This is a genomic window from Mycobacterium sp. 48b (genome assembly GCF_048282725.1).
GTDB lineage: Bacteria > Actinomycetota > Actinomycetes > Mycobacteriales > Mycobacteriaceae > Mycobacterium.
Genome location: NZ_JBLVUL010000001.1, coordinates 5,940,135 through 6,053,464, shown reverse-complemented (window position 1 = coordinate 6,053,464; position 113,330 = coordinate 5,940,135). Strand labels below are relative to the sequence as shown.

Genomic DNA, 113,330 nt, shown 5'->3' with positions numbered 1-113,330 from the left:
ATCGACCGCGGACGGATCGGCGGGGTCGAGTGCCGACACTGCGCTGCCCGGGCAACTGGACACACCGGAGACCTCCGAGGCGGCCGACGACGTGGACGACGCGGACAACCTCGAGGAATCGGACGACGACGCAGAAGACCAGGACGCTGACGACGACACTGACGACGACGCGGCAGCCTCAGCCGAAGACGCTGTTACCGAAGAGGACACCGAGGCCGCTGCCGACGATCAGCCGGTCCAGGACGGTGGGGTCGAGTCGCCCGTGGAAACCACACCCGACACCGCCGTCGAACCACAGTCCGTGGTCGCGCCGCCTCCTGCACCCGCCGCGCCGGCAGCCCCGCTGGTGGCCCCCGCCGACAAGACACCCTGTGAGATCGCCGCCGACGAGCTACCGCAGGTCGGCGGCTAGATATCTGCGCCGGATCGGATTTCGGTCCCTGCCAGTGGGACTTCGGGCGCCGGAGTGGACACCTCAGTGTTAGACCTGATTGTGACGTGAGACACAGTCATGGCGAGACTTCGGAGGGGGTCCTTGATGGCAATGGAATCCGAGTGCGAGGTGCGCGAGATCGAAGCCCAGGCACCGCCGGCGCGTTTCGCACGCGGCTGGCACTGCCTCGGGCTGACTCGCGACCTCGGTGACGGGAAACCGCACGCGATCAACGTCTTCGGTCAGAAGCTTGTCGTGTTCCGCGGCGGCGACGGCAAGATCAACGTGCTCGACGGATACTGCCGGCATATGGGTGGTGACCTGTCCCAAGGCCAGGTCAAGGGCAACGAGATCGCCTGTCCCTTCCACGACTGGCGGTGGGGTGGCGACGGGCGCTGCAAGAACGTGCCGTACGGCAAGCGCGCCCCCCGCCTGGCTCGGACCGCCACCTGGACGACCCTTGAGCAGGACGGGATGCTCTTCGTCTGGAACGATCCCGAGGGTAACCCGCCGCCCGCCGAGGCGACGATTCCACGCATCGAAGGTGCCACCAGCGATGAGTGGACCGATTGGCATTGGTACACAACGGTTGTCAACGCCAATTGCCGTGAACTGGTGGACAACGTGGTGGACATGGCGCATTTCTTCTACGTGCACGGATCCATGCCCACGTACTTCAAGAACATCTTCGAGGGGCACATCGCCACCCAGTACATGAACGCGGACACCCGCGCCGACCGCGACGATGTCGGCGGCTCGGCGATGCTCGGCACCACATCGGTGGCGTCGTACTACGGCCCCGCTTTCATGATCGATGACCTCACCTATCACTATCCCGACGCCGACCACTACAGCGTGCTGATCAACTGCCACTATCCGATCGACGCGAATTCGTTTGTCCTGCAATACGGCATCATCGTCAAGAAGGCCGACGGCATCTCCGGCGAGCTTGCGCTGCAGAACGCCATCGCACTGGGCGACTGGGTCAAGATCGGGTTCGAGCAGGATGTGGCGATCTGGAAAACCAAGGCGCGCATCGACAACCCGTTGCGCTGCGAGGAAGACGGGCCGGTGTACCAGCTGCGCCGGTGGTACGAACAGTTCTACGTCGACGCCGGCGATGTGGCGGCCGACATGGTCGACCGGTTCGAGTACGAGATCGACACCACGAGCGCTCAGCGGGCGTGGGCGCAGGAGATCGAAGACAACATCGCGGCCCGCGCCACCGCACAATCCGTACCATGACCGGCCGCCTCGACCCTCGTTTAGAGGAGCTGCCCATGATGCCGGTGTCATGCCGAAGTTGCGGCGCGGTTGTATTGGCGCGCAAGAGCAGTTGGCAACAGACCAGCGTGCAGTGGAACGCGACGGCATCCGGGCTGTGCCCCCAGCGTCGCAATGCCGAGGCGCTGGCCGTCCACGGCAACCGCGGGCTGTTCCTCGGCTGCGATGCGATGGCTGCCTCGGTCGTGGCGGCCGCCGTGGACGGCCTGCTTCCTCTGGCAGATGCGGGCGTCGGGTCCGACGGCCCGTCGCACCGCTGACAACTGACGTGGTCACCCCGGGGCCCGTATCTCTGCGCAAAGATGGTCCGATGAGCGCGACCAAGACGGCCAAATCCGGACCGGGACGGCCCGCGGGTATCGACAGCGGCGACACTCGGCAACGGGTCATCGATGCAGCGTGTCGTTGCTTTGCCCAGTTCGGATACGGACCCGCGACCAACAACCTGATCGCCGAGATGGCCGGGGTGACGGCGGGCTCGGTCTACTACCACTTCGGTACGAAGAACAAGTTGTTCGAAGCGGTGTGTGACGACGTCTACGGCAAGATCCTGGCCAGTGCCGCTCCGGCCATGGCCGGTCCGCACTCGATGGACGAGCTGTTGCGTGCGGCATTGACCGAATCGATGCGCATCAACCGCGAGTACCCCGAACTTGCCGGTTTCGTCGCGACTGCACCGATCGACGCCCGCCGGCACCAGGAGCTGAGCGCGGGCTACTCGAAGCAGGGAGCGCGGATGACCGACGCGCTTGCTCGCTCTGTCGTCGACGGCCAGCGGGCAGGACGTATCTCCGCCGAGTACGACCCCGTCCAGGTGGCGCGAGTGATCAGTGCGATCGTCGACGGCTTCGCGCACGCAGCGGCTGTCACCGAACCGGGCGAGATGGACGGGGTGAACCGACTTTTCGAATCGTTGGTCCTGGATGCGACGCTCGGCAAGCGTCCAGCTGCCACGACGCCTGGCCGACAGCCGTGAACTACTGCTCGCCGACCTTCTTGAGGTTGTCGCGGACCTGAGCGGCGGCGTGGCTGATGTCTTTGCGCACCTTGGTGATTGCGTCGCGCATCGGCTTCTTCCGCGGCGGGTTCGCGGTGCTCTTGGCCGTGGGATTGTCGGTGCCCGAGGACCGGACTGGGTTGCGCCCATTGCCAATACTCGCTTGTTTGCCGGTCGCAAGCGGCGCATTGCTCGAGGGGACCAGCGCGCCGACGATCTTCTCGGTCTCCTGGCGGGCGACGGTGGTCACCGAACCGATCGCGCCGAGCTTCGCCAGTGAGGGGGCAGTGGGACTCGTGGGGTCGTAGGGGTCGACGTGGGCGTCTGCGGCGTCCGGGTCGCCGAACACGGCCTTGTGAAACTGCGTGGCGCCGGCTTGCAGGGCGGCGCCGACGTCGCCGCCCTCGGTGGCCGCGAGGATGGGTTCCTGGACAGCGGACACCGCTGAGGCGCGAACATATGCCCCTACCTGGAAGGCAGTTGCGCCAACCTTTTCCGATGAGAGCAGCAGTTGCTCGACGACCGCGGGGACACCGGCCTCGGTGAGGTTGGCGGCCACGTGGTTGACGGCGACCACCGTCGCAGGCAGGACGGCGCCGTCGACGATGCGCCGCAAGGCGACGTCATGGGCATCGCCGGGCTCGCCCGTGGGCTTGACGTCGGCCGGAATGTAGAAGCCGGGGACGAATTCGTCGTAATCGAGCCCGAATTTCGTGTTCAGTGTCCCCGTCCAGATGGATTCCGAGGACTCTTGTGCCAGCAGGAGAATCGTGGGAATCCGGGCTGGCGATGCCACCGCCAGGACCGCGGTCACGAACGGAAGCACTGCTTCACCAACGACCGCGACCCCGGCACGATTGGCTGACTGGCCGAAACCGTCGGCAAGGATCTGGGCGTTCTCGGTGAGGAATGTGATCGGATCCGAGGGCGCGGCCATTGCCTGGGCGCCCGCGGTGGTGGCAACCGGTCCGGCAAATGGCAGCGTCGGCGGCAGGCCGAGAATCCGTGCGATGACCTCGTAGGCGGTTCCGACTGCCCAGCCCACCGGAAGTACCACCAGAAGTCCGAAGGCGATCGTGCCGAACAGGATGATCGGGCCGATGATCTGCATGACCTCGGGCGGTATGGCGGGCAGTGCAGCCGCCGTGGTCGCGGGGGCGGCGGTGCTCACGACCGGAGGGTTCGTCGTTGCGCTTGGCTGGGCAGCGGTGCGGATCGTCACCATTCGCAGGTCCGGGGGAGGCGGCGATTGAAAGGCGACGGACGCGATGTTCACCGTTCGCACGTCGATCCTCGCGTCGTAGCCGTCCGATGGGGTTACGACCACCAGGCCCAACGCGAGGATGCCTGCGCTTGCGACAGCACCAGTGGCGCTGAGGTGTGAACGAACCATCTCTCATCTCCCTTGCGGCGGTGTGACCGATTGATGGTCACCCGTACCAGGGCGAGTGATGTGAGTAGTCCGATACTGCAATTTTGGCGAGCGTCAATTTCCCGGATCCGCCCGCCCTCCGCCACCTACTGGGTGAGTGAGACGAGCTCCTCGCAGAACTTCACGGTCTCGGCGGTGTCGGTGGCCATCGGGTGCACCAGCATCGTGGTGACCCCGGCTTCGGCGTAGGCGGCGAGGCGCTCCTTGACGAATCCCTTCGGCCCGACCAACGACACGTTGCGCACCAGGTCGTCGGGGACGGCCGCGATGGCCTCGGCCTTCTTGCCGGCCAGGAACAGGTCCTGGATGTGGTCGGCGACCTCGCCGTAGCCGTACCGGGTGGCCAGCTTGTGGTAGAAGTTCTGCCCGCGGGCGCCCATGCCGCCGATGTACAGCGCCAGTTGGGGTTTCGCCCAGGCGAGCCGGTCGTCGACGTCGTCGCCGATGGCCAGGCTGGCGCTGACCATGACGTCCAGCGGTCCCAGCTCCGGATCGCGCTTGGCGGCCCCGGCCCGCAGCGCGTCGCCCCACACGTCGTCGGCCTTCTCCGGGAGGTAGAACACCGGCTGCCAGCCCTCGGCGATCTCGGCGGTCAGCTCGACGTTCTTGGGCCCCAGGGCTGCGATGGTGATCGGGATGCGCTCACGGACAGGGTGATTGATCAAGTGCAGCGACTTGCCCAGGCCGGTGCCGCGGTCGGCGGGCAACGGCAGCTGGTAGTACTTGCCGTCGTAGTCCAGGTTCTCGCGGCGCCACACCTTGCGGCAGATCTCGACCACCTCGCGGGTGCGGCCCAGCGGGGCGTCGAACGGCACGCCGTGGAAGCCCTCCATCACCTGCGGGCCGGAGGTGCCGATGCCGAGGCGGAACCGGCCGTCGGACACGTAGTCGACGCCGGCGGCACTCATGGCCATCAGGGCAGGTGTGCGGGTGTAGATCGGGACCACACCCGTGCCGAGCTCCATGGTGGAGGTCTTGGCGGCCAGGTAGCCGAGCTGGCTGATCGCATCGTAGGAGTACGCCTCGGCGACCAGGGCGATGTCGACGCCCACCTTCTCCAGTTCGACGACTTGGTCGGCTGCTTCTTTGAAGCCGCCGGCATAACTCAGGAAGATGCCAGTGCGCATCGCAGGAGTGTAGCAACCCAACCAGTTGGTTGGGAGGCGGGAGTGTGGTGTGGGGTGTTCGTGCCCGCAGTCGTGGGTAGCGAGACGGTGCGCCGCTTACGGTACGGTCGACGGTACGTGGTCGTACCGGTACGGCCCCAGATTCTTGTGTGGAGCAAGCTCGTGGACGAAGTCTTGGCGCGCGCCGGCATATTCCAGGGCGTGCCTCCGAGCGCGGTGGCGGCGCTCGTGGGTCAGCTCCAGCGGATCGCGTTCCCGGCCAGGTTCACGATCTTCGAAGAAGGTGACCCCGGCGAGGAGCTCTACATCATCGAGTCGGGCAAGGTGAAGATCGGCCGGGCGACGGCAGGCCGTCGGCAGAGCCTGCTCGCCATCATGGGACCGGCCGACATGTTCGGTGAACTCGCCGTGTTCGATCCCGGTCCCCGCACCTCCACGGTCACCACGCTCACCTCGGTGCGGGCCCTGACGCTTGACCGTCAGGCGCTGCACGCCTGGATCTCCGATCGACCCGAAATTGCCGAGCAACTGCTGCGGGTGCTGGCCCGACGATTGCGCCGTACCAACAACAATGTGGCCGACCTCATCTTCACGGATGTACCTGGCCGCGTAGCCAAACAGCTGCTCCACCTCGCGCAGCGCTTCGGTATCCGCTACGGCGATGCGTTGCGCGTCGATCACGACCTCACCCAAACGGAATTCGCGCAGCTCGTCGGCTCGTCTCGCGAGACCGTCAACAAGGCGCTCGTCGATTTCACGCAGCGCGGGTGGATCGCAACCGGGACCAAGACCGTCGACATCCTCGCTCCTGACCGGCTGGCGCGCCGAGCGAGATAGCCGAGCCGAACGAACTGCCGCTGTGGCGCCGGCTTCAGGGAAGAAGGGGTTTGTGTTGTGGCTCTTCGTGACTGCGCGGTGAGCGTGCACCGGATCTGTAGCGTGGACATCGAACATCGACAGGGGGGAACTGTGGCTGAGGCGCTGACCGTCGACTCGTTGAACACCGATCAGCTGCGTGCCTGGGACGGCGCAGGCGGTGCGTTCTGGGCCGAACGTGCAGAACGCTTCGACCAGGGGATGGCCGGCTATCACGATGAACTGCTCAAGGCGGCTCATCTGGTATCGGATTCGACGATCTTGGATGTCGGATGCGGCAGTGGCCAGGTCACTCGCGATGCGGCCCGCATATCCCGTCGAGGTTCGGCGTTGGGAGTCGACTTGTCGTCCTCGATGCTGCGGCTGGCGAGCGCGCTGGCCGCCGAGGCAAAGCTGCCCAATGTGTCGTTCGTGCAAGCGGATGCACAGGTGTATGACTTTGGTGAGTCGCGTTTCGACGTAGCCATGAGCCGACACGGGACGATGTTCTTCGGCGATCTGGCAGCGGCGTTTGCCAACATCGCACGCGCGCTTCGGCCGGGCGGTCGTTTCGTACAGCTGACATGGCAACCGCTGGAACGCAACGAGGGCATCCGGACTTTCCGCATGATCGCTTCCGGCGGCAGCGAATTGGCGTCCCCGCCCGCCGGTGCGCCGAGCCCGTTCGCGTTGAGTAACCCCGACGTAGTGACTCAGTTGTTGCAAGACGCCGGCTTCGTGGACGTCGAGATGACGAGTCTGACCATGCCGATGTATTACGGCCGCGACATCGAGGATGCGTTCAACTTCGTCGTCGAACACTTCGCAGCGGCCTTCGAGGAACTTGAGGGCGCCGCTCGTGCTCGCGCCTTCGATACCCTGCGGGAAAACATCGGCGAGCATGTCACCGACCGAGGTGTGTACTACGGTGCGGCGCACTGGCTCATCCAGGCGCGCACCCGGGCAGTCGTCAGCTGATATTCGTCTCTTTCATTCACTGTCTCGCCGAACAGGTGAAAAACATTCTGGCTTAGGTCAACTCACATCCTGAGCCGACGCGATCTCCCGCGACGTTCCTCGTGGAGGCGTCCCGGCGAACCTCAGGTTCAGTTCTTGCGAACGAGGGCTGAACGTCTCAATCTCAACTTTTCTCTGATGACACGGGCGGTGTTCTCGGCTACGCTCACATACCGACCGGTCGGTCAATTGGGTCGGGGCAGAGGAGCATGGGGGTGCGATGAAAGGGTTCAGCTGGCGTTCGCGTCGGAAATCGACGTGGGCACTCGTCCTGGCAGGGGTACTGGCGAGCTTCAGCATCTTTGTCGGAACGCAGAGTGCACAAGGTTTTTCGCGTCCAGGACTACCCGTGGAGTACCTGGACGTGCCGTCACCGGCGATGGGTCGAGACATCCGGGTGCAATTCCAGTACGGCGGGCCCCATGCGGTCTATCTTCTCGACGGGATGCGGGCCCAGGACGATTTCAGCGGGTGGGACATCAACACCCCGGCATTCGAGTGGTACGAGGGTTCAGGACTGTCGGTGATCATGCCCGTCGGTGGTCAGTCGAGCTTCTATGCCGACTGGTACCAACCGTCAAACGGTAACGGGCAGACCTACACCTACAAGTGGGAGACTTTCCTGACCTCTGAACTTCCAGAGTGGTTGGCAGCCAATAGAAACGTATCGACAACCGGCAATGCCGCGGTGGGGCTGTCGATGGCCGGATCCACTGCGCTGACACTGGCGATCTGGCATCCGCACCAATTCATCTACGCCGGCGCCCTGTCCGCGTCTCTCAATCCTTCAGAAGGTTGGTGGCCCACCCTCATCGGCATCGCCATGAAAGATGCGGGTGGATTCGATGCGAAGAGCATGTGGGGCCCATCGGATGACCCGGCCTGGAAACGTAACGATCCCACCGTCAACATCGGCAAGTTGGTGGCCAACCACACCCGGATCTGGGTCTATTCGGGCACCGGGAAACCGTCGGATTTCGACACCGGAGCCAGCGCCGGCAACCTCGCGGCGGCGCAGTTCCTGGAGAAGTTCCTGGCTCGGACCAGTAGGACGTTCCAGGAGCTCTACCTTGCCGCCGGCGGCACCAACGGGGTGTTCAATTTCCCCTACGACGGAACCCACACCTGGACGTACTGGGGCCAGCAGCTGCAGATGATGAAGCCTGACCTGCAGCGGGTCCTGGGGGTGAGTGCATGACAACGCTATATTTGTGCACGATGACAGCCCGCCAGGACGCCGCCGCCAAGACCCGCGAGTCTCTGCTCGACGCCGGTGTCCGCCTCGCCAGGACAACTGGCCTGTCTGGGTTGAGCGTCAACCGCATCGTCGAAGAGGCCGGCGTGTCCAAAGGTGCCTTCTTCCACCACTTCAGTGACCGTGCCGGCTATCTGCTGGTGTTACACCGCGAGTTTCACGACCGTATCCTCGCCGAGGCCCGCGCCGTTGTCGCCGACCTCGAACCTGGCCCGCAGCGGCTGCTGCTGGCCACCCGGACATACCTCGACGCGTGCCTGCGTGAGCACGGGGTCAGATCGATGTTGCTGGAAGCCCGTGCCGAACCGGTGACAGCCGCCGAGATACGCCAACGCAACAGCGACACCGCTCGAATCTGCGAGCTCGATTTCGCAGCGATGGGCTGGCCGCACCCGTATCACGGCGCCCAGTTGTGGGTGGGCATGTCGGCCGAGGCCGCCCTGCTCGAATTCGATGCCGGCCATCGGGTCAAGGCCCTGCGGGCCTCGCTGGCACGATTCGCGGGTGCGGATCCCAAGCTGATCGGTGGCTAGATGCCATGGCCGCCATCACGTTTGACACACCGGCGGGACCGATCGGCGCCGAGTTGACTGCACCTGCAGGGTCGGGGCCCTGGCCCGCGGTGGTGGTGATCCACGACCTGCGCGGCATCACCGACGATGTCACCGAAAGTACCGCGCGCTTTGCGGCCCACGGATACCTGGCATTGGCTCCGGACTTGTATTCGAGGGGCGGCGCGGCCCGCTGCATCACCCGGGTGATGTGGTCGATGCTGAGCCGGGCAGGTCGGGCGGTCGACGATCTGCACGCTGCCCGCGACTACCTGAAGGGCCGGTCGGACTGCACCGGCAGCGTCGGTATCGCCGGGTTCTGTATGGGCGGCGGTTTCGCGTTGGTGATGGGCTCCAAAGGATTTGACGCCGCAGCTCCGTTCTACCCGACCATCCCGCCGGTATACGCGTCGCTGGCCGAGAACTCGTGTCCGGTAGTGGCCAGTTACGGCAGCCGCGACGTGTGGAACCCCGGCAACGGTCCACGCCTGCAACGAGCACTCGATCAACGCGGAATTCCCAATGACGTCAAGGTTTATCAGGGCGTAGGGCACTCCTTCGCCAACAACCTGCCTCACCAAACCCTGCAACGGATCATCGGATTCGGCCGCGACGACGAGGCCACCGAGGACGCCTACCGCAGAGTCTTCGGCTTCTTCAGCGCCCATCTGGACCACTGACCCGATCCGGTGGTTCCGAGCACGCTCGGAACCGCCGCATCCGTGGCCACGGCACCGGCCGGATTTCACGGCCGGGACGAAGCAACATCGAGAAAACAGAGGATGCCTGTGGCACAACTGCAATTCGGCGTGCTGATCTTTCCTGATGCGACAGTCCAAGAGATTGCCGGACGAGTCGTCGTCGCGGAAGACCTGGGATTCGATCGGGCGGTCTTCCCTGATCACATCAACGACCCCCGCGGCGGCAACAGCACCTGGCACGACAGCTGGGCGGTCCTGGCCAGTGCGGCATCCGCCACGAGCCGGATTCGGATCGGCATGCTCGTCGCCAATCCGATCCTGCGCCCGCCCGCCGTACTCGCCAAGCAAGCCATCACCATCGACCATCTCAGCGCCGGGCGTCTCGATATGGGACTGGGTACCGGCATTTTCGCCTTCGACCATCACGCGGTAGGAAGCCGGCACTGGGGGCGGGCTGAGCGAATGCAGCGATTCGCCGAATACGTGGCGATCGTGGATGGGGTGATGCGGGCGGCAGGCACTACTTTTGCCCATCAAGGCGACTGGCTGTCGACCGCTGGAGTGGTCACTGCCCCTGCACCGATCCAGCGCCCACGTCCGCCGTTGGTCATAGGTGGTCAATCAGCGCCTGTCCTTCGTCTGGCGGCCACCTATGCCGACACGTGGAACACCCATGGCCCCACCGGAATCGACTTTGAGGAGCTGCTGGTACTGACGGCCCGGCAGAATCGGCTGCTCGATGACCTGTGCCATCGGGCGGGCCGAGATCCGGCCACAGTCACTCGGGCCCTCACGATGTTCGGGGCGGTTGACCCATGGCGGACCCGGCGAAGTTTCGATGAGGTCGTCGACCGGTTCGCCGGGGTCGGCATCAGCGAGTTCGTGCTGCACTGGCCGCCACCCGAGCGATTTGACGAGCTACAAGCCATCGCCGACCGGATTGCCTAGGATCCGACTGCCGAGACGGAGTGAATGGAAGGGAGCCTCGGGGCATGCGAATTTTGGCGTTCGGCCCAGAGCGGGCCGAACAGACCGTCCTGTTCGCAGCAGGCTCCGGTGGCGACCCCCAGCGCTATCGCCCCTTGCTCGACGAATTTGCAGATCGGGAATGCAGGGTGATCGCGCCTGTATTCGACCGGATTGACGGTGCGAGAGCCTCAGAGGCTGAGCTCATCGCCCGCCCACACGGACTGGTCGAAGCGCTTGCGCAGGCCTCAGCTCCCGAGGCAAACGTTGCGGTTGTCGGGCACTCGATCGGTGGATGGGCGGCTCTGTGCCTGGCAGGTGCGAGGCCGTGGAGTCGTGCGGGTCACGCCATGGACGTGCCACGGGAGCCGCGCGTCAGCCGTCTTGTCCTGTACGCGCCCGCCGCCGGATGGTTCGCCGCCCCTGGGGCATTGGACGCGGTGACAGCGCCGATGCTGGTCTACGTTGGCGAACTCGACACGGTTACGCCCGCCGAGCAGGCGCTCCAGCTGAAGAATGCGCGCGCGGACGTCGACCTGCGTGTGGTGCCGAACGCCGGTCATTTCAGCTTCATGCACCAACCGCCGCCCGGCGTCGTCGAGGATGTCGCGTTCGACCGCGACGCGTTTCTGGCCGACCTGGCGCGGGCAACCTTGGACTTCGTGACGTCAGGCTGACAGCACGAGGAATCGGCGGCGCCGCCGGCGGGCTCGACCGAGGTGCCAGGTCTTGGCGGGTCCAGGCGTAACGCCACCAGGCCCAGCGCACACCACTGATGTCGTCGCCTGGCGAAATGCCTCAGTTACCCGCCTCGATGGCAGCCACCTTGATGGCTGCTTCTTCCCCGCAGAGGCGCTGCATGTCGACCGGCCCGGCGGTGAGCATTTCATCGATGCGTGCGTGCAGATCGCCGGACGTGAGGTGGGCGTAGAGGCCGGCGCCGGGGCAGGAGGTGTCTGCGAAGTCTCGATGTCCGCCCAGGGTGCCGCCGGTCAGATGGAATTGTTGGGCTGCCCAGGCGAATGCTGTTGCTGCGCCATTGAGTTGGGCCTCGGTGACCGTTTCCTGGTCGAAGTCGCCCTCGCATAGGACCAGGAAGTGACCCGCTGGGTCGTAGTCGGTGGCGGTGTCACCGGCGAGTTCGGGGGTGCGTAGTTCGTAGATGTTGCCGTTTCGGTCGACGCCGACGTGGTAGGCGATGTCGATCCATCCGCGGTCATTCTGATGGAAGCGCTGATGCTGACGTAACCGACCCGGGGCAAGCCGATTTTCACCGAGGACAACAGCGCTGTGGTGCAACGTCATTCGCGTTATGGTGTGCGGCCGCCCACCGGGTCGGGCCGACGCCGCACCCCAACCTTGCCGACAGATCTCGACCATTGGTTGCCCGCCGGCCACCGCCGGGGCCGGTTCAGCCGGCACTGGGCTGGCGGCGACAGGTAGCGGGGCCGGAATGGTGCTCGTTGGCGGCGCAGGGGACGCCGGAGCCGACGCGGCGTCATCGGCGCAAGCGCCGAGCGTCGCAGCCAACCCGAGGCTGCCACCGATCTGCAGCAGCCGACGACGACTCAGTGGGTCGAGCCGCGTCCCTGGTCCACGGCTGGGCTGCGGGTCCATCGTGGTCACGATACGTAGCTGCCCCTGCAGGCACGGGGCCTTCGCCCGAGTTTGCGACGGACGCCGACACTATGTGATCAATTGCTTGATTACCTGAGTGGCCCGTCACTACGCTGCTGCCATGACAGCGACCGCCGGCGCGGTGACCCAGCTCCTGATCGACGGCCGGCTGGTGCCCGGCGGTGGGGGCGCGTTCCCGACCATCAACCCGGCAACCGAGGAGCTGCTCGGCACGGCTGCGGACGGCGACGGTGCCGACATGGACCGCGCCATCGACGCGGCGCGGGCCGCATTCGACGAGACGGACTGGTCGCGCGACGTCGCGTTGCGGGTGCATTGCCTGAGGCAGTTGCGCGACGCGCTCAACGACGACATCGAGCTCCTGCGCGACATCACCGTGGCAGAGGCCGGTGCACCCGTCAGGCTGACCCAGACCGGACATCTGCAGGGCCCGATCAACGACCTGGCATTCCCCGCCGACACCGCCGAAAGTTACCCGTGGCAGGTCGATCTCGGTGTGCAGCACCCACTGGGAGTGCCGACGCGACGCACGCTCGTGCGCGAGCCGTTCGGCGTCGTCGGTGCGATCACGCCGTGGAACTTTCCGCATCAGGTCACGTTCGCGAAGCTGGGACCCGCGCTGGCGGCCGGAAACACGGTGGTGCTCAAGCCGGCGCCCGATACCCCGTGGTGCGCTGCGGTGGTCGGGCGGATCATCGCGGAGAAGACCGACTTTCCGCCGGGCGTGGTCAACATCGTCACGTCGTCGGATCACGCCCTCGGCGCCATGCTGGCCGAGGATCCGCGGGTTGACGCCGTCTCCTTCACCGGATCAACCGCGACAGGCCGCTCCGTGATGGCGGCGGCCTCGCAAACCATCAAGAAGGTCTTTCTCGAACTCGGCGGCAAGTCGGCGTTCGTCGTACTCGACGATGCCGACCTGGTTGCGGCCTGCACGAGGGCGGCCTTCACCGTGACGACGCATGCCGGTCAAGGTTGCGCGCTGACCACTCGCCTCGTGGTGCCCCAGAGGCGGTACGACGAAGCGGTCACCGCCGTCACTGAGGCGATGGCACAGATTCCGGTGGGGGACCCACGGGACCCGAATGTCCTTTGCGGACCACTCATTTCGGCCAGGCAACGCGACCGGGTGCAAGGTTATCTGAACTTGGCGCTCGAAGAAGGTGGCGCGTTCGCCTGCGGGGGCGGCCGGCCTTCCGGCCCGGGCTTCTACATCGAGCCGACCGTGATCAGTGGGTTGACCAACGATGCACGCGTGGCCCGGGAAGAGATATTCGGACCGGTTCTGGTGGTGCTGGCCCACGATGGCGACGCCGATGCGGTGCGCATCGCCAACGATTCGCCCTACGGGCTGTCCGGTACGGTCTTCGGCGCGGAACCCGAGCGAGTCGCCTGGATCGTGTCGCGGCTGCGGACCGGGACGATCAACGTCAATGGCGGCCAGTGGTATTCGCCGGACGTGCCGTTCGGCGGGTTCAAGCAGTCGGGCATCGGCCGAGAGATGGGCCTGGCCGGCTTCGAGGAATACCTTGAGACAAAAGTGGTGGCCGAGGCCGTGAATTGACGCCGAGTGCTTCACTCGATCAGTGCGGGCAACACTGTTCCGCGGATCAGTCGCTTGGCCGCATCGGTGGTGGCACGGTAAGCGTCTGGTGAGAGGCCGGCCGCCTGCGCGGTCAAGCCGCGGCTGAGCGCGTACAGCGCGTCGGTCGCGCCGAGGGCGTCGGCGTCATGGGCCAGCGCGCCTTGCCGCTGCGCGTCGCTGATGATCGTGCGAAAGATGTTGTGCAGTGCCTCGAATCCGGCGGACGAGCGATCGTCGCCGCGGGGCGGCGCTGAGCGCTCCGCTCGCATTTCCTGCTCGAACGCGGCCAGATAGGGATACTCGCGCAACAACTCTTCGGATGCGTCCAAGACCGCATCGAGCCGGCCGATGATGTCGGTGCTGCTCTGGGCCGCGGCCCGCAACCGGGGGACGGTGATCTCCTCGATTCTGGTCACCGTGGCGTCCAGCAGGTCCGACTTGTTCGAAAAATAGTGGTACAGACTGCCGCTGGTCATCTCTGCGGTCCGCGCGATCTCGCGGATGGTCGCCTTGGCGTAACCGGCCTCGGCGACACATCGCATGGCGGCGACGATGATTCGCTCCCGGGTCGCTTCACCGCTGGCGCCCACAGGGCGGCCGAGCTGCGGGGAAGGCACCGTCATGGGCCCAGCATATGTCGGCGCTGGGCCCGGCCTGGCCTCCGACAGACGCTCGGTTCTGTTTGCGCGCTACCATCCGAGAAACGACCGGGCCGGCGTGCCGGCGCAGGCCCAGACCGGAGGGAGTCGGCGATGGCGACACCCCAACTGGGTCGCCCGGTCGGCGCGAACGGCGAAGAGACGCGCCGGCGGATCATCGCCGCGACCATGCACTGCGTGTCCGAGGTCGGCTATGCCCGGGCCACGATTCGAGAGATCGCCCGCACCGCGGGGATCACCAGCGCGAACCTGTACAACTACTTCTCGAACAAATCGCAGCTGATGGAGGCCGCGATCGCGGCTCGGGCCGACATCGCACTGCCGCGGTTGCGGGGCGCAGCGCAGGGTCCTGGTGACGCCGTCGACCGGATCGACGCGGTGCTCGACGAGTCGGGTCGTTTGATGCGTGAGTATCCCGAGCTCGCTGCCTTCGAGTGGGCCATTCGTGGTCAGAGTGCCGTCGCGGTGTATCCGGACGGCACCGACGGCGGTGGCTTTCAGGCGCTCCGTGGCATCGTGAAAGGCATCGTCGACGATGCCTGCCGAAACCGTCCCGGGGAAGTGCAGCGCGAGGCGGCCGCCGCGATCGAGGCGATCTACGCCCTCGTCTACGGCCTCACGGAATTGGCCGCGACGCAATCGCCACAGACGTATCAACGCGCGCTGAACTCGGCCAAGCAGATGATCCGCGGGACTCTGTTCGTGCACCGGTGACATGCGCGGGGACGCCAGTTCCGACCATTGATGTGATCAAGCGGTTGATTATATAGTCGGGCGGGTGTGATCAGGCCGGAAGAGGGTGCGACGGTGACCGACGTGGACGGCTCGACCTTTGACGTCGACGAGTTGCGCCGGAAGTACGCGGCCGAGCGCGAGCGACGGCTGCGGCCCGACGGCATCGCCCAATACGTCGAGGTGGCGGGCAGGTTCGCCGGCTTCGGCGAAGACCCGTGGGCTGACCCGCAGTTCAGCCGGGAACCGCTCGCCGACGAGGTAGACGTCGCGATCATCGGTGCCGGGTTCGGTGGGCTGTTGATCGGGGCGCGGCTGCGCGAGCTCGGCGTCGAGAACGTGCGCCTGATCGACAAGGCGGCCGACGTGGGCGGCACCTGGTACTGGAACCGATACCCGGGAATCGCCTGCGACGTCGAGTCCTACGTGTACATGCCGTTGCTGGAGGAGCTCGGCTACGTCCCCACCGAGAAGTACGCGAAGGGTGCGGAGATCTTCGCGCACTGTCAGCGCATCGCCCGACACTACGATCTGTACCGCAACGCGTGCCTGCAGACCGAGGTGCGTGAAATCCGTTGGATGCCTGAGCAATCACGGTGGGTCATCGCCACGAACCACGGCGACGCCATCCGGGCCAGGTTCGTGGCGATGGCCAACGGCTACCTGCAGAAGCCCAAGTTGCCGGGCATTGCCGGGATGGGGTCGTTCCGGGGGCACACGTTCCACACCAGTCGGTGGGACTACGGATACACCGGTGCGGATCTGGAGAACCTGACCGACAAGCGGGTCGGCATCGTCGGTACCGGCGCAACCGCGATCCAGTGCGTGCCACGCCTGGCCGCCTCCGTGGGGCAGCTGTACGTCTTCCAGCGCACCCCCTCGACCGTCGACGTGCGGGCCAACCGGGCCACCGATCCGGAATGGGCGGCATCGCTGGAGCCTGGATGGCAACAGCGCCGCATGGAGAACTTCCAGATGCTCACCGCCGGTGGGACCGCCGACGAGGATCTCGTCGACGACGCCTGGACCAGCCTCACCAAGAAACTGCCGATCGTCCGCGACACGGCGCCTGGAGCCGCTAGCGTCGCCGAGCTGGCGGATTTCGCCAAGATGGAAGAGATCAGGGCACGGATCGACGCGGTCGTGACCGATTCCGTCACCGCGGAGGCCCTGAAGCCGTGGTACGGCTACTTCTGCAAGCGCCCCTGCTTCCACGATGAGTACCTACAGGCGTTCAACCGCGCGAACGTCACCCTCGTCGACACCCACGGAAGTGGTGTCCAGGAGATCAGCGCACGCGGTGTCATCGTCGATGACGTCGAATATCCTTTGGATTGCTTGATTTTCGCGACCGGGTTCGAGGTGGGCACCGAATACGCGCGTCGCACCGGGTTCGAGATCATCGGTCGTGACGGCCTGACGCTCACGCAGAAGTGGGCCGACGGCGTGCGCACGTTCCACGGTCTACAGGTCAACGGCTTTCCGAACTGCTTCATCGAGAGCATCGCCCAGTCGGGCTTCACCGTGAACTTTCCTTATCTCATCGACACCCAGTCCCAACACATCGCCTGGACGATCGCACGGGCGCTCGAACAGGACGCTGCCGTGATCGAAGCGACCGCCGACGCCGAGTCGGCATGGGTCGACACCGTGGTGGCGCGTTCCGATGTGATCGCCGGGCGGCGTGAGTCGTGTACGCCGGGTTACTACAACCGCGAGGGCCAGGCCGACGTGAGACTGCGGCAGGGCAGTTTCTTCTTCGGCAGTCCGATGGAATACGCAGACATCCTGGCGTCGTGGCGGTCGGCCGGAAACCTGGACGGACTCGACGTCGTCGGTGCTCCTATGCGATCCCGAAATCGATGACGCCCCGTATCAATTCGCCCTGCGCGAGGTCTGCGTAGGCATCGTTGATGTCGTCGAGGCGATAGCGCTTGGTGACCATCTCGTCGAGCTGCAGCAGGCCGGAATCGTAGAGTTTGGCCAGACGTGGGATGTCGGCCTTCGGATTACACGAGCCGAAGACGGTGCCGCACAGATTCTTGTTCATCAGGACGAAGTCCTGGAGATTGAAATTCAACGGTCGGCTGCCCGGTGCCGACATCGCCGTGAGCACGCATGTCCCGCCCTTGCGGGTGAGGCCGAGGGCGTCGAGGACGTCGGATTCGCCGATCGCCGACGGGGACACGACGACGCTGTCCGCCATCACCCCGCGCGTGAGTTCGCGGACCAGCTCGACTGCCTCGTCGGCAGTGGCCGCCACATGGGTGGCGCCGAAGGTCAGAGCCGACTTTCGTTTGAACTCAACGGGGTCGACGGCGACGATCGATGCGGCACCGTTGATGCGGGCGGCTTGTACGGCTGCCGAGCCGATTCCGCCGACGCCGATCACCACGACGATATCGCCGCCGCGCACCCCGGCCCGATTGGCTGCCGAGCCATAGCCGGTCGGCACCGCACACGCGAGAAGCGCGCTCGGGACCAGCGGCAGGTGGGGTTCGAGCTTGACCAGGGAGGCCGCCGACACCACCGTGTGCTCGGCGAACGCTCCGATCTTGGACACGTGCGCGAGGTCGCCGCCGTCGAGGGTGTGGTGGCGGAATGTTCCGTCTGTCGGCATGCCGGGGATCAACGTTCCGGCGCCGGCGTCGCAGATGTACTCCATACCTGTTGTGCACCAACGGCATTCGCCGCACACCGCGACGAACGAGGTCACCACGTGGTCGCCCGGGGCGAATCGGGTGACGCCATCGCCGACCTCGACGACCACGCCCGCGCCCTCGTGGCCGCCGATGGTGGGGGTCATCTGTGCGCGGCCGTCGGCGTTGTGCGGGGGAGCCATGATGCCCTGACGGATGTGGTCGTCGGAGTGGCACAGGCCTGCGGCGGCGAGCTGCACCAACACCTCGCCGGCGCGCGGGGGGTCGAGTTCGAACTCTTCCACGCGCCATGGACCGCCGTATTCGTAGACGATGGCGGCTCGACTCCTCATCGGCATCCGTCTCCGATCTATGTGACAGGTCAGGGTCGCGCAAAAAGTGCCGAATTAATGATCAGTTGATCATATCCACCGGCCTGCGGACCCGGGTTTGTCACACGGGGGCTTACGGCTTGAGCAGCGCGACCACCTTGTCCTCGAGCGCCACCGGATCGGCATCGGGGTCGGCCGGTTCGGTGTGCGGCAGCTCGCCCTCGGGGTCGGCGAAGTCACGGTAGGTCTTGTCGCCGGCCAACGTCGCCAGCAGATACCCGGTGAGCAGGCCGCGAACGATCTTCTGGGTGTCCCGGTCGGCGCCGGGCAGCCCGATGAAACGGGCCAGGCGGCGCCCCTCGACCAGGCCGCCGGCCTTGGCCTTGCTGACCGTACGCAGCGTCGCGCCCTCCCAGGCCCGGGCCAGCTCCACGGCGTTGGAGCGCAGCGTCATCGGGTCGCCGGGATCGGTGAGGATCAGTCCCGGCACCTGCAGCGTCGTCGCGGGTTCTTCGGCCCGTGGCTTGGTCACCGTCGGGAACAGCGACACCACGGCCTTCGGGCGGTGCGGATCGCCCCCCATGCCCGCGGCGGCGAACACCGCCGCCGACCCGCCGAAACCATGCCCGACCACACCCCGCTTGCCCGGGTGCACGCTGATCTTGCCGGTGCCCAGCCGCACCCCGGTGATGATTTCGAGGGCCGCGCCCAGGTCGAAGGCGAAATTGAGCACCGAGGGCGCCAGACCGGTCTCGGTGTCGGGCGCCGCCGCCACGATGCCCCAGGAGGCCAGATGCTCCAGCGTGTGCGTGTAGTTGTCGGCCCGCGTCATCCATTCGTGGCCGAACACCACACCGGGCAGGTTCAGGCCGGACTCCGGCGTGTACACCACTCCCGGCATGCCGGCGAACGCCAGGTCACCGCGCAGAACTCGATGCGGTCCGCGGCGGGTCAACCCTGCGAAGAGCTTCTTTGTGCTGGCCACGCGTTGACCGTAGCGCAGGGCGTCGCGGCGCGTGAGCGCGCCAATTGGGCGTGAGGCGCGCCTGTGCTTTCGCGGTGATATGCGTCAAACGCCGTCGCGCAGAATCGGGCCAGGGCGCCGTCTGCACTACCCTGGGACCCTATGTGTGGAATCGTCGGCTACGTCGGGGCGCGCCCGGCCCGCGGCATCGTGGTCGACGCGCTGCGCCGGATGGAATACCGGGGCTACGACTCCGCAGGAATCGCGCTGATCGACGGCAACGGCGGGTTGACGGTACGCCGCCGCGCCGGTCGGCTGGCCAACCTGGAGGCCGCCCTCGCCGAGACCGACGACGGCGTGCTGACCGGCACGACCGGCCTCGGCCACACCCGGTGGGCCACCCACGGTCGGCCCACCGACCGCAACGCGCACCCGCACCGCGACGCGGCAGCCAAGATCGCCGTCGTCCACAACGGCATCATCGAGAACTTCGCCGTCCTGCGCGCCGAGCTGGAAGCCGACGGGGTCGAGTTCTCCAGCGACACCGACTCTGAGGTGGCGGTGCACCTGGTGGCACGTCAGTACGCCAGCGGCGACACCGCCGGGGACTTTCCCGCCTCCGTGCTGGCTGTCCTGCAGCGCCTGGAAGGCCACTTCACCCTGGTGTTCGCCAATGCCGACGATCCGGGCACCATCGTGGCCGCCCGCCGGTCCACCCCGCTCGTCGTCGGCATCGGCGAGGGGGAGATGTTCGTCGGCTCCGACGTGGCGGCGTTCATCGAGCACACCCGGCACGCGGTGGAGCTCGGCCAGGACCAGGCGGTGGTGCTGACCGCCGACGGATACCGCATCACCGACTTCTTCGGCCGCGACGATCTGCAGGCCGGCCGGGACTACCGGGAATTCCACATCGACTGGGATCTCGACGCCGCCGAGAAGGGTGGCTACGACTACTTCATGCTCAAGGAGATCGCCGAGCAGCCCGCCGCGGTCGCCGACACCTTGCTGGGGCATTTCGTCGACGGTCGCATCGTGCTCGACGAGCAGCGCCTGTCGGATCAGGAACTGCGCGAGATCGACAAGGTCTTCATCGTCGCGTGCGGTACCGCCTACCACTCCGGCCTGCTGGCCAAGTACGCCATCGAGCACTGGACCCGGCTGCCGGTCGAGGTCGAGCTCGCCAGCGAGTTCCGTTACCGGGACCCGGTGCTGGACCGCAGCACGCTGGTGATCGCGATCTCGCAGTCCGGCGAGACCGCCGACACGCTGGAAGCGGTCCGGCACGCCAAGACGCAGAAGGCCAAGGTGCTGGCCATCTGCAACACCAACGGCAGCCAGATCCCGCGCGAGGCCGACGCGGTGCTCTACACCCGGGCCGGGCCGGAGATCGGGGTGGCCGCCACCAAGACGTTCCTGGCGCAGATCGCCGCGAACTACCTGGTGGGTCTGGCCCTGGCGCAGGCCCGCGGGACCAAGTACCCCGACGAGGTCGAGCGCGAGTACCACGAGCTGGAAGCCATGCCGGACATGGTGAGCCGGGTCCTGAACGGAATCGAATCGGTCGGCCAGCTGGCGCAGCGGTTCGCGACGTCGCCCACGGTGTTGTTCCTGGGCCGCCACGTCGGCTACCCGGTGGCACTGGAGGGTGCGCTCAAGCTCAAGGAGCTGGCCTACATGCACGCCGAGGGCTTCGCCGCCGGTGAGCTCAAGCACGGTCCGATCGCGCTGATCGACGAGGACCTGCCGGTCATCGTGGTGATGCCGTCACCCAAGAACGCACAGATGCTGCACGCCAAGTTGCTGTCCAACATCCGTGAGATCCAGGCTCGCGGTGCTGTGACCATCGTGATCGCCGAAGAGGGTGACGACACGGTGCGGCCGTACGCCGACCACCTGATCGAGATCCCGGCGGTGTCAACGCTTTTCCAGCCGTTGCTGTCGACCATCCCGCTGCAGGTGTTCGCGGCCGGCGTGGCCCGGGCGCGTGGGTACGACGTCGACAAGCCCCGCAACCTGGCCAAGTCCGTCACCGTCGAATAGTCCTGCCGGATGCCCACCGTGCGGCTGAGCTGAACTGATGGATCTGCAGGTTCCCGAGGTCAACATCGCCGGCCGGTGGGCACGCGGTGGCCTGGGAGCGTTTGTCTCCGAGGCGGCGTTCGAGCACTTCCTGACCGCCTACCGGGCCGGGATGGCGGCGCTGCCGCCCTTCGAACTGTTCGACGTGCCAACGTCGTTCGGGACGGTGCGGGCGTACCGTTTCGCCGGCGGGCCGGAGACTGGTGCGCCGGTGGTGCTGCTGCCGGGCCGCAATGCGTCGACGCCGATGTATCGAACCAACCTCGGGCCGTTGCTGGAACAACGCACCGTGTACGGCATCGATCTGCTCGGTGAGGCCGGTATGTCGGTGCAAAGCAAGGTGATTCGTGCTGGCCCCGATCAGGCGCAGTGGCTCGACGAGGCGCTGGCCGGCCTCGGGCTGGAAAAGGCCCACCTGCTCGGCGTGTCGATGGGCGGCTGGACCGCCGCCAACGTCGCGGTGCACCGGCCCGGCCGGATCGCGTCGCTCACGTTGCTCGATCCCGTGTTCACCTTCACCGGTGCGCCGGCCAAGGCGATACTCGCCTCGGTGGCACTGCTCGCCCCGGGTGTGCCGGAGAGCTGGCGCCGCCGGGTGATGAGCTGGATATCCGGAGGCGCCGACGTGGCGGCCGCCGAGATCGAAGCCGAGCTGATCTCAGCGGGTTCAAAGGATTTCACGCTGCGCACACCGATGCCGAAACTGTTCAGCGATGCCCAGCTGCGGGGGATCGCCGTTCCGGTGTTGGCACTGATCGCCGGCCGCAGCGTGATGCTCGACCCGGTGCGCGCATATGCCCGCGCCCGCACCACACTGCCGCGCGGCGAGGTCGAACTGTGGCCCGACGCTTCCCACGCCATCAACGGTGAATACCCGGAAGCGATCGCCCAGCGGGCAGGCCGCTTCTGGGACGCTGTGTAGCGGCATGCCGGGCCTCGGCAGGATTGGTCCTCAGGTGCGGATCACCGACGGCCCCAGGGCTTCATAGCGCTGTGCTTCCTCCGCGGGCAGCTCGGTACCGGTGACGATCGACTCGAAATCGGAGACGTGGGCGAACCGGCAGAAGCTCGTCTCCCCGAACTTGGGGTGCGCTGCCACCAGTACGCGCCGTTGTGCGACGTTCACGGCTGTCTGCTTCACCGCCGCCACCGCGGGATCCGGTGTGGTGAGGCCGTGCTCGGCAGTGATCCCGTTGGTGCCAAGGAACGCGATGTCGATCACCAGGCTGCTCAGCCGCTCGACCGCCCAGTGGTCGACGGTGGCCAGGGTGCGCCCTCGCATTCGCCCGCCGATCATCATGACGGTGACCGTCTCGCTGAGTGCCAGCGCTTCGGCCGCCAGCAGCGACGATGTCACCACGGTCAGTTCCTGATCGGCGAGCTGCTCGGCGATCAGCCGTGGCGTGAAACCCTCGTCCAGGTAGACGGTTTCGGCGCCGTGCAACAGATGCGCCGCTGCGGCGGCGATGCGGTGCTTCTGGGCCAGGTCGACCTGGCTGCGGTATTCGACGGTGGATTCGAACGCCGCGGTCTCCAGTGGGATCGCGCCGCCGTGCACACGTTTGAGCAGTCGCCTCCCGGCCAGCGCCTTGAGATCGCGGCGGATGGTCTCGGCCGCGACGTCGAGTTCCTCGGCCAGCGTCAGCACATCGACACGACCCCGGCTGCGCGCGAACTCGACGATGCGACTCTGGCGGGTATCTGAATCCACGCTTGCCATTCTGGGGCAGCCCGGGGGTGAGGTCGGCTATTCGCTGTCGGAAAGCACCGCGCGGACCTCGCTGGCGCTGGTCGCCGCCCGAAGGCGAGCCACCTCGTCCTTGTCGAGGAAGACGTGGGCGATCTTGGTCAGAAGTGCCATGTGGTCTTTGCCCAGTCCGGCGATGCCGACGACGAACTCGGCCGGTTTGCCGTTCCAGTCGATCGGTTCTGGATAGCGCACGAAGGAGATCCCGGTGCGGCGGATCGCGGTCTTGGCCTCGTTCGTGCCGTGCGGGATGGCCAGACCGTTGCCCATGTAGGTCGACACCGAGTTCTCGCGCTCGTGCATGGCGTCCACGTAGGCCGGATCGACGGCGTCCGCCGCCACCAACAGGGCACCGGCCTCGTCGATGGCGGCGTCCGCCGAGGTGGCGGTGCCTGCCAGCACGATCGAATCGAGGGGCAACACATCGTCTTTGCTTTCGGGCTGTTCCGCGGCAACCGCATCTCCACCAGTCTGGCGTTCGCACGAGCGCTCGTCGCCGGCAGAGTTCGTGTCGGCGAGCATCTCGACGATCTCGTCGTAGCGCGGCGAACTCATGAAGTCCTCCACCGAGACATGCGCGGCCGAAGCGGTTTTCAGGCGAGCCCGGTCGGTCAGATCGCGGTGGGTGACCACCAGGTCGTAGGTGTCGGTGAGATTCGCGATCGATTGATTGGTCACCGCGATGTCACCGAACCCTGCGGCACGGATCTTCTTGCGCAGCACCGACGCACCCATCGCCGAGGACCCCATGCCGGCGTCGCAGGCGAACACGATGCTGCGCACCGGACCCCGGGGCGCACCGACCAGGGCGGACGCCACGCTGGACTTCTTGCCCTTCATCGCCTCCATCTCGGCGGTGGCCGCAGCCAGATCGGGTTCGGCATCGGCACGGTCGGTCTTGAGCAGCAGCGAGGCGACGGCGAACGAGACAGCGGTGGCTCCGAGTACCGACAACGTCACACCCAGGAAGCTGCCGCCGGCGGTCTGGGCGTAGATCGCGATGATCGAACCGGGCGCGGCCGGGGCCCGCAGTCCGGAACCGAACAGCACGTTGATGAAGACACCGGTCATGCCGCCGAGGATGGTGGCCGCGATCAGCTTGGGCTTCATCAGCACGTACGGGAAGTAGATCTCGTGGATGCCGCCGAAGAACTGGATGATCGCCGCGCCCGGTGCCGAGGCCCGCGCCGCGCCGCGTCCGAACACCATGAACGCCAACAGGACTCCCAGACCGGGGCCGGGGTTGGTCTCCAGCAGGAACAGGATCGACTTGCCGGTCTCCAGCGCCTGGGTGGTGCCAAGCGGCGTGAGCACCCCGTGGTTGATGGCGTTGTTGAGGAACAGCACCTTCGCCGGTTCGATGAGCAGTGACGTCAGGGGCAGCAGGTCGTTGTTGACCAGGAAGTCCACCGCGTTTCCGGCGGCGCGGGTGAACGACGATACGATCGGTCCGATACCGAAGAAGCCGAAGATGGCCAGCAGCATGCCGAGGATGCCTGCCGAGAAGTTGTCGACGAGCATCTCGAAGCCGGGCCGGATCTTGCCTTCCCAGAGGGCGTCGGCCTTCTTCATCGCCCAGCCGCCCAGGGGGCCCATGATCATCGCGCCCATGAACATCGGGACATCGGCGCCGGCGACCACACCCATGGTGGCGATCGCGCCGACGACGGCACCGCGGTTGCCGTGGATCATCCGGCCACCGGTGTATCCGATCAGCACGGGCAGCAGATAGGTGATCATCGGGCCGACGATTCCGGCGCCGTCGTAGCTGCCCCAGCCGCCGATCCTGGCCACCCATCCGTCGGGGTCCCTCAGCCCGGAGAAGATCGCCTGCAGCCAGCCCTGCTCGATGAAAAGCGCCGTGATCAGGCCCCATGCGATAAAGGCGCCGATGTTCGGCATCACCATGTTCGACAGTGAGGTGCCCAGCTTCTGCACGTGCACCCGAACTCCGGTGCGTGGCGCTTCGACAGTGGACATCTGACGACCTCCGATCTTGCCGGCCTGCTGGTGACGCCGGTCACATGCATACTCAGTACAACGCATAAGTGGGCACTACTGCAAGCAATCGGGCAAAAATGGGCAGACAAATTTGTGGTTTTATGACCGAATTGGCGTTAGGGTGCTGATACCGACCCGGTGACCGCCAGTCCCTGAGAAGTTGAGAGGACCGCCATGAAAGCCCTGCGCTACTACGCCCCCGAGGATGTCCGGCTCGAGGATGTGCCGGAGCCCCAGTGCGGCCCTGACGAGGTGAAGATCCGGGTGCGCAACTGCTCCACCTGCGGCACCGATGTCAAGATCCTGCACAACGGGCACCAGAACCTGACCCCACCGCGCACCATCGGCCATGAGATCGCCGGTGACATCGTGGAGGTGGGTGCGGACGTGAATCCCACCTATGGCACCGACTGGGCCGAGGGGGACCGGGTACAGGTGATCGCAGCGGTGCCGTGCGGAGAATGCCACGAGTGCCGCAAGGGCTGGATGGCCGTCTGTCAGAACCAGACGTCGATGGGCTACCAGTACGACGGCGGGTTCGCCGAGTACATGATCGTTCCGCGTCAGGTGCTCAAAGTCGACGGCCTGAACCGGATTCCGGACAACGTCGGCTACGACGAGGCGTCGGCGGCCGAACCGTTCGCGTGCGCGATCAACGCGCAGGATCTGCTCGGTATCGAAGAGGGCGACACCGTCGTGGTGTTCGGTGCCGGACCCATCGGCTGCATGCACATCCGCATCGCGCGCGGCGTGCACGATTGCGGTCCCGTCTATCTCGTCGACGTGAACGAAAGCCGGCTCAAGATCTCGTCCGACGCAGTGCATCCCGACGAGGTGATCAACGCGGCGGAAGTCGACGTCGTCGAGAAGGTGATGGAACTGACCGGTGGCCGCGGCGCCGACATCGTCATCACCGCCACCGCGGCCAACATCACCCAAGAACAGGCCATCGCCATGGCGGCGCGAAACGGCCGCATCTCTTTCTTCGGTGGACTGCCCAAGACCAACCCGACCATCACCTGTGATTCGAATGTCGTGCACTACCGGCAGTTGCACATCCACGGTGCCAACGGTTCGGCACCCGAGCACAACAAGCGGGCGCTGCAGTACATCTCGACCGGTCAGGTGCCCGTGAAGGATCTCATCACGCGCCACATCCCGCTCGACGACGTGCTCGACGCGTTCTCGATCGTGCAGAACGGCGAGGCCATCAAGGTGACGGTCGAGCCTGCCGCTGCGACAGCATCGGTCTGACGGTCAGTACAGCTCGTTTTCGTAGTGGTCGTCGATCACGGCGTGAAGCGACCCTGCGAGGTCGCCCAGTTTCTCGGCCATCTTCGCTGCGTTCTCGGTGACCGAGAGGGTGTAGAAGTCCCCGCCCAATGTCACGGCGTGGGCGAGTCCTCGGCTGTCGCCTTCCCAGAGCTTGGCCCGGATCACGGCCTTGCCGCACTGCCCGAACACTTCGCGGATACGCACGATGGTGGCCAACACCGCGGGTTTGCCGTCGGCGCTGAGCATCTCGAGCAGTTCAGGGTCGTCGGTGACGAACGCGTCGCCGTTGACCCGCATCACCTCGCGGATGCCAGGCACGAAGAAGACCAATCCGACCGCGGGGTGGGTGGTGATGTTCTCGTGGCTGTCAGCGAGCTTGTTGCCCGGTCGGTCGGGGATGGCGAGCGTCCACGGATCGAGAATCCGGACTGAACCCGGTGGGTCTCCTCGCGGGCTGGTGTCCAGCTGGCCATCGGCCCCCACCGTGGCCATGCAGAAGAACGGGCTGTGTGCGATGAACCGCGCGGAGAACTCACCGAGTTTCGCCTCCTTCTTCTCCGCGATGAACCGCTCGGGGTGCCCGACGATCTCCCTGATCCGTTCCATCGAGACGGGGGAGTATGAGTCTGCCGCTGTGCCTGCCGTTTTCATCAGCTGACTCCTTACACGTCAAGAACGAGCCGGGGAGTTTGGGCCCGGGAGACGCAGATGTACATGCGGTCGTTGGCGGCCCGCTCGGACTCGGAGAGGATGTCGTCCCGATGGTCGGGCACGCCGTCGACAACGGCGGTCTCGCAGGCGCCGCAGATCGCCGATCGGCACGATGACGGCACGTTGACCCCGGCGTCATCGAGTGCGGCCAGAATGCTCTGGCCCGCTTGCACATCGACGGTCTGGCCCGACGCCGCGCACACGACCTCGACCGGTTTGTCTTTGGCGGATCCTGCCCGCTTACGTGGCTTGAAGCGCTCGAGATGCAGACTGTCCGCCGGCCAATGTGCGGTGGCGTCCTGCAGTGCCGTCAGCAGCGCCGAGGGGCCGCACGCGTAGACCTTCGCGCCGGGCTGCACCTGAGCGAAACACTCGCTGAGAGGGATGCGCCCGTCGGCGTCGGAGGCATAGAAGCTCACGCGTGTTCCGTAACCGCGGAGTTCGTCGGAGAACGCCATCGAGGCCGCGGTGTGCCCGCCGTAGAGCAGTTTCCAGGCCAGGCCCCAGGATTCGGCCTGACGGATCATCGGGAGGATGGGGGTGATGCCGATGCCGCCGGCCACGAACACATATGAGCAGGCGCGATGGAGCTCGAAGGTGTTGCGTAGCCCGGCGACCGTAAGTTGTTGCCCGGGTCGCAGAAACGCGTGCACGTACTCGGAACCGCCGCGGCTGGTGCGTTCCCGCCGCACTCCGATGCGGTAGTACGACCGCTCACCGATTGGTCCGCACAACGAGTACTGACGTTGGATGCCTGTCGGCAGGACCAGGTCGATGTGCGCTCCGGGTTTCCAGGCCGGGAGTAGCTCGCCGCACCGCGATTGCAACTGCACCGACACCACACCGTCGGCCTCCCACCGGAGTTGTCGGACGGCGACGCCGATCCCGTCGGCTGTCAGTTCGCTGCCCACGTCACGCCCTCCTCGTGGTTAACAATGTTAATTGCAGGTCAGAGCGTAGTGTTAACATCGTTAACGTGTCAACCGCCTCGACTGGCCGCGATCGTGTGGCGCTGGCCAACCTGTCGGTGGGCCGCGTGGTCGGGGAGGCCCTGGTGCTGGTCAACGACGGCGGGCTGGAATCGCTGACGATGCGCCGGCTGGCCGACCGGCTGCAAGCGCACCTGCCGACGATCTACCGACTGGTCGACGGCAAGGACGCCCTCATCGACGAGATGGCCGAGACGATTCTGGCGCAGGCGCTCGACAACGCCGACACTGCCGAACCGGAGTGGACCTACCGCGTCAAAAGCCTTGCTGTGGGCCTCCGTTCGGCTCTGCTGGCGCAACGCGACGGAGCCCGGATCGTCGGCGGTAACTATGCCGCCAAGCGGGCCAACCTGACCTTCGTCGACACGCTCGTCGGCAGTGTCCAGGCCGGCGGTCTGGCCCGGGAGTCTGCCTTATGGGCGGCAAGTTCGCTGTTCTGCTACGTCCTCGGTGAAGTCCTCGAGCAGCAGGGTGCTGCCGGTGGCGAGGTCGAGACGCTCGAAGGTGTGGTTCGTGCAGGCGACTATCCGCACCTCGCATCAAGCCCCGTCGAGCAGCTGCTCGACTTCGACGCGCGATTCGACTTCGGGCTGAACCTGCTCGTGTCGGGTATGCATTCGTCCGCCTGACCGGTTGCTGAACCCCAGTGCCAGTCCGCACGCGATCAGGCCGATGCCGGCCCACACCGCCGCACCGGGAACCGCCCCGGTGACGGGAATGCCGATCACGCCGGCCGCGATCGGCGCGACCCCGGTGAGCAGGCCGGCCCGCCCGGCACCCAGCACGCGCACGCAGCTGTACCAGAGGATGAACGCGACCGCCGTCACGCACACGGACAGATAACCGATCGCCAGGACCGCGCCCGCGTCGAAATTGCCTGTCGCTCTCCACCCTTCGGTGGTCAGCGCGAGCACTCCGAATATCGCCGCGGCCATCCAGGTGGTGTGCACCGATACTCCCGCAGGTCCGTGGGAGCCGAGCACCGGGACCGCCAGCAGCGTGAAGCCGGCCTCGCAGCCGAAAACGACCACTGCCCAGAGCAGTCCGATGGCATCGGCTCGGCCCAGCCCTTCGACGACGACAGCCCCGACGCTGACCACACCGGCTGCGGCCAATACCTGGGCCCGGGCGCGGCGTCCTTCCAGCAGCGGCCCCGCGGTCGCCAGCGCCAACGGCACGCACGCCACCGCCACTGCCAGGACCGCGGGTTCGGCGTGACGCGATCCATACACCAGGGCCACGTTGAACAGCACCAGGCCGCTGACGGTGACCCCCAGCAGCCAGAGCCACTCACTGCCGCGGGGGCGGCGCAGCGGCCGGCCGGTGAATCGGACCCACGCGAGCAACAGCACACACGCAATGCCGTAGCGCAATGCCTGCGCGGTGTGCAGTGGCGCGTCGGCGAGTGCACCCGAGACAGCCACGCTGCCACCGACGAACGTCATGCCGAGGGCGCCTGACAGACCGGCGCGGGTGGGGCTGGACATGCACCCATGCTGGCGCGAATATGGTCCAACAAATAGGACCAAGTTTGGACATTTGTCATGGACCAAAATGCGGGCGCGGACTTCCTGCAGCTCGACCCGTCGACCGCCCCGGCGCGTGGACTCACCGACTGGCTCGCCGACGCGCTGCGCACCGCGATCGCAGACGGGAAACTCACCCCGGGCACCCGATTCCCGCCGACCAGGGTGTTGGCGAGCGACCTCGCGGTTTCGCGAGGTGTGGTCGTGGAGGCCTATCGGCGGCTGGCTGATGAAGGTCTGGTCAGCGGGCATGCGGGTGGCGGCACCCATGTACTCGCTCAGCCGGTCCGGGCGTCCCGCGCGGACATCGCATCGCCGACGGCCTCGCGGCTGCCGCGGCCCCGCCTGCCGGTCGGTGAGGGAATCGATCTCTCGCCGGGTGTGCCCGATCTGTCGGCCTTCCCGCGCAGCACCTGGTTGCGGGCCGAGCGGGCGGTACTGGCCGAGACCTCACCGGAAGACCTCGGCTATGGGGATCCCCGCGGCCATCCGAGGTTGCGGGCGGCGCTTGCCCCGTGGCTGGGCCGCACGCGCGGGCTGCGGATCGAACCCGATGACATCCTCGTGGTCGCAGGTGTCGCCCAGGCTGTCGCGTTACTGGCCCAGCAATTGCGCGGTGCGGGCCTCGACACGATCGCGGTCGAGGATCCCGGCTCCCGCGGAGCCGTCGACGAACTCGAGTACTGGGGTCTGCGCCCGGTGCCTGTCCCGGTCGACGGCGACGGCATCCTCGTCACCGAGCTGGCCGCCACCGGCGCACCCACGGTCTTCCTGACCCCGGCGCATCAGTTCCCGACGGGCGTGGTGCTCGGCCCGCATCGGCGCCGGGAACTGCTCGAGTGGGACGGGGAGCTGATCATCGAAGACGACTACGACGCCGAATATCGTTATGACCGGGCACCCGTCCCAGCCCTGCACCCGTCGGCGCCAGACCGCATCGCCTACGCCGGCAGCACTTCCAAGAGCCTGGCGCCCGCGTTGCGTCTGGGCTGGGTGGTTGCGCCGCCGGGGCGCCAACCGGACCTGGTGGCGGCCAAGCACGCCACCGACCTCGGCAGCCCCACTCTGCCGCAGCTGGTGCTCGCGCGGCTACTCGAATCAGGTGAGTACGACCGGCATGTCCGGCTGATGCGCAGCCGGCACCGGGCCCGTCGCGACGCGCTCCTGGACGTGCTGTCGGTCGCGATGCCCGCGGCGGAGGTGAGCGGTGTCGCCGCCGGTCTGCACCTGCTCGTCACGCTGCCCGAACACGTCGATGACGTTGCGCTGGCAGATGACCTGCGGGCGGCCGGTGTGCTCGTGCACCCGGTGTCGTGGCACCGGCGGCTTCCCGGACCGCCCGGCCTTGTGCTCGGGTACGCCTCGCACCCGCCGGACCGGTTGCGCGAAGCCGCAGCCACGATCGCGCGGATCGCGCGGATCGCGCGGATGGCGCGGATCGCGCGAAAGTGACGCTGTGGTCGTTCCGGCAACGCCGGGGTGTAGTAGAAATCCCGCCGATCACTCTCGCGGTACGGGAGGCTCGTGGTGTGCGGCCTCCCGCACGAGATGAACCCGCGACGCCACCCCGAGTTTGGCGTAGACATGGGTCAGGTGGGCGTGAACGGTCCTGGGCGATACGAAGAGTCGTGCCGCAATCTCCTTGTTGGCCAAACCCTCACAGACCAGTCGGACCACCTGGTGTTCGGCCGGGGTCAGTGATTCCCACCCGCTGGCCGGACGCTTGCGCTCATTACGGCCACGCAGCGCATAGGTGACTGCGTCTTCGGTGGACATGTCGGCGCCTTCACTGCGCGATTGATCGAATTCGTTTTCGCCCAATGCGTCTCGAAGAGCCGCGACCGATGCGGCGTATGCGCCCTCGAATATCGCGAAGCGGACCTCACCGGTGCGCCGTCGGAGCGCTTCGGCGGCTCCCAGCAGTCTTGCCGCCGCGGTCGCGTTCCCGTCCCCGCCGGCCACCTCTGCCAGGCATTCCAGGAGATCAGGAACCCCCAGCATCGCTCCGGCCGCGCTCGCCGAAGCCAGTGCGGTGGCGGCGTCGTGCGCGGCCCGCTGTGGATCGTGTTGTGCCAGGGCTACTCTGGTTCGCGTCAACAGGGCATACGTGCGATGCCAGCCACTCGTCTGCGCCACCGCGTCGTCCGCCCAGCGGCGCGCCGCAGTCAGGTCACCGTCGGCCAGCGCGACGAGTGCGCGTTGCCAGAGGTTGATCCGGATGAGTTCCAGCTCGATCCCGGCCTGGTTCCAGACGTTCTCATGCGCCTCCAGTGCGGCCCTGACATCGCCGGCAGCCAGGGCGGCGACACCGACGGTGAGCCCGTGCACCTGCGCGTAGAACCCGCCCATCTCCTCGGCCACCTCACGTGCCGAGGCGGCGGCGCCGTACGCTCCCGCGGTATCACCTTGGTGGGCAAGGGCGTACGCCAGGTTGAAATAGCCCGAGTAGCTCCAAACGGGGTCCGCTGCCTCGGCGGCATCTGCGGCGACTTCCCGCAGATGGCCGGCTGCCGCGGACAACTGGCCATCGATCAGCTCGGCCCAGCCGACGGCCCAGCGGAATGCCCGCGACACGAATTGGTCGCCGACCGCGCACGCCATATCGTGGCCTTCTTCCGCGCATCTGCGCGCTGTGGCCGGATCACCGGAGAAATACGAGACTTGCCCTCGCCAGGCAAGGATCTGGCTCAACTGCCACATATCGCCCGATTGGCGGGTGAGGCCGATCGCCTCATCGGCGTATGGCCGCGCGATACCGGCGTCGAACGCGGCGGTGCCCGCGCATGCGGTGAGTGCTTTGACGACGAGCGCCGTGTCACCGGTCTCCCGGGCGGCCGCCAATGCCTCCGTGGCCAGGTCGATGGGATTCGGCGCACCGACCATCGCATGCAGCATTGCCTTGTTCGCCAGGGCCTGAACCCATACCGTGGCGTCGACACCGGGGTAGTGCGCGCCTTCGTCAGACAGGGCGGCGTCGAACCAGCCTGACGCCTCGCGCAGCTGGCCTCGAGAAACCCAGACCGGCCAGAGCGCGGAAGCCAGCCGCAACGCGGTGCCGACGTCACCGGTATCACGGCTCCAGCCGAATGCCGCTCGAAGATTGTCGATCTCGGCCTCTGCCTGTTTGATTCGCCACCGGCCGTCGGTGCCGGCCGGTGCACCGAGCGTGTCGGCTCTCGTCCCGTAGTAATCCCGGTGACGGGTGCGTACGGGGTACGCCTCACCTGACTCGTTCAGCCTCTCCTGCGCGTACTGCCGGATTGTTTCGAGCAGCCGATATCGGGTTCGTCCGCGGACGTCGGTGGCGAGCACGAGTGACTTGTCGACCAGAAGGGTCAGCACATCGAGCACTTGATAGGACGCCAGGTCGCCGTCGGCGGCGACGGCACGCGCGGCGTCCAGATCGAACCCTCCCATGAATACGGCCAGGCGGCGCAACAGGATCCGCTCGGTCTCGGTCAGTAGCGCATGTGACCAGTCCACGGATGCGTACAAGGTCTGCTGGCGCCGGACCGCCGTGCGCGCTCCGCCGGTGAGCAGAAGGAATCGGTCATGAAGGCTGTCGAGGATCTCGGTCAGCGACAATGCCCGAATCCGTGCCGCGGCGAGCTCGAGAGCCAACGGCATGCCGTCGAGCCGGCGGCAGATCTCGGATACCGCCGCGGAGTTGGTATCGGTGACAACGAAATCCGGGCGGACGAGCCGTGCGCGGTCGGCGAAGAGTGTGACGGCGTCGTCGTCGCACGGCAGGGGAGGAACCGGTGTTACGGCTTCTCCGGCGACTCCGATCGGCTCCCGGCTGGTCGTCAGCAGAACGAGGTGGGGACAGGCGGTCAGCAGCTGCGCGACGAGCTGTGCACAGGCATCCAACAGGTGCTCGCAGTTGTCCAGCACGATGAGTGCGCGTCGTTCACCGATGAAGCGGCTCAGCATTTCCGTGGCGGGGCGACCCGGTTGATCGAGGAGTCCCAGCGCGCGCACCACCGCGATGGGCACGACCTCTGGATCGGTGACCGGCGCCAGATCGACGTACCAGGTGCCATCGAATTCGGCTGCCACCTGATCGGCGACCTGAATGGCCAAGCGGGTCTTGCCGACACCTCCCGCGCCGGTCAGGGTGACCAGGCGACAGCCGGCGAGCACATCGCGTGTGGCGTTGATCTCGTCGACGCGACCCACGAAACTTGTGAGCTGAGCCGGAAAATTGTGCAGTGATGCCTTTTTTGTGGTGCGCAGCGGGGGGAATTCGTTGACGAGGTCGGCATGACACAGCTGCGTCACCCGTTCGGGACGCGGGAGATCACGCAACATGTGGGACCCCAGCTCCGCCAGATAGACACCGTCGGGCAGGTTCTCGGCCACCAGATCGGCTGTCGTGCCGGACAAAACCGTCTGCCCGCCGTGGGCGAGTTCGCGCAAGCGTGCGGCGCGATTGATCGTCGTGCCGATGTAGTTTCCCTCGTCGCGCAACTGCACCTCACCGGTATGCAACCCGACGCGCAGCCGGATCGGGGCCAACGGGGCACGTTGCAGGGCCGCGGCGCAGGCCGTCGCATCGGAGGCCCGCGCGAACGCGATCACAAAGCTGTCGCCCTCGCCCTGTTCGACCGGTCGCACCCCGCTGTGGGTGGCGATGAGTGCACCGATCGTCCGGTCCAGTCCTGCTACCGCGACAGCCATCTCCTCGGGCTGCGATTGCCACAATCGCGTCGAGCCCTCGATGTCGGCCAACAGCAGCGTCACTGTTCCGGTCGGAAGAGAGTCACTCATGGTGGCGGTGCTCCAGTCGCTTTCGGTCATGGTAGCCAGCATCCGGTGGACCTGATCGCAGATCATCGGCGAAATTGCCTATATCGGGCCCCGCAGGTGTCGCGTCAGATCGTCGCGTTTGTGCCGATGGAATCGGTCCCGCTGCCGGGCACAGTTCGGGCATGACGCAGCTACCCATCACGTGTCCGTCCCTCGACTATTACGGCGCCCGCGACCCAGCAGACGCGCACCGCAACATCGCGGCGGTGCGTCGCGCGGCCCCGATCGCGCTGGGCCCATTCGGGCCGGAGGCACTCAGCTATCGGCTGGTCCGCGCGGTCCTGCGGGATGCGCGGTTTGTGATGCCGGCAGGAAACGGGCTCTCGGCGCAGGGGATCACATCGGGGCCGCTCTGGGACCGAGTGTGTCAGTCGATCGTCGGGCAGGACGGCGACGCTCACCGGCGGCTGCGCCGCCTGGTCTCCCGGAGTTTCACGCCCCGCGCCGCGGCCCGGATGCGCGGCGCATGTGTCCGCGTCAGCAACGAACTCGTGGGGCGCTGTACCGGCGAAGGGCGATGCGATGTAGTCGCCGACCTGGCACGGCCGTATCCGATACCGATCATCTGCGATCTGCTCGGTGTGCCTCCCGAGGACTGGCACCTGTTCGGTGGCTGGGTGAGGGGGGTCGCGAAGGCGTTCGGACCGGACGTCGCCCGGCACGAGACAGCGATCCTGTGGGCGTGGGACAACATGGACGACTACCTCGCTGACTTGACGGAACGACGGCGTCGGTCTCCCACCGACGATCTGTTGTCCGAGCTCGTCAGTGCTGTGGACGGGGACGACCGCTTGAGTCGCGCCGAGCTGCTGAACCTGGTCGCCGTGCTGCTCGTCGCAGGCACCGACACCACCCGCAACCAGTTGGCGGCGGCGGTCCAGGTGCTCTGCGCGCATCCCGGCCAGTGGGAGTTGCTGGCCGCACACCCCGAATTGGCGCCGCGGGTCGTCGACGAGGTGATGAGGTACGCACCGGCCTCGTTCTCCACGATCCGGGTGGCGCGCGACGATCTCGATCTGGATGACTGCAGCATCCCGAGAGGCACATTCGTGGTGGCCAACACGGCCGCCGCCAACCGGGACCCCGCGGTGTTCCCGGACCCTGATCACTTCGACGTCACCAGGCAGAACGCGGCGGTAATCCTCACATTTGGCGGTGGTGCGCACCAATGTCTCGGCATCCACCTGGCCAAGATCGAACTGGCCGAGGTCCTTGCCGTGATGGCCCGGCGCATGCCCGCCATTTGCTGTGCCGGGCCGGCGCCGTGGAGGCCGATCTTCGGCATCTCCGGACCCACAGCGTTGCCTGTCGAATTCGAACCCGGCCACTGAACGCCGCATCCCTGCTCGTTCCCGCGCGTAACCTGTTGGCGCGCGGCAAAGTCGACGGCACATCGAGCGGAGCGGGAGCTGATGCGGTACTACTACTCGGCCGATGCGATCCGTGAGGCTGAGGCGCCACTGCTGGCATCGCTGCCCGACGGTGTGCTGATGGGCCGCGCCGCCTATGGGCTGGCGACCGCGATCGCCGCCGAACTGAAGATCAGGACCGGTGGGGTTGCCGGCCGGCGGATCTGTGCGGTGGTGGGTTCCGGTGACAACGGCGGTGACGCCCTGTGGGCGGCGACGTTCCTGCGTCGCCGCGGAGCGGCAGCTGACGCCGTCCTGCTGAACCCGGAGAAAACTCATGCCAAGGGCCTGGCCGCGTTCCTGCGCGCCGGCGGCCGCGTGGTGTCCGGCATCTCTGCGGCAACCGATTTGGTGATCGACGGAGTCGTCGGAATCTCCGGGCGCGGCCCACTGCGCCCCAATGCCGCGGCGGTGTTCGAGGCCAACACGGCGCCTGTGGTCGCTGTCGACATCCCCAGCGGTCTCGATGTCCAGACCGGGGCCGCCGACGGCCCGCATGTGCATGCCGTCCTGACCGTCACGCTCGGCGGTCTCAAACCCGTACACGCCCTGGGGGAGTGCGGTCGGGTCGAACTCGTGGACATCGGTCTGGATCTGGCGCCGCCCGACCTGGCGGGGTTAGAGGTGGCCGATGTGCGGGCCCGCTGGCCCATTCCCGGCCCGCACGACGACAAGTACACCCAGGGCGTGACGGGGGTGGTGTCCGGCTCGGCAACCTATCCCGGTGCGGCCGTGTTGAGCACCGGCGCTGCGGTGGCCGCCACGTCCGGCATGGTCCGCTATGCCGGAAGTGCCGGACCGCAGGTACTTTCGCACTGGCCCGAGGTGATCGCCGCGGCCAGTCCGCAGGAGGCGGGCCGGGTCCAGGCCTGGGTGGTCGGCCCCGGGCTGGGCACCGATGACACGGCGAAGGCCGCGCTGGTTTTCGCGCTCGAGTCCGATCTGCCGGTGATCGTCGACGCCGACGCGCTCACGATGCTGGCCGCCGATCCCGGATTGCTCGCCGGCCGCAGCGCCCCGACCGTGCTCACCCCCCATGCCGGGGAATTCGAACGGCTGGCAGGTGATCCACCGGGCGCTGATCGCGTCGCCGCCACCCGCGGCCTGGCCGACCGGCTCGGCGCCACCGTGCTGCTCAAGGGCAACGTCACCGTCGTCGCGTCACCAGGCACGACCACCTATCTCAACCCCGCCGGCCAATCTTGGGCTGCCACAGCCGGATCCGGCGATGTGCTGTCCGGGATCATCGGCGCCCTGCTGGCCGGCGGACTGCCCCCCGGCGAAGCCGCAGCCGCTGCAGCCTTCGTCCATGCCCGCGCCGCCGACCTGTCGGCGGCCGATCCCGGTCCCAACCCGGCGCCGACCTCGGCGTCACGCATCCTCGCCCACGTCCGCGCCGCGATCGCCGCGCTGTAACGAAAAGGATCTGCATGTCGCACAAACACCGTCACACCCCGCACATCTCGCCGGCCTACACCGGCAGGCTGGCGATGTCACCGGTCCCGTCGCTGCGCCTGCCCGACAAGTCGATGGAACCCGGTGCGGCGTACCGCTTCATCCACGACGAGCTGATGCTCGACGGCAGCTCACGGTTGAACCTCGCCACGTTCGTCACCACGTGGATGGATCCCGAGGCCGAGAAGCTCATGGCCGAGACGTTCGACAAGAACATGATCGACAAGGACGAGTACCCGGCCACCGCCGCGATCGAGGCGCGCTGCGTGAGCATGGTCGCCGACCTGTTCCACGCCGAAGGACTGAGCGACGACGACGCTTCGGCTGCATGTGGAGTCTCCACGATCGGTTCCAGTGAGGCAGTGATGCTGGGCGGCCTGGCCATGAAATGGCGGTGGCGCGAGAAGGTCGGGTCAGGAAAGGACGGCTGGAATTCCAGAAGACCCAACCTCGTGATGGGTTCCAACGTCCAGGTGGTGTGGGAAAAGTTCTGCCGCTACTTCGACGTCGAGCCGCGCTACCTGCCGATGGAGGAGGGGCGTTACGTGATCACCCCCGAGCAGGTGCTCGACGCGGTCGACGAGGACACCATCGGCGTCGTCGCGATCCTGGGCACCACCTACACCGGGGAGTTGGAGCCGATCGCCGAGATCTGCGCGGCGCTGGATCAGCTCTCGCAAGACAAGGGCCTGGACATTCCCGTGCACGTCGATGCCGCCAGCGGCGGGTTCGTCGTCCCGTTCCTGCACCCCGACCTGGAGTGGGATTTCCGGTTGCCGCGCGTGGTGTCGATCAACGTCAGCGGTCACAAGTACGGCCTGACCTACCCCGGAATCGGCTTCGTGGTGTGGCGCAGCAAGGAGTACCTGCCCGAGGACCTGGTGTTCCGGGTCAACTACCTCGGCGGCGACATGCCGACGTTCACCCTGAACTTCTCCCGGCCCGGCAACCAGGTGGTGGGGCAGTACTACAACTTCCTGCGCCTCGGCCGGGCCGGATACACCCAGGTGATGCAGTGCCTGTCCCAGACGGCCCGCTGGCTGGGGGACGAACTGCGCGACAGCGAGCACTTCGAGCTGATCACCGATGGCTCGGCCATCCCCGTCGTCAGCTTCCGGCTCAAGGGCGAACCGGGTTACACCGAGTTCGACGTGTCCGAGGGGCTGCGCTCGTTCGGCTGGCAGGTGCCTGCCTACACCATGCCCGAGGGGGCCACCGACATCGTGGTGCTGCGGGTCGTCGTGCGCGAGGGGTTCTCGGCCGATCTGGCCCGCGCGCTCAAGGAGGACACGATCACGGTGCTCGGGCGGCTCGACGCGCTCAAGCCACGCGGAGCGTTCGACGACCTGCAGCCGTTTGCGCACTAGCGTCGAAGGCGTGCTGCTGTGGATCAACGGGCCGTTCGGCGTGGGCAAGACCCAGACTGCCTATGAATTGAACCGTCGTCTGGCCGCCAGCGTGGTGTGCGATCCGGAGTTCGTCGGATACGGGCTGCACCGCACGATGCCGCGGCATCTGCGTGGGGATTTCCAGGACCTGCCGGCCTGGCGGCAGGGCGTGTTCGAGGTGCTGGACCACACGTTGCGCTGCCACGAAGGCCCGGTCATCGCGCCCATGACGGTGATCGAACCGCAGTACTTCGCCGAGACGGTCGGGCGGCTCCGGGACGCGGGTCACGCCGTGTTCCACTTCGCGTTGCTGGCCCGTCGGGAAACGGTGCTCGACCGGTTGTCCGACCGTGGGCTGGGGTTCGGTGGATTGCTGCGGCGGGCCGGTCAGCAGGAGCGGATGCTGCGGCGGGAGGCGTTTGCGGTCGAGCGGCTGGACCGCGGCCTGCAGACGCTGGCGGGACCGGAATTCGCCGACCACATCTGGACCGACACGCTCACCATTCCGCAGGTGGCTGACCGAATCGCCGCGACCGCGGGAGTGAAGCTGGCGCCGAACACCGACAGTGAGATCCGGGCTCGGATACGCCGCCTGGGCGTTACCGTCACCCACATCCGGCTGTGATCTGCCCCGATGCCTGCCTCTGGGACAATGGTCGGCGGTGATATGACATGCAGACGACCGAACTCGAGACATCGCTGACCCCGCACGCATCGCCGCAGGCGATGGTGGACCTCGGCGCGATCGACCACAACGTCCGCCTGCTGCGTGAACATGCGGGCAGCGCCCGGGTGATGGCAGTGGTCAAGGCCGACGGCTACGGGCACGGCGCTGTCGAGGTGGGCCGCGCCGCGCTGGCTGCCGGAGCCGCCGAACTCGGGGTGGTGACCATCGCCGAGGCCGTGGCACTGCGGGCCGGCGGAATCACGGCCCCGGTGCTGTGCTGGCTGCACCCGCCGGGCACCGACTTCGCCCCCGCACTCGAGGCCGACATTCAGATCGCGGTGTCCTCGGTGCGCCAACTCGATGCCGTGGTGGCGGCCGTGCATCAGACCGGCCGCACCGCGACTGTCTCGGTGAAGGTCGACACGGGGCTGAGCCGCAACGGTGTCAGCCCGGCCGATTTCCCCGAGGTGATCGCCGGGTTGGACCGAGCCCAGGCCGACGGGGCGATCCAGGTCCGCGGCATCATGAGTCACCTGGTGCACGGCGACGAGCCGGACAATCCGTTCAACGACCTGCAGGGCAGGCGCCTGACCGCGATGCGTGAGCAGGCCGCTGAACAAGGCGTGGTGTTCGAGCTGGCGCATCTGTCCAATTCGCCTGCGGCGATGACCCGTCCGGATCTGGCCTTCGACATGGTGCGGCCCGGCATCGCGGTCTACGGCCTCAGTCCCATCCCCGAGCGTGGCGACATGGGGCTGATTCCCGCCATGACATTGAAATGCCCTGTGGTGCTGGTGCGTTCGGTCCATGCCGGCGACGGGGTGTCCTACGGTCACCGCTGGATCGCCGACCGGGACACCACCCTGGCGCTGATACCGGTGGGCTACGCCGACGGCATCTTCCGCTCGTTGAGCGGGAAGATCGAGGTGCTGATCAACGGCCGGCGCCGCCCGGCCGTCGGGCGGATCTGTATGGACCAGTTCGTCGTCGATCTCGGCCCGGACGTCACCGACGTCACCGAAGGTGACGAGGCGATCCTGTTCGGTCCCGGCAGCCACGGTGAACAGACCGCGCAGGACTGGGCCGAACTGCTCGGCACCATCAATTACGAGGTGGTCACCAGTCCACGCGGACGGATCAGCCGTACCTATCTGCAGGCAGGTCGCGGGCGTTGAGTCGCAACGCTCAGTGGTTGGCCGGGGCCGCCGGGCTGACGGCCGTGGGCACGGTGGCGGGCAGGTCGGTGGCGCGGTCCCTGACCCGTCGCAGAGCCGGCGAGGATCCCTACCTGGGCGAGGATTTCGAGCGCCTCGATGCCGACCGCAGCTCCGTGGTGACGACCGAGGACGGGGTGCCGCTGGCGGTGCGTGAGGTCGGCCCCAACGATGCCCCGCTGACGGTGGTGTTCGCGCACGGTTTCTGTCTGCGTATGGGGGCCTTCTACTTTCAGCGCACCCGGCTGGCCGAACAGTGGGGCCCGCAGGTGCGGATGGTGTTCTACGACCAGCGTGGCCACGGTCAGTCCGGCGCAGCGCCGCCCGAGACCTACACCGTCGAACAACTCGGGCGCGACCTGGAAGCCGTTCTGGCTGTGACGGTTCCGCGTGGACCCGCGGTGCTGGTCGGCCATTCGATGGGCGGTATGACGGTGCTCTCGCATGCGCGGCAGTTCCCGCACCGCTATCCGAAGCAGATCGTGGGTGCCGCGGTGATCTCCTCGGCGGTCGAGGGCGTGGCCCGGTCTCCGCTGGGCGAGATCCTGCGTAACCCGGCGCTGGAGGCGGTGCGGTTCGTGGCCCGTTATGCCCCCGGCGCCGTGCATCGCACCCGCGGCGCGGCGCGGTCGGTGATCGGTCCGGTCCTGCGCGTCGCGTCCTACGGCGACGAGGCGGTCAGCCCGAGCGTGGTCGAATTCTCCGAGCGGATGATGCACGGCACCTCGATCACCACGCTGGTCGAATTCCTGCATGCGCTGGAGGTCCATGACGAGGCGGGGGCCCTGCGGGTGCTGGCGAAAGTGCCGACACTGATCGCCTGCGGTGACCGTGACCTGCTCACCCCAATGGAATACTCAAAGGCCATGGCCGCACAGCTACCCCGCTCCGAACTGGTGATCGTCGGGGGAGCGGGCCACCTGGTCCAGCTTGAGGAGCCCGTGGTGATCGACGACGCACTGGTCCGTCTGGTGGAGCGGGCCACCCCCTCCAAACTGGTCACCCTGACCCGCCGGGTCCGCGACCGGGTCCGGTTCCGTGGCTGAACGCAGTGCCGGCACGGCCCAGTTGGCCACCACCGAGGACACCATCGCGCTGGGGGCAACGCTGGGTGCCGGGCTCAAGGCCGGCGACGTGGTGGTGTTGTCCGGTCCGCTGGGTGCCGGCAAGACCGTGATGGCCAAGGGCATCGCGGCGGCGATGGATGTGGACGGGCCGGTGGTCTCCCCGACGTACGTGTTGGCCCGCGTGCATCCCGCCCGGCAGACCGGCCGGCCGGCGATGGTGCATGTGGACATGTACCGGCTGCTCGACCATCCCGGCGTCGACCTGTTGGGCGAACTCGATGCGCTCGACCTCGACACCGATCTCGACGACGCCGTAGTGGTGGTCGAGTGGGGCGAGGGCCTGGCCGAACGACTTTCCGAACATCACCTGGACATCCGGATCGAACGGGACACCGAAACCGAGACGCGCACGGTGATCTGGCAGTGGAGCGCCCCATGAATGTGTTGACCATCGACACCGCGACCCCGGCGGTCAGCGCCGGCGTGGTCCGCCGTGCCGAGGACGGCACCGTGGAGGCCCTCGCCGAACGGGTGACCCTGGATGCCCGCGCCCACGCCGAACAGCTCACACCGAACGTGCTCGGCGCCGTGTCCGATGCCGGGATCACGGTCGCCGAACTCGACGCGGTCGTCGTCGGGTGCGGACCCGGCCCGTTCACGGGCCTGCGGGTGGGGATGGCCAGTGCCGCCGCGTTCGCCCACGCGGTGGGCGTTCCGGTGCACGGGGTGTGCAGCCTGGACGCCATCGGAATCCACACCGACGGTGACGTATTGGTGGTCACCGATGCGCGGCGTCGAGAGGTGTACTGGGCGCACTACCGCGACGGGGTCCGGGTCGACGGTCCCGCCGTCAACGCTCCCGGCGATGTGGCGGCGGTCCTGCAAAGCTCGGTCGCCGCCGTGGCCGGTTCACCCGAGCATGCCGAACTGTTCACCCTGCCCCGGCTCGACGTCGTCTACCCGACCCCTACGGGCCTGGTGCGCGCCGTCGCCGATTGGGATGAGCCGCAACCGCTGGTGCCGCTGTACCTGCGCCGGCCCGACGCCAAACCGTCTGTGGCGGTCCGGAAATGACCGTGTTCGACGCGCTGACCCGGGCTGATGCCCCACGGTGTGCGGAGCTGGAGGCCAAGCTGTTCGCCGGCGACGATCCGTGGCCGGCCACGGCATTTCTGGCCGAGCTCGACGCCAAGCACAACCGCTACATCGCGGCCCGCAGCGACGGGGTGCTGGTCGGCTATGCCGGCATCTCCCGGCTGGGCCGCATGCGGCCGTACGAATACGAGATCCACACCATCGGGGTCGACCCCGAGTTCCAGGGGCAGGGGATCGGGCGTCGGCTGCTCGATGATCTGCTCGACTTCGCCTCGGGCGGAACGGTTTTCCTGGAAGTCCGCACCGACAACGAACCGGCCATCGGGCTGTACGAGAGCGTCGGATTCGTCAACATCGGCCTGCGCAAGCGGTACTACCGCGCCAGCGGGGCCGACGCCTACACCATGCAACGCCTTCCCCAAGGGAACCTGACGTGATCATCCTGGCTATCGAAAGTTCCTGTGACGAAACCGGAGTCGGCATCGCCGACCTCGCCGAAGACGGCACGGTACGGCTGCTGGCCGACGAGGTGGCCTCCAGCGTCGACGAGCATGCCCGGTACGGCGGCGTCGTTCCCGAGATCGCCTCGCGCGCGCACCTGGAAGCGCTGGGGCCGACTATGCGCCGCGCCCTGGACACCGCGGGCATCGACCGGCCCGACGTCGTCGCCGCCACCATCGGCCCCGGGCTCGCCGGGGCGCTGCTGGTCGGTGTGGCCGCCGCCAAGGCGTATGCGGCCGGCTGGGACGTCCCGTTCTACGGGGTCAACCACCTCGGTGGGCACCTTGCCGCCGACGTGTACGACCACGGCCCGCTGCCCGAGAGTGTGGGCCTGCTGGTGTCCGGTGGCCACACCCATCTGCTGCATGTCCGGTCGCTGGGGGAGCCCATCATCGAGTTGGGCAGCACCGTCGACGACGCCGCCGGTGAGGCCTACGACAAGGTGGCCCGGCTGCTCGGACTGGGCTATCCCGGCGGGCGGGTGCTCGATGACTTGGCCCGCACCGGTGACCGCGACGCCATCGTCTTCCCGCGAGGGATGACCGGGCCGCGCGACGACCCGTACGTGTTCAGCTTCTCCGGTCTCAAGACCGCGGTGGCCCGCTATGTGGAAGCCCACCCGGAGGCTTCCCAGGCCGACGTGGCGGCCGGTTTCCAGGAGGCCGTCGCCGACGTGCTGACGGCCAAGGCCGTGCGGGCGGCCACCGACATCGGGGTGTCCACCCTGCTGATCGCCGGCGGGGTGGCGGCCAACTCCCGGCTTCGGGAACTGGCCGAGGAACGCTGCGCAGCGGCAGGCCTGACGCTGCGGGTGCCGCGGCCGCGGTTGTGCACCGACAACGGCGCGATGATCGCCTCGTTCGCCGCACACCTGATCGCGGCCGGTGCGGCACCCTCGCCGCTGGATGCGGCCAGTGATCCGGGGCTGCCGGTGGTGAAGGGACAGGTGGCATGAGCTCTCTGCCCGACAAGCTGGCCGACAAGCTCGAGGTCACCGAGCTCCTCTACCGCTATGCCGAGCTGATCGATGCCGGAGACTTCGACGGGGTCGGGACTCTGCTGGGGCGTGCCACGTTCGGCGGCCCCGCATCGGGCAGCGTCGCTGGGGAGCAGGCCATCGCCAAGTTGTTCGCGCACACCACCCGGCGGTTCCCGGACCACGGCAACCGCACCCGAACTCGACACCTTGTGCTCAACCCGATCGTCGACATCGACGGTGCGGGCGCGACGGCCCGCTCGACGTTCGTCGTCGTCCAGAACACCGAAACGGTGCCGCTGCAGCCCATCGCGGTCGGCCGCTACTTCGACGTGTTCGCCCGCGATGAAAGTGGCTGGTATTTCACCGAGCGCAAGGTCGATGTCGAGATGGTCGGAGACGTGTCCGACCATCTGAACATCGCGTTATAGGACGGGCCTCGGGACGCCGGCTATGCGGCCGTGCGGATGTTCACGACGTGGAAGTCGCTGGTGAACACCCGAGCGCCCACGGGTAGCGGCGGGGCGGTACTTCGATAGGTGCGCCCGGTCGGCGTCGTGAGCTCTGTGGTGTGGCGGCCGTACCGGTCGTAGGTGGTCGCGGTCTGCCACCCTGGGCTTTCCTTCGTGTAATTGCAGCGCTCGCACAGCCCTTGTCCGTTGCCGGCGCTGGTCGGACCGCCGTCGGCGTGCCGGGTGATGTGGTCGATGTGGCGAACCGGTGCGTCGCAGTAGGGGGTGCGGCAGCGCTGGTCACGCAAGGCGATCAGCCAGCGCAGCCCCTTGGGGAACGCCCGGGCGGTGGACTCCAGAGCGACCAAGTTGCCGGTGGCCGGATCTGCGTAGAGCTTGCGCACCGCGGCCTCGACCTCGGGGTCCAGCAGCGCCGCCAATGCCATCTGCCGGGCCACCGCCGCCGGAATGGGGCCGTATCCCTGCAGCACCGCCGGCTCGGAACCCTGGGCCAACAAGCTCTCGTCGGAGACCACCAGATTGAGGTCGACCGGGACCGCCGCCCCGACCTCACGCCCGGTGACGCGTCGATAGAAGGCGTCGGCCATCAACGGGCCCTTCCCCTCGCATCCATCTCCGGCGGCGATCGATGCCGCCGCGGCTGCAGCAGCTTCCGCCTGCAACGCCTGATAGGCCGTGACGCCTTCGGCCGCGGTCAGCAGCGCCGTCACGTACGCCATGCCGTGCGGAGCGGGACGCAGCGTGACGGCGCGATCGCACTGATGGCGGCTGATGCGCTCCATCACGGCGTCCTGGTCGAGCCGAAACGCCACCCGCCCCGCCTCGGCCTCAACCTTTCTGTCCCCCAGACCATCCAGCACGTCAGGATCGGCGCACAGTTCGGCGTCCATCGCGTGTCGATCTGCTGGTGACAGGCAGGCGGCCTGGTCTGCGATGATCATCGCCCGGTTTTCGGTAAGCGCCCCCGACTGCAGTGCGGCCAGGGTGTGGGGCATATCGTCGGCCAGGATCCGGGACGCCTTCAGATACTTGGCCCCGTGCCAAGGGGAGGCCTTGCGGGCCAGCCCGACCTCCGAGGCCAGCCCTTGGGCACGTCTGGCGGCAGGTACACCCTCAGCGGCCTCACGGGCGAGGCGCTTGGTTTCCAGCAGCGCCGTCAACCTGACCTGTTCCGCGGCAATGCCGGCGGTCGCGCGGGTCATCGCAGCTAGCTGATCGACCAACGCCGCTTCCGTGGCGGCGAGGTCGATGTTCCAACTAACTTCGAACATGTGTTCGAGCATAGCACTGTGCACTGACTCATGGTTTTTGGCAGGGTTCGAGTCCTTCCCTGAGTTTCGCGTGCGGCGCACAACCCACCCTTGAGTGCTAGCACTCGCATGTATAGAGTGCTAGGTGGCATGCGGCCAACCCCGGCGCCGGCACCCGCGACGACGGAGCAAGGGCACGGACGCTTGCCGAACACCTGGTTAACCGGCATCTGGGGAATCCCCCGGATCCACACCCCGAAAAGTGGAGGGCTTCCATCGTGGCAGTCAACATCAAGCCACTCGAGGACAAGATCCTCGTTCAGGCCAACGCGGCCGAGACCACGACCGCTTCCGGTCTGGTCATCCCCGACACCGCCAAGGAAAAGCCGCAGGAAGGCACCGTCGTCGCAGTTGGCCCCGGCCGCTGGGATGAGGACGGCGAGAAGCGGATCCCCCTGGACGTTGCCGAGGGTGACACCGTCATCTACAGCAAGTACGGCGGCACCGAGATCAAGTACAACGGCGAGGAGTACCTGATCCTGTCCGCTCGCGACGTGCTGGCTGTCGTCGCCAAGTAAGTACTCGTGCGTCCGCCCCGGAGATCCCCGTGTTCAGCACGGGCGGTTTCCGGGGCGGTATGCGTTAGGAGTCATGAAAGAGACTTATGAGCAAGCAGATTGAGTTCAACGAGACTGCGCGCCGGGCCATGGAGGCCGGTGTCGACAAGCTCGCCGATGCGGTCAAGGTGACGCTGGGTCCGCGCGGTCGGAACGTGGTGCTGGCCAAGGCCTTCGGTGGTCCGCAGGTCACCAACGACGGTGTCACGATCGCCCGTGAGATCGACCTGGAAGACCCGTTCGAGAACCTCGGTGCCCAGCTGGTGAAGTCGGTGGCCACCAAGACCAACGACGTCGCAGGCGACGGCACCACCACCGCCACCGTGCTGGCGCAGGCCCTGGTCAAGGCCGGCCTGCGCAACGTGGCCGCCGGTGCAAACCCGATCGCGCTGGGTCTGGGTATCGGCAAGGCCGCCGACGCCGTGTCCGAAGCCCTGCTGGCCGCGGCCACCCCGGTGTCGGACAAGACCGCCATCGCCCAGGTCGCCACGGTGTCCTCGCGCGACGAGCAGATCGGTGAGCTGGTCGGCGAGGCCATGACCAAGGTCGGTCACGACGGTGTGGTCACCATCGAGGAGTCCTCGACGCTGAGCACCGAGCTCGAGGTCACCGAGGGCGTCGGCTTCGACAAGGGCTTCATCTCGGCCTACTTCGTCAACGACTTCGATTCCCAGGAAGCCGTGCTCGAGGATGCCGTGGTGCTGCTGCACCGCGACAAGATCAGCTCGCTGCCCGACCTGCTGCCGCTGCTGGAGAAGGTCGCCGAGAGCGGCAAGCCGCTGCTGATCATCGCCGAGGACGTCGAGGGCGAGGCGCTGTCGACCCTGGTCGTCAACGCCATCCGCAAGACGCTCAAGGCTGTGGCCGTCAAGGCGCCGTTCTTCGGCGATCGCCGCAAGGCGTTCCTGGACGATCTGGCGATCGTCACCGGTGGCGAGGTCGTCAACCCCGACGTGGGCCTGGTGCTGCGCGAGGCCGGCCTGGACGTGCTGGGCTCTGCCCGTCGCGTGGTGGTCACCAAGGACAGCACCGTGATCGTCGACGGCGGCGGCTCCAAGGACGCGGTCGCCGACCGGGTCAAGCAGCTCAAGGCCGAGATCGAGACCACCGATTCCGACTGGGATCGGGAGAAGCTGCAGGAGCGGCTGGCCAAGCTGTCCGGCGGCGTCGCGGTGATCAAGGTCGGCGCGGCCACCGAGACCGACCTGAAGAAGCGCAAGGAAGCGGTCGAGGATGCCGTCGCGGCGGCCAAGGCTGCTGTCGAGGAGGGCATCGTCACCGGTGGTGGCGCCGCACTCGTGCAGGCTCGCGCGGCGCTGGACAAGCTGCGCGGCGAGGTCAAGGGCGACGAGGCCCTCGGCGTCGAGGTGTTTTCCTCCGCGCTGTCGGCCCCGCTGTACTGGATCGCCACCAACGCCGGTCTCGACGGCTCAGTCGTGGTGAACAAGGTCAGCGAGCAGGGCAACGGTCACGGCTTCAACGCCGCCAAGCTGTCCTACGGTGACCTGGTCGCCGAGGGCATCGTGGATCCGGTCAAGGTGACCCGCTCGGCGGTGCTCAACGCGGCATCGGTGGCGCGCATGATCCTGACGACCGAGACGGCCGTCGTGGACAAGCCGGCCGAGGAAGATGACCACGCCGGTCATCACCACGGCCACGCGCACTAGGTAGTACCAACGAAACACCCTCGGTCCTGTTGGGCCGGGGGTGTTTTCGTTGCCAGGCCGAACTTGCTGATTTCCGCAGTTCAACGGCCTCGGGCGCTTACTCTCCCGGCATGGATCGCATCTGGCAGTGGGTGTGGGATCGGCACGGCGCCAAGTATCCGTGGGCCATCTGGGCATTCGGATTCACATCGATACTCGTGACCTACACCCTATGGGCGTTGGTCATCACCTCCTACGAGAGATCGAATCGCTATCTCGAAGCGGTCGTCGTCACCGCTGTCGCGGTCGTGCTGCAGTCGTTCGTCGTGCTGCCTGGTCCGCGGCGGTTCCGCCTGATGCGACCGGTGTCAGCGGCGGACGAGATCGACCGATTCCAAGCACTCAACGCAACGTACGTCTGGGCCCGCGCCTCGGGTATCAGACAGTTGTTGTTCGTGACTATCTGGGCCGCAGTTCTTTTCGCGGTTGTCGGAGTACTCGCCGGAGCCCGCGGTACGCGGGTTGTCGAGTACGCGATCGTAGGTGGCGCCATGGGCACGGTTACGACACTCATCAGCCTCCACACGTTCACGGAGGGATCATTGCGACCTGTGCGGGCTGCGCTGGCCGGGGATTCGGGGATCGGTGACGCTCTTCCACGCTCCCGCCCCACGTTTGCCCGGTGGTTGGAAATCTCGATGCTCTGCGCCCTGTGCAACTTCACCACCGCGGGCATCATGGTCGGAGTCCTGCTCGGCAGGGTCAGCGATTCCCCCGTTCTGCCGCTCGTCATCGCCTGCGTGGCGACAGCCGTCCTCGCGGCGCCGGTCACAGTCGGTGCCGTCGTCTCGCCGGCACTGCGTCCGATCCGCGACCTCGCCGAAGGCACTGAACGCGTTGCGGTAGGCGATTACACCCGACGCATCCCCGTGGTCCAGGACGACGATCTTGGCGCGTTGGCGGCGTCGTTCAATCGGATGCAGGCGGGATTGATCGAGCGGCAACGACTGCAGGCGGCATTCGGCACGTACGTCGACCCGGGTTTGGCGTCCCGACTGCTCGAGCAGGGCGACGATGTGTTCACCGGCGAGCGCCGTGAGGTGACGGTGATGTTCGTCGACGTCCGAGATTTCACGTCGTTCGCCGAGACAAATCCCGCCGAGGACACGGTGTCCCGGCTCCATGCGCTGTTCGAGATTGTTGTGCCTGCGGTGGTCGATGCCGGTGGACATGTGAACAAGTTCCTCGGCGATGGTGCGCTGGCGGTATTCGGGGCGCCGAACGATCTGGCCAGTCATGCCGATGCGGCGGTGAGCGCCGCGGTGTGGATGCAGCGATTGGTTGCCGAACGATTCGAGGGCGCACTACGAATCGGGATCGGCATCAACACCGGCATGGTGATCGCAGGCACCATCGGCGGCTGCGGAAAGTTGGAGTTCACGCTGATCGGTGACGCCGTCAACGTCGCCGCCCGTGTGGAGCAGCTGACCAAGTCGACCGGTGATCTGATCCTGCTGACCCAGCCGACCGTCGACGCCTTGGACGTGCACCCAGCCGGACTTGCCGATCGCGGGCCTCACGCGCTCAAAGGCAAGTCAGCAGCGGTAAGGGTGTTCGCGCTCGACCCATAGCTCCACCGAGTCTCCGGTGAGATCGCGATTTTCGACGAAATGACGATCGACGCGCAGTCTCGACGATCTGTGCAGTTCAACCGGTACGGCGGTCTAGTGTCGCGGCATGGACCGGATCTTCCAGTGGGTCTGGGACCGGTACGGGACGAGGTACTCGTGGGCGGTCTGCGCCCTCGTCTACCCCGCGGGGCTATCCGTGCACCTCGCCTACCCGCTGTTGATCGTTGCCTTCCAGGAATCCGATCGCTACGGCGCGGCGGTGGCCATCACCTTGGTCGCCATGTTGGTGCGGGTTTACGTGATGGTGCTGCCCGGCTCGAAACCGTTGCGCCTCATCGAAGACTGGGCCGCGGGCCGCGAGGTCGATCCGGTGGAGTTGCTCCGCGTCACCTATGCGTACGGGCGGGGGACGACGGCGCGCGTGGCCGCGACCGACGTGGTCTGGACGGCGTGCCTCGGGGTCGTGGTCGCCGCGATGGCCGGCGCGACCGGGTGGCGACTGGCCGAGTACGGGATATTCGGTGCTGTTTACGGAGCGGCCACCGGGGTGATCGGTGTGCACAGCTTCAGTGAGGGGTCACTGCGTCCGGTGCGGGCCGCCGTCGCGGGCGACACGGGATTGGGTGACTCGCTGCCGCGCTCTCATCCGAGTTTTGCCGCGTGGTCGAACGTCACCATGCTGGCGATGGCATTCGCCTTCGGCATCGGGTCCGCCTTCACCGCCTCGGTGATCGACCGCGCTCGTGAGGATCCCATCGTTTCCGTGCTGATCGGGGCTGCGTTGATGCTGATCGCCGGCCCGATCGCGGTGATGACTTTTGCGCCTTTCCTGCGACCCATCCGCGACCTCGCCGAGGGCACAGAACGGGTCGCCGCGGGCGATTACAGCCGGCGGCTGCCGGTGGTGCAGGACGATGACCTCGGGGCGTTGGCCGCCTCGTTCAACCGCATGCAGGCGGGTTTGGCTGAGCGGCAACGACTTCAGGCCGCGTTCGGGACGTACGTGGACCCCGTCCTGGCTGCACGGCTGCTTGAGCAAGGTGACGATGTGTTCACCGGTGAGCGCCGCGAGGTGACGGTGATGTTCGTCGACATCCGCGACTTCACCCCGTTCGCCGAGGCCAACACCGCCGAGGACACCGTCGCGCGCCTGAATGCACTCTTCGAGATTGTGGTGCCTGCCGTGGTCGACGCCGGTGGGCACGTCAACAAATTCCTCGGCGACGGTGCGCTGGCGGTCTTCGGCGCCCCCAATGACCTTGCGAATCATGCCAATGCCGCGGTGAGCGCCGCGGTGCTGATGCAGCGGCTGGTTGCCGAACGATTCGAGAGTGCGCTGCGGATCGGCATCGGCATCAACACCGGCGTGGTGATCGCAGGCACCATCGGTGGCGGCGGCAAGCTGGAGTTCACGCTGATCGGTGACGTCGTCAACGTGGCCGCCCGCGTCGAGCAGCTCACCAAGACGACGGGGGATTCGATCCTGCTGACCCAGCCGACCGTCGACACCCTGGATGCCCGGCCACCCGGACTCGCCGACCGGGGTCTGCACGAGCTGAAAGGCAAGTCGGCTCCGGTCAAGGTCTTCGGGCTGGACCCGTAGCCGCACCGTGCCGAGCCTGCGGTGAGATCGCGTTTATCGGGGCAGAACAGCGATCTGAGCGCAGGCTCGATGATTTTGTGCGCCGCTGCGGGTCGGTACCGGTATGAGTGACGACACCATGAGCACCGCATGCACCATCAACGCGCCGGCCGAAACCGTGTTCGCGGTGCTGGCCGACCCGACCAGCCATCAGACGATCGACGGCACCGGCTGGGTGCGGGAGTCGCTGGACGGCAAGCGGCTGACCGAGGTCGGCCAGGTCTTCCGGATGGCGATGTACCACGACAACTACGGCGGCATGCACTACGAGATGGCCAACCGGGTCGAGGTATTCGAGCCTCCGCGGGCGATCGCGTGGCTGCCGGGCCAAGGCGATGACGACGCCAACCTCGACTTCGGTGGGTGGATCTGGCGCTACGACCTCGAACCGGTCGGTGATGACCGGACGAAGGTCACCCTGACGTATGACTGGTCGGCGGTGCCGCCCACGACTCGCGAACACATCGAGTTCCCGCCGTTCGACGGGCAGCACCTCGACAACTCGCTCAAGCACCTGGCCGAGCTGGCACAGGATCGGGCGTAGCAGTCGGCTGGATCGACACCAGCCGGAACGCGTCCGGCCGGGAATGGTCAGGTGTGAACCGGACGATGAGACTGTCGGGGGGAAACTTGGTGGCCAGGCCGTTGAGGGTCCTGGGCAGGAACACCTTGGCCTTGGCGTTGCCGTACCAGTTGGGGTTGGAGGCGGAGGTGTCGAGGCCGCTGATCTCCTCGATCGCCGTATCCCATTGCTGAATCGGATCCGGCGGGACAGCCCCGAAGCCCGTCGATTTGAGGTACGCGTCTGCCTGCCCCGTAAGGGTGACCGCGGCCCCGCCGCCGACCGGCGTCCCGGTGATCGTCCCGTCCACCACGTCGGCCGTCACCGACGTCAGCCGGGCCGTGCAGATGTCGTCGACGACGCTGGGCGGCACGCAGAAACCGGGCAGCGGATCCCCGTGCGCCGGTGCGATATTCAGGATTGCCGGGGCGACGAGCGTAGCCGTGGCGGCACCGATGGTGGTCACTGCACGGCGGCAACGGTTCGGCATCGGGGTATCCCTCCTCGGGCTTCGGCGTGGGTCGATCCACCGAACTGTATTTCGGTTCGTACCCCGCAGGAGTTACCCGATGCCACCTACGCGGGTAAAACTGCAGCTCAGGTCCATGCGCGGCTGCGGTACGGCGGTCAAAGATCGAGGATCACGAGACCAGCTGCAGGTGCCGGCTCGTGGACGTATGGTCGGCAACTGCGGTGCGCGAGTGAACGGCCACCAGCGAGCCCGCATGCACCGTTCCAATCGGTCCAGACTTGGCGAAACGCGCCAATTCCGTTGTGCGCAAGGCGATTCCCGCTTTAGCCTGACGGTAACCGATGCGCACGCCAGTCGCCCCCGCTGCGAACAGACCACCGAGCCCGGGCAACGCCGCGGAGATCAGCGCCCACAGTGACATGGCCACCAGGGCAGTGACGGCTTTCTGGGCCGGGGTGGTCTTCGCACTGAACGGACGTAACGTGTCGGCCAGCACCGGGGCGGCGGCCTGCAGCATGGAGGTCAACGAAATGATCTCGTCGAGGCTGAACTTCGACGCGAGGGCATCTGCGGGAGAAGATGATCCGACTTTCGTCAGTGACGACGAATTCGCCAGGATCTTCTTCAGGAGCGTGACGATCGAGTTGTACGAAAGTGCGATCAGTGGCTGGCCGGCGGCGGCAGCGGACGAAGCCCACGAGAGGCTGAACATGTCGCAGATCTCGGTTGCCAGTCGGATGACGGCCTCGACCGTCGACGACGCCAGCACCCTCAAGAGGTAGACGATGGCATGCGCGACCTCGGGTGTCGTGGCCGGCGCAGCCGGCTGTTCTGACGCCAAGGCGTCTGCGGCAGGCGCCGCGTCCGCGGAGGCCACTGTGTCGGGGGCATCCGCGGGGGCAGCACTCGACGCGGCATCCAGGGTCGTCGCTGAGTTCGAGGTGGTGCTGTCGCTCTCGACGTGCGACGTCGGTTCGGTCGTGCTCTGGGCAGTCGCGGGCGGCGAGCCTTCGACGGTGTCCGAGCCCGATGTCGACTCAGACTCTGTCGGGGCGGCCCCGGAGGTCGACGGTGCCGGGAAATCGACGACCACGGGATCCAGATTCAAGGTGGTCGGGATCTCCGGGTCGGTCGAATCAACGAGACTTTCGACTGTCCCGGTAACCGCTGATGGGTCGGATTTCGTTTTACTCGAGTCGTCAGAAGAACTCGACGTGGTCTCTGAGGTGGTCCCGCTGGCCCCGGTGTTCGTTTGAGCGGAAACGGTCGAAACGGGCCGGTCGTCGCTCTCGCCGGTACGGGAGGTGCTGGTTGCCTTGTGGGGCGCATCGGTGGTGTTCGACGAGGTGGGCGCGCTGCTGTCCGTGGACGCGGCGGTATCGCCGTCGCTGTCTGAGGTGCCGCTGCCCTCATTCGAACTCGACGAAGAATCGCCGTCGGCGCGTGCCAGGGGGACCGGGCCGCTCACGCTGCTGATCACGAGTACGGCGGCCACCAGGCACGCACCCGTGAGCAGGTGAAAGCGTGTGGAAATCGCGGTCTCCTTGCAGTGGAGGTCATTCATTTGGCCACTGCAGCGGAGATCAAGTGTGACGTAGCTAACAGTAGTTCTCATATTGGGGCCGAACTGAGAATCCTGTCAACAGCTAAAAACGGGTGGCTACGTCCTCAATTCTCGATCGGCGCGTACCAGTCGGCGTTGGTGAGCAACACCCGCGTCCCCAGGTCCCGGTTCCACTCCGGCTCGATGCCGTGGCGCCGCACGATGGGAAACACCACCTCGTCGAGCATCCTGGTCACGTCGCTGAAGTACAGATCCTGCTTCGCCTGATCACTGAGCCGGTTGTACGCGTCCTCGTCGAAGTTCTCCGGCTCGAACGCTCCGTAGCCGATGTAGGTCGCGCCGTCCTCGATCAGCCGGTCGGTGTCCTGGCTGTGGAAGTAGATGAAACCGCTCCAGTGGCGGCTGTCGTCGCGCTCGTCGCCGATCTCGGCCGAGGCGCAGGTTCCGCAGCAGGAGAAGTCGGCGCGGGCGACCACGCCGTTGTCGTTGAGTTCCTCGAACGCCGCCCGCGTCCTCGACCGGTAGTCACCGATCTCGATCTGCTGGCGCAGTCTTGCTTCGCGCAGCGCTGCGAACGCGCCGGTGAGCTGGTCTTCGGTGAGTTCGTAGTCTTCGGCGTAGATGTCCAGGAACTCTTCGGCGTCGTCGTTGCCGGTGACCAGCATGCCCCAGATCTGCGAGGTCAGGGTGGCGCGGTCCTCCGCATCCAGCGGGAGGTCGGGGAGGGTGGCGTGGTCCGGGATCACGTTCGGGTTCGACGATGCGCTCACGGCGTCGGCCTCCAGGTGTGTTGTCGGATCCGGACGATCGCCCGGCGGTGGCGATCGTAGCCTCGGAGCGAATCGGTATCGGACTGATACCTCGACACGTCGTGCCGCGCTGCGGCTTTTCGCGCCCGCCGGCCCACAATTCGGACATGTCGGTACCGCGGGAATCGCCGCGCGGGGTCTCGCGTCAGACATTCCTGCGCGGAGCCGTCGGGGCGTTGGCCGCCGGAGCGGTGTTCGGATCGAGCCGGGCGAGCGCCGAACCCGCTACTTCTGGGTGGGGCGACCTCTCGGCCGCCATCAACGGGAAAGTGGTCCTTCCGGACAGCGGCGGGCAATTCGCTTCGGCCAAAAGTGTTTTCAACACCAACTTCAACGGCCTGACACCGGCGGCGGTCGTCACCCCGGCATCGGCGGCGGACGTGCAGCGGGCGATGGCGTTCGCCGCTTCCCATAACCTCAAGGTCGCCGCTCGCGGCGGTGGGCATTCCTATGTGGGTGCGTCGACCGCGAACGGCACGATGGTCCTGGATCTGCGCCAACTGCCCGGTGACATCAACTACGACGCCGCCACCGGGTATGTCACGGTGACGCCCGCGACCGGCCTGTATGCGATCCACCAGACACTGGCCGGCGCCGGGCGGGGGATTCCCACCGGTACCTGCCCGACGGTCGGCGCGGCCGGTCACGCCCTGGGCGGAGGGCTGGGTGCTCAATCGCGGCACGCAGGCCTGATGTGCGATCAACTGGTCTCGGCGACGGTGGTGGTGCCCGGCGGCGCGGCGGTCACCGCATCGGCCAACGAGCATCCAGATCTGTTCTGGGCGTTGCGGGGCGGGGGCGGAGGCAACTTCGGGGTGACCACCGCACTGACCTTCGCCACCTTCCCGATCGGCGACGTGGATGTGGTCGGTCTCCATTTCCCGCTGCAGTCTTTCCCGCAGGTCCTGGTCGGGTGGCAGAACTGGCTGCGGACCGCCGACCGCAGCAGCTGGGCCCTGGCAGACACCATCACCGACCCGCAAGGCGCACACTGCCGCATCCTCGCGACGTGCCCGGCAGGGGCAGGTGACAGCGTCGCGGCCGCCGTCGTCAAAGCGGTGGGCCTGCAGCCGGCCGGGACGGAGAATCGCACGTTCAATTACCTGGACCTGGTGAAGTTCCTGGCTGCCGACAATCTCAACCCGGCGCCGCTCGGGTATGTCGGCGGATCCGATGTCTTCCAGTCGATCACTCCAGCTGTCGCCCAGGGGATCGCGGCGGCGTTCAACGCCTTCCCGAGTGGGGCCGGGCGGCCGTTGGTGATCATGCACGCGCTCGACGGCGCGCTCGCCACCGTGGGCCCTGCGGACACCGCCTTTCCGTGGCGGCGACAGTCCGCTCTGGTGCAGTGGTACGTGGAGACGTCCGGCTCACCAGCGCCGGCAGCCAATTGGCTCAACACCGCCCATCAGGCTGTAGCAGCGTATTCGGTGGGCGGCTACGTGAACTATCTGGAGGCGAACCAGCCGGCGTCGCGCTATTTCGGCGCCAATCTCTCCAGGCTGGCCGCCACTCGGCAGAAGTACGATCCGGCCCGGATCATGTTCTCGGGCTTGAACTTCTGAGGGAGACCCGGCGCCGAAGAGACGGTCGCGGCGTATCTTGGTCATGGGCTGGGAGAGAGAAGGCGCGATGGACGAGACGGGTCCGCAGACACCGGCGGCCGCAGCGGCCCTTGCCGTGGCAACGCGGTTCTATTCGCCCGCGCTGCTCAATCACTGCATCCGTTCGTATCTGTGGGGTGCGACGTACGCGGCCGCCCACGGCATCGCCTTCGACGACGAGCTCTACTACGTCTCGGCATTGCTGCACGACATCGGTCTGACCGACCCGTTCGACAGCCACCGGGTGTCGTTCGAGGAGGCGGGTGGGGACCTGGCCTGGGTCTTCGGGGCGGCGGCCGGCTGGCCCGACGACCGGGCCGCCAGGGCGACGGAGATCATCGTGCTGCACATGCGCGACGACGTTTCGGCAGCTGCCGATCCCGAATCGCACCTCCTGCAGGTGGCCACCGCCTGGGACGTCGTCGGACGCAGGCCCGAGGAGTTCCCCAGCGAGACGAGGGCCGAGATACTCGGGCGCTATCCCCGGCAAGGGTTCGGTAGCGAGTTCATCGCATGCTTCGAGGATCAGGCGAAGCGCAAACCGGGTGGTGCTGCCGCCGCGTCGGTGGCCAACAACGGTGCCGAACGCATCAGGGCCAATCCTCTGGACACCTAGCGCCGTTCTGCGAGTGGACATCTGGTGCCCGCGTGCTTTCGAACTCAAGAAGAGTGCGAGGCCACCAGGTTTTCGACGGAGTGGATCAAGGTAGGTGAGGTCAGGCACTCACCAGGTGACCGGAAGTTCCTTGTTGACTCCCCGGACCACGCCCACCGGCCTAGCCTCGAGGCGTTGGGTCTCACCTGCCACCTGTACGAGTGAAGGAACCGAGCATGCGAGCAACTGTGATGTACGGCGCCGGCGACGTGCGTGTCGAGAACGTGCCCGATCCCATCGTGAAGGAGCCGACCGACGCCATCGTGCGCGTCACCCGCGCCTGCATCTGCGGCAGCGACCTGTGGCCCTACCAGTCCATGCCGCACAAGGACGGTGGTCGCCGGATGGGCCATGAGTTCATCGGCGTCGTCGAGGACGTCGGCGCGGATGTGTCCGGATTCCGGCGCGGCGACCTGGTGGTGGCCCCGTTCGTCTGGGCGGACAACACGTGTGACTTCTGCAAGGAGGGGTTGCAGACGTCGTGCCGCCACGGTGGCGGATGGGGTGCCCCCGGGGTCGATGCGGGCCAGGGCGAGGCCGTGCGCGTTCCCCAGGCCCAGGGCACGTTGGTGAAGCTGCCGGTGGCAGCGGATTCGGCGCTCATGCCGTCCCTGCTGACCCTGTCGGACGTGTTCTGTACCGGCCATCACGGAGTGGTGACGGCGGGGGTGGGTCCGGGATCGTCGGTCACCGTCATCGGCGACGGCGCCGTGGGGTTGTGCGCGGTGCTGGCCGCCAAGCGGTTGGGCGCCGAGCAGATCATCCTGAACGGCCGCCACACCGTCCGGACCGACCTGGGTCGTGAATTCGGCGCGACCGACGTCGTCGCCGAACGCGGCGACGAAGCCGTCGAGAAGATCCGTGAACTGACCGGCGGTGACGGTACCCACGCGGTGATCGAATGTGTCGGGACCGAGCCCTCGGTGGCCACCGCGCTGGACGCGGTCCGTTCCGGTGGCCGTGTCAGTCGGCTCGGGGTATCTCAATACACCGAGGTGCCAATGGGTTTCGGTACCTTCTTCCGCAACGTCACCCTCACCGGAGGCGTCGCGCCCGCCCGTGCCTACATCGAGGAACTCATGCCCGACGTCCTCGACGGCACCATCGAGCCCGGGCGGGTATTCGACCGCACCATCGGGCTCGACGAGACGCCCGACGGCTATCGCGCCATGGCCGACCGCGAGGCACTCAAGGTGTTGATCGAGCCATGACACTGTTGCTGCAAGACCGCGACGACCGCGACGTCGTCACGTTGACCTTGAACCGCCCGCAGGCCTTCAACGCATTGTCCGAGGCGATGCTGACCGCACTCGGTGACACCTTCGACGCGCTGGCTCAGGACGACAGCGTGCGTGCCGTCGTTCTCGGGGCATCCGGCAAGGCGTTCTGTGCCGGACATGACCTCAAAGAGATGCGGGCCGAACCGTCGCTGCATTACTACGAGCGGTTGTTCGCCCAATGCACCGCGATGATGTTGTCGATCCAGCGGCTACCGGTACCTGTGATCGCGCGGGTCCAAGGCCTTGCCACCGCAGCGGGTTGCCAGCTCGTCGCGATGTGCGATCTCGCCGTGGCGAGTGATGACGCGCGGTTCGCGGTCAGCGGGGTCAACGTCGGGTTGTTCTGCGCGACCCCGGGAGTGGCCCTGTCGCGCAACGTGCCCCGCAAGGCTGCCTTCGAGATGCTGGTGACCGGTGAATTCGTCTCTGCCGAGCAGGCCCGAGAACTGGGTTTGGTCAACCGGGTTGTGGCAGCGGACGCCCTCGATGACGAGGTCGAGGCGATGGTCGCCAGCATCGTGGCGAAGCCTCGCGTCGCCGTCGCGATGGGAAAGGCGTTGTTCTACCGGCAGATTGACGTCGACATCCAATCCGCCTACGCCGACGCGGGCACGACGATGGCCTGCAACATGATGGACCCGAGCGCACTCGAAGGAGTGCAGGCCTTCATCGACAAGCGCCCGCCGGCCTGGCCGGGCGTCACCGGCGCTGTAGTTCGATGACCGGGATGACGCGGTCGGTCTTGGTCTGGTATTCGCCGAATCCCGGGGCCTTCTCGACGATGCGCGGATAGGCGGCGTCGCGTTCGGCCAATGGCATCTCACGTGCGTGCACGTCGTAGGCGTCGGTGCCGATCTCGATGTGGGCATCGGGATGTGCGCGCAGGTTGTGTAGCCACGCCGGGTCGACATCGGCGCCCGCATAGGACCCGACGATGGCGAGCTTTCCGTCGAGGTCGAACGCCATCACCGGATTGACCCGCTCCTTGCCGCTCTTGGCGCCGGTTGTGTGCAGCAGGAGCAGCGTCGCGCCCTCGAACGGTCCGCCGACCTTGCCGCCGTTGGCGCGGAACTCGGCGATGATGTTGTCATTCCAGTTGTCTGCCATGACATCCTTCCTACGCCTGGGCATCGCGACGGTGCACGCAGATCACGAAATCGCGTGAACCGATCGATTCACCGCTCCGTCGTGGTGACATGGACCTCAGAGGTGAGGGTTTGATGCACGGGGCACCGCTCGGCGATGTCCATCAGCCGTTCCCGCTGCGTGTCATCGAGGTCGCCGATCAATTCGATCTCCCGATCGATCTGGTCGATCATCCCTTTCGTGGTCTCGCAGTCCGCGCAGTCCTTCGCATGAATACGTGAGTGCCGCAACGTCACTCGTACCTGCTTGAGCGGCCAGCCCTTGCGGTTGGCGTACATCCGCACCGTCATCGACGTACACGCGCCCAGACCGGCCAGCACGAGATCGTAGGGGTTCGGGCCGGCATCGTCTCCCACCGGAAGAGGTTCGTCGGCGATGAATTCGTGACGCCCCACGGTGATCTGCTGGGTGTAGGTCCCCGCGCCGGTCTCGACAACGGTCACGTCGGTGGTCATGCGGTCTCCTTCGCCGTGAAATGACTCAGGAACGGATCGTGCCCCGAGTGTGGGCACCGATACGTGATTTCGCCGAAATTCTGTACCGGAGTCGCTCGTTCGGCTCCGAGTGTCAGTCCGCCAGTGCCACCTCGACAGAGGCCAGGCGGTCCGGATCGCCGATGATGTCGATGACGTGTATCCGCCCGTCGCGGATGCCAAGGCGCAGTAGGGACTTCAGCTGACCTGCTGGAGCGATGACGATGCCCGCGGCGCCGTCGACCATCGCGACCTCGCCGCCGCGCGCGACCGCGGCGAACATCCGCGATTCCTCGACGAACTCCCGGGCACCGCGCAGCTCGGTGGGAATCCGCTCGCCGACGAGCACGCGGTCCACCCGGCGCAACACGTCGGGGTGCAGGATCTCCAGCAGGGCCGCGAGATCGCCTTGTTGTGAGGCCGCCAGGAACGTCCGTGCGATGTCGAGGTGTTCGGCAGTGGGGCGAGCGGAGGCCGTCGCGCCGTGGACTCGCTGCCGGGCGAGGCTGGCCAGCTTCTTGGCGGCCGTCGGCGTGCGGTCGAGCAGTACGGCGATGTCATCGAAGGGCATGGCGAACGCGTCGTGCAACACGAACGCCACGCGTTGGGCGGGGGAGAGCCGGTCGAGCACCACGAGCAGCGCGCGGCCCACCGACTCGGCCATGGCGACCTGCTCGTCGGTTGCGGGGGAGACGGCGGTGGGGAGCAGTTCGTCGCCGCCGAGCACCTCGGCGCGGCGCTTCTGCTCCCGCAGCCGGTCGAGGCATTCGTGTGCGGTCACCGTGGTGAACCAGCCGGTCGGATTGCTCACCCCGTCGAGGCCGCGCCGGCTGATCTTGAGCCACGCGGTCTGGACTGCGTCGTCGGCGTCGTGTGCCGAGCCGAGCAGGCGATACGCGACCGCGCGGAGGTGGCCACGATCCTCTTCGAATCGCGCAGCCAGGCCCTGTTGGTCGTTCATGTCGTCACCTTTCACACGCGGCAAGCGTCAACAAGGTGAACCCCTTGGCGACCGAACAACGGAGGCGACAACCATGACCCTACAACTCGGAGTGATCGCGACGCTGATCGTCGCGATCACCATTGCGGCCAATGCGGCGATGGCGCTCGGAGATCTCGTCGGCGCCCGCTTCGTACTGGCCAACTCTGCGGAGGTCGGCGTCCCGCGGACCTGGGTACCAGCACTCGGGCTACTCAAGGGCGCGGGCGCGGTCGGACTGCTCGTGGGTCTGTTCGTCTACCCACCGCTTGGCGTCGCCGCCGCGATCGGATTGATCGCGTTCTTCATCGGTGCCGTCCTCACCCACGTCCGCGCGCAGGTGTTCTACAACATCGCCTTCCCCGCTGGGTTCCTCGTGCTGGCGGTGCTGTCGTTGGCGGCCTTCGTCGCGGGCTGAGACAACGCAAAAGGCCCCACCCCTCGTGGGATGGAGCCTTTTGCAGTTCGGCGTGTGAAGTTTGCTGGATAGTTCAGGCGCTACGGCGGATGCCCCGTTTGAGCAAGAGCTCGCGCTCCGACTCACTCAGGCCGCCCCAGATGCCGTACGGCTCACCGACGGCCAGCGCGTGTGAACGGCACTGGGTGATCACCGGGCAGCTGCGGCACATCTCCTTGGCGCGCACCTCACGTTGAGCCCGGGCCCGTCCGCGTTCCCCGTCGGGGTGGAAGAACATCGACGAATCGACACCACGGCAAAGTCCTTGCATTTGCCAATCCCAGATATCCGCATTGGGTCCGGGAAGCTGCTGCGGCTGCGGCATTTGGAAAACCCCTCTCTGCTCGCCCATTTCGCCGAAGTGGGCGGGTTTGAGTCGGTGGAACCGAACTGAGCACATGTCGCCGATGACCGCTCGTGCACACAAACTAGGGGGACTGAATAAAGTGAGTCAATAGCCTGCCGATGTGCTAAAGGGCATAACCGCAGGTCGAGAATTTACATCACGTTCATCGTTGCGACGCCTTGGCTGAGACATGAGTGTTAAGGATCTGGCCATGGTCTTCGGGTTTCCCCTGTTCGGGCCCGCGGGGGCGGCGCGAGCAATTCCGGACAGGCGATAGTTAGTTGACATGCCATTAACATTCAAGCCATCAATTGTTAACTAATGACTGCGGAGCAAAGTGAATTTCCCGTATCCGCGGGTACCGGGTCGCCCGGCGGGTTTGCGATGCCCTCGGTATTGATAGCGTCGCGAACCGATGACCGCACTCGCAGAGGCCGCTTCGGCCCTGGCTGACGCCGCCTTCGGGGCGGACCCCGGCCGGTGGCCGCTGCCCGGGGCGAGCACCCCGCACGAGCGCTGGCTGCGAGCGGTTGCCGCCGGCGGGCAGGGGCGTTACGCCTGCGCGCTCACCGAGCTCTCCGAGATTCTGCGGTGCCCGGACTCCGGTTCGGTGGTGTCGCTGGCGCACAGTACGCGTGCCTCGTTTCTTCGCCAGCTGGGCGGGCACGCCCGCGCTCGCGCCGCCGACGGTCAAGCGTGGGCGCACTGCGCCGGCGATCCCGAGGCGGCCGCCGATGCGCTCGTCGGGCTTGCCGCGGACGCCCTCGGGATGGGCCGGTTCGGCGTTTCGGCCCGACTGCTGGAGCGGGCCCGGACCATCGACACGCCTGACCACTCACGCAGGCGGATCCGGCTGTCATGGGTGAGCGCCGAACTGGCGATGGTCCAGGGCCACGGTGCCGAGGCGGTCGAACACGCCCGCCGCGCTGTCGCGACGGCCGCCGGCCACAGCTCGACGCGCCACGCCGTCAAATCAGATGTCGTACTGGCCGCGGCGCTGTGCAGCGCGGGTGAGTACGACGCCGCCCGGGAGGCCGCCGACTCGGCACTGCAGGCCGCCGAGAAATCCGGACTGATCCCGCTGCGCTGGGCTTTGGCCTGTGTACTGGCCGACATCGGCAGTGCCGCACACGATGCTGATCAAATCAGCAGAATCCGGGACCTCAGCGCCGATACAGTGCGTCGCAGAGGCGGGGTGTGGGCCGGTGCCTAGAACCGGCACCGGCACGGTTCCGTCTTCATTGATCGTTATTGTTTAGCTGAGCCAATCGACGCGAGTGTCGATGCAACGTAACGCTGGAGAGATCGCCCACGATGACAAGTTCGGGAGACCGTCTCGACATTGTCGTTGCTGAGGCAGTGGCAGGTGATCGGAACGCGCTCTCGGAAGTGCTGGAGATCATTCGGCCGATCGTCGTTCGGTATGTGCGGGCGAGGGTGGGGGCGACCGAGCGTAGTGGTCTCTCAGCTGATGACGTTGCGCAGGAGGTTTGCTTGGCCGCCATAACGGCGCTGCCGCGCTACAAAGATCAGGGACGCCCGTTCCTGGCCTTTGTCTACGGCATCGCTGCGCACAAGGTTGCTGACGCGCACCGCGCGGCAGCCAGGAACCGTTCCGAGCCCACCGACGTGGTGCCCGAGCGGTTCTCCCTTGATGCAGGGCCCGAGCAGTCCGCGCTCGACACCGAGTCTTCTGAACGGATGGCCAGGCTGCTGTCCGTGCTGCCCGAGAAGCAGCGCGAGATCCTGATCCTGCGTGTCGTGGTCGGCATGAGTGCCGAGGAGACCGCCGAGGCTGTCGGCAGCACCGCCGGCGCGGTGCGCGTCGCGCAGCACCGTGCCCTGGCGCGGTTGAAGAACGAGATCATGGCGACGGGGCGGGATCATGCCTGACTTCGGCCGCTGGACCTCAAACGGTGGTGATCCGTCCCTCAACGAGATCAACCGGTCCGAGAAATTCATCGAGGCGCTGTCCCTCGAGCACCAGGTCTATGCCACCGACCGCGAGGAAGCCGAGCTGGCCGTCCTGCTGGCCGGGTGGCGCGACGACGCACGGCGTACCCCGATGTCGGGCATCGCGACGCCACGCGAGGCCGTGGCGGCGCTCAACAAGGCCACCGGCCAGGGGCGAGTGCGCTTCCCCATGGCGCTGGTGGGTTCGATGGCCGCCGCGGTGCTGTGCCTCGGCGGGTTCGGTGCCGCCGTGTACGGCTCCGGGCCGGGCGACCCGCTCTACGGCGTGCGCGGCCTGGTGTTCGGGTCGGCGCCGGTGACGCGCGACGTGGGGGTCGAGCTGGCGTCGAGCGAGCTCAAGCAGGTTCAGCAGCTGATCGACGAAGGTCAGTGGGAGCAGGCGCAGCAGAAGCTGCAGACCCTCACCACCACGGTCGCCACCGTGGGTGACGAGCAGCGCAAGCAGGAACTCGTCGACCAGTGGCAGCAGCTGTCGGTGAAGGTCGAGAACCGCGACCCGAACGCGACCGTGCCGCCCGATGCGCCGCCGGTCGTGTTGCCCGAGGTGACGGTGACGACGACACCGTCGTCGCCATCCGAGAGCCAGCCCGGGGAGACCCCGACGTCCACGCCGACGACCGGACCGACGACCTCTCCGACGGAGACCACACCGGGTTCGGAGACATCCAGCCCGTCCGCGACATCCACGACGTCGGAGACCTCGACGTCGCAACCGACGACCACTCAGCCGTCGGCGCCGTCGTCGTCCGCCACGCAGGCGCCGTCGAGCAGTGCCGAACCGACGACGAGCGCGACGGCCCCGGCGACAGCGCCGTCATCGCCGGCCTCACAGCCGTCGGTGACACACACAACATCGGTACCGACCACCTCGGTGGCTCCGGCGGCCGAGGCCCCGGTGGTCACCACGACCGTCGCTCCGGCTGTGGAGCCCACGTCTGTGCCCTCGGCACCATCGGTACGCACGACGCAGGCCGCACCTGTGGAGCCCAGCAGTGGCGCAGGTCACGAAGGCGCGTCGAGTGGGCGTGGTGGTGAGGGACCGGCAGCGCCGGTGATCGAGGTGCCCCTGCTCCCGGGGCTAGGCGGTTCTCAGCGGTAGCCGTCGGTGTCCGACGTGGCCTCGTTGAGGGACGCGTCGGCATAACCGCGGCAGTAGTCCCATGTCACGTAGGCGTCGGGCTCGGGGTCGTAGGCCGGCTCGTGCGGGCGCACGGTGCCGTCGACAAGCAGCTGCAGCAGGTTGGCCCGCAGCATGTCCCAGTCGTGGTAGTGGTCCTGCTGGCATTCGTCGCAGCACACGACGAGGCCACGAATTCCCTTGTGTGCCAACAATGCTTCGTACACCGCGAGATCGGCGAGATCAGCCTCGACAGCCGTCCGTTCCTGGGGGTCCAGAGGCTGGCCCGGCTCGATCGCGTCCAGCGCAGCCGACGGATCGCAGGGATCGTCGGCAAACGGATCGGGCGGCAAACCAGGGGGGAGGTGGTCACGCACGAGTCCCACACTACGCAGCCGTACAGGTATCGCGCCAGCCGTCCCGATGTGTGCCGTGATGTGCAATGAAGCGGCAACATCATTGTCAATATCGGAGCCGATAGAATCGGGTTACACGCCCCACGCCTGCCACTGGAGGCCCCACCCATGTCGATCGCTGAAAGCAGCGTTCCCATCGCCGTACCGGTGCCGACCGGCGGCGATGACCCCACCAAGATCGCAATGCTCGGTCTCACCTTCGATGACGTATTGCTGCTGCCGGCTGCCTCCGATGTGGTTCCGGCCACCGCCGATACTTCGAGCCAGCTGACCCGCAACATCCGTCTGCGGGTGCCGATGGTCAGTTCGGCGATGGACACCGTCACCGAATCGCGCATGGCCATCGCAATGGCCCGCGCAGGTGGCATGGGCGTGCTGCACCGCAACCTTCCCGCTGCTGAACAGGCCGCCCAGGTGGAGACCGTGAAGCGGTCGGAGGCCGGCATGGTCACCGACCCGGTCACCTGCTCGCCGACCAACACCCTGGCCGAGGTCGACGCGATGTGCGCCCGGTTCCGGATCTCGGGTCTGCCGGTCGTCGACGATGCCGGCTCGCTCGTCGGCATCATCACGAACCGCGATATGCGCTTCGAGGTCGACGAGAACAAGCCCGTCGCCGAGGTGATGACCAAGCCGCCGCTGATCACTGCTCAGGAAGGCGTCTCGGCCGAGGCCGCGCTGGGTCTGCTGCGCCGTCACAAGATCGAGAAGCTGCCGATCGTCGACGGGCACGGCAAGCTGACCGGCCTGATCACGGTCAAGGACTTCGTCAAGACCGAGCAGTTCCCGCTGGCCACCAAGGACAGCGACGGCCGGCTGTTGGTCGGCGCCGCGGTCGGCGTCGGCGATGACGCTTGGGCCCGGGCCATGACGCTGGTCGACGCCGGGGTCGACGTACTGGTCGTCGACACCGCCCACGCCCACAACCGGGGCGTTCTCGACATGGTGGCGCGGGTGAAGAAGACCGTCGGCGACCGCGTCGAGGTGATCGGTGGCAACGTCGCGACCCGCGCCGCGGCGGCCGCCCTGGTCCAGGCCGGAGCCGACGCGGTCAAGGTCGGTGTGGGCCCCGGCTCGATCTGCACCACCCGCGTCGTCGCGGGTGTCGGAGCCCCACAGATCACCGCCATCCTGGAGGCTGTCGCGGCCTGCAAGCCCTACGGGGTTCCGGTGATCGCCGACGGCGGTCTGCAGTACTCCGGAGATATCGCCAAGGCGCTGGCCGCCGGTGCGTCGACGGCCATGCTGGGATCGCTGCTGGCCGGCACCGCCGAGTCGCCCGGTGACCTGATCTTCGTCAACGGCAAGCAGTTCAAGAGCTACCGCGGCATGGGCTCGCTGGGCGCCATGCAGGGACGTGGCGGTGGCAAGTCCTACTCCAAGGACCGCTACTTCCAGGACGATGTGCTCTCCGAGGACAAGTTGGTGCCCGAGGGCATCGAGGGCCGGGTGCCGTTCCGCGGTCCGCTGGGTTCGGTCATCCACCAGCTGACCGGCGGGTTGCGGGCAGCCATGGGCTACACCGGCTCGGGCACCATCGAGCAGCTGCAGCAGGCGCAGTTCGTCCAGATCACGGCGGCCGGGTTGAAGGAAAGCCACCCGCACGACATCACCATGACTGTCGAGGCCCCCAACTACTACACCCGCTGAATCGGTGGGGCAGGAGACTAAGAGCAGTCATGCGCGACATGGTTGAAATCGGCATGGGCAGAACCGCCCGGCGTACCTACGAACTCGACGACATCACGATCGTGCCCTCGCGGCGCACCCGGTCGTCCAAGGATGTGTCGACGGCGTGGCAGCTCGATGCCTACCGCTTCGAGGTTCCGGTCGTCGCGCATCCCACCGATGCTCTGGTGTCGGTGGAGTTCGCCATCGAGATGGGCCGCCTCGGCGGGCTCGGTGTGCTCAACGGCGAGGGGCTGATCGGCCGGCACGCCGATGTCGAGGAGCAGGTCGCCAAGGTCCGGGATGTCGCGGCCACGGCTTCCGACGACACGGCCGCGATCCGGATGCTGCAGCAGCTGCACGCCGCGCCACTGGATCCCGAGCTGCTCGGCGCGGCGGTGTCCCGTATCCGTGAGGCCGGGGTGACCACGGCGGTGCGCGTCAGCCCGCAGAACGCCCAGGCGCTGACCCCGACTCTGGTGGCAGCCGGGATCGACCTGCTGGTCATCCAGGGCACCATCATCTCGGCCGAGCGCGTCGCATCCGATGGCGAGCCGCTCAACCTGAAGACGTTCATTTCCGAGCTCGACGTGCCGGTCGTGGCCGGCGGCGTGCTCGACCATCGCACCGCCCTGCACTTGATGCGTACCGGGGCGGCCGGTGTAATCGTCGGCTATGGCTCCACTGCCGGTGTGACCACCAGCGACGAGGTGCTGGGTATCAGCGTGCCGATGGCCACCGCGATCGCCGACGCGGCCGCAGCGCGTCGTGAGTACCTCGACGAGACCGGCGGACGCTACGTGCATGTGCTGGCCGACGGCGACATCCACACCTCGGGCGATCTGGCCAAGGCGATCGCCTGCGGTGCCGACGCCGTGGTGCTGGGCACGCCGCTGGCGGTGGCCGACGAAGCGCAGGGCGGCGGTTGGTTCTGGCCGTCGGCGGCGGCGCACCCATCGTTGCCGCGCGGCGCCCTGCTGCAGGTGGCGGTCGGGGAGCGGCCCAGCCTGGAGCAGGTGCTCACCGGGCCGTCCGACGATCCGTTCGGGTCGTTGAACCTGGTCGGTGGCCTGCGTCGGTCGATGGCCAAGGCCGGGTACTGCGATCTCAAGGAGTTCCAGAAGGTCGGCCTGACCGTCGGGTCCTGATCTTCGCCGGCGGGTTCCCTTCGCCGTTTTCTGCGTCTGGGCTGTGCCCGGGCTGAGATCACCACCCCCACGTGGAAATCGACGGCAGCTCGGAGCGCTCATCTTTACAAGTTAGGGCCTCCTGTCTAGAAGTTACCTGTGGGTAGCGTCATACTGATCACATGAAGCCTGACTACGACGTCTTGGTGATCGGTTCCGGTTTCGGCGGCAGCGTGAGCGCGCTGCGGCTGACTGAGAAGGGTTATCGGGTCGGTGTACTCGAAGCCGGACAACGGTTCGCCGACGCGGACTTCGCCAAGACCTCGTGGGATCTGCGCAAGTTCCTGTGGGCGCCGCAGCTGGGCATGTACGGCATCCAGCGCATCCACCTGCTGCGCAACGTGATGATCCTGGCCGGTGCGGGCGTGGGCGGCGGATCGCTGAACTACGCCAACACCCTGTACGTGCCGCCGGACCCGTTCTTCAACGACCCGCAGTGGAAGGACATCACCGACTGGCGTGCCGAGCTCATGCCGCATTACGACCAGGCCCAGCGGATGCTCGGTGTGGTCAAGAACCCGACCTTCACCGACGCGGACCGCATCGTCAAAGAGGTCGCCGACGACATGGGCTGCGGAGACACCTTCGTCGCCACACCGGTGGGGGTGTTCTTCGGCACCGACGGCGAGATGACCCCGGGCAAGACCGTGCCCGACCCGTTCTTCGGTGGCGTCGGTCCGGCCCGCACCGGATGTATCGAGTGCGGCGAGTGCATGACCGGTTGTCGCCACGGCGCCAAGAACACGCTCGTCAAGAACTACTTGGGGCTGGCGGAATCGGCTGGGGCGCAGGTGCATCCGATGACCACGGTGACGAGCTTCGAGCAGCGACCAGACGGGCTGTGGGAGGTCACGACCGTACGTACCGGCAGCAAGCTGCGGCGCAGGCGCAAGACGTTCACCGCGACGCACCTGATCCTCGCGGCCGGCACGTACAACACCCAGAAGCTGCTGTTCAAGATGCGCGATACCGGCAAGCTGAACAAGCTCTCGGCCAAGCTCGGCGTGCTGACCCGTACCAACTCCGAGTCCATCGTGGGTGCGCAGACCCTCACGGTGACACCCGGTATGGATCTCACCCACGGCGTGGCCATCACCTCCTCGGTGCATCCCACCTCCGACACCCACGTGGAACCGGTCCGCTACGGCAAGGGCTCCAACGCGATGGGCCTGCTGCAGACGCTGATGACCGATGGCACCGGGCCGAAGGGCACCGATGTTCCACGTTGGCGGCAGTTCCTCGATCAGGCCCGCGAAGACCCGGGCAAGCTGGTCCGCCTGCTCAACCCGCAGCGGTGGAGCGAGCGCACGGTGATCGCGCTGGTGATGCAGCACCTGGACAACTCGATCACCACTTTCACCAAGCGCGGTCCCGGTGGCAGGCGGGTGATGACGTCCAAACAGGGCCACGGCGAACCGAACCCGACCTGGATCCCGGTGGGCAACGAGTTCACCAGGCGGATGGCGGAGAAGGTCGACGGTGTCGCGGGCGGTACCTGGGGTGAACTGTTCAACATCCCGCTCACCGCGCACTTCCTCGGCGGGGCAGCCATCGGCGACACTGCCGAGCACGGTGTCATCGATCCGTATCAGCGCGTGTACAACTACCCGACGCTGTATGTGATGGACGGGGCCGCGATCTCGGCGAACCTCGGCGTGAACCCGTCGCTCTCGATCACCGCGCAAGCCGAGCGCGCAGCGTCGTTGTGGCCGAACAACGGGCAGGACGACGAGCGTCCGGCGCAGAATGAGCCGTACCGGAAACTGGCGCCGATCGCGCCTACGCATCCCGTGGTGCCGGCCGAGGCACCCGCCGGACTGCGGCGGCTGCCGATCGAACCCGTCAACTCGGGCGGTTAGCACCCGTCCCATTCCGGGTACCTAACCCTCGCCGGGCGGCGAGGTCCGGTCGGGAGGGGTGTGGCGGATGCGGAAGGCGTTCCACGACGAGTTGACGGCCCTGTGCACTCAACTCGCCGAGATGTGTGCGTTGGCGGTGAGTGCGATGCAGCGGGCCAACGAGGCCCTGCTTGGCTCCGATCTGTCGCTGGCCGAGCAGGTCATTGCCGACCACGAACACATCGCCGAGTACAACCGTCGCATCGAGGAATCGGCGTTCCGGCTGCTGGTTCTGCAGCAGCCGGTTGCCGGCGAGCTGCGTACGGTCGTCGGCTCGATGCACATCGCCGCAGACATCGACCGCATGGGCGCGCTCGCGGTGCACGTCGCCGACATCTCCCGGTTGCGCCATCCCGAATGCGCCCTGCCGGACGAGGTGCGAGCGAGTTTCGCCGAAATGGGTGCCCAGGCCGTGCAGTTGGCGCGCACCGCACAGGACGTGTTGGTGTCGCGGGACCCCGACACCGCCGCGCGTCTGCGCGACGAGGACGACGCCGTCGACGCCGAGCATCGTCACCTGTTCACCCTGCTGCTGGACCGTCAGTGGGAGGACGGGGTGTGCTCGGCCGTCGACGTCGCATTGTTGGGCCGCTACTACGAGCGATACGCCGATCACGCCGTCGAGATCGGCAAGCGGGTCATCTTCGAGGCGACCGGCGGGCGCCCGGTGCACAAGAAGCTGGCCTGAGCAGCTACTGCCCGGCCGGGGTGGATTCCAGCAGCGCGGTGAACAGCCGGGTCAGCGTCTCGATATCGATGGTTCCCGGTTGGAGTACCTCTTCGGTGGCGATACCGGAGACGATCGTCACCACCAGCTGAGCGAGAGCCGAGAGCTGCTTGCCCGGCAGAGGCGTGCCGGCCTGTTCGACGATGCGGAGGGCTTGATCCGCGGCCGCGCGACGGCGGGCCACCAGGCGTTCGCGCAGTTCGGGATCACGTATCGCGCGCAGCCAGTACTCCATCAGCACGATCTGGTACTCGGTCTGATCGTGTATCGAGTCCAGCGTTGATCGGCTCAAGGCTGCCGCGATCGCGGCGGTGTCGCCGTGACCACTGTCGAGCGCAGTGGCGATCAGTGCGCCGCGGCTTTCGAACTGCCGGTCGAGCAGGGCCAGGAACAACTCGTCCTTGGATTCGAAGTTGGAGTACACCGCGCCCTTGGTGAATCCCGCGGCGTGACCGATGGCGTCGATGGTGGCGCCGGCGAACCCTTCGACCGCGAAAACCTTCAGCGCCGCGTCGAGGATCCGGTCGCGCACCTCGTCACGGGTGGGGCGAGTGCGGGCGGGTTTGACAGCCGACATGACCAACACAATACTCGCTAGTATCGTATGGATACCAGTGAGTATCGAAAGGTCGGAGATGGAAGACAAGGACGACGCCGAGGAGACCTCGGTGCCCGAGGGGGACGACGCGTCCGATGGGCCGCAGATCGTCACGGCCGGACTGGGGGTGGACGGCGAGCACGGACCGTTGTTCTCGGACATCGACCTCGAGCTCACACCCGGATTTCACGCCATCCAGATGCCCGGGGGCTGGGGCCAGACCGCCCTGCTGCTCACTCTGGCCGGACGGCTGGCGCCCACTCGCGGCGCCGTGACGGTCTGCGGTGACACTCGGCCCCGCGACATCCGTCGGCACTGCGCCATCGCGGCGTTCGCCGACATCGACGAGTTGGAGGACTCGGTCACCGTGCAGACGGTGCTTGCCGAGCAGCGCCGCTGGCTGGCCCCCTGGTATCGACGGGTTCCGATCGGGGCTGGCGAATCCGCCCTGCGTGAGGTGTTCGGGGAACTGACGCCGCCGGCTGCCCAGACCTACATCAGCGAACTGTCCGATCTCGACCTGTTCCTGTTGAAGGTCACCCTGGCGCTGTTCTCGAACCGCCCGATCCTGGTGGTCGGCGACCTCGAACAGGTCAGGGACAACTCGCGACGGGCGATCGCGATCGAACGACTCGGAGCCATCGCCACCCAGCGCAGTGTCGTCGTCGGCGTGACCAATCCGCTCGGTGCCGAAGCCCCAGACCATGGTCTGCACGACCACCGCATCCTGACCGGAAAGAACGAATGATGCTTGCTGGCCTCGCCTTCGGCTCGGAAATCAAACGTTTCGGCCGCAGCCGGATGACCCGGGCCGCCATCGTGGTACTGATGCTGCTGCCGCTGGTGTACGGCGCGCTGTACCTGTGGGCCTACTGGGACCCCTTCGGCCAGGTCGACAAGATGCCGGTGGCGCTGGTCAATTCCGATCGGGGCGCAGTGGTTTCGGGCCAGCACATCAATGTCGGTGCCGAGATCGCCAAGAGCCTGACCGACGACGCGAGCCTGAACTGGCATGTGGTGGATGACGACGAGGCACGTAAGGGCGTCGAACACGGCCAGTACTACTTCATGCTTGAGCTTCCCGCCGATTTCAGCGAGGCGATCGCGTCACCGCTGACCGGAAACCCCAAACAGGCCAACCTGAATGCGGTGTACAACGACGCCAACAACTACATCTCCTCGAACATCGGTCGCACCGCGATCGACCAAGTGCTCAATGCGGTGTCGACGCGGATCTCGGGGCAGGCGGTCAACCAGGTGCTCTCGGTGGTGGTCAGCTCAGGCGCCGGGATCAAGCAGGCGGCTGACGGAGCGGCCCAACTTGCCGACGGGGCAGTGAAAGTCGACGACGGCGCGGGCCAGTTGGCGGCCGGACTGAACACTGCACGGTCCGGCTCGGCCCAGTTGGCCACCGGCGCCAAGCAGCTCTCTGACGGGATCGCCAAGGCCACCGATCCGCTGGTCGCGGTGACCTCCGCATTGTCGAAGGTCGGAGGCGACACCCGAGAACTCGAGCAGGGCACGGAGGCGTTGCGGCAGGCCAATGACCAGATCGGCGCCATCGGCGGGGCGCAGGATTCGGCTGCGGCAGCGCTCACTTCGGTGATCGATCAGTTGTCGGCCAGCCCGGACCCGATCGCCAACAACGCTGCCGGAACGCTGCGTGGCGTGGCGGATGACCTTCGGGCCCACCAGTTCACGCCGCAGATCCGGCAACAGCTCACCGACGCGGAGAACGCCGCCATCTCGATGACGTCCTCGCTGCGCAACCCCGGCAGCCCGCTGAACTCGGCGCTCGACCAGGTGGGCAGCAAGAACTCCGATCTCAACGCCAAGCTCAACGAGCTGCGCAGCGGAGCTCGGCAACTGGCCTCGGGCAACGCCGAATTGGCCAGTGGGATAGCCAAACTCGACACCGGTGCGGGGCAGCTCAAATCCGGCACCGCGCAGTTGCGGTCCGGGTCGGCCGAGTTGGCGACCAAGCTCGCCGATGGTGCCGGACAGGTGCCCGATTGGACACCCGCGCAGAAGGAAGCGATCGCCGACACCATCGGTGGCCCGGTCCACCTGCAGAACTCGGCCGAGAACCCCGCACCCAACTTCGGCACCGGGATGGCGCCGTTCTTCATCACACTTGCCCTGTTCTTCGGCGCGCTCGTGCTGTGGATGGTGTTGCGGCCGTTGCAGAACCGCCCGATCGCCGCGGAGGTGCTGGCGATCCGGGTGGTGCTCGCCAGCTACCTTCCTGCTGCGGTGATCGGGCTGTTCCAGGCGATCATCCTGTACTGCGTGGTGCGGTTCGCCCTGGGCATGGAGGTGGCGCATCCGGTCGCGATGCTGGGCTTCATGATGCTGATCTCGTGTGCCTTCGTCGCGGCGACGCAGGCGATCAACGCCTTCGTCGGCCCCGCGGTGGGCCGGGTGCTGCTGATGGCCCTGCTCATGCTCCAGTTGGTCAGCGCAGGCGGGATGTATCCGGTGGAGACCACGTCCCGGCCGTTCCAGGTGTTCCACAACTACGATCCGATGACGTACGGCGTCAACGGTTTACGTCAGCTCATCCTCGGTGGGATCGACCATCGGCTCTGGCAGGCGATCATCACGTTGCTGCTGATCTGGGTCGGTGCGCTGACCATCTCGTCGCTGTCGGCCCGGCGTAATCGGCTGTGGAACATGACCAGGCTGATGCCCGCGATCAAGATGTGAGTCAGACCGCCTGCAGCAGTGCCGCGTCGGCGAGCGGGCGGCTGCGCTGTCCGTGGATGTCCACGGGCACATCGCCGGAAAGCGTCACGCGGTGCATCACCCGGCGCTGGTCGTCGTAGTCGTCGACCGCGCGGTGCTGGGTGGCCCGGTTGTCCCACATGGCGACATCGCCGGGTGCCCAGTTCCATCGGATGGTGTTCTCCGGGACGGTGATTCTGCGCTGCAGCAGCTCCAGCAGGGTGGCGGATTCGTGGCTGTCCAGGCCGAGGAAGCCGCGGGTGAAATCGCCGGCCAGAAGAGTGCGTTCGCCGGTCTCCGGATGCACCCGCACCACCGGGTGTTCGGTGCGGAAGTCGGGCTTCTCGAACGCCGCTCGCATCTGCTGCTGCTCTTCTGTCATCAAGGCAACGGGTGCCGCCGCGTAGTCGAACCGGTTGCTGTGGACGGCCCAGAGATTCTCGGTGAGTGCTTTGAGCGGTGCGGGGAGCGCGTCGTAGGCCGCCGCGGTCGATGCCCACAGGGTGGACCCGCCGTATTCGGGCAGCGTCACTGCCCGCAGGATCGAGATTGCCGGGTAGTCCGGCACAAACGTGACATCGGTGTGCCAGCGGGTGGCCTTCGCGTACTCGGAATCGAGGGGCGTGATGAGCGGGGCGTCCTGCTGCTTGAGGGCGTGGTGGCCGACGGGCTTGCCCATCAGTCGCGCGAAGGCGTGGTGCTCCTCATCGGTGAGACCGTGCTGGCCACCGAAGAAGACCACCTTGTGCTCGAGCAGTGCGCGCCGGATCTCGGCGACCGTATCCCCGTCGAGATCGCCGCCCAGCTTTACGCCGTCGATGCGGGCGCCGATGCGGCTACCGAGTTTCTTGACCGTGAGCGCAGTGGTGGAAGCAGTCATCGGCTTGTCCTTTTCGCTGGTGGGAACAGGTGTAGTCAAGTGACTACAGCTGCATGTGAGCTAGTGTAACCACGTGACTACACCGCCGCCACCGGCCAAGGATCCGGCGAGCCCGGTAGGCCGTGACGAGGTGGTGGCGGCCGCACTCACGGCGGCGGCCGAACTCTTCGCCGACCGTGGTGTGTCGGCCACGTCGATCCGTGACATCGCCGCCCGGTCCAAGGTCAACCACGGGCTGATCTACCGGCACTTCGGCACCAAGGAGCAGTTGGTCGGCGCGGTCCTCGACCACCTCGGTGGCCGGCTCACCACGCTGTTGGACGACGGCGGCCCGGCCGACGAGATCGAGCGCAACATGGACCAGCACATGCGCGTGATGGCCCGGGCGTTGCTCGACGGTTATCCGATCGGCCGGCTGCAGACCCGGTTCCCCGGGGTCACCAGGCTGCTCGAGCAGGTACTGCCGGACTATGACGACGAGCGCGACGGACGGCTCGCCGTCGCGAACGCCGTTGCCCTACAACTGGGCTGGCGCTTCTTCGAACCGTTCCTGAAGGCCGCGACCGGGCTGGATCCGATCAGCGACGACGACGTGCGCGCCGCGGTGAGCGCCGAGATCGCGCAGATCCTCGATCCCGGCGACGCATCTGCGGTTTGATCAGCTGCCGCCGCGGACTGAGGATTCGACCTTTTCGCCGAGCTGCTTGTCGACGTTCTTCCAGTACTCGAACGCCCGCTCCAAGACCTGCTCGGAAACGCCCTTCGACAGATGGCCGGCGATGTTGGACACCAGCCGGGCCCGCGCCGCGTCGTCGAGCACGTCGCGCACCATGGTTCCGGCCTGGCCCCAGTCGTCGTCCTCGGCGTGCAGCGTGTAGGCGGCGCGGATCATCTCGCCGTCGGCACGCCACAGCGATTCACCGGTGCGGGCCGGGTCGGCCTGCGGGCCGCCGTACGAGTTCGGGGCGTAGACCGGGTCGGACACGTTCTTGATCCGCATGGCCCCGTCTTTCGAGTAGCTGTTCACCTCGACCTTCGGGGCGTTGACCGGGATCTGCTTGTAGTTGGTCCCGAGCCGGTGGCGGTGGGCGTCGGCGTAGGAGAAGTCGCGGGCCAACAGCATCTTGTCCGGACTCAGACCGGTGCCGGCCACCCGGTTGTTCGGCTCGAACGCGGCCTGCTCCATTTCGGTGTGATAGTCCTCGACGTTGCGGTCCAGCGTCAGCGTGCCGACATCGTGCAGCGGGTAGTCGCCGTGCGGCCACACCTTGGTCAGGTCGAACGGGTTGAACCGGTAGTCCTTGGCTTCCTCGAACGGCATGAGCTGCACCTTCAACGTCCAGCTCGGGAAGTCGCCGCGGTCGATCGAGTCGTACAGATCACGCTGATGGGCATCGCCGTCGACGCCGGCCATTCGGTCGGCTTCCTCCTGGGTGAGGAAGTCGATGCCCTGGTTGGTGATGAAGTGGTACTTCACCCAGGTGATTTCTCCGGCAGCGTTGATCCAGCTGTAGGTGTGGCTGGAGTAGCCGTTCATGTGCCGCCAGTCTTTCGGGATGCCGCGGTCACCCATCAGCCAGGTGACTTGGTGCGCGGATTCCGGCGACAGCGTCCAGAAATCCCACTGCATGTCGTGATCGCGGGTGTTGTTGTCGCTTCGCCGCTTCTGCGAGCGGATGAAGTGCTGGAACTTCAACGGGTCCCGCATGAAGAACACCGGGGTGTTGTTGCCGACCATGTCGAAATTGCCATCGGTGGTGTAGAACTTGGTCGCAAACCCGCGAGGGTCACGCCAGGTGTCTGGGCTGCCCCGTTCGCCGGCGACGGTCGAAAACCGGGTCAAGGTCTCAGTTTTGACGCCCGGCTGGAACACCGCGGCCTTGGTGTAGGCGCTGACATCGTGGGTCACCTCGAAGTGACCGAATGCGCCGCCGCCCTTGGCGTGCGGCTGGCGCTCCGGGATGCGCTCCCGGTTGAACATCGCCATCTGCTCGATCAGATAGTGGTCCTGCAGCAGGATCGGCCCGTCCGGACCGATCGTCAACGAATGTTCGTCGCTGTACACCGGAATTCCGGCGTCGGTGGTTGTCGGCTTGGGCTGGGTACCGGTCACCCCGTCGCTCCTTTCGCTGTTCAGCGGAGAACGCCGCACACGGCGACGCCCCGCCGGGACGTATGGAAGCCGGGTACCCCGGGACGATCGGATCCAAAACCCGCCGGGCGATCCTCAGCGGTCGGAGTGGCCCGCGCGACGGCGGACCGGCTCCCGGCCGGCCGGCTGAGTCGGGGCCGGCAGCAGCGGATGCCGGGGAACGATCGCGACGGTGGTCGGGCGACTCGTGTTGAGCACCACGTCATCCCCGGCGTGACGGATGGTCAGCGATCCGTCGGGCCCGTCGCGCAAGGTGTAGGTGACGTCGCGGTGGTTGGCCTGCACCGTCACCCGGAAACCCTTCCATCGCAACCGGAAACGCAGGCACGAGATGCCATCGGGCAGGTGCGGGTTGATCGACAGGATGCCCTCGTCGTCGCGCAGTCCGCCGAACCCGGCCACCAATGCCGTCCATGCCCCGGCCAGCGACGCCATGTGCAGCCCGTCGCGGGTGTTCCGGTGCAGATCTCTCAGGTCGATCAGCGCGGCCTCATAGGCATAGTCGTGGGCCAGCTCGAGGTGGCCGACCTCGGCGCACATCACCGCCTGGGTGCATGCCGACAGCGACGAGTCTCGGGTGGTGCGCCGCTCGTAGTAGTCGACGTTGCGGGCCTTCTGTTCCGGGGTGAAGGCGTGACTCTGCCACTGCATGGCCAGCACCAGATCGGCCTGCTTGAGCACCTGGGCCGGATAGAGCCGGACATATGGCTCGTTCAGCAGCAGCGGATAGGAGGTGTTCTCCGAGAAGTTCCATTCGGCCAGGGTGGTGAAGCCCTGGCACTGCGGGTGCACACCCAGTTCCTCGTCGTAGGGGATGTGGGCGGCGTCCGCGGCGTCGCGCCAAGCGGCGGTCTCCTCGGTGGTCACGCCCATCGAGTAGGACGCGTCCGGATGGCGGGTGCAGGCGTCGACGGCAACCCGCAGGTTGTGTGCGGCCATCAGATTGGTGAAGACGTTGTCGCGCACCACCGCGGTGTATTCGTCGGGTCCGGTCACGCCGTCCAGGTGCCAGACCCCGTGGCGGTCATGGTGTCCGAGCGACATCCACAGCCGGGCCGTGTCCACCAGGACCGCCAGGCCGCATTCCTGCTCCAGCGAGTCGTCCCCGGTGACGACGCGATAGCGCTCGAAGGCGGCGGCGATGTCGGCATTGATGTGCCACGCGGCGGTGCCGGCCGGCCAGTACGCCGAGCATTCCTCACCCCGGATGGTGCGCCACGGGAAGCTCGCACCCTTCAGATCGAGCTGCGCCGCGCGGTCGCGGGCGAGGTCCAACGTGGAGGCGCGCCACCGCAGCGCGTCGGCGGCCGCCTGCGGCTTGGTGTAGGTCAGCACCGGCAGCACGAAACCCTCGGTGTCCCAGAAGGCGTGACCGTCATAGCCGGTGCCGGTCAGCCCCTTGCCCGCGATGGCACGGCGCTCCGCGCGGGCGCTGGCCTGCAGCACGTGGAACAACCCGAATCGCACCGCTTGCTGGCAGTCCGGGTCGCCCTCCACCTCGACGTCGGCGCAGTCCCAGAACTCGTCGAGGTAGGCGCGCTGGGAGTCCAGCAGCCCCTGCCACCCGCTGTAGCGGGCCCCGGTGATGGCCGCGGCGGCCTGATCGCGCAATGCGGGACGCGACCGCAGGCTCGACCACCCGTAGCCGAGATATTTGACGATGCGCAGCTTCTGCCCGGCCCGCAGCCCGCAGATCACGGTGGTCCGGGCCAGGTCATCGCGGGCGTCCGTGCTCACTTCCACGCGCCCCGGCACCTCGACGTCATGGTCCATCGCGGCCGCCATCATCAGCCCACTGCCGACGGTGCGGTGCACCAGAAGCGCACCGCTGTCGGTGTTTTCGTGATGTACGGCGTGCAACGGGTGTTTGAGCACTGCCGAGACCCGGGGATCGCCGGCGGTCTCGGGTTGGTCCTCGTTGGTGACAAGTTCGGATTGCACTGTCACCCGGGTGAATTCGCCGATGGCCTCGACGGTGTACTCGATGGCGGCCACGCCGCGGTGGGCGAACGACACCAGACGGGTGGAGACCACCCGGACCTGCTTCCCCGCCGGAGAGCACCAGTGGGCGACCCGCGTCAGGGTCCCGGCGCGCAGGTCCAGGGTGCGCTCATGGTCGATCAGATCGCCGTAGCGCACGTCGAAGGGCTCGTCGTCGACCAGCAGTCGCAGCAGTTTGCCGTTGGTGACATCGACGACGGTCTGCCCGGCCTCGGGATAGCCGAATCCGGCTTCGGCGTATGGCAATGGGCGCACCTCGAAGAACCCGGCGAGGTATGTCCCGGGCAGGCCGTAGGGTTCCCCCTCATCCAGGTTGCCTCGGAGGCCGATGTGGCCGTTGGACAGCGCGAACAACGATTCGGACTGAGCCAGCAGGTTGAGGTCCAGCCGGGTTTCGCGCACCTGCCACGGTTCGACCGGGTAGGCGTCGTGGGTGATCATCATGGTGCTACATCAACTCCGCCAGGTCGGTGACGACGATGTCGGCGCCGTTGCGGCGCAGCTGTTCAGCTTGCCCCACCCGGTCCACGCCGACCACGAAGCCGAACTGCCCGGCCCGGCCGGCCGCGACCCCGGCCAACGCGTCCTCGAACACGGCGGCCTGGGCGGGGGAGACGCCGAGGAGTTCGGCCGCGCGCAGGAAGCTGTCCGGTGCCGGCTTGCCCGGCAGGTTCTCGTCGCGCATCGTCACCCCGTCCACGCGGTGCTCGATGTATGCGTCCAATCCGGTGATCTTGAGTACCTCCTCGGTGTTGGCGCTCGAGGACACCACTGCCCGGCGCAGGCCGGCCTGTGTGACGGCTTGCAGATACCGCCGGGATCCTTCGAACACCTCGACCCCGTCGGCCTGCAGGGTCTGGTGGAACATCGCGTTCTTGCGGTTGCCCAGGCCCTCGATGGTCTCGGAGTCGGCGCCGTCGTCCGCGCTGCCCTCGGGGAGTTCGATCCCGCGGCTGGTCAGGAACGACCGGACGCCGTCCTGCCGGCGTTTGCCGTCGACGTAATTCAGATAGTCGGCATCGATGTCGAAGGCGACGAACCGGTCCCCGGTGCGTTCGGATCGCTTGCGCAGATAGTCGTCGAACATGGCTTTCCAGGCCTTCTTGTGCACGCTGGCGGTGTCGGTGAGCACGCCGTCCAGGTCGAACAGACACGCCGTGACCTGTTCGGGTAGGCCCAGCATCGAGCACCTCGCTTTCGTCGACGTCTCCTTCATCATGCGTAATCACCACCCGAGGGGTGGGTTTAAACACGGCTTCGGCCGCGAGCCGTTTCCCAAATTCCGGTGCCCCGAGCGGGCTCTGACCTGCCCACTAGACTGTTGCGGTGACGTCTGCATCTCCCCGTCCTGTCCTCGTCGTCGACTTCGGCGCTCAGTACGCACAGCTGATCGCTCGCCGGGTCCGTGAGGCGCGGGTGTTTTCCGAGGTCATCCCGCATACCACCACGGTCGAAGAGATCAAGGCCAAGGACCCGCAGGCCATCGTGCTGTCGGGCGGCCCGGCCAGTGTCTACGCCGAGGGTGCCCCGCGCCTGGACCCCGCGCTGTTCGACCTCGACGTCCCGGTCTTCGGCATCTGCTACGGCTTCCAGGCCATGGCACAGGCGCTCGGCGGCACCGTCGAACACACCGGCACCAGCGAATATGGCCGCACCGAGCTGAATGTGTCGGGTGGTGACCTGCACTCTGAGCTGCCTCCGACCCAGCCGGTGTGGATGAGCCACGGCGATGCCGTCACCGCGGCGCCGGACGGGTTCGATGTGATCGCGTCCAGCGCCGGGGCGCCCGTCGCCGGCTTCGAGAACCGGGCGCGGCGACTGGCCGGGGTTCAGTACCACCCCGAGGTGCTGCATTCCCCGCACGGCCAGCAGGTGCTGAGCCGGTTCCTGCACGAGTTCGCCGGCATCGGCGCGGCGTGGACCCCGGCCAATATCGCCGAGCAGTTGATCGAGGCGGTCCGCGCCCAGATCGGCGACGGCCAGGCCATCTGTGGTTTGTCCGGTGGCGTCGACTCGGCGGTGGCTGCGGCGCTGGTGCAGCGAGCCATCGGGGACCGGCTCACGTGTGTGTTCGTCGACCACGGCCTGCTGCGGGCCGGGGAACGGGCCCAGGTGCAGCGTGATTTCGTCGCGGCGACCGGCGCCAAGCTCGTCACCGTCGACGTGGCGGATCGTTTCCTGGAGGCACTGTCCGGGGTGACCAACCCCGAGGGCAAGCGCAAGATCATCGGCCGCGAGTTCATCCGGGCGTTCGAGGGCGCGGTGCGCGACACCCTGAGCGAGGCGGACATCGAGTACCTCGTGCAGGGAACGCTGTACCCGGATGTCGTGGAGTCCGGTGGCGGCACCGGCACGGCCAACATCAAGAGCCACCACAATGTCGGTGGCCTGCCCGACGATCTGAAGTTCAAGCTCGTCGAGCCGCTTCGGCTGCTGTTCAAGGACGAGGTGCGCGCCGTCGGCCGGGAGCTCGGCCTGCCCGAGGAAATCGTTGGCCGCCAACCCTTCCCGGGGCCGGGGCTGGGTATCCGCATCGTCGGTGAGGTGACGGCCGACCGACTCGACACCCTGCGTCGCGCGGATGCGATCGCCCGCGAGGAGCTCACCGCCGCCGGCCTGGACCAGCAGATCTGGCAGTGCCCGGTGGTGCTGCTGGCCGACGTGCGTTCGGTCGGTGTCCAGGGCGACGGACGCACCTACGGTCACCCGATCGTGCTGCGGCCGGTGTCCAGTGAGGACGCCATGACCGCGGACTGGACCCGCGTGCCTTATGAAGTGCTGGAACGGATTTCGACCCGGATCACCAATGAGGTGCCTGAGGTCAACCGGGTGGTGCTGGATGTCACCAGCAAGCCGCCAGGCACCATCGAGTGGGAGTGAACCCGGCTACTCGGCCGCCTTCTCCACGTATTCGGTCAACATCTGACTGACGACCGATTCGATGGTCGACTCGATCGAGGCGGCCAAGGTCGCGCTGACCGCGGAGACGGCTTGGGTGCGGAACCGGATCAGCATCGTGATCAGTTCGGCGACTTCGGTATCGGCGGGCAGCGCCTCGCCGGGCTTGATCTTCTCGGATACCTGATCCACCCCGGCCCGCACCAGGATAGAGCTGATCTGGTCCAGCAGCGGCACCACCTGCTCGTGCACATCGATCAGGGTGCCGATCGGGACGCCGTAGCGACGTACCTCGTTGAATGCCTCGATCAGCTTGGGCCGCACGATGATTGCCTCATCTGCGGCCTTCTCGAGCTTGATCACACCGTTGCTGACGAGCCGGTCGAACCCGGCGTCGTCATCGACCAGACGCCGGGCCTCGGTCAGCGGCATGCGTTCGGGTTTCTCGGTTGCCCAGTTGCCCGCGATGGCATCTTCCAGGCCGAGCACGTCGCCGATGTCCTTGCCCTGCTCCCAGGCGCTGAGCATCTCGTGGACATGCGCGATGTTGTAGCCCCGGTCCAGCATCGAGGTGATCAGCCGCAGCCGGGTCAGGTGGGTGTCGTTGAACAACGCGATGCGGCCGACCCGCAGCGGAGGGTGCAGCAAGCCCCGGTCCCGGTACACCCGGATGTTGCGGGTGGTGGTGTCGGCCAGCCGTGCAAGTTCCTCGATTCGGTATTCACCGGAAGCGGCGGCGCCGTGCGGCTGGACGGCGGCGTCGAAGAGCTGGGACACCGCCGTTTCGATGACGTCGCGCGACCCACGCCGGATCTGCCGTGGGGCCCGGCGCAGACCGGTGAGGATCGTCGAGATGGCGCCCGCCGACTGCCGGGGCTGCTTGCCTGCCATCAGGCCGAGGAGCTGATCGCGACGCGTGCGTCGCGCGCTGTCACGTCGTAGTCGCCGAGCCGGAAATCGCGCATCTGTCGAAGATACTGGGTGGCGGTTCCGGGATACATCGACGCGTTGAATCCGTCCGCGGTGAGATACCAGCTGGTGCATCCCGACATCCAGGTGGTCTTGGTCAATCGTTGCTGCAGCCGGGTGTTGTGCCGCTCCTGCACTTCGGCGCGAACGTCGAGGTAGCGAAGGTTCTTGCGCAGGATCGTTCTGATGCCGGCGACGGCGTAATCGATCTGGCCCTCGACGTAGACGAGCAGCGAGTTGTGGCCCGGGCCGGAGTTGGGCCCGGTCATCAAGAACAGGTTCGGGTACCCGTTGACGTTGATGCTCTTGTACGCCTGGGCGCCGCCTTTCCACTCGTCGGCCAGCGACCGGCCGCCGAGCCCGGTGACGGGATAGGGCGGGCCGGTGAGATGGACGTCGAAGCCGGTGGCGAACACGATCGCATCAAGGTGGTGTTCGATGCCGTCGCTGGTGCGGATGCCCACCGGACTCATCGTGGCGATCGGCCAGTCGATGAGCTTGCAGTTGTCGCGCTGCAGCGCGGGATAGTAATCACTGGACACCAGCATGCGTTTGCAGCCGGGGGTGAAATCCGGGGTCAGCTGCCTGCGCAGCCACGGATCGGAAACCTGCCGGCGCAGGTGCGCCTTGCCGAGCCGGGCGACGAGCCCCGTCAGCGGGGTGTCCCACACCATCGCTGTAGCGCTGGCCTCATGACCCCAGAACAGGACCTGGCGGGCGAGCTGTTGTACGGCAGGCACTTTCGCGAACAGGGTGCGCGCCGCCGGGGGTGTGGCGATATCCAGGCGTGGGATCACCCAGCCTGGGGTGCGTTGGAACACCTTGACGAAGCCTGCGGTCTTCACCAGCTCCGGGATGATCTGCACGGCGCTGGCCCCGGTGCCGATGACCGCGACGCGCTTGCCGGTGAAGTCGTAGTCGTGATCCCAGTTCGCACTGTGGATCTTGTGGCCCTGGTAGGTGTCCAGCCCACGGATGTCGGGCCACTTGTGGTCGGGCAGGGGGCCGGACGCCAATACCACTGTCCGCGCCCGAAAATGCTTGCGGCCGGTGGTATTGACCGTCCAGACGCCTTCATCCTCGTCGAATTCCAGGCCATTCACCTCGACGCCGAACTGGATCCGCCGGCGTAGGTCGAAGGCGTCGACCATGTCCTCGATGTGCTGGCGGATCTCGCCGGCCGGGGAGTAGGCCCGCGACCAGTCCGGGTTCTTGACGAATGAGAACGAGTACAGCAGCGACGGAATATCGCATGCCGCACCGGGATAGGTGTTGTCGCGCCACGTTCCCCCGACGCGGTCCGAGCGGTCCAGGATGACGAAGTCGTCGACGCCGGACTCGACGAGTTTGATGGCGGTGCCGATGCCGGTGAACCCGGCTCCGACGATCAGCGTGTCGTAGGTCCGATTCACCATGTCAGGCCGCCGGCTCGTGGGTGAGCTCCTTGAACCAGCTGGGTATCGGCCGCAGCAGGGTCTTCGGATAGCGGTCGGACGCCCACACCATGGGGTTGGCGATCCAGTGGTAAGGGTGGCGCGGATTGGTGACCATCCGGCCGTGCAGCTTGAGCAGTTGATAGGTCGGGACCCGCCAGGTGTGCTCGCCGCGGCTTCCGATCTCCTTGAAGCGCATCATCGCCTTGTACAGCTTCTCCGGTTGCAGGCCCATGTCGACGATGTTGTTGCGCATCCGGTTGAGCAGGGGTACGTACATCAACGTGCCGATGATCACGCCGGGAGACGCCACGTTGCCGACGAACTCGACCGCCAGTCTCCTCGCGGTGGAGTTGCCGATCATGTTGAGTACCTCGAAATCAACCGCGATGTGGCGGGATTCGTCGTTGTTGATCTTCTCGAAGACCTGATGGCACACGGGGTCGTCGACCTCTTCGAGCAGGAACTTCAACAGCGCTCCGTCCAGCGCCACCTCGAGCATCGGGATGACGGTGCCCAGAACTGACAGCGACATGTTGTCGGAGAAGGTGTCCAGCCATTCGATGGCCAACCGGATGTTGACGTTCGGTTCGGGCATCTCGCCGTCTTCGAGCATGCCCCACCGCTTCATCAGTGCCAGTTCGGCATTGGCGTGCCGCTGCTCCTCGGCGTGGAAATACCGGTAGATCTCGGCGATGGTGGGGGTCGGCGCCTTCTTGGCCAGCGCGGCGAATCCACGCGCCCCGACGTTCTCGATCCAGCACAGATCGGCCATGAAAGCCTTGAGTTTGGGCCGCATCTCGTCGGTGATGGTTTCCGCGCCCGGTGCATCCCAGTCGATGTCGGCCAGGGCCCACTGGCGGTCCTTGATCTTCGCCAGCATTCGTTCCATGTCCATGGCCATTACGAAACCTCCTCGTGACTGGTGATGCGGGTGGTGAGGCCGACGGCGCGCGTGTACACGGTCGGGGTGAGTCGTTTGATGCCCCAACCGATCCGGGCGTCGGGTTGGGGCATGCAGTACAGGCCGCCACGGTCGTTGGTGTCCAGACACATCCGGGCGACGCGTTCGGGTGAGAACCCGGTCCAGCGCATCAGCCGATCGGCCAGCTGCGTCGATTGGGCTGTGATCCTGCCGGCTTCGACGATGTTGGTCTTGACGAACGTGGGGCACAACACCGTGACATTGATGCCGGTGCCGGCCAACTCGGCGGCCAGCGTCTCCGACAGCGACAGCGTCCCGGCCTTGCTGACGTTGTAGGCGGCCATCCCCGGAGCCGCGCCGAAGGCGGCGGCCGAGGCGACGTTGATGATGCCGCGGGGTTGATCACCTTCTGCGGCACGCAGAATCGGGGTGAACACATGGCAGCCGTGAATCGGTCCCCACAGGTTGATGCCGAGCGCCCAGGTCCAGTCGTCGAGGGTGACCTCGCCGATCGGCTGTCCGCCCGCGCCGACACCCGCGTTGTTGACGACCAGGGAGGGCGGCCCGTCGAACCAGGTTTGCGCGGTTTCGGCGAGTCGGGTGACCTCCTCGATCTCCGAAACGTCGCAGCGCACCGCTGTGGCCTGCCCGCCGTCGGCGACGATGGCCTCGGCGGTGGCGCGGGCTGCGGCCTCGTCGATGTCGCTGCACACCACCCGGCCGCGGCGGGCGGCCAGTTCGCGCGCGAACGCGGCACCGATACCGCTACCCGCACCGGTGACGACGGCGTCCGCATGCCGGCTGCGCTTGCGGCCCGACCCGAAGATGTTCATCGAGCCACCTCGACACTCTTCTCATTGCTGTTGCAGCGCAGGGATTCTGAGATGAACCTGGCGGCTTGTTGCATTGCTGGGGCAGCTTCTGGGCTGAGCCGGGGCAACGCCTGGAAGACGTGCACCTGATCGGGCCACACCTGCAGTTCGGCATCGCCGCCTGCCGTCCGGATGTCCGTGTGGAGTTGGCGGGCGTCGGCAAGCAGCATTTCGGCGCCTCCGGCTTGGATCAACGTCGGTGGCAACTGCCGCCCGCCCGCGACGTCCAGCGCCAGTCGGGGATGCGAAGGATCGATGCGCTCGGTGTACAACTCGACGAGGCGGGCCGCGTCGGCGACGCGAATCGCCGGGTCGGGGGAGAGGCGTTCCTGGGCTCGTGCGAGCCCGAAGGTCAGATCGACCAGCGGGGAGAACAGCATCAGGCCGGCCGGGTGAACGACATCGGACTGCAGGAGTAGATCTACGGCGAGGTGCCCACCCGCGGAATCGCCTGCCATCACGATGCGGTCCGGATGAAGTCCGCGTTCGGTTCGCAGCCAATCCCAGCCGGCCCGAACGTCGTTGGCGGCAGCGGGGAATCGGTGCTCGGGAGCCAGCCGGTAGTCGACGCAGAACACGGGCAGTCCGGTCAGGCGTGACAGCCATGCAGTGAGCCGCCGGTGCGTCTGCGGCGAGCACAGCGCGAATCCGCTGCCGTGAAGGTAGTAGACGGCACGTTCGCCTTCGGTCACCCCAGGGCCGCGCACCCATTCGCCCACGACGCGTCTGCCGTCGGCCATGCGTACATCGACGCGTTCGACGCGGGTGCCCGACAGCGGAGGCCCGAAAGTCGCCATGATCCGTGCGATCAGCCTGCGAGAGGTCCACAGCCCCCAGCTGGTATCCGGCGGCAGGGCCGCACTGACCTGGCGCAGGGTGAGGCTGCTGACTCTGGACGCGCCGCGGGATCGCACGGATCCGCGTCGGGGTACGGCCGGGTGAATTCCGGTGGTTCCGGGCATGGGGCCTCCTCGTTGAAGCGTGCCTGGAGTACACCAGCAATTGATGACATTTGTCAATGTCACCAATTGACGATGAAATCATCCAGCTCGGGCCCGCCGAGGCTCAGCGCGCCGGGTCTCCGCGCCACCGAAAACTGTTGACGTACTTGCCCATATCCAGTGCAAGATCCAGGTTGGCCCCGGACGGGATGCCGGGGCCGAAATCGGGGCCGTACGCGTGATACGGGCCGGTCGCGACGGCGATCAGCGCGAGGTCGTTCTTGACCGCCGCGAGAATCACCACCCGTAGCCGCATGTAGTCGCCGGTGGCGTTCTGGGGCCAGCTGTCGAGGACCATCCCGTACCCGGGCTGGTAGCCGACCATGGCATTCGGGATCTCGTAGTCCACGTCGGCGTCGGGATAGGTGTCTTCGATCAGGGCCTTTGCGATCTCCTTCGGCATCCTCCCGGCTGCGGGCCTGCCGATGAGTTGCATGGTGCCGCCATCTCCGGCCAGGAAATCCGCCGTCACACCATCGTCGGCCGTGGTGACGGTGTAGGCCGCACCGGTGGCCGGGTAGGCAACCGAGAACCCGCCATCCGGAGCCGTGAAGCGGGGATTCGTCGCCACCGGCGCGAATGTCGGCGGACTACCGCAGTCTGGCGGGCATACGTAACGCGCGGGAGCGGGGCTGACCAATGCCGACACCCCGACCAGGGCTGCGGCCAGCAATGCGACAGCCGCACCCCATGCGCCCAAGAGTCGGCGGTCATCGGCCCGGTGCTGCAGTGGCGACGACGCACGGATCGCGACTCCGCAGTTCGGGCAGAAGGCCGTGCCGGGAACGGGTCGGTCGCATTGCGGGCACACCGGCGATTCGTCGGCGGGAACGGCGGATTCGTGAAGCAACGCGAGCTGCAGCCCCACCCTCAATGCCAGCAATGCCAACGCCGTCACGGCCAGATGCACTGCCAGTACCACTATCTGAGACACCGGTGCGACGTCGATCAGACCGAGAATCGCGTAGCAGACGGGGACGGTCGCGGCCGTCACCGCCACGGCCGTACGCACATACTCCGGATGCCGATGCGCGTTGTCCGGCGCTGGGGTGAACCACAGGGCGATACCGACGAGAGCGCCTGCGGCCGCAGCGGTCAACGGCACCGCCACCGCCTGGATCCCGGCCTGCACCAACAGCCCGCTCAACGGCCGGTCGTGGTCCACGATCCCGTCGTCGAACTGCGGAGCCAACCGACTCAGCATGGCGGCCGCGGTGAATGCGAGCGCGCTCAGCGCGCCGATGACAAAGCCGCCGAGCGAGTTTCGTGGTCTCCGGGCGAACAGGCGGATCGCCACCGCCGGAGCGATCATCAGCAACATCGCGCCGAGCGGGACACCGAGACCGTCGCGCACGATTCGGTACTGCGGGATGTCGACGCCCATCGGCATGTCGTACTCGCGGGCCACCGCGGTTGCCGTCATGAGCGTCCAGGCGACGCCGAGTCCGGCGCCCAGGACGGCGGTCAGCAGCATCGTGCGCACCGGAACATCGTGAAAGACAACGGATCTGCGTAGATACACGACGAACAGTAGCGGCACCCCGAATGCGGCGAGCGCGTTCATCGCCGCGGGGAGTCGCAGGAGCGCGCAGGCGGTCACCGCGACCACGAGGACCACCAACGACCACCGGAACGGCGCGCGCGAACGTTGCGGCAGTTGGGGGAACAGCGAACTGACCACCGACGGCCGTAGTAGGTGCTCGCGGCCCGCGCAGTAGGCGCCGATCCGTAGCCATTCGGGACCATCGCCGGGCGGATCCAGATGCGCGCCGCATCGGCCGCAGAATGCGCCCGGCGGAACCTCGGCCCGGCATACCGGGCATTCGGTGGTGGGCGAGGTGTCGTCGGTGCCGGTTCCGGTGCTCATGGCGTAGTTGGCCGCAAGGGCCGGCGGCCGCTATCCGACGGTGCTATTGCCGGTGGGGGCTGCCGATCCCGTGCCGCCCTGTGGGTGGTGCGGCCGGTTCCACATGGGTGGGCGTGAACCTGTTCGCACCACCGGGGGTGACCTGCTTCTCGGTGGGCGCAGCCGGCGGCGACGTTGTCGTCGTCGTGGTGGTGGTCGGGGTGGGGCTCGTGGTCTCGGGCGCTTTCTCGCCGGTACCGCAAGCACTGAGCCCGACCATCCCGATGATCGCGGCGGACGCCGCGGTGACTGCGAGGCGACGAGTTGATAGGCGTGACCTCATGATTAGTCCTAACTGTCCCCCGCCGGGTGATTCGGAAACAGAGACCGAATCGGATTGCTGGCAAACTTTAACCCAGCGCCGTCCGTCATGGGCGTCAATTGGGATTTTTCGAATAGGGCCGAGTGCCGCATCGAAATCCAGGTTCAGCGGCCGGGATCTCCACGCCAGCGGAAGCTGTTGACGTATTTGCCCATGTCCAGCGCCAACTGCAGGTTCGCACCCGAGGGTTTGCTTGCGCCGGAGCCGGGGCCGAACTCCCGGTACGGCCCGACGGCCGATGCGACGAGGGCGAGGTCATCTTTCACCGCGACCAACACCAGGACGCGCATTCGCATGTAGTTACTCGTGGCACCCTGCGGCCAGCAGTCGGCGACCAGCCCGAAACCCGGGTGGTACCCGACCATCGCGTTCGGGATGTCGTAGGCGGTCTTGGTGTCCGGAAAGGTCTTTCTCACGAGCGTGTTGGCGATGTCCTCGGCGCTGCGCCCGCCTGCGGGCTCACTGAACAACTGCAGCATGCCGCCGTCGCCGGCCTGGAACTCCGCGGTGACACCGGTCGCGTTGGTGGTGACCTTGTACGCCGAGGAAGCCACCGGGTAGGAGACCGAGAAGCTCCCGTCGGGAGCGGTGAACACCGGGTTGATCGCCACCGCCTGGCCGGTCGGGGGACGGCCACAGTCGGGTGGACACATGTACCGGGCCGGGGATTTGCTCATGGCATGGGACACCCAGACCAGCACGCCGGCCACCAGGACGATTCCGGTGCCCAGGATCGCCAGCAGCTTCAGCGCCGAGGTCCCGCGGACGGCTCGGGTTCGGCCCGTGGAAATGGGTACCGCGTAGCCGGGAAAGAACGTGCTCATCCGACGTCCGACCCCGGATCACGTACCGGCCGGTGCTCGCGGCGTTCTTCTCGGGAGGTTCGTGACGATGCGTGGGTGGCCGCACCGCAGTGGGGACAGAACGACATGTCGGGCACGATGTGACCGCAGCGCGGGCAGAAGATGGGTTGGTCGGAGGCGATTTCGTCCTGCGCTTCGTGCAGCAGCGCCAGGTGCAGACCGATGCGCAGCGCCAAGATCGCCAGCAGCGCAACGGCGATGTGCACCGTCAACTGGATCCACTGCGGGATACGCGCGACATCGACCAGGCCGAGCCCGGTGTAGATGATCAGCACCGCAAAGGCGCAGGAGAACATCACCAGTCGGACGTAGCCGACGTGTTTGTCGACTTTGGTGGCGGGGCGGGTGAACCACAATGCCGCACCGATCAGACCGCCGATGGCCGCTGCGGTCAAAGGTACCGCGACACCGCGGATTCCGGCTTCGACGATCAGTCCGGACATCGGGCGGTTGCGTGCCACCATGCCGGTGGTGAGTTGGGGTGCCAGTCGGGTCAGGGTGGCCGCCGCGGTGAATGCCGTCGCACCGAGGGCGCCGATCATGAAACCGTCCAGGGATTCCCGGCTCGCCGGCCGTGCCAGCCGGACGACGACGGCGGGCACCAGCATCAGGAACGCGCCGCCCAAGGGAATTCCCAAGCCGTTGCGCATGATCCGGAACCCGGTAATCCCGGAGCCGAGTGGTACGCCGTAGGACTTGGCCATGACGTGGCCGGTGAGAAGCACCCACCCGACACCCAGTGCGATTCCCAGCACTATGGTCAGCGCGAGATTGCCGCGGTGCAGGTCGCGGAAGGCGTCGGACTCATAGAGATAGATCAGGAACAGCAACGGAAGCCCGAGTGCGGCGACCGCTATCAGGGCCGCGGGCAACCGCAACAGTGCGCAGGCCACCAACCCCGCCACCAAGGCCAGCATCGCGAGGCGGAACGGGGTGCGGGATTGGTGCGACAGGTGGGGGAACAGCGAGCTGGCGATCGACGGGCGCAACAGATGCTCGTCGGGGGCGACACAGGATGCGCTGAGGCGCAACCATTCCGGTCCGTCTCCTCGCTCCTTGTCGATCGGTACCCCACACAGCCCGCAGTACTTGCCGTCTGGCACGTCGGTCTTGCAGACGCGGCATTCGGTGGTCGGGACGTCGGTGTCGTCTGGCGCGTCGGTCATCGGTTCGCCTTCTGAAGGACGAGAAGGTTCTTGGCCAGGTTCTCCACATCGGGTGTGCCCAGGCCGGTCACCAGGTCATAGCCGGGCGCGGCGGTGGCCACCGCGTTGCCGCCGAGGGTGACGTCGCGGAACGCCGGCAGCGGGGCTCCTCTGGCGATGCGGTACAGCAGCGGATTGAAATCGCCGAGCGCGCGCCCGCCGTTGGCGATCAGATACTGATTCATCACTGCTGCCATCGCGGCCCACAGCGGTGCGGACTGCGAGGTACCGCCCCCGACCAGAACCTGGCCGTTCAGAACGATTTTCACTCCGGTGAACGGGTCGGCGACAGCGGAGATGTCGGGGGTCAGCCGCCTCTGCTCGCCGCCGGCTTCGGTGCTGCCTGGCGCGGACAGGCCCTTCTGCCAGTCCGGGCGGTCGAACAGTGCGGACACGCCGCCGCCGGTGCCCTGTGACAGCGGGACGTCGAACCAGGCTTGCTCGGCCAGCCAGTCGCCGTCGGCGTCGGTGGACAGCGTCGTGCCGCCGACATCGGTGATCTCCGGCACGGAGGCCACCGAGTCCAGGCCGATGTCGTCCTTACCGGGCGCGGACGACCAGTCTTGTCCGCCTTTGCATTCCAGGCCCGCCAGGTCACCGCTGGCGTTGAATGCCGTGGTGCCGCGGGTGTGCGCGGAGGCCAGTGCGGAGCGGACCGGGGCGAGATCGGCGGCGGTGATCAACTTGTCGCAGCCCCAGCCGATCGAGAAGCTCCACACCGCGCCGGGGAACTGCTGGTCCGCGGACTCCAGCATCTTCCCGATCTTCTCGTAGGCGCCGTCGCCCTGCACTGTCGGCCTGGCGTTGACCACGACTTTCCGGGCATCCGGAGCGATGGCATGGGCGACCTGCAGATCCATGGTGGTCTCACCACGTGGTGCGCTCGGTTGTCCGCCGACCACTGTCGGGGTGAACGTGGGCAGGCCGAATGTCGCGGCGAACGTGTCCAGATCGGCCTGGTCGAAACCGTCGAACGCGAAGAACACGATGGTTGTGCCCTTGCCGGTGAACCCCTGCTTCGCCAGGCCGGCGAGGTTGTAGGTGTTGAGCACCGCCTGTGGTGTCAACCCTTGGTCCGGAACATCGGTGGGTAGGTTCCGTAGGTCCGGCAGCGACATCCGGTATGGCGTGTAGCCCAGGATACGGCCGAGCCCGGAGACCTCCCCGGCCAGCGGCTCGGGGACCGACGGCTGTTGCGGTGAGGCGTAGAACTCCTGCCCGCGCCGGCCCCGGTAGTCATGGATGTCCACCCCGAAAGCGGATGCCATCGCGGCGGATCGGCCCTCGGCGACGGCCCAGGCATCACCGGGTCGCCACCGGATCGACAACGAATGCTCGTCGGCCCACCCGAACAGCGCCGCGGGTCGGGTGGTGCCGTGCAGCGTCATGGTCAGCTGCGCCGAGCCGCTGTCGGCTGGACCGAGATCGGTTGAGGCGGAAAGTAATTGGGCGTACGGACCCGTGATCTGGGCGGGCCCGTACGCCCCATTGCCCGTGGTGGGGCTGGTTCGCAGGTCGGAGACCAGCAGGGCGCTGAACAGGATCAGCGCCAGTAACGCCCGCCCGGGGGCGATGTTCATCCCGGCCATGGGCGAACGACCGACTTTCTGCGCTCCGCGTCTAGTTGTCGCCGGGGATCGCGGTCGGGGCCGGGGGCGCCTTCACGTTGGGGGTGAACAGATTGCCGCCGGTGGGGTTGATGGACTTCTCGGTCGGTTCGACCGGAGGCGGCGGGGCGGGAGTGGCCGGCGTGGTCGGCGTGGTGGTCGTAGTCGTCGTGGTCGGCGTGGTGGTCTCGGGACCCTTCTCCTCGGTACCGCACGCCGCGGTGAACGAGATCATCCCGATGACTGCCGTACCGCCCGCGATGACGGCGAGCCGACGAGTCAACTGCCCAGACTTCATGATGCTGTCCTCACTGTCCCCCGTGCTGTTACAGAACTTGGCCTTCGGCGAATCGCAGTGGATTCCCACTACCTGCAACGCAAGTCGTGGCCAGTCCCATCCCGAAGCGGGTTCTGGTGAACGGAACTCTAACTCAAGGCCCGCGAGGTCGCAGAGTCATTCCCACCGGCCCTACTTGCCGGGGTCGGTAGCCGTCGCTCGTGGCTTGACGCTGTCGGGGGGTAGGTGTTTACTCGAGCCATCGAACATATATTCGAAAATGATGTTGAACGGATGGTGCGGGAGGTGTTGTTGTGACTGCTGCGGCAGAGCTCGATTTACACCGGCTCACCCGCTCCGAACAGGTAGAACACCTTCGGCGCAAGATTGCCTCGGTGTCGGGGAAGGTCGGCCCGGCGCATCGTGGCGCGCCTCGGTCCGCGACATCGATCCCGGCTCAGGAATCTTTGCTGGCGTCGCCTGACGCGCTGGTTGAGACGTTGCCGGAAGGCCTGCCGACGATGCTGCCGCGCGGGTCTGTCGCGGTTGCCGCGGGTGCCCGATCACTGTCGCTGGGCATGGTGGCGGCGGTGACGGCTGCGGGCGGGCACGCGGTGATCATCGGGCAACCCGATGTTGGCCTGCTGGCCGCGGTGGAGATGGGCGCCGATCTGAGCCGGCTCGCGGTGATCCCCGATCCGGGTGCCGACCCCGTCGAGGTGGCCGCGGTGCTGATGGACGGGATGGATCTGGTGGTGCTCGGACTGGGCGGACGTTCGGTACCGCCGAGTCGGGCCCGGGTGATGGTGGCGCGAGCCCGGCAGAAAGGCTGCACCCTGTTGGTCACCGATGGTGACTGGCAGGGTGCATCGGCCCGGTTGGAGGCCCGGGTATCCGGCTACGAGGTGGCCGGTGCCGGCCGGGACGCCCCGATGCCCGGGCGCGGCCGGATCAGCCGGGTCCGGCTGGCCATGCGTGCCCGGGGGCGGGGCACCGGATCGGCCTGTGCGGTAGGCGGATAGCTCGTGCCCGCGGATTCCAGGGTGCTGGCCCTCTGGTGTATGGACTGGCCGGCAGTGGCTGCGGCAGCAGCGGCAGGGCTGACGTCGACGGTGCCGGTCGCGGTCACCCTGGCCAACCGGGTGATCGCCTGCTCGGCGTCGGCGCGAGCGAACGGGGTCCGGCGCGGGCTGCGGCGCCGCGAGGCGCAGGCCCGGTGTCCGCAACTGCATGTCGTCACCGCCGATCCGGCCAGGGATGCCCGCCATTTCGAGAACGTGACGCTTGCCGTCGACGATCTGGTGCCGCGCGCCGAGGTATTGCGTCCGGGATTGTTGGTGCTCTCGGTGCGCGGCGCGGCGCGGTACTTCGGGTCCGAACCGGTTGCGGCCGAACGATTGATCGATGCCGTCGCCGCGGCGGGGGCCGAATGTCAGGTCGGTATCGCCGATCAGCTTTCCACCGCAGTCTTCGCCGCTCGTGCGGGTTGTATCGTCGAACCCGGGAACGATGCTGTGTTTCTCTCCGGGCTGTCGATTCGGCAGTTGGCCACCGAGCCTGCCCTGGCTGCCCCCGGCCGCGATGACCTGGCGGACCTGTTGTGGCGGATGGGTATCCGAACCCTGGGGCAGTTCGCCGAGTTGTCCCGCACCGATGTCGCCTCCCGGTTCGGCGCCGATGCGGTGACGGCGCACAGGTTCGCCTGCGGGGAGCCGGACCGGGGCCCCTCCGGGCGGGATCCGGCCACCGAACTCGATGCGGTGATGAACTGTGACCCGCCGATCGAACGGGTGGATGCCGCAGCCTTCGCAGGGCGATCGCTGGCCAGTGATCTGCATCGCCATCTGGAGGCGGCCGGTGTGGGCTGTACCCGGTTGGCCATTCATGCCGTCACCGCCAATGGTGAAGAGCTGGAACGGGTCTGGCGGTGTGCTGAGCCGCTGACCGAAGACGCCACCGCCGACCGGGTGCGTTGGCAGCTGGACGGCTGGCTGAACCGCCGCACTTCTGATCGACCCACCGCACCGGTAACGGTGCTGCGCCTGCGTCCGGTTGAGGTGATCTCGGCAGCGGCGCTGCAGTTGCCGCTGTGGGGTGGGATAGGGGAGGAAGACCGGCTGCGGGCCCGGCGTGCGCTGCTGCGGGTCCAGGGTCTGCTCGGCCCGGAAGCGGTACAGGTGCCGGTGCTCAGCGGCGGTCGCGGGCCTGCCGAACGGATCACCTTCGCCGCCTTGGGGGACGAGCCGGTACCGCGAGCCGATCCGCGGCAGCCGTGGCCAGGCCAATTGCCCGAACCCTCGCCGACCGTGCTGCTCGACGACCCGGTGGAACTTCTTGACGTACAAGGGAACCTGGTCCGGGTCACCAGCCGCGGGTTGTTCTCGGCCGATCCGGCGCAGCTGGCCGGCGCGGGCCGCCGTGACGGCAGGCTGCGCTGGTGGGCGGGGCCGTGGCCGGTCGATGAGCGGTGGTGGGATCCGGAGAACCGGGGGGCCGGACGCACCGCGCGGGTCCAGGTGCTGCTGAGGCACGACGAGAGGGACGGCGGGGAAGATCAGGCTCTACTGCTGTGTTACCGGCAGCGTCGGTGGTATCTGGAGGGCGCCTATGAGTGACGGGATCAGTTCAAGCGTTGCGCGAACTCCCCGACCCGACTGATGAAGCGGTCGAAGAACACCGTCGGGTCGACCTCTGTGCCGATGAGCGCATTGGGTGGGCGGCGCCAGTGCCCGCGCCAGTCGGCCACCGTCATACCGCGGGTCAGGGTGCCGCTCAGTTCGACATCGACCGTGGTTTCCCGGCAGCTCACCAACTCCGGGTCCAGTGCCACTGCCGCAGCCAGCGGATCGTGCAGGTGCGCCAGGTATCCGTCGTCGGTGTCGAAGTGGAACTCGAAGTAGAACCGCATTGCGTCCTCGAGCACGCGGATCAACGGGTTGTCCGCCGCCGACCGGGTACCCCGCTCGTCGAGCACGCTCATCGGCGCCGACGGCGATCCGGCCGCGGCCGCCAGCCGGTTCAGCAGCGCGGGCGTCATCGCGATGTTCTCGGTCAGGTTGAGGCCCAGCACGATTGGTACGTGCGTCGCGTCATCGAGGCCCCAGGCGGCGTTCCAGCCGCTGAACACCTCGGCGGCGGACTCGGGATCGACGCTGATGTTCCACTCCGACACCGGTGTGGTGTTGCCGCGGTAGTCGAATGCTCCGCCCATGATCACCAGCCGGCGCAGCAGTTTGGGCAGCGTGGGCTCGGCGCGCATGGCCAGTGCCAGGTTGGTCAGGGGCCCGGTAGCCAGCCCGATCAACTCACCCGGATATGCGCGTGCCGCCCGTACCCAGGCCTCGGCGGCATCGTGCGCGGTCAGCAGCCGGTCGGTGTCCGGTAACCGCGCATATCCCAGGCCCTGCGGTCCGTGGGTGTCCTCGGCGGTGCGCAACGGCGCGCTCAACGGCTGCTCGGCGCCCTTGGAGACCGGGATCCCCGTCATCCCGCACAGCTCCAGCAGGCCCAGATTGTTGACACAGACCTGTTGCACCGGAACATTTCCCGCAGTCGAGGCGATACCGACCAACTCCGCCTCGGGGCTGGCGAACAGATATGCCAGCGCCACGGCATCGTCGACACCGGTATCGACATCGGCGAACACGGGCGCGGTGGGGGATGTCACCGTGTCAACGATAAGCCAACACAGGACCTGGATCGGCTACCAGTGCACCCCGGGCACCAACCGGACCGCGCGTTTGAGCGGACGTGTCACCGCACGCGGCACCCGTAGAGTTCGGGTGCTGCGGACCGGTCGCTTCGGCCGTCGTTGCGCCTCACCGCCCACCGATCCGTCGGCTCCGTCGCCGCTCAGCCCGCGCGCGGCCGCCGAGTCCGGGTAGCCCAGATACAGCTGATGCAGAACGCGGCGAGACAGTTTCGGGGTCAGATAGTTACCGAAATCGGCCACGGTGCCCAGCGGGGTGTCGATCCGGGCCGGCTTTTCCACCAGGCCGCGCACCACCATGGCCGCGGCATGCTCGGCCGAGATCGGTGGCACCGGGTTGAGCTTGCGCGACGGAGCGATCATCGGCGTCTTCACCAGCGGCATATGGATATTGGTGAACGTGATGTGGTCCGAGAGGGTCTCGGTGCCGACCACCTCGGAGAACGCATCCAGTGCTGCCTTGGACGGCAGATAGGCGCTGTACTTCGGGCTGTTCGCCTGCACTCCGGCGCTGGACACGTTGACCACATGGCCGAACCGGCGCTCGCGCCAGTGCGGCAGCAGCGCCAGCACCATCCGTACCGAGCCGAAGTAGTTGACCGCCATCACCCGTTCGTAGTCGTGCAACCGGTCCGTCGAGTTCACCACCGACCGGCGGATGGACCGGCCGGCATTGTTCACCAGGTAGTCGACATGGCCGAAGCGGCCGAGGATGTCCTTGACCGTGTGCTCGACCGACGCCGAATCGGTGACGTCGCAGGTGAATGCGTAGGCCTGCCCGCCCGCCGAGCGGATCTCGGCGACCAGATCGTCGAGCGCCTCACCGCTGCGGGCGAGGGCGAAGACGCAGGCACCGCGTTCGGCGACGGCGATCGCCGAGGCCCGCCCGATGCCGCTGGAGGCACCGGTGATGATGACGTGCCTGCCGACCAGCGGTCCGGCCGGGTCGTCGCGCCGGGCCCGGTCGGGATCGAGGTGTTGCGCCCAGTATCGCCACAGTTTCGGTGCGTACGAAGAGAATTCGGGCACAGCGATCCCGGTGCCGCGCAGTGCTGCGGTGGTGCTGTCCGAGGTGAAGGTCGGCCGCAACTCGACCACGTCGAGCACATCGCCGGGGATGCCCAGCTGGGTGGCGAGGATATTGCGCACCGCCTTGACCCGTCCTCGTGCGCGCAACACCGGCGCCGCGGTGGCCCGCGGCAGCGATCCGCGCAGTGGCGGCAGCCCCGCCTCGGCGGCCACCCCGCGGTAGATGTCACGTAGCCCGGTGGTCTTCGGTGCGGTGAGGTGGAACGTCTCCCCGTCCCCGTCTTCGACGTGCATGAGCGCGACCAACGCGTCAGCCACATAGTCCACCGGAACGACGTTGGTGCGGCCACTGTCGGGCAGCATCATCGGGGTGAAGCTGGGCAGCGCGGCGAGCCGTGCCAGCACGCCGAAGAAGTAGTAGGGACCGTCGATCTTGTCCATCTCACCGGTCTGGGAATCGCCGACCACCACGGCCGGGCGGTACACCCGGTAGCGCAGGCCCGGCGTCGAGCGCACCAGCAGTTCGGCCTCGAACTTGGTCTGGTGATAGGGCGTGGGCAGGTCCTGGGCGACGTCGAAGTCGGCCTCGGTGAACACGCCCCGATGGTTGCCGGCCACCGCGATCGAGGACACGTGGTGCAACGTGGCATCGAGGCGCCGGGCCAGTTCGATCACCGCACGGGTGCCGTCCACATTGGCGGCCCGCTGCTCAGATTCGCCGACGGTCATGTCGTAGATGGCCGCACAGTGCACCACGTGCGAGACGTCACCCAACTCGGCGATATCGGCGTCGGTCAAGCCGAGGTCGGCCGCCGTCAGGTCACCGACCAGTGGTTTTACCCGCTCGTCCCAATCTTGGGCGAGTCGTTCGAACCGCGTCAGCGACTCGCGGCGCACCAGTACCCACACCTCGGCACCGGGTTCGCGGGACAGAATCCGGGAGATCACTCGGCGGCCAATAAACCCGGTACCGCCGGTAACGACATAACGCATGCGAGCCATCGTGGCCCTTGTTCGGGCAAACGTCAACAAGGGCGGTCAACTCAACTATCGTCGGCACGCATGCCACTCAATCCGGACGCCATTGGCGAGACGACCGATCCGATTCCGTTCGACTGGACCGACCGCGACACCCTGCTGTACGCCATCGGTGTCGGGGCAGGCACCGACGACCTCGCCTTCACCACCGAGAACAGCCACGAGATCGAGCAACAGGTGCTGCCGACCTACGCGGTGATCGCGTGCTCGGCCTTCCCGGCGGCACTCAAGATCGGCACCTTCAACTTCGGCATGCTGTTGCACGGCTCCCAGGAGATCCGGCTGCACCGGCCGCTGCCCCCGGCCGGCAAGCTGACCGTGGTCTCCGAGGTGGCCGACATCCAGGACAAGGGCGAGGGCAAGAACGCGGTGGTCATGCTCAAGGGCATCGGCACCGATCCGGCCAGCGGCGAGGTGGTCGCGGAAACCCTTACCACCGTGGTGATTCGGGGCGAGGGCGGATTCGGCGGGCAGCCCGGGCAGCGCCCGGCGGCACCGCAGATTCCCGACCGCGAACCCGACGCCCAGGTGGCGCTGCCCACCCGTGAGGACCAGGCGCTGATCTACCGGCTCTCCGGGGACCGCAACCCGCTCCACAGCGACCCGTGGTTCGCGAAGAATCTCGCGGGGTTCCCGAAGCCGATCCTGCACGGGCTGTGCACCTACGGTGTGGCCGGGCGGGCGCTGGTTGCCGAACTCGGTGGGGGTGACGCCACGAAGGTGCGTGCCGTGGCGGCGCGGTTCAGTTCACCGGTGTTCCCGGGTGAGACGCTGACGACGTCGATCTGGCGCACCGAACCGGGGCGGGCCGTGTTCCGCACCGAGGCCAGCGGGCCCGACGGTGCCGATACCCGGGTGGTGCTTGAGGACGGCACCGCCGAGTATGCCTAGTCATTCGGCTGGTCCGGTAATTTCGTAGAAGCCCTGCACACCGCGTGGTGGGTTGACAGGATCGATCCACGACGCGCGCACGGCGCGGTGCGGGATGGGCGGTGGCAGATGACGCGGGCGAACCTGGTCGTTGGATACCTGGCCACTCCCGGTGGCGCCGACGCGTTGGCCTTGGCAGTCCGGTTCGCCCGGACACTGGATGCCGAGGTCGACATCTGCATCGTGCTGCCGCCCGACACCGCGCCGCCGGGCACCGTGCCCAAAGGCGGTGGCTACGAGGAAGTGGTGGCCGAGCAGGCGCAGGGCTGGTTGGACGATGCCCTCGCCCTGGTGCCCGACGGCGTTGTGGCACACACGCATCTGAGCTTCGACGAGTCGTTCGCCGACGGCTTGATCCGCGAAGCGCTGCGGTTACGGGCGAGTGCCATCGTGGTGGGCGGTGCCGGCGGGGGACTGGTGGGCAGTTACTCGCTGGGGTCGGTGGTCAACGAACTGTTGCACTCCGCGCCGGTGCCGGTCGCGGTGGCACCACGCGGAACCCGCGATTCCACGATCGAGCGGGTGCATGAAATCACCTGTGCGATCGGTCAGCGCCAGGGCTCGGATCTGTTGCTCGCCACCGCGGTACGGGCCAGCCGGGCCGCGGACATCCCGCTGCGGCTGGTATCGCTGGTCGCACTCGATCCGACCTTCGGCTCGCTGCGAGGCGATGCCGAGGCGGTCCGGGCTCACGCGCTCGCGCACGCGGAACGGACGCTGGAAGCCGCCAGAAATGAACTGCCCGCCGATTTTCCGGTGACCTCCACGATCGTCAACGGGGCCAGTGTGGAGGCCGCGGTCGAGCAGTTGGGCTGGGATGAAGGCGACATCATCATGGTCGGATCCAGTCGACTCAGTGCGCCCCGGCGGATCTTCCTCGGTTCCACCGCGGCCAAGATGTTGCGCGTGTTGGACGTACCCATGGTGGTTGTGCCCCGAGATGAACTGAAAGACGGCGAGGACCACTCATGACAGAGTCCGCATCCGAATCCGTGTCGCATCAGCAGCTGGAGGCCGCCGAGCAGGCCGGCGGGCTGGTCTCCAAGGGGCTGGCCGCGGGCAAGGTCGGTACGTTCTCCGGAGCGATCCTCGGGATCTCTTGTGTGGCACCCGGATACACGCTGACGGCGAGCATCGGGTTGATCGTCGCCGCCGTCGGGCTCAAGATGCCGGCGATCTTCATCGCCGGGTTCATCCCGATGTTCTTGACCGCCTACGCGTATCGGGAACTGAACTCGCGAGCGCCGGACTGCGGTGCGTCGTTCACGTGGTCCACCAAGGCATTCGGCCCGTACGTGGGTTGGATGTGTGGGTGGGGCATGGTGATGGCCTCGATCATCGTGCTGTCCAACCTCGCCGCGATCGCGGTCGAGTTCTTCTACCTGTTCATCGCCCGGATCACCAACCATTCCTCGATCGCCGAGCTTGCCGACAACAAGGCCGTGAATATCCTCACGACGTTGGTGTTCCTGGCCATCGCCACAGCCATCGCCAGTCGCGGTATCACCACCAGTGAGCGCGTGCAGTACATCATGGTCGGTTTTCAGATGGTGGTGCTGGTGGCCTTCGCGGTGATGGCCTTCGTACACGTGGCCCGTGGCGACGCACCGGCTGGTTTGTCGTTCGACCTGGACTGGTTCGACCCGTTCACGGGACTCACTTTCGGTGTGTTCGCCGTCGGCGTCACCGGGTCGATCTTCGCCTTCTGGGGCTGGGATACCTGCCTGACGCTGGGCGAGGAGTCCAAGGATCCGACGAAGGTGCCCGGACGCGCCGGCCTGCTGTGCGTGCTGTCGATCCTCGCGACGTATCTGCTCATCGCGGTGGCGGTGATGATGTACGCGGGGGTCGGCGAGGAGGGTTTGGGGCTCGGCAATCCGGACCATCAGGACAACGTGTTCGCCGCGCTGGCCGATCCGGTGCTCGGCAGCTGGGCCGGGCCGCTGCTGTTCCTGGCGATCCTGGCTTCGTCGGTGGCCAGCTTGCAGACCACCTTCCTGCCCGCCGCGCGGGCGATGCTGGCGATGGGTGCCTACAAAGCGTTCCCGTCGCGCTTCGCCGAAGTCAGCCCGCGATATCTGGTGCCCGGTTTCGCGACCATCACCGCGGGCGTTGTCACCGGCGTGTTCTACACCGTGGTGAGCCTGCTGTCCGAGAGTGCGCTACTGGATACCATTGCCGCCCTTGGCATCATGATCTGCTGGTATTACGGCATCACCGCATTCGCGTGTGTCTGGTATTTCCGTGGGGAGTTGTTCAGCAGCGCTCACAACGTGGTGTTCAAGTTGCTGTTCCCACTGTTGGGTGGCCTGATGTTGGCCTGGGTGTTCGTGATCGCCATCGGGGAGAGCATGAACCCGGAGAACGGCAGCGGCGCCGCGATCGGCGGTATCGGGCTGGTGTTCTTCATGGGCTTCGGCATCCTGCTGCTCGGCGTCGTGCTGATGTTCGTGTGGAGATCGATCAGCCCGGCGTTCTTCCGGAGCGAGACACTGCGACACGACACACCCTCGCTCGTGGAGTAGCGGTGGCGTCAAGACTCCGCGAAACCGACGAAATGGTCGTTACCGCAGTGCATTTACGACCATAGCGTCGGTTTCGCGGTCAGGTGGTCGGCGTGGTCAGCTGCCGGCCGCGCCGCCGAGACCGGACTTGCCCGGGTTGTGTGCGATGTGCAGCGGGTCGAGCAGATCCCACACCGTAGCCACGGCCTGGTCTTTGAGTGCCGCACCCGGCTCTTCCAGGTTGATCAGGTCGGCGACGATGTCGTAGCCGTAGTACACCGCCGAACCCGGAGGGGTGGTCTTGATCAGCTCCGTGATGATCGTCTGCCGGGCATCGCGGGCCGCGTCGTCATCGCCGAGGGCGGGCGCCAGGCTCGGCAGGATCTTGCCGATCGGAATCACCGCGTTCACCCACGGCACGATCTGGCTGCCCCGGTAGATCTGCTCGGTGGCTTCCCGGATGAACGGGTCGAGTTCGTTCGGAAGGCCGGTGTTCATCAACGCGTTCCGAAGATTCATGATCGGCTCGGGAATGTCCGTCGGCTCTGGATCGTCATCGCGGAACGGGTTGGGGTTCCACGGTGTATCGGCCTGCGTCTGCACCGCGCCGACCTTCGGGGTGGCCAAGGTCTTGCTCTTCGGCTGTGCGACGGCGGTCTCCGGGCTGTCCTCCACCACGGGCACAGGCTCGGGAGCCGCGGCCTGCTTGGGGGTGAACAGGCCCTTGAGCTTGGTGACCTGCTCGGCCTCGAACTCCTTGGCAGTGGGCTTCGGCTTCAGCGTGCCCGACACCGGCTTGGCAGGCTTGGCGTCCTGAACGGCCTTGGTGACGTGCGCGGCGGCTTTCTCGATCTTGTCGGCCTGCTTGTCGACGGCTTCCTTGACGCCGGCCTTGACCGTCGACAGGGGCTTGGCGCGCTTGGTATCGCCAGTCTTGGTCTCACCCCGCTTGGGTCCGGCGTTGACGTGCTGTGATGTGCTGCTCGTCGAATCCTTGGACGTGCCGTCCGTCGAATCCGCGTGGGCGGTGCCCTGGCCGGCCACGGCGAGCGCCGCCCCGACTCCTGCCGCTACCGCAACACCACCGACGTAGCCGATGTACTTGGTTGACGCCATTGCCGTCCTCTCACAGCCGATCCCCAGCCCACGGGCATCGTAGGGGGCGGCGGCGTGATCGGCATCACGAGGTGACCTACACCCACTTGCCGCCGTCGACGCGCAACGTAGCGCCGGTGACGAAGGACGCCCGATCGCTGCACAGCCACGCCGCGGCCTCGGCGATCTCGGCGGGCTGGGCCCCGCGACGCAGCGGGGTGTCGGCGATGAGACTGTCGAGGACACCGGGGCTGGCTGCGTCCCACTCGTGGATCATGTCGGTCAGCGTCGGACCGGGCGCCACTCCGTTGACCCGGATGCCTTCGGGCCCGTAGGTGACCGCGGCCGATTCGGTGAGGCTGTTGACGGCCCGCTTCATGGCTCCGTAGGCCGGTAGCTCCGGGTTGCTGTGAAAGCTGCCGATGCTGGAATTGTTGACGATGGCACCGGTTTTGGCCGTGGCACGGATCGCGGCGACCTCAGCGCTCAATGCCGACCAGACGCCTTTGAGATTGACGCGGTAGACGTGGTCGAAGTCGTCCTCGGCCAACTGGTCGAGCGGTCCCGGCGGTTGGATCGTCGCGCCGTTGTTGAAGGCCACGTCGAGCCGTCCCCAGAGTTCGACGGTGCGCTGTACCGCGGCGCGCACACTGTCGCCGTCGGCCAGATCGCACACCACGTATTCGGCAATACCGCCGGCCGCCCTGATGTCGTCGGTGACCGCCTTGATTTGGGCTTCGGTCCTGGCCGCCAGCAGAACGCTCGCACCTTCGGCGGCGAACAGCCGCGCGGCGGCAGCGCCTATGCCGCGCCCAGCGCCGGAGATGAATGCGATCTTGTCGGCGAGCAGCCCGGTCGTCGTGGGAGAAGTCATGGCAACGAGCGTGCGTCGGGCCGCACACCGCATCCAGGTATCGGTGGTACCAGGCTGTGAGGAGGCGCGGCAGCGCATCGGTCGGGAGAATGGTCCTGTGGACAAGCGAGAGCTCGGCGCGTTCCTGCGCAGCAGGCGTGAGCGGATCAGTCCCGCCGAGGTGGGCCTGCCGCTCGGACCCCGCCGCCGCACCCCGGGGCTGCGCCGCGACGAGGTCGCGCATCTCGCGTTCATCTCCACCGAGTACTACACCCGCCTGGAGCAGGCCCGCGCCCCGCATCCGTCGGGCGAAGTGCTGTCGGGCCTGGTCCGCGCGCTGCGACTGTCCGATGTCGAGCGGGCCCACCTGTACGTGCTGGCCGGGGTCGAGCTGAAAGGGCCGACGGGCCCGCCGCGGGTGGTCCGGCAGAGCATCCTGGATCTGCTGCGGCGATTGCCCCAGGCCGCCGCCATCGTGGTGTCCGCGACCTATGAGGTGCTCGCCTGGAACGACCTGGCCTGCGCTCTGATGGAGGATTTCTCGGCGTTGTCGCGCCGGGACCGAAACCTGGTGCGGCGCGCGTTCCTTGGTCCTCATCCGGTCGATGGACGACGCCTGTACGGCGTGTCCGATGCCGAGGAGTTCTCCCATACCGCCGCCCAGCACCTGCGCGCCACCGCCGCGCGGTATCCGGACGATCCGGAAACCGCGGATCTGATCGCCGAATTGCGTTCTGGTAGCGATGAGTTCGCTCGGCTGTGGGATGCCCACGATCTGGTCGCCCAGCCCACCTTGTGCAAGACGTTCGCGCATCCGACGGTCGGTGCCGTCTCGGTCAACTGCGACACACTCGACATCGCAGACCGCGACCAACGCGTCATCATCTACACCACGGAACCGGGCTCGCCCTCGGAGGAGGCGATGCGACTGCTCGCCGTTCTGGGCACTCAGCGTATGGACGTCCCCGGCTGAGCCAGCCACTCGGTGAACCGCCGGCCCTCATCGGCTGCCCAGCGCGACGGCGGGGATGCGTCGAGATACCTGGCCAGCATTCGTTCGGTCTCATCCGGTCCACGGGTCTCGAGCAGACTGCGCAGCAGATCGGGCCGGGCGAGGGTGAGTTGGCCGAGCCGGGCCCGGTCGGCCAGACCACGCAACAGCTGCATGGCCGGATCGTCTGTGGGCGGTTCGGCGCTCGCCCGCGCCGTATATGCCGCCAGCCGTCGTTCCCATTCCTGGGTGCCTTCCAATCCGTGATCGGTCGGCGGACCGACAGGCGATCGGGGCGCCGCGGTGGCCGTGCGAAACGGTCTCTCGACGGGTGCGCCGTCACAAATGCGGTGCAGCGCTTGCAGGATCGCGCGCAGGCCGGCCGCGCCGAGCGACACCATCGCAGTGGGCACCGCCTCGAACACCACCGCGCGTAGTTGGGGTAACCGCGGGATCGTGCAAGCCAGCAGGGACAACAGCTCCAGATCCGGACCGCCGATATGGGCGTCCAGGTAATAGCCCTCCAATTCGAAGCCGCCGGCGACGTGGATCTCCAGCACTCGATCCAGTGGCAGGGCGTCCAGGACGTCCTCGACGGGTTGGCGGCCGTTGCGTTCATTGGCCAGCAGGTTGTGCAGGTCGAGCAGGATGCCGCAGTCGGCTCGCCGGGCGATCTCGGCGATGAAGCTGCCGTCGGGCAGCTCGCCGGGGCGCGGCCGAAGATAGTTGACTCCGGTCTCGATGAGAAATGGCCGCTCTGAATGGGTTTGGTAGCTGTCGATGTGTTCGACGGCGGCCTCGACGCCGGCGCGGGTCTGCGCCGGCGGCAGCAGGAACCCGGCGTCGAGCTCGTGACCCGCGTGGCGGACCTGGTTGAACGACAGGTGTTCGCTCCAGTGCGTGGCCCCGAGCCGCGCGGCGCACTGGGCGGCCAGCTTCACCCCGGCCGGGTCGGGGGCGGTGCAACCCCCGACCGGGAAGCCCACCCCGTGCACCAGCGTGGGACGGTCTCGGCTCTCGACCCAGTCGAACGCGGGTTCGTTGATGTCCCAGCCGGTTTGGCGTGGCGTCCACATCGTCTGCGGCTCGACCTCGACCACGTCGATGAGGTCGGCGACTTCGCTCCAGACCAGGTCCAGGCCGGTGGTGGCGATGACGCCGACGCCGAGATCGGGCCGCGACATCGAAAAGCTAACCCGTGGTGGGCGTGGCGACGCCCTCTTCGTTGATGACGAAGTCGGAGAATCCCTGCCAGTGCAGGTCCAGTCCGGAGTGGCAACCAGGGCAGCCGGCCTGCCCGAGCACACTGGCCTGTGCCTTCTGGAACTTCTTGAGATCGAACAGCACCGAATCGGGGGCGCTGATCCGGATCCGGTCCCGTGGGGGCAGCGGCTGGGGGTTCAAATCGGCCATGATGCGATCCTTTCCTGCGGTTACCGGAGGAATCCGGTGATATGCCGAGGTTAGGAAGCTGCGCGGGCGCGGTCGCGGGTAGTTGACTACCTGATTCAGCCCCTTGGCTGCGTCGAACAGATGTTCGATACACTGGTGGGGTGGGTTGGCATAACGGGCCGCCGAGCTGGTCGGAGATGGAGCGGGTACTTACCGGCAAGCCGCGTCGTTCCGGCCTGCCGTTGGAGCCAGCGGGCGACGGCGGGGACAGTCCGGCCTGGTCGCGTAAGCGCGGCAGCTATCAACCGCCGGAACTCGACCGGCCGCGTACGTCGGTCCGTTACGCCGAGCTGCACACGCATTCGGCGTACAGCTTCCTCGACGGCGCGAGCACGCCGGAGGAGTTGGTGGAGGAGGCGGCCCGGCTGAACCTGCGGGCGATCGCGCTGACCGATCACGACGGGCTCTACGGTGTGGTCCGGTTCGCCGAGGCGGCTCGGGAACTGGACGTAGCCACGGTCTTCGGCGCCGAGCTCTCGCTGGGGAACATTCCCCGCACCGAGGACCCCGATCCGCCCGGCCCGCATCTGCTGGTGCTCGCCCGTGGGCCGGAGGGGTATCGACGGTTGTCGCGCGAGATCGCCAAAGCCCACCTGGCCGGGGGTGAGAAAGGCAAGCCCCGCTACGACTTCGACGGGCTCACCGAGGCCGCCGGCGGGCACTGGCACATCCTCACGGGCTGTCGTAAAGGTCATGTCCGCGAGGCGCTTTCCCGCGGCGGTCCGGAAGCTGCCGCCTCCGCTCTGGCCGATCTGGTGGACCGTTTCGGGGCAGGCCGGGTCAGCGTCGAACTCGCCCATCACGGCCATCCGTGCGATGACGAGCGCAATGCCGTCCTGGCCGGGCTGGCGTCGCGGTTCGGGATACCGGTGGTGGCCACCACCGGTGCGCACTTCGCCACCCCCGACCGGGGGCGGCTGGCCATGGCGATGGCGGCGATCCGGGCCCGCAACTCGATGGACACCGCGGCCGGGTGGCTGGCCCCGCTCGGCGGCTCCCACCTGCGCTCGGGGGAGGAGATGGCCCAGCGGTTCGGTGTGGAGATCGTGACGGCCGCAGCAGATCTCGGTGAGCAGTGCGCCTTCGGTCTGGCGCTCATCGCCCCGCAGCTGCCGCCGTTCGACGTTCCAACCGGGCACACCGAGGACAGCTGGCTGCGCCATCTGGTCATGGTGGGTGCCGCCGAGCGGTACGGGCCCGTCGCCAACGCGGAAAAGGCCTATGCGCAGATCGAACACGAACTGCGCATCATCGAGCAGTTGAAGTTCCCCGGCTATTTCCTTGTGGTGCACGACATCACCCGGTTCTGCCGGGACAACGACATCCTGTGCCAGGGCAGGGGATCGGCGGCCAATTCGGCGGTCTGCTATGCACTGAAGGTCACCAACGTCGACCCGATCGCCAACGAGCTGTTGTTCGAACGGTTCCTGTCCCCGGCTCGCGACGGTCCGCCCGACATCGACATCGACATCGAATCAGACTTGCGCGAGAACGTCATTCAATATGTGTACGAGCGTTACGGTCGTGACTACGCCGCGCAGGTCGCCAACGTCATCACCTATCGCGGCCGTAGCGCGGTTCGCGACATGGCCCGGGCGCTGGGCTTCTCCCAGGGGCAGCAGGATGCCTGGAGCAAGCAGCTGAGCCGGTGGAACGGGCGTCCGGACTCGCCGGAGGCGGAAGACATCCCGCGGCCGGTGATCGAGTTGGCCACCCAGATAGCCAACCTGCCGCGGCACCTCGGCATCCACTCGGGCGGCATGGTGATCTGTGACCGCCCGATCGCCGACGTGTGCCCGGTGGAGTGGGCGCGCATGGCCAACCGCAGCGTGCTGCAGTGGGACAAAGACGACTGCGCGGCAATCGGTTTGGTGAAGTTCGACCTGCTCGGCCTCGGGATGCTCTCGGCGCTGCACTACGCGATCGATCTGCTGGCCGAGCACAAAGGCATCGCCGTCGACCTGGCCAAACTGGACCTGTCCGAACCGGCGGTCTACGAGATGTTGCAGAAGGCCGACTCGGTGGGGGTGTTCCAGGTGGAGTCCCGCGCACAGATGGCCACCCTTCCCCGGCTCAGGCCGAGGGAGTTCTACGACCTCGTGGTGGAGGTGGCGCTGATCCGGCCGGGCCCGATCCAGGGCGGTTCGGTGCACCCCTACATCCGTCGCCGCAACGGCCTGGAGCCGGTCACCTACGACCATCCGTCGATGGAATCCGCCCTGAAGAAGACACTGGGCATCCCGCTGTTCCAGGAGCAGCTCATGCAATTGGCAGTCGACTGTGCGGGTTTCACCGCCGCCGAGGCCGACCAGTTGCGCCGGGCGATGGGCTCCAAACGCTCCACCGAGAAGATGCGGCGGCTGCGCAGCCGGTTCTACGACGGCATGGCCGAACTTCACGGCATCACCGGCGAGGTGGCCGAGCGGATCTACGAGAAGCTGGAGGCCTTCGCGAATTTCGGTTTCCCGGAAAGTCATTCGCTGAGCTTCGCGTCGCTGGTCTTCTACTCGTCGTGGTTCAAGCTGCACCACCCGGCGGCGTTCTGCGCGGCCCTGCTGCGGGCTCAGCCGATGGGGTTCTACTCCCCGCAGTCGCTGGTCGCCGACGCACGCCGGCACGGGGTGGCGGTGCACGGCCCCGATGTCAACGCCAGCCTGGCCTACGCGACGTTGGAGAACGCCGGTATGGACGTGCGGTTGGGGCTGGGCAGTGTCCGCCACATCGGTGACGAGTTGGCCGGGCGCCTGGTCGATGAGCGAAATGCCAACGGGCCGTTTGAGACCCTGATCGACCTGACTGGCCGGGTGCAGCTGTCGGTACCCCAGACCGAGGCGCTGGCAACCGCCGGTGCGCTGGGTTGTTTCGGGATCAGCCGGCGTGAGGCGCTGTGGGCGGCGGGTGCGGCAGCCACCCAGCGGCCGGACCGGCTCCCGGGAGTGGGATCTTCCTCGCACGTCCCGCCGCTGCCGGGGATGAGCGCGCTGGAGCTCTCAGCCGCCGACGTGTGGGCCACCGGCGTCTCGCCGGACAGCTATCCCACCCAGTACCTGCGTGCCGACCTCGACGCGCTGGGCGTGGTTCCCGCCGACAAGTTGCTGGGTGTCGTCGACGGAACCCGAATCCTGGTTGCCGGGGCGGTCACTCACCGGCAGCGCCCGGCGACCGCGCAGGGGGTGACGTTCATGAACCTGGAAGACGAGACCGGCATGGTCAATGTGCTGTGTGCGCCCGGGGTGTGGGCGCGTTACCGCAAGTTGGCGCAGACGGCGCCGGCGCTGGTGGTCCGCGGCATCGTGCAGAACGCCAGTGGTGCGGTCACCGTGATCGCCGACCGGATGAGCCCGGTCGAGCTGAGGGTCGGCTCGCGGTCGCGCGATTTCCGCTGAGTCGCCTGGCGTCAGCTCGGATCGGCGCCCGAGGTGTTGGCGACGCCGCGGGTCGCGGTGTCCTCGAGCCCGGTCCGCAGCAGCGACCACGCCAGCCGCCGCGCGGCGGTCGCCCGCTCGTGCAGCAGGCGTTGGACCGCCGGGATGGGGTTGGTTTCCGGGGCCCGTCCCTCGACCACGTCGGCATGCAGATCCTCGGCAACCTGGATCGCCAACAGCACAGCGTCGTTGACCCGGTTCAGCGCATCCTGCAGGCGGTCGTCCTGGCTGAGCAGATGGGCGTTGTCCAGCTCGACCGAGACGTCGCTGACCACCTGGCTGATCTGCTCGAAGAGCGCGTTCATCGCGGTCTCCCGCTCGTCGCGGTCCGGGTTGCGCAGCTGCGCGGCACCTTCGCTCCAGAGCGTGGCGAGCATCCGGGTGTGTGCGCCCACCGCGCGGGACACCTCGATCATCGCCTGCTTCTGCAGTTGATCGAGCAGGTTGTTGCGCTCGATGCGGGCCAGTTCCTGTTGCGCCACCAGTTCGGCATCGTGCAGTTTCTGCTGAGACTCCATCTGGGCCCGGTGCCATTTCTGGGTCAGGGCGAGTTCCAGCGCCGAGCGCTCGTCGGCGGCCGCAAGCTCACGACGCAGACGCTCGTCGGCTTGGGCGATGTCGTTCTTGGCCTGACGCTGGATGGTGAGGGTCAGCCACATCGTCACCATCACGACGACGAAGACCACGGCACCGAAGAACCACTCGGCCTTGCTTCCGCGCTCGCCCGGGCTGAACAGCAGGTACCAGATGATCGCCAGGCTGCTCAGGCCGCCGCACGCCAGCCAGCCGATGCCGGCCTTGGTGTCGATGGACATGTTTTTGGGGGCCGGGTCTCGATGCACCGCAGCCACCCGCATCGGCTCAGTCGTTTCGCCGATCTGGCCGTAATCCAACGGGGCACCCCCTGAAGACTCAGCGACCCTTGTCGATTCAGTTAGTCCGGCCATGTCGACCTCCCGTCGGCCAAGCCTGCCACCGTGCCGGCGTTCAGAGTAAGGCCAACCTCGGCGGCCGGTGCTACCGGCCGGTGGCACCGGCGCTCGCATACTCTGTTTTTCGTCATTCTTCAAGTGCCCCTAGCGATGACGTGACGCTCCCAAACCGCTAGTGTCATCGGCGAGCTCACCGCGAGCGGCGGTGGATCGGTCCGACAGGTCCGGCGACCGGCCGCTCACTTTCTGTTGATCTGTTCGCTTGAGAATTGAGGGCCCATGGGACAAAACGCGACGCTGGAAGGTGATTCGGCGGTCATCGTCAGTCTGTCGGAAGCGGCGATGCACATGTATTCCGCCGCGATCGATGCACTGCCCTTCCCCGAGGACAAGAAGTTCCACAAGCGCGCCGACGTCGTCCTGTCCGGCCTGCGCAAGCTGCGTGCTTCCCTGGCGGAGGCGGCCAGCAGCAACCGGCCGTCTCCCGCGGTCATCGTGGCGCTCAGCGGGGTCCGTCAGCGGTATGACTCGCTGATGGCCCATGCCGCTGCGGCGCCGGGATCCTCTCTGGGACAGCAGATCTACGTCACCCGCGTCCACGCCAAGCTGTCGGCCCAGGAAGTCGCCAACGGTGCCGGTCTGCGTGACGGACTGCTCGATGAACTCGAGGCCGGCGCAACCCCGACCGATGCCGAGGCGCAGAAGATCCGCGACACCATCGCGGCGCTGGGCGGGTTGCCCGGCGACGATCACGGCATCCACGCCGTTCCGAGCCCGGTCGAATACGGCTCGTCCGAAGAGTCGCAGGCCAACGGCTGGGAACCGGTGTTGGTCTCCGAGAACGCAGGCTGAATCGGACCACACACCGTCGTCGATTCCGCGACGGTGCGCAACCTTCATCTGTTAGCTGAGTTGTACTGCAGCGCACGATGATTGGAAGCTCCCCAGCAAACTGCTGGGGAGCTTCTCCGTTTTTCACCGGTGAGCGGTTGTAGGGTCGCGGCATGACAGCCGAACCAGCTCTGAACTTGACCGTCGACGAGCTCCTCACCACCACCCGCTCGGTGCGCAAACGCCTCGACTTCGAGAAGCCGGTGCCGCGTGAGGTGATCACGGAATGCCTCGACCTGGCGCTACAGGCCCCCACCGGGTCGAATGCGCAAGGCTGGCAATGGGTTTTCGTCGAGGACCCGGCAAAGAAGAAGGCGCTGGCCGACATCTACCGGGCCAACGCCAACCCCTACCTGGACATGCCCAAGCCTGAGCGCGGTGACATCCGCGATCAGCAGGCGGATGCCGTGATGAGCTCGGCGAGGTACCTCACCGACAACTTCGAGAAGGCGCCGGTGCTGATGATCCCGTGCCTGGAAGGCCGTCCGGATGGTGCACCTGCCGGCATGTCCGCATCGTTCTGGGGATCTCTGCTGCCCGCGGTGTGGAGCTTCATGCTGGCGCTGCGCTCCCGCGGCCTCGGGTCGGCCTGGACGACGCTGCACCTGCTCGGTGACGGCGAGAAGCAAGCTGCCGAACTGCTGGGCATTCCGTTCGACAAGTACGCCCAGGCGGGCCTGTTCCCGATCGCCTACACCAAGGGCACCGACTTCAAGAAGGCCAAGCGCCTTCCGGCCGAGCAGTTCTCGCACTGGGACAGTTGGTGAGCGCTGGGCGCCTGTTGCCCCAGATGAAATTGTGAAGCCGGTGTATGAACTCTCTGTGAGATTCGGGCGTGGGTCGCATGGCGGCCCACGCCCGCGGCGTAACTAGACGCCGCCGGCGAACCCGTGTTGGCGCCACGCCTCATAGGCGGCGACGGCCGCGGCATTGGACAGATTCAATGACCGCCTGCCGTCGAGCATCGGAATACGCACCTGCGCGGTGATATTCGGGTCGGCCAAAGTTTGTGCGTCCAGTCCGGTGGGTTCCGGGCCGAACATCAGCACGTCTCCCGGCTGGTAGGCGATGTCCGCGAACGAGGTCGACGCGTGCGCGGTGAATGCGTAGACCCGGGCCGGCATCAGCGCGCGCCATGCGGACGCCAGATCGGCATGCACGGTCACCGATGCCAGGTCG

At 67.0% G+C, this 113,330-nt stretch carries 107 protein-coding genes (2 of these 107 cut by a window edge); 62 read left to right on the top strand and 45 right to left on the bottom strand.

Annotation, left to right across the window (positions count from 1 at the left end):
* The 4 genes from ACNQR1_RS29560 to ACNQR1_RS29545 form a co-directional block, all read left to right on the top strand.
* Positions 1-412 carry the end of a hypothetical protein gene (locus tag ACNQR1_RS29560; RefSeq protein ID WP_418049133.1) on the top strand. Its footprint begins 1,064 nt before the window's first position, so the window shows 412 of its 1,476 coding nt (coding positions 1,065-1,476); its start codon lies off the left edge, out of view; its stop codon occupies positions 410-412.
* Positions 413-538: 126 nt separating this feature from the next.
* Positions 539-1,678, top strand: a complete 1,140-nt coding sequence (locus ACNQR1_RS29555; RefSeq protein WP_418049132.1) for a Rieske 2Fe-2S domain-containing protein — start codon at positions 539-541, stop codon at positions 1,676-1,678.
* Positions 1,675-1,977 carry a ferredoxin gene (locus tag ACNQR1_RS29550; RefSeq protein WP_418049131.1) on the top strand — a complete coding sequence of 101 codons (303 nt, stop codon included), beginning with the start codon at positions 1,675-1,677 and terminating at the stop codon, positions 1,975-1,977. The genes ACNQR1_RS29555 and ACNQR1_RS29550 overlap by 4 nt, the downstream gene beginning before the upstream one ends.
* A 50-nt stretch (positions 1,978-2,027) precedes the next feature.
* The gene (locus ACNQR1_RS29545; RefSeq protein ID WP_418049130.1) at positions 2,028-2,693 is read left to right on the top strand and encodes a TetR/AcrR family transcriptional regulator; all 666 of its coding nucleotides are present in this window, start codon (positions 2,028-2,030) and stop codon (positions 2,691-2,693) included.
* A gap of 1 nt (position 2,694) precedes the next feature.
* On the opposite strand, the gene ACNQR1_RS29540 is transcribed toward ACNQR1_RS29545, so the two are convergent.
* Positions 2,695-3,885 carry a hypothetical protein gene (locus ACNQR1_RS29540; protein ID WP_418049129.1) on the bottom strand — a complete coding sequence of 397 codons (1,191 nt, stop codon included), beginning with the start codon at positions 3,883-3,885 and terminating at the stop codon, positions 2,695-2,697.
* 347 nt (positions 3,886-4,232) lie between these two features.
* Positions 4,233-5,273, bottom strand: coding sequence for an LLM class F420-dependent oxidoreductase (locus ACNQR1_RS29535; protein ID WP_418049128.1), 1,041 nt, complete (start codon positions 5,271-5,273; stop codon positions 4,233-4,235).
* Between the two features lie 162 nt (positions 5,274-5,435).
* Here ACNQR1_RS29535 and ACNQR1_RS29530 point away from each other — a divergent pair, with 162 nt between their 5' ends.
* From ACNQR1_RS29530 to ACNQR1_RS29500, 7 genes are all read left to right on the top strand, one after another.
* On the top strand, positions 5,436-6,110 hold the full coding sequence (locus ACNQR1_RS29530) for a Crp/Fnr family transcriptional regulator (protein ID WP_418049127.1): 675 nt from the start codon (positions 5,436-5,438) through the stop codon (positions 6,108-6,110).
* Between the two features lie 132 nt (positions 6,111-6,242).
* The gene (locus ACNQR1_RS29525; RefSeq protein WP_418049126.1) at positions 6,243-7,106 is read left to right on the top strand and encodes a class I SAM-dependent methyltransferase; all 864 of its coding nucleotides are present in this window, start codon (positions 6,243-6,245) and stop codon (positions 7,104-7,106) included.
* 259 nt (positions 7,107-7,365) lie between these two features.
* The gene (locus tag ACNQR1_RS29520) at positions 7,366-8,343 is read left to right on the top strand and encodes an esterase family protein (protein WP_418049125.1); all 978 of its coding nucleotides are present in this window, start codon (positions 7,366-7,368) and stop codon (positions 8,341-8,343) included.
* Entirely contained in the window at positions 8,340-8,933 is a 594-nt protein-coding gene (locus tag ACNQR1_RS29515; protein WP_418049124.1) for a TetR/AcrR family transcriptional regulator, read from the top strand. The genes ACNQR1_RS29520 and ACNQR1_RS29515 overlap by 4 nt, the downstream gene beginning before the upstream one ends.
* 5 nt (positions 8,934-8,938) lie before the next feature.
* On the top strand, positions 8,939-9,631 hold the full coding sequence (locus tag ACNQR1_RS29510) for a dienelactone hydrolase family protein (RefSeq protein ID WP_418049123.1): 693 nt from the start codon (positions 8,939-8,941) through the stop codon (positions 9,629-9,631).
* 108 nt (positions 9,632-9,739) lie between these two features.
* A complete protein-coding gene (locus tag ACNQR1_RS29505) occupies positions 9,740-10,600 on the top strand; it encodes an LLM class flavin-dependent oxidoreductase (protein ID WP_418049122.1) in 861 nt (286 codons plus the stop codon).
* A gap of 44 nt (positions 10,601-10,644) precedes the next feature.
* Positions 10,645-11,295: an alpha/beta hydrolase family protein gene (locus ACNQR1_RS29500; RefSeq protein WP_418049121.1), complete on the top strand. Its 651-nt coding sequence runs from the start codon at positions 10,645-10,647 to the stop codon at positions 11,293-11,295.
* A 121-nt stretch (positions 11,296-11,416) separates the two neighbouring features.
* Here the strand turns inward: ACNQR1_RS29500 and ACNQR1_RS29495 are convergent, their stop codons facing one another.
* Complete coding sequence (locus ACNQR1_RS29495; RefSeq protein ID WP_418049120.1) at positions 11,417-11,923, bottom strand: peptidoglycan recognition family protein; 507 nt, start codon at positions 11,921-11,923, stop codon at positions 11,417-11,419.
* Between the two features lie 433 nt (positions 11,924-12,356).
* Between ACNQR1_RS29495 and ACNQR1_RS29490 the strand changes: the two genes are divergently transcribed.
* Positions 12,357-13,820, top strand: a complete 1,464-nt coding sequence (locus ACNQR1_RS29490) for an aldehyde dehydrogenase (RefSeq protein WP_418049119.1) — start codon at positions 12,357-12,359, stop codon at positions 13,818-13,820.
* 11 nt (positions 13,821-13,831) lie between these two features.
* Here ACNQR1_RS29490 and ACNQR1_RS29485 read toward each other — a convergent pair whose 3' ends face one another.
* Complete coding sequence (locus ACNQR1_RS29485) at positions 13,832-14,464, bottom strand: TetR/AcrR family transcriptional regulator (RefSeq protein WP_418049118.1); 633 nt, start codon at positions 14,462-14,464, stop codon at positions 13,832-13,834.
* 129 nt (positions 14,465-14,593) lie between these two features.
* Here ACNQR1_RS29485 and ACNQR1_RS29480 point away from each other — a divergent pair, with 129 nt between their 5' ends.
* Together ACNQR1_RS29480 and ACNQR1_RS29475 are read left to right on the top strand one after the other, a co-directional pair.
* The gene (locus ACNQR1_RS29480; RefSeq protein ID WP_418049117.1) at positions 14,594-15,214 is read left to right on the top strand and encodes a TetR/AcrR family transcriptional regulator; all 621 of its coding nucleotides are present in this window, start codon (positions 14,594-14,596) and stop codon (positions 15,212-15,214) included.
* A 93-nt stretch (positions 15,215-15,307) separates the two neighbouring features.
* Positions 15,308-17,098: a flavin-containing monooxygenase gene (locus tag ACNQR1_RS29475; RefSeq protein WP_418049116.1), complete on the top strand. Its 1,791-nt coding sequence runs from the start codon at positions 15,308-15,310 to the stop codon at positions 17,096-17,098.
* Here ACNQR1_RS29475 and ACNQR1_RS29470 read toward each other — a convergent pair.
* Both ACNQR1_RS29470 and ACNQR1_RS29465 read right to left on the bottom strand, forming a co-directional pair.
* Entirely contained in the window at positions 17,076-18,224 is a 1,149-nt protein-coding gene (locus ACNQR1_RS29470; protein ID WP_418049115.1) for a Zn-dependent alcohol dehydrogenase, read from the bottom strand. The two genes, ACNQR1_RS29475 and ACNQR1_RS29470, sit on opposite strands and share 23 nt — an antisense overlap.
* 112 nt (positions 18,225-18,336) lie before the next feature.
* Positions 18,337-19,188, bottom strand: a complete 852-nt coding sequence (locus tag ACNQR1_RS29465; protein ID WP_418049114.1) for a dienelactone hydrolase family protein — start codon at positions 19,186-19,188, stop codon at positions 18,337-18,339.
* A gap of 141 nt (positions 19,189-19,329) precedes the next feature.
* On the opposite strand from ACNQR1_RS29465, the gene glmS reads away from it, so the two are divergent.
* Both glmS and ACNQR1_RS29455 read left to right on the top strand, forming a co-directional pair.
* Positions 19,330-21,207 (top strand): glutamine--fructose-6-phosphate transaminase (isomerizing), encoded by a 1,878-nt coding sequence (gene glmS / locus ACNQR1_RS29460; RefSeq protein WP_418049113.1) that lies wholly within the window; start codon positions 19,330-19,332, stop codon positions 21,205-21,207.
* A gap of 37 nt (positions 21,208-21,244) precedes the next feature.
* Positions 21,245-22,168 (top strand): alpha/beta fold hydrolase, encoded by a 924-nt coding sequence (locus ACNQR1_RS29455; RefSeq protein WP_418049112.1) that lies wholly within the window; start codon positions 21,245-21,247, stop codon positions 22,166-22,168.
* Between the two features lie 30 nt (positions 22,169-22,198).
* Here ACNQR1_RS29455 and ACNQR1_RS29450 read toward each other — a convergent pair whose 3' ends face one another.
* On the bottom strand, positions 22,199-22,957 hold the full coding sequence (locus tag ACNQR1_RS29450; RefSeq protein WP_418049111.1) for a DeoR/GlpR family DNA-binding transcription regulator: 759 nt from the start codon (positions 22,955-22,957) through the stop codon (positions 22,199-22,201).
* A gap of 36 nt (positions 22,958-22,993) precedes the next feature.
* Positions 22,994-24,973 carry a PTS mannitol transporter subunit IICBA gene (locus ACNQR1_RS29445; protein ID WP_418049110.1) on the bottom strand — a complete coding sequence of 660 codons (1,980 nt, stop codon included), beginning with the start codon at positions 24,971-24,973 and terminating at the stop codon, positions 22,994-22,996.
* Positions 24,974-25,168: 195 nt separating this feature from the next.
* On the opposite strand from ACNQR1_RS29445, the gene ACNQR1_RS29440 reads away from it, so the two are divergent.
* The gene (locus tag ACNQR1_RS29440; RefSeq protein WP_418049109.1) at positions 25,169-26,248 is read left to right on the top strand and encodes a zinc-dependent dehydrogenase; all 1,080 of its coding nucleotides are present in this window, start codon (positions 25,169-25,171) and stop codon (positions 26,246-26,248) included.
* A gap of 3 nt (positions 26,249-26,251) precedes the next feature.
* Here ACNQR1_RS29440 and ACNQR1_RS29435 read toward each other — a convergent pair whose 3' ends face one another.
* On the bottom strand, positions 26,252-26,920 hold the full coding sequence (locus tag ACNQR1_RS29435; protein WP_418049108.1) for an MSMEG_1061 family FMN-dependent PPOX-type flavoprotein: 669 nt from the start codon (positions 26,918-26,920) through the stop codon (positions 26,252-26,254).
* Between the two features lie 11 nt (positions 26,921-26,931).
* Positions 26,932-27,891 (bottom strand): PDR/VanB family oxidoreductase, encoded by a 960-nt coding sequence (locus ACNQR1_RS29430; protein ID WP_418049107.1) that lies wholly within the window; start codon positions 27,889-27,891, stop codon positions 26,932-26,934.
* 65 nt (positions 27,892-27,956) lie between these two features.
* Here ACNQR1_RS29430 and ACNQR1_RS29425 point away from each other — a divergent pair, with 65 nt between their 5' ends.
* The gene (locus tag ACNQR1_RS29425; protein ID WP_418049106.1) at positions 27,957-28,598 is read left to right on the top strand and encodes a TetR/AcrR family transcriptional regulator C-terminal domain-containing protein; all 642 of its coding nucleotides are present in this window, start codon (positions 27,957-27,959) and stop codon (positions 28,596-28,598) included.
* On the opposite strand, the gene ACNQR1_RS29420 is transcribed toward ACNQR1_RS29425, so the two are convergent.
* Complete coding sequence (locus ACNQR1_RS29420; protein WP_418049105.1) at positions 28,509-29,456, bottom strand: DMT family transporter; 948 nt, start codon at positions 29,454-29,456, stop codon at positions 28,509-28,511. The two genes, ACNQR1_RS29425 and ACNQR1_RS29420, sit on opposite strands and share 90 nt — an antisense overlap.
* A gap of 57 nt (positions 29,457-29,513) precedes the next feature.
* On the opposite strand from ACNQR1_RS29420, the gene ACNQR1_RS29415 reads away from it, so the two are divergent.
* Positions 29,514-30,947: a PLP-dependent aminotransferase family protein gene (locus ACNQR1_RS29415; RefSeq protein ID WP_418049104.1), complete on the top strand. Its 1,434-nt coding sequence runs from the start codon at positions 29,514-29,516 to the stop codon at positions 30,945-30,947.
* Between the two features lie 48 nt (positions 30,948-30,995).
* On the opposite strand, the gene ACNQR1_RS29410 is transcribed toward ACNQR1_RS29415, so the two are convergent.
* Entirely contained in the window at positions 30,996-34,295 is a 3,300-nt protein-coding gene (locus ACNQR1_RS29410) for a helix-turn-helix transcriptional regulator (protein ID WP_418049103.1), read from the bottom strand.
* A 131-nt stretch (positions 34,296-34,426) separates the two neighbouring features.
* On the opposite strand from ACNQR1_RS29410, the gene ACNQR1_RS29405 reads away from it, so the two are divergent.
* The 11 genes from ACNQR1_RS29405 to ACNQR1_RS29355 all read left to right on the top strand — a co-directional run bounded on the left by ACNQR1_RS29405 (position 34,427) and on the right by ACNQR1_RS29355 (position 44,507).
* Entirely contained in the window at positions 34,427-35,635 is a 1,209-nt protein-coding gene (locus tag ACNQR1_RS29405) for a cytochrome P450 (protein ID WP_418049102.1), read from the top strand.
* Positions 35,636-35,716: 81 nt separating this feature from the next.
* The gene (locus tag ACNQR1_RS29400) at positions 35,717-37,129 is read left to right on the top strand and encodes an NAD(P)H-hydrate dehydratase (protein WP_418049101.1); all 1,413 of its coding nucleotides are present in this window, start codon (positions 35,717-35,719) and stop codon (positions 37,127-37,129) included.
* A 14-nt stretch (positions 37,130-37,143) separates the two neighbouring features.
* Positions 37,144-38,535: a glutamate decarboxylase gene (locus ACNQR1_RS29395; RefSeq protein ID WP_418049100.1), complete on the top strand. Its 1,392-nt coding sequence runs from the start codon at positions 37,144-37,146 to the stop codon at positions 38,533-38,535.
* Positions 38,536-38,545: 10 nt separating this feature from the next.
* A complete protein-coding gene (locus ACNQR1_RS29390; RefSeq protein ID WP_418049099.1) occupies positions 38,546-39,181 on the top strand; it encodes an AAA family ATPase in 636 nt (211 codons plus the stop codon).
* Positions 39,182-39,228: 47 nt separating this feature from the next.
* Positions 39,229-40,398, top strand: a complete 1,170-nt coding sequence (gene alr, locus ACNQR1_RS29385) for an alanine racemase (RefSeq protein ID WP_418049098.1) — start codon at positions 39,229-39,231, stop codon at positions 40,396-40,398.
* A complete protein-coding gene (locus ACNQR1_RS29380; protein WP_418049097.1) occupies positions 40,395-41,483 on the top strand; it encodes an alpha/beta fold hydrolase in 1,089 nt (362 codons plus the stop codon). Before alr ends, ACNQR1_RS29380 begins: the two co-directional genes overlap by 4 nt.
* The gene (tsaE, locus tag ACNQR1_RS29375; protein WP_418049096.1) at positions 41,476-41,943 is read left to right on the top strand and encodes a tRNA (adenosine(37)-N6)-threonylcarbamoyltransferase complex ATPase subunit type 1 TsaE; all 468 of its coding nucleotides are present in this window, start codon (positions 41,476-41,478) and stop codon (positions 41,941-41,943) included. Before ACNQR1_RS29380 ends, tsaE begins: the two co-directional genes overlap by 8 nt.
* The gene (gene tsaB / locus ACNQR1_RS29370; protein WP_418049095.1) at positions 41,940-42,578 is read left to right on the top strand and encodes a tRNA (adenosine(37)-N6)-threonylcarbamoyltransferase complex dimerization subunit type 1 TsaB; all 639 of its coding nucleotides are present in this window, start codon (positions 41,940-41,942) and stop codon (positions 42,576-42,578) included. Before tsaE ends, tsaB begins: the two co-directional genes overlap by 4 nt.
* Positions 42,575-43,036: a ribosomal protein S18-alanine N-acetyltransferase gene (rimI, locus tag ACNQR1_RS29365; protein ID WP_418049094.1), complete on the top strand. Its 462-nt coding sequence runs from the start codon at positions 42,575-42,577 to the stop codon at positions 43,034-43,036. Before tsaB ends, rimI begins: the two co-directional genes overlap by 4 nt.
* Entirely contained in the window at positions 43,033-44,055 is a 1,023-nt protein-coding gene (gene tsaD, locus ACNQR1_RS29360; RefSeq protein WP_418049093.1) for a tRNA (adenosine(37)-N6)-threonylcarbamoyltransferase complex transferase subunit TsaD, read from the top strand. The genes rimI and tsaD overlap by 4 nt, the downstream gene beginning before the upstream one ends.
* Positions 44,052-44,507: a nuclear transport factor 2 family protein gene (locus ACNQR1_RS29355; protein WP_418049092.1), complete on the top strand. Its 456-nt coding sequence runs from the start codon at positions 44,052-44,054 to the stop codon at positions 44,505-44,507. The genes tsaD and ACNQR1_RS29355 overlap by 4 nt, the downstream gene beginning before the upstream one ends.
* 20 nt (positions 44,508-44,527) lie before the next feature.
* Here the strand turns inward: ACNQR1_RS29355 and ACNQR1_RS29350 are convergent, their stop codons facing one another.
* Positions 44,528-45,820, bottom strand: coding sequence for an HNH endonuclease (locus tag ACNQR1_RS29350; protein ID WP_418049091.1), 1,293 nt, complete (start codon positions 45,818-45,820; stop codon positions 44,528-44,530).
* Between the two features lie 254 nt (positions 45,821-46,074).
* Here ACNQR1_RS29350 and groES point away from each other — a divergent pair, with 254 nt between their 5' ends.
* The 5 genes from groES (at position 46,075) to ACNQR1_RS29325 (ending at position 51,879) form a co-directional block, all read left to right on the top strand.
* Positions 46,075-46,377, top strand: coding sequence for a co-chaperone GroES (groES, locus tag ACNQR1_RS29345; RefSeq protein WP_036390082.1), 303 nt, complete (start codon positions 46,075-46,077; stop codon positions 46,375-46,377).
* Positions 46,378-46,463: 86 nt separating this feature from the next.
* A complete protein-coding gene (groL, locus tag ACNQR1_RS29340) occupies positions 46,464-48,083 on the top strand; it encodes a chaperonin GroEL (protein WP_418049090.1) in 1,620 nt (539 codons plus the stop codon).
* A gap of 110 nt (positions 48,084-48,193) precedes the next feature.
* On the top strand, positions 48,194-49,693 hold the full coding sequence (locus ACNQR1_RS29335; protein ID WP_418049089.1) for an adenylate/guanylate cyclase domain-containing protein: 1,500 nt from the start codon (positions 48,194-48,196) through the stop codon (positions 49,691-49,693).
* Between the two features lie 106 nt (positions 49,694-49,799).
* Positions 49,800-51,296: an adenylate/guanylate cyclase domain-containing protein gene (locus tag ACNQR1_RS29330; RefSeq protein ID WP_418049088.1), complete on the top strand. Its 1,497-nt coding sequence runs from the start codon at positions 49,800-49,802 to the stop codon at positions 51,294-51,296.
* A gap of 103 nt (positions 51,297-51,399) precedes the next feature.
* Positions 51,400-51,879 carry an SRPBCC family protein gene (locus ACNQR1_RS29325; protein WP_418049087.1) on the top strand — a complete coding sequence of 160 codons (480 nt, stop codon included), beginning with the start codon at positions 51,400-51,402 and terminating at the stop codon, positions 51,877-51,879.
* Here ACNQR1_RS29325 and ACNQR1_RS29320 read toward each other — a convergent pair.
* Positions 51,842-52,387: a hypothetical protein gene (locus ACNQR1_RS29320; RefSeq protein WP_418049086.1), complete on the bottom strand. Its 546-nt coding sequence runs from the start codon at positions 52,385-52,387 to the stop codon at positions 51,842-51,844. The two genes, ACNQR1_RS29325 and ACNQR1_RS29320, sit on opposite strands and share 38 nt — an antisense overlap.
* Positions 52,388-52,538: 151 nt before the next feature.
* Positions 52,539-53,246 (bottom strand): hypothetical protein, encoded by a 708-nt coding sequence (locus ACNQR1_RS29315; RefSeq protein ID WP_418049085.1) that lies wholly within the window; start codon positions 53,244-53,246, stop codon positions 52,539-52,541.
* Between the two features lies 1 nt (position 53,247).
* On the opposite strand from ACNQR1_RS29315, the gene ACNQR1_RS29310 reads away from it, so the two are divergent.
* Complete coding sequence (locus ACNQR1_RS29310; protein WP_418049084.1) at positions 53,248-53,625, top strand: hypothetical protein; 378 nt, start codon at positions 53,248-53,250, stop codon at positions 53,623-53,625.
* A 48-nt stretch (positions 53,626-53,673) separates the two neighbouring features.
* Positions 53,674-53,889 (top strand): hypothetical protein, encoded by a 216-nt coding sequence (locus ACNQR1_RS29305; protein ID WP_418049083.1) that lies wholly within the window; start codon positions 53,674-53,676, stop codon positions 53,887-53,889.
* A gap of 148 nt (positions 53,890-54,037) precedes the next feature.
* Here the strand turns inward: ACNQR1_RS29305 and ACNQR1_RS29300 are convergent, their stop codons facing one another.
* Positions 54,038-54,703: a DUF6891 domain-containing protein gene (locus ACNQR1_RS29300; RefSeq protein ID WP_418049082.1), complete on the bottom strand. Its 666-nt coding sequence runs from the start codon at positions 54,701-54,703 to the stop codon at positions 54,038-54,040.
* 146 nt (positions 54,704-54,849) lie between these two features.
* Between ACNQR1_RS29300 and ACNQR1_RS29295 the strand changes: the two genes are divergently transcribed.
* The 4 genes from ACNQR1_RS29295 (at position 54,850) to ACNQR1_RS29280 (ending at position 59,003) form a co-directional block, all read left to right on the top strand.
* A complete protein-coding gene (locus ACNQR1_RS29295; RefSeq protein WP_418049081.1) occupies positions 54,850-56,307 on the top strand; it encodes an FAD-binding protein in 1,458 nt (485 codons plus the stop codon).
* A gap of 67 nt (positions 56,308-56,374) precedes the next feature.
* Entirely contained in the window at positions 56,375-56,962 is a 588-nt protein-coding gene (locus ACNQR1_RS29290) for an HD domain-containing protein (RefSeq protein ID WP_418049080.1), read from the top strand.
* Between the two features lie 215 nt (positions 56,963-57,177).
* Entirely contained in the window at positions 57,178-58,212 is a 1,035-nt protein-coding gene (locus tag ACNQR1_RS29285) for a zinc-dependent alcohol dehydrogenase family protein (protein WP_418049079.1), read from the top strand.
* On the top strand, positions 58,209-59,003 hold the full coding sequence (locus ACNQR1_RS29280) for an enoyl-CoA hydratase (RefSeq protein WP_418049078.1): 795 nt from the start codon (positions 58,209-58,211) through the stop codon (positions 59,001-59,003). Before ACNQR1_RS29285 ends, ACNQR1_RS29280 begins: the two co-directional genes overlap by 4 nt.
* Here ACNQR1_RS29280 and ACNQR1_RS29275 read toward each other — a convergent pair.
* From ACNQR1_RS29275 to ACNQR1_RS29265, 3 genes are all read right to left on the bottom strand, one after another.
* On the bottom strand, positions 58,981-59,388 hold the full coding sequence (locus tag ACNQR1_RS29275) for a nitroreductase family deazaflavin-dependent oxidoreductase (protein ID WP_044516362.1): 408 nt from the start codon (positions 59,386-59,388) through the stop codon (positions 58,981-58,983). The genes ACNQR1_RS29280 and ACNQR1_RS29275 overlap by 23 nt on opposite strands.
* Positions 59,389-59,456: 68 nt before the next feature.
* On the bottom strand, positions 59,457-59,882 hold the full coding sequence (locus ACNQR1_RS29270) for an OsmC family protein (protein ID WP_418049077.1): 426 nt from the start codon (positions 59,880-59,882) through the stop codon (positions 59,457-59,459).
* A 112-nt stretch (positions 59,883-59,994) separates the two neighbouring features.
* Complete coding sequence (locus tag ACNQR1_RS29265; protein WP_418049076.1) at positions 59,995-60,861, bottom strand: sigma-70 family RNA polymerase sigma factor; 867 nt, start codon at positions 60,859-60,861, stop codon at positions 59,995-59,997.
* 73 nt (positions 60,862-60,934) lie between these two features.
* Here ACNQR1_RS29265 and ACNQR1_RS29260 point away from each other — a divergent pair, with 73 nt between their 5' ends.
* Entirely contained in the window at positions 60,935-61,297 is a 363-nt protein-coding gene (locus ACNQR1_RS29260) for a DoxX family protein (RefSeq protein WP_418049075.1), read from the top strand.
* Positions 61,298-61,370: 73 nt separating this feature from the next.
* On the opposite strand, the gene ACNQR1_RS29255 is transcribed toward ACNQR1_RS29260, so the two are convergent.
* Positions 61,371-61,661 (bottom strand): WhiB family transcriptional regulator, encoded by a 291-nt coding sequence (locus ACNQR1_RS29255; RefSeq protein ID WP_029107049.1) that lies wholly within the window; start codon positions 61,659-61,661, stop codon positions 61,371-61,373.
* A 436-nt stretch (positions 61,662-62,097) separates the two neighbouring features.
* Here ACNQR1_RS29255 and ACNQR1_RS29250 point away from each other — a divergent pair, with 436 nt between their 5' ends.
* The 3 genes from ACNQR1_RS29250 (at position 62,098) to ACNQR1_RS29240 (ending at position 64,755) form a co-directional block, all read left to right on the top strand.
* Positions 62,098-62,895, top strand: coding sequence for a hypothetical protein (locus ACNQR1_RS29250; RefSeq protein WP_418049074.1), 798 nt, complete (start codon positions 62,098-62,100; stop codon positions 62,893-62,895).
* Positions 62,896-62,996: 101 nt separating this feature from the next.
* Complete coding sequence (locus ACNQR1_RS29245; protein WP_418049073.1) at positions 62,997-63,575, top strand: sigma-70 family RNA polymerase sigma factor; 579 nt, start codon at positions 62,997-62,999, stop codon at positions 63,573-63,575.
* Entirely contained in the window at positions 63,568-64,755 is a 1,188-nt protein-coding gene (locus ACNQR1_RS29240) for an anti-sigma-D factor RsdA (RefSeq protein WP_418049072.1), read from the top strand. Before ACNQR1_RS29245 ends, ACNQR1_RS29240 begins: the two co-directional genes overlap by 8 nt.
* On the opposite strand, the gene ACNQR1_RS29235 is transcribed toward ACNQR1_RS29240, so the two are convergent.
* Entirely contained in the window at positions 64,746-65,150 is a 405-nt protein-coding gene (locus tag ACNQR1_RS29235) for a DUF5319 domain-containing protein (RefSeq protein ID WP_003882245.1), read from the bottom strand. The genes ACNQR1_RS29240 and ACNQR1_RS29235 overlap by 10 nt on opposite strands.
* A gap of 147 nt (positions 65,151-65,297) precedes the next feature.
* Between ACNQR1_RS29235 and guaB the strand changes: the two genes are divergently transcribed.
* From guaB to phoU, 4 genes are all read left to right on the top strand, one after another.
* Complete coding sequence (gene guaB / locus ACNQR1_RS29230) at positions 65,298-66,839, top strand: IMP dehydrogenase (RefSeq protein WP_135453038.1); 1,542 nt, start codon at positions 65,298-65,300, stop codon at positions 66,837-66,839.
* A gap of 38 nt (positions 66,840-66,877) precedes the next feature.
* A complete protein-coding gene (locus ACNQR1_RS29225; protein ID WP_418050550.1) occupies positions 66,878-68,005 on the top strand; it encodes a GuaB3 family IMP dehydrogenase-related protein in 1,128 nt (375 codons plus the stop codon).
* 161 nt (positions 68,006-68,166) lie between these two features.
* Positions 68,167-69,903 (top strand): GMC oxidoreductase, encoded by a 1,737-nt coding sequence (locus tag ACNQR1_RS29220; protein ID WP_418049071.1) that lies wholly within the window; start codon positions 68,167-68,169, stop codon positions 69,901-69,903.
* A gap of 67 nt (positions 69,904-69,970) precedes the next feature.
* Entirely contained in the window at positions 69,971-70,630 is a 660-nt protein-coding gene (gene phoU, locus ACNQR1_RS29215; RefSeq protein ID WP_418049070.1) for a phosphate signaling complex protein PhoU, read from the top strand.
* A gap of 4 nt (positions 70,631-70,634) precedes the next feature.
* Here the strand turns inward: phoU and ACNQR1_RS29210 are convergent, their stop codons facing one another.
* Positions 70,635-71,258: a TetR/AcrR family transcriptional regulator gene (locus ACNQR1_RS29210; protein ID WP_418050549.1), complete on the bottom strand. Its 624-nt coding sequence runs from the start codon at positions 71,256-71,258 to the stop codon at positions 70,635-70,637.
* Between the two features lie 46 nt (positions 71,259-71,304).
* Between ACNQR1_RS29210 and ACNQR1_RS29205 the strand changes: the two genes are divergently transcribed.
* A complete protein-coding gene (locus ACNQR1_RS29205; protein WP_418049069.1) occupies positions 71,305-72,015 on the top strand; it encodes a hypothetical protein in 711 nt (236 codons plus the stop codon).
* Positions 72,015-73,973 carry a YhgE/Pip family protein gene (locus ACNQR1_RS29200; protein ID WP_418049068.1) on the top strand — a complete coding sequence of 653 codons (1,959 nt, stop codon included), beginning with the start codon at positions 72,015-72,017 and terminating at the stop codon, positions 73,971-73,973. Before ACNQR1_RS29205 ends, ACNQR1_RS29200 begins: the two co-directional genes overlap by 1 nt.
* Position 73,974: 1 nt before the next feature.
* Here ACNQR1_RS29200 and ACNQR1_RS29195 read toward each other — a convergent pair whose 3' ends face one another.
* The gene (locus ACNQR1_RS29195; RefSeq protein WP_418049067.1) at positions 73,975-74,871 is read right to left on the bottom strand and encodes a TauD/TfdA dioxygenase family protein; all 897 of its coding nucleotides are present in this window, start codon (positions 74,869-74,871) and stop codon (positions 73,975-73,977) included.
* A gap of 73 nt (positions 74,872-74,944) precedes the next feature.
* On the opposite strand from ACNQR1_RS29195, the gene ACNQR1_RS29190 reads away from it, so the two are divergent.
* Positions 74,945-75,529 (top strand): TetR/AcrR family transcriptional regulator, encoded by a 585-nt coding sequence (locus ACNQR1_RS29190; protein ID WP_418049066.1) that lies wholly within the window; start codon positions 74,945-74,947, stop codon positions 75,527-75,529.
* On the opposite strand, the gene ACNQR1_RS29185 is transcribed toward ACNQR1_RS29190, so the two are convergent.
* The 3 genes from ACNQR1_RS29185 to ACNQR1_RS29175 all read right to left on the bottom strand — a co-directional run bounded on the left by ACNQR1_RS29185 (position 75,530) and on the right by ACNQR1_RS29175 (position 80,207).
* Entirely contained in the window at positions 75,530-76,984 is a 1,455-nt protein-coding gene (locus tag ACNQR1_RS29185) for a catalase (protein ID WP_418049065.1), read from the bottom strand.
* Positions 76,985-77,098: 114 nt separating this feature from the next.
* Positions 77,099-79,465: a glycoside hydrolase family 65 protein gene (locus ACNQR1_RS29180; protein WP_418050548.1), complete on the bottom strand. Its 2,367-nt coding sequence runs from the start codon at positions 79,463-79,465 to the stop codon at positions 77,099-77,101.
* A 7-nt stretch (positions 79,466-79,472) separates the two neighbouring features.
* Positions 79,473-80,207, bottom strand: coding sequence for a beta-phosphoglucomutase family hydrolase (locus ACNQR1_RS29175; protein WP_418050547.1), 735 nt, complete (start codon positions 80,205-80,207; stop codon positions 79,473-79,475).
* A gap of 143 nt (positions 80,208-80,350) precedes the next feature.
* Between ACNQR1_RS29175 and guaA the strand changes: the two genes are divergently transcribed.
* Positions 80,351-81,904, top strand: coding sequence for a glutamine-hydrolyzing GMP synthase (gene guaA / locus ACNQR1_RS29170; RefSeq protein ID WP_418049064.1), 1,554 nt, complete (start codon positions 80,351-80,353; stop codon positions 81,902-81,904).
* A gap of 6 nt (positions 81,905-81,910) precedes the next feature.
* Here the strand turns inward: guaA and ACNQR1_RS29165 are convergent, their stop codons facing one another.
* The 11 genes from ACNQR1_RS29165 to ACNQR1_RS29115 form a co-directional block, all read right to left on the bottom strand.
* Complete coding sequence (locus ACNQR1_RS29165; protein WP_418049063.1) at positions 81,911-82,813, bottom strand: MerR family transcriptional regulator; 903 nt, start codon at positions 82,811-82,813, stop codon at positions 81,911-81,913.
* Positions 82,813-84,306: a flavin-containing monooxygenase gene (locus tag ACNQR1_RS29160; protein ID WP_418049062.1), complete on the bottom strand. Its 1,494-nt coding sequence runs from the start codon at positions 84,304-84,306 to the stop codon at positions 82,813-82,815. Before ACNQR1_RS29160 ends, ACNQR1_RS29165 begins: the two co-directional genes overlap by 1 nt.
* A gap of 1 nt (position 84,307) precedes the next feature.
* The gene (locus tag ACNQR1_RS29155; RefSeq protein WP_418049061.1) at positions 84,308-85,228 is read right to left on the bottom strand and encodes a ferritin-like domain-containing protein; all 921 of its coding nucleotides are present in this window, start codon (positions 85,226-85,228) and stop codon (positions 84,308-84,310) included.
* Positions 85,228-86,082 (bottom strand): SDR family NAD(P)-dependent oxidoreductase, encoded by an 855-nt coding sequence (locus ACNQR1_RS29150; protein WP_418049060.1) that lies wholly within the window; start codon positions 86,080-86,082, stop codon positions 85,228-85,230. The genes ACNQR1_RS29155 and ACNQR1_RS29150 overlap by 1 nt, the downstream gene beginning before the upstream one ends.
* Positions 86,079-87,065: an alpha/beta hydrolase gene (locus tag ACNQR1_RS29145; protein WP_418050546.1), complete on the bottom strand. Its 987-nt coding sequence runs from the start codon at positions 87,063-87,065 to the stop codon at positions 86,079-86,081. The genes ACNQR1_RS29150 and ACNQR1_RS29145 overlap by 4 nt, the downstream gene beginning before the upstream one ends.
* A gap of 121 nt (positions 87,066-87,186) precedes the next feature.
* On the bottom strand, positions 87,187-88,989 hold the full coding sequence (locus ACNQR1_RS29140; RefSeq protein WP_418049059.1) for a zinc ribbon domain-containing protein: 1,803 nt from the start codon (positions 88,987-88,989) through the stop codon (positions 87,187-87,189).
* 43 nt (positions 88,990-89,032) lie between these two features.
* Entirely contained in the window at positions 89,033-89,311 is a 279-nt protein-coding gene (locus tag ACNQR1_RS29135) for a hypothetical protein (RefSeq protein WP_418049058.1), read from the bottom strand.
* A gap of 143 nt (positions 89,312-89,454) precedes the next feature.
* Positions 89,455-90,174, bottom strand: a complete 720-nt coding sequence (locus ACNQR1_RS29130; protein ID WP_418049057.1) for a hypothetical protein — start codon at positions 90,172-90,174, stop codon at positions 89,455-89,457.
* The gene (locus ACNQR1_RS29125; protein WP_418049056.1) at positions 90,171-91,379 is read right to left on the bottom strand and encodes a zinc ribbon domain-containing protein; all 1,209 of its coding nucleotides are present in this window, start codon (positions 91,377-91,379) and stop codon (positions 90,171-90,173) included. Before ACNQR1_RS29125 ends, ACNQR1_RS29130 begins: the two co-directional genes overlap by 4 nt.
* A complete protein-coding gene (locus ACNQR1_RS29120) occupies positions 91,376-92,998 on the bottom strand; it encodes a S53 family peptidase (RefSeq protein WP_418049055.1) in 1,623 nt (540 codons plus the stop codon). Before ACNQR1_RS29120 ends, ACNQR1_RS29125 begins: the two co-directional genes overlap by 4 nt.
* Positions 92,999-93,038: 40 nt before the next feature.
* Positions 93,039-93,323, bottom strand: coding sequence for a hypothetical protein (locus ACNQR1_RS29115; protein WP_418049054.1), 285 nt, complete (start codon positions 93,321-93,323; stop codon positions 93,039-93,041).
* Between the two features lie 293 nt (positions 93,324-93,616).
* Between ACNQR1_RS29115 and ACNQR1_RS29110 the strand changes: the two genes are divergently transcribed.
* A complete protein-coding gene (locus ACNQR1_RS29110) occupies positions 93,617-94,324 on the top strand; it encodes a hypothetical protein (RefSeq protein WP_418049053.1) in 708 nt (235 codons plus the stop codon).
* 3 nt (positions 94,325-94,327) lie between these two features.
* On the top strand, positions 94,328-95,917 hold the full coding sequence (locus tag ACNQR1_RS29105) for a DNA polymerase Y family protein (RefSeq protein ID WP_418049052.1): 1,590 nt from the start codon (positions 94,328-94,330) through the stop codon (positions 95,915-95,917).
* Between the two features lie 5 nt (positions 95,918-95,922).
* Here ACNQR1_RS29105 and ACNQR1_RS29100 read toward each other — a convergent pair whose 3' ends face one another.
* Positions 95,923-96,969, bottom strand: a complete 1,047-nt coding sequence (locus tag ACNQR1_RS29100; RefSeq protein WP_418049051.1) for a nucleoside hydrolase — start codon at positions 96,967-96,969, stop codon at positions 95,923-95,925.
* Positions 96,970-97,005: 36 nt separating this feature from the next.
* Positions 97,006-99,033, bottom strand: a complete 2,028-nt coding sequence (locus ACNQR1_RS29095) for an SDR family oxidoreductase (protein WP_418049050.1) — start codon at positions 99,031-99,033, stop codon at positions 97,006-97,008.
* Between the two features lie 69 nt (positions 99,034-99,102).
* Between ACNQR1_RS29095 and ACNQR1_RS29090 the strand changes: the two genes are divergently transcribed.
* The 3 genes from ACNQR1_RS29090 to ACNQR1_RS29080 all read left to right on the top strand — a co-directional run bounded on the left by ACNQR1_RS29090 (position 99,103) and on the right by ACNQR1_RS29080 (position 102,533).
* Positions 99,103-99,969 (top strand): MaoC/PaaZ C-terminal domain-containing protein, encoded by an 867-nt coding sequence (locus ACNQR1_RS29090; RefSeq protein WP_418049049.1) that lies wholly within the window; start codon positions 99,103-99,105, stop codon positions 99,967-99,969.
* A gap of 108 nt (positions 99,970-100,077) precedes the next feature.
* Complete coding sequence (locus tag ACNQR1_RS29085) at positions 100,078-100,980, top strand: universal stress protein (protein ID WP_418049048.1); 903 nt, start codon at positions 100,078-100,080, stop codon at positions 100,978-100,980.
* The gene (locus ACNQR1_RS29080) at positions 100,977-102,533 is read left to right on the top strand and encodes an APC family permease (RefSeq protein WP_418049047.1); all 1,557 of its coding nucleotides are present in this window, start codon (positions 100,977-100,979) and stop codon (positions 102,531-102,533) included. Before ACNQR1_RS29085 ends, ACNQR1_RS29080 begins: the two co-directional genes overlap by 4 nt.
* A gap of 96 nt (positions 102,534-102,629) precedes the next feature.
* Here ACNQR1_RS29080 and ACNQR1_RS29075 read toward each other — a convergent pair whose 3' ends face one another.
* Both ACNQR1_RS29075 and ACNQR1_RS29070 read right to left on the bottom strand, forming a co-directional pair.
* Positions 102,630-103,628, bottom strand: coding sequence for a hypothetical protein (locus tag ACNQR1_RS29075; protein ID WP_418049046.1), 999 nt, complete (start codon positions 103,626-103,628; stop codon positions 102,630-102,632).
* 76 nt (positions 103,629-103,704) lie between these two features.
* Entirely contained in the window at positions 103,705-104,481 is a 777-nt protein-coding gene (locus ACNQR1_RS29070) for an SDR family NAD(P)-dependent oxidoreductase (protein ID WP_418049045.1), read from the bottom strand.
* Here ACNQR1_RS29070 and ACNQR1_RS29065 point away from each other — a divergent pair.
* Positions 104,480-105,433: a helix-turn-helix transcriptional regulator gene (locus ACNQR1_RS29065; protein ID WP_418049044.1), complete on the top strand. Its 954-nt coding sequence runs from the start codon at positions 104,480-104,482 to the stop codon at positions 105,431-105,433. The two genes, ACNQR1_RS29070 and ACNQR1_RS29065, sit on opposite strands and share 2 nt — an antisense overlap.
* Here ACNQR1_RS29065 and ACNQR1_RS29060 read toward each other — a convergent pair.
* Together ACNQR1_RS29060 and ACNQR1_RS29055 are read right to left on the bottom strand one after the other, a co-directional pair.
* Complete coding sequence (locus ACNQR1_RS29060; protein WP_418049043.1) at positions 105,409-106,635, bottom strand: DUF692 domain-containing protein; 1,227 nt, start codon at positions 106,633-106,635, stop codon at positions 105,409-105,411. The two genes, ACNQR1_RS29065 and ACNQR1_RS29060, sit on opposite strands and share 25 nt — an antisense overlap.
* 7 nt (positions 106,636-106,642) lie before the next feature.
* The gene (locus ACNQR1_RS29055; protein WP_418032282.1) at positions 106,643-106,864 is read right to left on the bottom strand and encodes a hypothetical protein; all 222 of its coding nucleotides are present in this window, start codon (positions 106,862-106,864) and stop codon (positions 106,643-106,645) included.
* Between the two features lie 140 nt (positions 106,865-107,004).
* Here ACNQR1_RS29055 and ACNQR1_RS29050 point away from each other — a divergent pair, with 140 nt between their 5' ends.
* Positions 107,005-110,289 carry an error-prone DNA polymerase gene (locus ACNQR1_RS29050; protein ID WP_418049042.1) on the top strand — a complete coding sequence of 1,095 codons (3,285 nt, stop codon included), beginning with the start codon at positions 107,005-107,007 and terminating at the stop codon, positions 110,287-110,289.
* 11 nt (positions 110,290-110,300) lie between these two features.
* Here the strand turns inward: ACNQR1_RS29050 and ACNQR1_RS29045 are convergent, their stop codons facing one another.
* Positions 110,301-111,275, bottom strand: a complete 975-nt coding sequence (locus tag ACNQR1_RS29045) for a hypothetical protein (RefSeq protein WP_418049041.1) — start codon at positions 111,273-111,275, stop codon at positions 110,301-110,303.
* A gap of 264 nt (positions 111,276-111,539) precedes the next feature.
* On the opposite strand from ACNQR1_RS29045, the gene ACNQR1_RS29040 reads away from it, so the two are divergent.
* Together ACNQR1_RS29040 and ACNQR1_RS29035 are read left to right on the top strand one after the other, a co-directional pair.
* Positions 111,540-112,112 carry an XRE family transcriptional regulator gene (locus ACNQR1_RS29040; protein WP_418049040.1) on the top strand — a complete coding sequence of 191 codons (573 nt, stop codon included), beginning with the start codon at positions 111,540-111,542 and terminating at the stop codon, positions 112,110-112,112.
* Positions 112,113-112,264: 152 nt separating this feature from the next.
* Positions 112,265-112,918, top strand: a complete 654-nt coding sequence (locus ACNQR1_RS29035; protein WP_418049039.1) for a nitroreductase family protein — start codon at positions 112,265-112,267, stop codon at positions 112,916-112,918.
* 102 nt (positions 112,919-113,020) lie between these two features.
* Here ACNQR1_RS29035 and ACNQR1_RS29030 read toward each other — a convergent pair whose 3' ends face one another.
* Positions 113,021-113,330 carry the 3' portion of a tRNA (cytidine(34)-2'-O)-methyltransferase gene (locus ACNQR1_RS29030; protein ID WP_418049038.1) on the bottom strand. Its footprint extends 155 nt past the window's final position, so only the last 310 of its 465 coding nucleotides appear in the window; its start codon lies beyond the right edge, outside the window; it ends in the stop codon at positions 113,021-113,023.

Coding starts and splice junctions, on each gene's coding strand:
- ACNQR1_RS29400 (WP_418049101.1), top strand. CDS start 35,717: ATGCGGTACTACTACTCGGCCGATGCGATCCGTGAGGCTGAGGCGCCA.
- ACNQR1_RS29075 (WP_418049046.1), bottom strand. CDS start 103,628: ATGGCGTCAACCAAGTACATCGGCTACGTCGGTGGTGTTGCGGTAGCG.
- ACNQR1_RS29165 (WP_418049063.1), bottom strand. CDS start 82,813: ATGGCAGGCAAGCAGCCCCGGCAGTCGGCGGGCGCCATCTCGACGATC.
- ACNQR1_RS29325 (WP_418049087.1), top strand. CDS start 51,400: ATGAGTGACGACACCATGAGCACCGCATGCACCATCAACGCGCCGGCC.
- ACNQR1_RS29035 (WP_418049039.1), top strand. CDS start 112,265: ATGACAGCCGAACCAGCTCTGAACTTGACCGTCGACGAGCTCCTCACC.
- ACNQR1_RS29130 (WP_418049057.1), bottom strand. CDS start 90,174: ATGAGCACGTTCTTTCCCGGCTACGCGGTACCCATTTCCACGGGCCGA.
- ACNQR1_RS29240 (WP_418049072.1), top strand. CDS start 63,568: ATGCCTGACTTCGGCCGCTGGACCTCAAACGGTGGTGATCCGTCCCTC.
- ACNQR1_RS29245 (WP_418049073.1), top strand. CDS start 62,997: ATGACAAGTTCGGGAGACCGTCTCGACATTGTCGTTGCTGAGGCAGTG.
- ACNQR1_RS29220 (WP_418049071.1), top strand. CDS start 68,167: ATGAAGCCTGACTACGACGTCTTGGTGATCGGTTCCGGTTTCGGCGGC.
- ACNQR1_RS29320 (WP_418049086.1), bottom strand. CDS start 52,387: ATGCCGAACCGTTGCCGCCGTGCAGTGACCACCATCGGTGCCGCCACG.
- ACNQR1_RS29085 (WP_418049048.1), top strand. CDS start 100,078: ATGACGCGGGCGAACCTGGTCGTTGGATACCTGGCCACTCCCGGTGGC.
- ACNQR1_RS29160 (WP_418049062.1), bottom strand. CDS start 84,306: ATGGTGAATCGGACCTACGACACGCTGATCGTCGGAGCCGGGTTCACC.
- ACNQR1_RS29125 (WP_418049056.1), bottom strand. CDS start 91,379: ATGACCGACGCGCCAGACGACACCGACGTCCCGACCACCGAATGCCGC.
- ACNQR1_RS29545 (WP_418049130.1), top strand. CDS start 2,028: ATGAGCGCGACCAAGACGGCCAAATCCGGACCGGGACGGCCCGCGGGT.
- ACNQR1_RS29510 (WP_418049123.1), top strand. CDS start 8,939: ATGGCCGCCATCACGTTTGACACACCGGCGGGACCGATCGGCGCCGAG.
- ACNQR1_RS29550 (WP_418049131.1), top strand. CDS start 1,675: ATGACCGGCCGCCTCGACCCTCGTTTAGAGGAGCTGCCCATGATGCCG.
- ACNQR1_RS29195 (WP_418049067.1), bottom strand. CDS start 74,871: ATGACTGCTTCCACCACTGCGCTCACGGTCAAGAAACTCGGTAGCCGC.
- ACNQR1_RS29155 (WP_418049061.1), bottom strand. CDS start 85,228: ATGGCCATGGACATGGAACGAATGCTGGCGAAGATCAAGGACCGCCAG.
- ACNQR1_RS29080 (WP_418049047.1), top strand. CDS start 100,977: ATGACAGAGTCCGCATCCGAATCCGTGTCGCATCAGCAGCTGGAGGCC.
- ACNQR1_RS29480 (WP_418049117.1), top strand. CDS start 14,594: ATGGCGACACCCCAACTGGGTCGCCCGGTCGGCGCGAACGGCGAAGAG.
- ACNQR1_RS29250 (WP_418049074.1), top strand. CDS start 62,098: ATGACCGCACTCGCAGAGGCCGCTTCGGCCCTGGCTGACGCCGCCTTC.
- ACNQR1_RS29065 (WP_418049044.1), top strand. CDS start 104,480: ATGGCAACGAGCGTGCGTCGGGCCGCACACCGCATCCAGGTATCGGTG.
- ACNQR1_RS29090 (WP_418049049.1), top strand. CDS start 99,103: ATGCCACTCAATCCGGACGCCATTGGCGAGACGACCGATCCGATTCCG.
- ACNQR1_RS29060 (WP_418049043.1), bottom strand. CDS start 106,635: ATGTCGCGGCCCGATCTCGGCGTCGGCGTCATCGCCACCACCGGCCTG.
- rimI (WP_418049094.1), top strand. CDS start 42,575: ATGACCGTGTTCGACGCGCTGACCCGGGCTGATGCCCCACGGTGTGCG.
- ACNQR1_RS29225 (WP_418050550.1), top strand. CDS start 66,878: ATGGTTGAAATCGGCATGGGCAGAACCGCCCGGCGTACCTACGAACTC.
- alr (WP_418049098.1), top strand. CDS start 39,229: ATGCAGACGACCGAACTCGAGACATCGCTGACCCCGCACGCATCGCCG.
- ACNQR1_RS29120 (WP_418049055.1), bottom strand. CDS start 92,998: ATGAACATCGCCCCCGGGCGGGCGTTACTGGCGCTGATCCTGTTCAGC.
- ACNQR1_RS29270 (WP_418049077.1), bottom strand. CDS start 59,882: ATGACCACCGACGTGACCGTTGTCGAGACCGGCGCGGGGACCTACACC.
- ACNQR1_RS29445 (WP_418049110.1), bottom strand. CDS start 24,973: ATGTCCACTGTCGAAGCGCCACGCACCGGAGTTCGGGTGCACGTGCAG.
- glmS (WP_418049113.1), top strand. CDS start 19,330: ATGTGTGGAATCGTCGGCTACGTCGGGGCGCGCCCGGCCCGCGGCATC.
- ACNQR1_RS29285 (WP_418049079.1), top strand. CDS start 57,178: ATGCGAGCAACTGTGATGTACGGCGCCGGCGACGTGCGTGTCGAGAAC.
- ACNQR1_RS29415 (WP_418049104.1), top strand. CDS start 29,514: ATGGACCAAAATGCGGGCGCGGACTTCCTGCAGCTCGACCCGTCGACC.
- ACNQR1_RS29115 (WP_418049054.1), bottom strand. CDS start 93,323: ATGAAGTCTGGGCAGTTGACTCGTCGGCTCGCCGTCATCGCGGGCGGT.
- ACNQR1_RS29485 (WP_418049118.1), bottom strand. CDS start 14,464: ATGACGGTGCCTTCCCCGCAGCTCGGCCGCCCTGTGGGCGCCAGCGGT.
- ACNQR1_RS29290 (WP_418049080.1), top strand. CDS start 56,375: ATGGACGAGACGGGTCCGCAGACACCGGCGGCCGCAGCGGCCCTTGCC.
- ACNQR1_RS29440 (WP_418049109.1), top strand. CDS start 25,169: ATGAAAGCCCTGCGCTACTACGCCCCCGAGGATGTCCGGCTCGAGGAT.
- ACNQR1_RS29535 (WP_418049128.1), bottom strand. CDS start 5,273: ATGCGCACTGGCATCTTCCTGAGTTATGCCGGCGGCTTCAAAGAAGCA.
- ACNQR1_RS29355 (WP_418049092.1), top strand. CDS start 44,052: ATGAGCTCTCTGCCCGACAAGCTGGCCGACAAGCTCGAGGTCACCGAG.
- ACNQR1_RS29280 (WP_418049078.1), top strand. CDS start 58,209: ATGACACTGTTGCTGCAAGACCGCGACGACCGCGACGTCGTCACGTTG.
- ACNQR1_RS29500 (WP_418049121.1), top strand. CDS start 10,645: ATGCGAATTTTGGCGTTCGGCCCAGAGCGGGCCGAACAGACCGTCCTG.
- phoU (WP_418049070.1), top strand. CDS start 69,971: ATGCGGAAGGCGTTCCACGACGAGTTGACGGCCCTGTGCACTCAACTC.
- ACNQR1_RS29200 (WP_418049068.1), top strand. CDS start 72,015: ATGCTTGCTGGCCTCGCCTTCGGCTCGGAAATCAAACGTTTCGGCCGC.
- ACNQR1_RS29045 (WP_418049041.1), bottom strand. CDS start 111,275: ATGGCCGGACTAACTGAATCGACAAGGGTCGCTGAGTCTTCAGGGGGT.
- ACNQR1_RS29330 (WP_418049088.1), top strand. CDS start 49,800: ATGGACCGGATCTTCCAGTGGGTCTGGGACCGGTACGGGACGAGGTAC.
- groL (WP_418049090.1), top strand. CDS start 46,464: ATGAGCAAGCAGATTGAGTTCAACGAGACTGCGCGCCGGGCCATGGAG.
- ACNQR1_RS29275 (WP_044516362.1), bottom strand. CDS start 59,388: ATGGCAGACAACTGGAATGACAACATCATCGCCGAGTTCCGCGCCAAC.
- ACNQR1_RS29140 (WP_418049059.1), bottom strand. CDS start 88,989: ATGAGCACCGGAACCGGCACCGACGACACCTCGCCCACCACCGAATGC.
- ACNQR1_RS29255 (WP_029107049.1), bottom strand. CDS start 61,661: ATGCCGCAGCCGCAGCAGCTTCCCGGACCCAATGCGGATATCTGGGAT.
- ACNQR1_RS29260 (WP_418049075.1), top strand. CDS start 60,935: ATGACCCTACAACTCGGAGTGATCGCGACGCTGATCGTCGCGATCACC.
- ACNQR1_RS29405 (WP_418049102.1), top strand. CDS start 34,427: ATGACGCAGCTACCCATCACGTGTCCGTCCCTCGACTATTACGGCGCC.
- ACNQR1_RS29295 (WP_418049081.1), top strand. CDS start 54,850: ATGTCGGTACCGCGGGAATCGCCGCGCGGGGTCTCGCGTCAGACATTC.
- tsaB (WP_418049095.1), top strand. CDS start 41,940: ATGAATGTGTTGACCATCGACACCGCGACCCCGGCGGTCAGCGCCGGC.
- ACNQR1_RS29055 (WP_418032282.1), bottom strand. CDS start 106,864: ATGGCCGATTTGAACCCCCAGCCGCTGCCCCCACGGGACCGGATCCGG.
- ACNQR1_RS29555 (WP_418049132.1), top strand. CDS start 539: ATGGCAATGGAATCCGAGTGCGAGGTGCGCGAGATCGAAGCCCAGGCA.
- ACNQR1_RS29070 (WP_418049045.1), bottom strand. CDS start 104,481: ATGACTTCTCCCACGACGACCGGGCTGCTCGCCGACAAGATCGCATTC.
- ACNQR1_RS29455 (WP_418049112.1), top strand. CDS start 21,245: ATGGATCTGCAGGTTCCCGAGGTCAACATCGCCGGCCGGTGGGCACGC.
- ACNQR1_RS29175 (WP_418050547.1), bottom strand. CDS start 80,207: ATGCTGGGCCTACCCGAACAGGTCACGGCGTGTCTGTTCGACCTGGAC.
- ACNQR1_RS29095 (WP_418049050.1), bottom strand. CDS start 99,033: ATGCGTTATGTCGTTACCGGCGGTACCGGGTTTATTGGCCGCCGAGTG.
- ACNQR1_RS29040 (WP_418049040.1), top strand. CDS start 111,540: ATGGGACAAAACGCGACGCTGGAAGGTGATTCGGCGGTCATCGTCAGT.
- ACNQR1_RS29205 (WP_418049069.1), top strand. CDS start 71,305: ATGGAAGACAAGGACGACGCCGAGGAGACCTCGGTGCCCGAGGGGGAC.
- ACNQR1_RS29265 (WP_418049076.1), bottom strand. CDS start 60,861: ATGAACGACCAACAGGGCCTGGCTGCGCGATTCGAAGAGGATCGTGGC.
- ACNQR1_RS29135 (WP_418049058.1), bottom strand. CDS start 89,311: ATGAGGTCACGCCTATCAACTCGTCGCCTCGCAGTCACCGCGGCGTCC.
- ACNQR1_RS29495 (WP_418049120.1), bottom strand. CDS start 11,923: ATGACGTTGCACCACAGCGCTGTTGTCCTCGGTGAAAATCGGCTTGCC.
- ACNQR1_RS29490 (WP_418049119.1), top strand. CDS start 12,357: ATGACAGCGACCGCCGGCGCGGTGACCCAGCTCCTGATCGACGGCCGG.
- ACNQR1_RS29150 (WP_418049060.1), bottom strand. CDS start 86,082: ATGAACATCTTCGGGTCGGGCCGCAAGCGCAGCCGGCATGCGGACGCC.
- ACNQR1_RS29515 (WP_418049124.1), top strand. CDS start 8,340: ATGACAACGCTATATTTGTGCACGATGACAGCCCGCCAGGACGCCGCC.
- ACNQR1_RS29520 (WP_418049125.1), top strand. CDS start 7,366: ATGAAAGGGTTCAGCTGGCGTTCGCGTCGGAAATCGACGTGGGCACTC.
- ACNQR1_RS29180 (WP_418050548.1), bottom strand. CDS start 79,465: ATGATCACCCACGACGCCTACCCGGTCGAACCGTGGCAGGTGCGCGAA.
- ACNQR1_RS29435 (WP_418049108.1), bottom strand. CDS start 26,920: ATGAAAACGGCAGGCACAGCGGCAGACTCATACTCCCCCGTCTCGATG.
- ACNQR1_RS29410 (WP_418049103.1), bottom strand. CDS start 34,295: ATGACCGAAAGCGACTGGAGCACCGCCACCATGAGTGACTCTCTTCCG.
- ACNQR1_RS29420 (WP_418049105.1), bottom strand. CDS start 29,456: ATGTCCAGCCCCACCCGCGCCGGTCTGTCAGGCGCCCTCGGCATGACG.
- ACNQR1_RS29350 (WP_418049091.1), bottom strand. CDS start 45,820: ATGTTCGAAGTTAGTTGGAACATCGACCTCGCCGCCACGGAAGCGGCG.
- ACNQR1_RS29470 (WP_418049115.1), bottom strand. CDS start 18,224: ATGAGGAGTCGAGCCGCCATCGTCTACGAATACGGCGGTCCATGGCGC.
- guaB (WP_135453038.1), top strand. CDS start 65,298: ATGTCGATCGCTGAAAGCAGCGTTCCCATCGCCGTACCGGTGCCGACC.
- ACNQR1_RS29335 (WP_418049089.1), top strand. CDS start 48,194: ATGGATCGCATCTGGCAGTGGGTGTGGGATCGGCACGGCGCCAAGTAT.
- ACNQR1_RS29395 (WP_418049100.1), top strand. CDS start 37,144: ATGTCGCACAAACACCGTCACACCCCGCACATCTCGCCGGCCTACACC.